The following is a 115343-nucleotide window of genomic DNA, read 5'->3' on the forward strand; positions in this document are numbered from 1 at the left end:
CAGAACCGCAGCGTCTTCGCCAGGTCTTCGGCCACTTCAGGATTCGTCCAGTTCAGGTCCGGTTGCTCGGGCGCGAAGATGTGGAGATACCACTGCTCCGGACGCCCGTCCGAATCGGTGACGCGAGTCCACGCCGAACCGCCGAAGATGCTGGGCCAGTTGTTCGGCGGCTCGGAGCCGTCCCCTTTACCGTCGCGAAAGATGTAGCGAGCACGCTCAGGGCTTCCCGGCGTGGACTCGAGGGCTGCAATGAACCAGGGATGCTGATCGCTGGTGTGATTCGGCACCAAATCCATCGTGACCTTGATATCGCGAACGTGTGCTTCTTCGATGAGCGCGTCCATGACGGCCAAGTCGCCGAACAGGGGATCGATATCTCGTGGATCGGAGACGTCGTAACCGTGGTCGGCCATCGGGGAACGCATGACCGGGCTGAGCCACAACGCGTCGACACCCAACAGTTCCAGGTACCCGAGTTTTTCCCTGATGCCACCGAGATCACCCACTCCATCACCGTTGGAGTCGGCGAACGATCGTGGGTAGATCTGGTAGAAGATCGCGTCCTTCCACCAAGTTTCTTCGGGCGCGTGGAGCGTCGGATCGTTCACAACTGGCAAGTGTGCCAAACGAAACCCATTCGTCTCGACCCAGGGAGTGCGATTGGCACGATATCGCAGACCGGAAGCCCGGTTTTCGTGCTCAAACAGTCCTGTTGTCCGAAATGTGCGGTATCTTTCCACCCAGCCGCAATAAAGGAGAGCTCCCCGTAATGACCGAACTGGCTATCGAGGCCGTGCGTTTGAGTGAAGTTCAGTTGAACGCCAGCCCGATCAACCCGGACTGGATCCTTCACGGCGAGCCCGTCGCGCGGTCCGCGGAGTGGACCCGCACACTCGATGGGACTACCACCTTCAATGTCTGGGATTGCACTGCCGGCCGATTCAATTGGTACTTTCACGTCGATGAGATCGTGCACATCATGGACGGATCGGTCACGGTCTCTGCGGAAGGTTCTCCACCACGGACGCTCGTTGCCGGGGACGCGGCACTGTTCCGCGCGGGTACGTGGTCGGAGTGGCACGTATCGGACTACGTCCGAAAGCACGCGATTCTGCGCAGTAGTCTGCCTGCTTCGGTCGCCCGCGCACTCGGGTTGGCACGCAACCTGCGCGGGGCATTGCGCAAGGTCTCGGGGCTCGGACGCGGAGAAAGCGCTCCGATCCCACGAGGCCTGTAACCGGCTCAGAGTGCCGAGTTGACCATGGAGTTCGCTGCCATCTCCATGTAGTCCACCAACTGTGTTCGGTGCGGGTCATCGAGAACGCTGGAGTCGATCGAAGCAATGGCAATGTGCATGCACCGCAACCAAGCATCGCGCTCGATCGGACCGATCTCGAACCCCGCGTGCCGCATGCGTAGCCGCGGATGGCCACGCTCGTCCGAATAGGTGCGAGGGCCGCCCCAGTACTGCTCGAGGAACATACGCATTCGGCGCTCCGCCGGGCCGAGATCCTCTTCCGGGTACAGCGGCCGGACGATCTCGTCGCGCGACACCTCGTCATAGAACACGGCGACGAGTGTTTCGAATGTCGCCGCGCCGCCGACAGCGTCGTAGAACGTCTGCTGCGGTTCGGTCATGGTTGCTCTTTCTCTACTCATACGGTGTGCGGGTCTAGGTCACCAGTATCTCTATACGGTCATGTCGGACTGCATGCCGCCCTGCCGCCCTTGCGGGTACGGGGCTTTCACGCCCGCGTCGTCGAATGCCTGCAGGATTTCTCGATGCACCCGCCGCTGAACCGCCCACTGACGACCGGGACGAGTTTTGACGGTGATTCGAATGGTCACCGTGTCCGCGCTTACCGCGTTCACCCCGAGCATTTCGGGTGCACCGAGTAAGTCGTCCTCGAAATCACCGGATGCAACGACGGCCAGCGTCGCCCTTTCGGCGACTGCGCACGCCTCGTCCAGGTTCGCAGTGTGCGCGACGGGGAGGTCGAGGACGGCGACCGCGAAACCTTGACTCATGTTTCCCACCCGCAGAACCTCACCGTTTCGGCAGTACCAGACGGTGCCGTTGATATCGCGGACGGTGGTCACACGCAGTCCGACACTCTCGACGGTTCCGGTCGCTTCACCGAGATCGACGATGTCACCGACACCGTACTGATCTTCGAGGAGCATGAATATTCCCGACAGAAAGTCTCGGACCAGGTTTTGCGCGCCGAAGCCGAGGGCGACCCCGACGATTCCTGCCGAGGCTATGAACGGTGTGACGTTGATACCGATAACGTCGAGCGCCGACAGAACGAACCACGCCAGAATGACGACGGACACACCGGACTTGAGAACCGAACCGATCGTCTTGGCTCGTTGCCTACGGCGCTCGGCCAGAATCGAACTCTTGAGCGTGGTCGGAGCCCTCTCTCGCAGCGGGCGTAGCACCAACGGGCCCCTGCCCGATTCGCTGGCGGTGCGGTGAGTGAACCGATCGATCAGCTTGTGCAGCACGATCCGAAGCACGATGGCAAGCACCAGATATCCGAGGACCTGCAGGGGCCTGTGCATCAGCCAATCACGGCTTGTCTCGGTCAATTCGACTGCTCGCAAGTCGATCGCGGACGCTGCGATGTCGGGGCGTGGAAGAGAATTGATTACAGACACCCGAAGAGTCTACGGACGTTGTGAGATCTCGCCACCGTGCAGCGAACAGGCAACGAATCCCCTCGAAATTCACCTCGAGGCCACGTTGTTCGTGGACAAAAGGGGTGTGCATGCCGCTCTATTCGTGTTCCACTGTCTTTCGTGTTCCACGCAAGCCATGCGCGGGCGCTGACTCTCCCTGGAGAACACACATGAAGAAGAAGCAACATCGTCACCGACAACTCCAGCCCAGCGATGACCACCACCCTGCAGACCAGCGGGAACGGGCATCCGGGGCGCCCGAATTGCAGTTGGTTTCATCCGAAGAAAGAGATGTAGGCGAGGACAGCCTTCCCGCCTGGGTCAAGCGCCGAGTTCTCCTTCTCAATGCCACATTCGAGCCGCTTACCGCGCTGCCGATGCGTCGAGCCGTGGTTCTTCTCGTCTGTGACAAAGCAGACGTCATCCATGACGATCCAACTGGACCGTTCATCAGATCTGCCGATTTTTCGGTGCAGGTGCCCTCCGTCATCCGCCTACGGACATACGTCCGAGTTGCGTATCGAGCCCGCGTGCCGATGACGCGTGCCGCATTGATGCATCGTGATCGCTTCCGATGCGCGTATTGCGGATCCAAGGCCGAAACCGTCGACCACGTGATTCCTCGCAGCCGCGGGGGAGAACACTCCTGGGAGAATTGCGTCGCGTGCTGCGCGCCGTGCAACCACCGCAAGGCCGACAAAATGCTCGGTGAGCTGGGGTGGACACTCCGAGCGCAACTCGTTCCGCCCAAGGGGCCGCATTGGCGGTTGTTGGCAGGTAACAAGGAACTCGACCCAGCGTGGCTTGCCTACTTGGGCGAGGGCGCGGCCTGACACTCGACACCGAAGGAACCCGGCGTCGACCTGCAGGGAAAAGTCGACTACCGTCTTGTCCTGTGAGCATTCTGGAGACTCTGCTGATATTCGGGGTGATTCCGATCGCGATTGTCGGAATCGTCGGCGCGTTGTCTTTCCTGGCGAAAAGGCAGCCCGGCTTGGACATCACGCCCTACCGCCTGTCCGACACGTGGGTAAATGGCTCAGTGCTGTGGAGCGCAACGGACGAGGTGACGCCACACGGCGGTCACGGCTCGCACGCCGCCGCTACAGCTGACTCGATCGGAGGTTCGGCAAGTGGCAAGTGGTGAATTGACTCGTACGGATGTCGCTGTCACGGATGGCAGTGTCGACAACCTGCCCTACGGTTCGGCACGGACGTCCAGCGGCCGCATTTCTGCGGTCCACCATTTCGGTGACCCGAACCCGAACCAGCTTCCCTTCGCAACTCAGGACCTCGTCGCAATCGACGACGCGCTGACCGAGGCCACTCGCGCAACCCAGATCCGATTCAACATCTATATCGGAGACTTGGGCGAGGATGCGGCCGCAGGCGCGGACGCAGTCTTCCCACGTACCCCCGATGCAGTTCGGTCACTGCTCATCGCAGTCGATCCCATCCGCAAGGCTATCGAGATACGTACCGGTCGTCGCGTATCGGATCGGGCCACCGATCGAGTCGCACAGCTCGGAATCACTGCAGCGGTCGGCCCCTTCCGTGAAGGCAATCTTATCGACGGTCTCGTCAGCTCGGTGCGCGTCATGAGTGCAGCCATCGTCAGCCCGTAATACTGAGCAGGCCAGCCTGGTTTTCCGCCTCGAAACACATGTGCCGTTCGATCGAATCAGTCGATCGAACGGCACATGTGTTCGTTGTCAGGTCTTCGTTACCGGGCGTCGAACTCCCGCGCGGCGAGTGAACGCACGATTCCTGCGCGTCCCTCGATCACCAACCGGTGGAGGGCAGGTGGCAGGTCCCCGCCCAAGAATCGATCCGCTGCCGCGACAGATTCGGCACTGATGGACCACGACGGGTACAGCCCGATGACCACAGTCTGGGCAACCTCGCTCGACCGACGTGCCCACACATCACTGATCGCTCCGAAGTAGCGGTCCACGTACGGTGCGAGCAATTCCGACTGATCGGGTCCGGCGAAACCGCCGATGATCGAGCGCGCGGTGATGTTCGGGACCGTGTCGTCGTCGACAACTGTTGCCCAGGCCTGTTCTTTGACTGCACTGTCGGGCCGAACAGCGCGCGCTGCAGCGGCCGAGCGGGCGCCCGCTGCGGTGTTGTCACGTGCCGCCTCGGCATCGATGACCGGGGATTCGAGACCGGCGTTGTCGATAGCGCCAGCGCCGGCCAGAGCAGAAATCAAGCGCCAGCGGAGGTCGGTGTCGATCTCGAGCCCGTCGAGGCCTTGCCCGCTCACATCGCCGTCGAGAAGTGCCTGCACGAGAACGACGTGGCGCTCGGACAGCGAAGAACCCGTCAGTGAGTTGACGAACGCCAGCTGGTGATCGGAACCGGCGTCAGCGGCGCGGGCGAGCTCGAGTACCAAGTCGGCGAATTCCGGCTGACCATGTTCTTTCGCCCACACTGGGTCCGCGTAGCTGTTGATCGCGGTCTGAGCTTGCAACAACAACCGCTGCACGACGCCGACCTCGGTCTCGGCGGAAATGCCGCGCTGGACGAGTGCGAAGAAGTCGCGAGCCTTCAGTTCGGCTGAGCGTGTCATCTCCCACGCCGCCGACCAGGCCAAGGTCCGGGGGAGTGGTTCGGAGATATCGCCGATGCGCGCGATCAGTGTCGCCAAGGACTCGGAATCGAGACGGACCGAGCAGTACGTGAGGTCGTCGTCGTTGACGAGCACGATCTTGCCCCGTGACACGCCGATCAGGCTCGGGACATCGGTGCGTTCGGCCGCATCCAAGTCGAGCTCGACGCGGTCGGTTCGGACCAGCTTTCCGTCGACATCGTCGTAGATCCCTACCGCGATGCGGTGGATTCGGCGCTCACCGGCACCGGGAGCGGCACCGCTCTGCACGACTGCGAATCGAGTGAACTTGCCGTCGGCATCGACGTCGAAGTCGGGGCTCAGCGTGTTCAACCCGGTGGTACGCAGCCACTGGTTGCCCCAGTCCGACAAGTCGCGGCCCGAGGACTTCTCGAGCGCAGCCAGAAGGTCGGCGAAGGTGGCGTTTGCGAATGCGTGGTCGACGAAATAGCTGCGGAGACCGGCGAGAAATTCCTCCTTGCCCACGTAGGCAACCAGCTGCTTGAGGACGCTTGCGCCCTTGGCGTAGGTGATGCCGTCGAAATTGACCTCGACCGCGGCGAGGTCGGGGATATCCGCCGCGATCGGGTGTGTGGACGGCAACTGGTCCTGGCGGTACGCCCATGCCTTCTCGACGTTGGCGAACGTCGTCCATGCATTCGTGTACTCGGTCGCCTCGGTCTGGCACAACACCGATGCGAAGGTCGCGAATGATTCGTTGAGCCAGAGGTCATCCCACCACGTCATGGTCACGAGGTCGCCGAACCACATGTGGGCCATCTCGTGCAGGATCGTCTCCGAGCGACGCTCGTAGGAGTAGCGGGTGACCTTGGAACGAAAGACGTAGTCCTCGAGGAACGTCACGGCCCCTGCGTTCTCCATCGCGCCGGCATTGAATTCCGGAACGAACAGCTGGTCGTACTTGCCGAACGCATACGGAGTGCCGAAGTTCGCGTGATAGAAGCCGAAACCCTGCTTGGTTTCGGTGAACAGTCGCTCGACGTCCAGGTGCTCGGCAAGCGAGGCACGGCAGTAGAGACCCAGTGGAATGGTGCCGTGCTCATCGCTGTAGGTGTCGGTCCACTCGGCGTACGGCCCGGCGATCAGGGCGACGAGATACGTGCTCAGTAGCGGCGTCGTCTCGAACGAGTGCTTGCCCGCAGAAGGTTCCGACGCATGGGGAGCGTTGGAGATGATCTTCCAACTCTCGGGAGCAGTGACTTCGAGATCGAAGGTGGCTTTCAGGTCCGGCTGATCGAAGCACGCGAACATCCGTTTGGCGTCCGCTGTCTCGAATTGCGAATACAGGTAGATCGACCCGTCGGAAGGGTCGACGAACCGGTGCAATCCTTCGCCGGTGTGCGAATAGACACAATCGGCCTCGACGACCAGTACATTCTTTTCGGCGAGATTCGTCAGCGCAATTCCGGTCTCCTCGTCGTAGCCGGAGACATCGAGGGCCGATCCATTGAGCGTCGCCGACTTTATTCGGCCTGCCACGATGTCGACGAAGGTCGAGGCGCCCGCGGTGGCGGTGAAGGTAATGGTCGTGGTCGACAGAAACGTCTTCTCGCTGGGATTGCCCGACCCGTCGGTCAGGTCCAGCACAATCGAATACGCCGAACTGCCGACCACAGTGGAGCGTTCGGCCGCTTGGTCGCGAGTCAGGTTGGGAGCAACCACAGAATTGACACCTTCTCGAGTAGGAATGAGTAGTCCCACCATCCCATCACGCCGCGGGTCCGGCATGCTGGTTCAGGCGTCGGCGGAATTCGTGGCAAGCCGCCGCGGTTTGACCCTAGGCAACTCGTGAATCGAACATTCGAAGGAGCGTCACGTGACCGATAGTGCTCAGAAGGACACCGCAGATTTCTGGTTCGACCCACTGTGCCCGTGGTGCTGGATCACCTCGCGGTGGATTCTCGAGGTCGAGAAGGTCCGCGATATCGACGCCAATTTCCACGTGATGAGCCTGGCAGTTCTCAACGAGGGCAGGGACCTGCCCGACGATTACGCCGAGATGATGAAGACGGCATGGGCCCCTGTTCGCGTTGCGATTGCAGCAGCTCGCGCCGAGGGCGATCAGATTCTCTTGCCCCTTTACACCGCGATGGGTACACGGATTCACAACGAGGGCAACAAGAACTTTCCCGAGGTCATCGAGCAGTCTCTCGCGGAGCTCGGACTGCCTGCGGAGTTGGCTACTGCGGCGGACAGTACCGACTACGACGACGACCTACGCACCAGCCATCACGCTGGAATGGACAAGGTGGGGCCCGACGTCGGCACGCCCACCATCCACGTCAACGGTGTCGCATTCTTCGGGCCGGTCCTCTCACGAATTCCGCGCGGAGAAGAGGCAGGCAAGCTGTGGGACGCTTCGGTGATCTTCGCTTCGTACCCGCACTTCTTCGAGCTCAAGAGATCCCGTAACGAGGATCCTCAGTTCGATTAGTCGGACGTGGCCACTGGCGGCTCGGCCGCCAGTGGCAACCGGGACGCGGCCGGGTCAGTAGACGATGCGATCAAGGCCGGTCGCAGCCCCGAAAACCTGATGTTCTCCCCGGCTGTATCGCCACGCCGACCACGTGGCTGCAGCCGCGTCCAACGCGTCGTCGAGCGCGGGGCCTGGCGGTAGCTCGGCGAGACCCACGACAAGATTGTGTGGGTCGATCCAGGTCGACAAGGCCGCCATTCGTTGCCCTGCACCGCGGCCGGTCTTCTTCGACGCGAAAGCAGTCGTCGAGGCCATCGCACGGAACGAAGATTCGGGATGAACCTCCACGACGCGATCGGGATCGAACTCTGCTGCCCGCCACGCCCGCACCGAAGGCAGCAGGTGCCAAGTCTGTTTACTTATCGCCTTGCCCGTGATCCGACGCGAGATTTCGCACGCCTCGCGGTAGTCCTCGGCGTCGAGTACCTCCGACACCGGCGTATGGAAGATCGACGAGCGCGCCGGGCCCAGAAATGCTTTCGCCGCGAGCTCACTGATCCGATACGACTCTTCCGGCATCGACAGCGGCATATCCACCGCGACCACCGAGCATCGGGCAGTCGAGTCGAGAACAGCATCGACACTGCCCGCGACACTCCAGGTGACGACAGCTCCGTCGAAAATCGCGACGACCCATTCGCCCTTGGCTCCGTCGACTCCGGCAACCGTTTTTCCAGCGCGCACTCCCACCTGTCAGACTCTAGGCATGCGCGTATACCTGGGGGCAGACCATGCCGGTCTCGAGTTCAAGAATCAGATCATCGAACATCTCACCGCGAGCGGGCACGATCCCGTCGATTGCGGCGCGTTCGAATACGACGCCGTGGACGACTACCCGGCGTTCTGTATCGACGCCGCTCGCCGCGTAGTCGCCGATCCCGGGAGCCGTGGCCTTGTCCTCGGCGGTTCGGGTAATGGAGAGCAGATCGCAGCGAACAAGGTGCCGGGCGCACGATGCGCATTGGCGTGGAGTGTCGAAACTGCGAAACTGGCGCGCGAACACAACGATGCGCAGCTCATCGGTATCGGTGGGCGCATGCACACACTTCCCGAGGCCCTGGCGATCGTCGACGCTTTCCTCGCCACACCGTTCTCCGGTGAAGAACGTCACCAGCGCCGCGTCGACATCTTGTCCGAGTACGAGCGCAGTGGAGTAGCTCCGGCGGTACCCGGGGGCGAAGCCCTCGGCGGCGATGTGAAGCCTGCGTAACTGTGCCCGAAGGGCATACGCTGCACCGACTGGCTCGGTTGCATCAACGACGGTTCGGCGGGGCGCCGGTCGAGGTGTGCAGTCCTCAGGGACGGTTCACCTCGGGCGCCGCCTTGATCAACGGCCTTGTTCTTCTCGGGGCCGAGGCATGGGGCAAGCACCTTCTTCACCGATACGAATCCGACTTGATCGTGCACATTCATCTCGGCCTGTACGGGAAGTTCACCGAACAGGCCGTGCCGCTGGATGATCCGGTCGGGGCCGTGCGCTTGCGCATGGTGGGGGAGCAGTACGGGACCGACCTGCGCGGCCCGACCGCATGCGAGATATACACCGAGCAGCAAGTCGACGCCCTCAAGGCGCGGCTCGGACCGGACCCCATCCGAAAAGATGCCGACCCCGGACGTGCGTGGGCGCGAATTACGAAGTCGCGCACACCTATCGGAACCCTGCTCATGGATCAGAAGGTCCTCGCGGGAGTGGGCAATGTCTATCGTGCCGAGATTCTTTTTCGCCACGAGATCAATCCGATGCGTCCCGGCAAGGACCTCGGCCATTCCGAATGGGACGCGTTGTGGCTCGACCTGGTCGACCTGATGAACATCGGTGTCCGACGCGGAAAGATCATTACCATTCGGCCGGAAGACGACCACGGTGACGTCGGATACGACGCGAGAAGGCCGCGCTCGTACGTCTATCGCCAGGCGGGGCGTCCATGCCGTGTATGTGGGACCGAGATCCTGCATTCGGTCATGCAGGCGAGAAACCTGTTCTGGTGCCCGGTCTGTCAGGCGAGCTAGAAACCACCTCGATCTCCACCGTCGTCGTGCGGGCAAATCGGACGAGTGCCGGCTATCTGGCGGATAGCCGCGCGGAGGTGTCCTGTGCGAGGGACAATCGCCGCTATGACTTCAGTCCCGCAGTTCGAACTTCTGACCCGTGAGTGCGAGCGCATGGCGTCGCTGACCCATGACGACCTTGCGTTGCCGATTCTGTCGATGCCCGATTGGACCGTGGAAAAGCTGATCCGCCATGTCAGCTTCGTGCACCGCATGGCGGTTGCTGCACTCGAAACACCCGCATCCGAAGGAATGGCGAAAGTTGTTGGAGCCGTTGCCAAGCCGGAGCGTGGACCTCAAGTTCTCGATGACTATCGAGAGTCCGCCGCGCGCATGCTCGCGGCGTATCGAGCGGTAGATCCAACGCAGGAAGTTGCGACGTGGGCCGGGATCGTTTCGGCCGACTATTGGATCAGGAGGCAGCTACACGAGGTGACCGTGCACAGATTCGACGCCCAGGATGCGATTCACGAGTGCGGGGGCCCAGAACCCGAATCGGCGGATCCGGTCGGTGCTGCGGACGCGATCGTCGAGTGGGCGGAGCAGTTTCTCACGAGGTTTCCCGTCGAGAAGGTTCCTGCCGTGGCAGGACGAACGGTTCATTTACACACCGACGACGGTACCGATGCCGAATTGTTCCTCGATTTCACCGGAGACGAGGTCGCAGTGTCTCGCCTACACCGGAAAGGTGATGTGGCGCTGCGTGGTTCAGCGCAGAATCTGATGCTCACTCTCTGGCGTCGACGACCGTTGGATGGCCTTGACATCGTCGGCGATCGTGCTGTGGCGCAGGCGCTCTACGACGGAATACGGATCTGAAAGGAGATTGTGCAGGTTGTAGACACAAAAAAGCCCGGTCCGTGAAGATCAGGACCGGGCTTCTTGCTGGAGCCGATGACGAGAATCGAACTCGCGTAGCCTGTTTGGAAGACAGGGGCTCTACCATTGAGCTACATCGGCATGCGAGCGGCTCGATGGGATCGCCATCTGCGCCGCTTGCGTTATGAGACTCTACCGAACCTCGGTTCGAGATTACAAATTGGCTGGATCGGCTACCTGTGGACGCAGTAACGGTGGCCCGTCGACGACCCCGAATAGTGCATACTGTTCAATGGATCCTGCACCTGCTGTTCCAAGGTCCATGTAATTGCTGTTCAATGGTGCCTGTAGGTTTGTGCAGTAGACGGGGTGTGGCGCAGCTTGGTAGCGCATCCGCTTTGGGAGCGGAGGGTCGCAGGTTCAATTCCTGTCACCCCGACAAGAGAAGCCGGATCCAATGCGGATCCGGCTTCGATCAAGGAATCACCGCCGGGTCGCCCGCTAGTCGGTGGACCAGACATACGGTGATCCAGGCAGACGATGATCCAGACAGCAAGGTAAGACCACCAAAAGGAGCATGTCCCGTGAAGAGCACCGTCGAGCAGCTCAGCCCGACGCGAGTCCGTATCAACGTTGAGGTGCCCTTCGAGGAGCTCAAGCCTGATTTCGACCGCGCCTACAAGGCTCTCGCTCAGCAGATCCGCCTGCCGGGGTTCCGCCCGGGCAAGGCTCCCGCGAAGCTGCTCGAAGCTCGAGTCGGACGAGGGGCAGTGTTGGAGCAGGTCGTCAACGACGCCCTTCCCACTCGCTACTCCGAAGCCGTCTCCGCGGAGAACATCAAGGTCATCGGACAGCCCGATATCGAGATCACCAAGATCGAGGACGGCGAGGAGCTCACTTTCACCGCCGAGGTCGACATCCGTCCCGAGATCGCCCTGCCGGATTACTCGACCATCGACATCACGGTCGATCCTCTCGAAATCTCTGACGAAGCGGTAGACGAGCAGCTGTTGTCGCTGCGTCAGCGCTTCGGCACGTTGACCGGTGTGACTCGTCCCGTGCAGTCCGGAGACTTCGTCTCCATCGACCTGTCGGCGACAGTCGACGGCGAAACCGTCGAAGAGGCTTCGGCCAGCGGCTTGTCCCACGAGGTCGGTTCCGGCCAACTCATCGAAGGCTTGGACGATGCCATCATCGGAGTCTCGGTAGATGAGTCCAAGGATTTCACTTCCACGCTCGTTGCCGGCGAGTTCGCAGGCAAGGAAGCAGTCGTCACGGTCAAGGTCGTCTCCGTCAAGGAGCGCGAACTTCCCGAGGCCGACGACGAGTTCGCACAGCTCGCCAGCGAGTTCGACACCCTCGAAGAGCTGATCGCCGATCTGAAGACTCGCGTCGAACGAGTGAAGAAGGTCGAGCAGGCCGGCCAGATTCGCGACAAGGTACTGGAGACGCTTCTCGAGACCCTCGAGATCCCGGCTCCGGAAGCCGTCGTCAAGGCTGAGGTCGACTCCCAGCTCCACGAGGCCATCCACGGACTCGACCACGACGAAGCCAAGCTTGCCGAGATGTTGGAAGCACAGGGCTCGAGCCGTGAAGAGTTCGACAAGGACGTCAAGGAAGCTGCCGAGAAGTCGGTGCGCACGCAGTTGCTCCTCGATGCCATTGCCGAAGCAGAACAGACTCAGGTCGGTCAGGACGAGCTCACCGAGCGGATCATCTTTCAGGCGCAGCGCTACGGCATCTCGCCCGAGGAGTTCATCCAGCAGGTGCAGCAGGCAAATCAGCTCGGCGCCATCTTCGCCGACGTACGTCGCGGCAAGGCTTTGGCCTCGGTTGTCGACCGTGTGAACGTGACCGACACGGCCGGCGCGACCGTGGACACCGCAGAGCTTTTCGGTAGTCCCGCGGACGAGGAAGAGCCTGCAGCAGGCGATTCTGCCGAGGGTGAACAAGACAAGTAACGCTTACAGCGAACGACGGCGGTTCCGGGACTCCGGAGCCGCCTTCTTTCGTTAGTGTCTGTATCAGGAACCAACGATCGTATGGAAAAGGCAGGTACCGTGACTGTTCAGAATTCGGCGGCTTCGCGTCAGCAGAGTCCCGTCATGACTTCGGCCTCCTCCGGCCTTAATCTCAGCGACTCCGTGTACGAGCGTCTGCTTCGCGAGCGCATCATCTTCCTCGGTACTCAGGTCGACGATGACATCGCCAACAAGCTGTGTGCTCAGATTCTCCTTCTGTCCGCTGAGGACGCCACCCGCGACATATCTCTTTACATCAACTCTCCCGGTGGCTCCGTCACCGCGGGCATGGCGATCTTCGACACCATGGAATTCGCTGAGTGCGACGTAGCTACCTACGGAATGGGTTTGGCTGCGTCCATGGGCCAGTTCCTGTTGTCGGCAGGCGCCAAGGGAAAGCGCTACGCACTCCCGCACGCCCGGATCATGATGCACCAGCCCTCAGCCGGTATCGGCGGTAGCGCCAGTGACATTGCCATCATGGCCGAGCAGTTCGCGCACACCAAGCGTGAAATGGCCGAACTGATCGCCCTGCACACCGGCCAGACCGTCGAGCAGATCACCGAAGACTCCGATCGTGACCGCTGGTTCACCGCGCAGGCGGCAAAGGAGTACGGGTTCGTCGATCATGTCGTCAGCCGTGCTCGGCAGGCCGGCGGAATCGGCGACTAGATCCGCCCGGACCGGCGATCCCTCGATCACTTACATCTTGGAGAAACGATGACAAACCTGTTCGATCCCAATCAGATGCCGTCCTCGCGGTACATCTTGCCTTCTTTCGTCGAGCACTCCAGCTACGGCATGAAGGAATCCAACCCGTACAACAAGCTGTTCGAGGAGCGCATCATCTTCCTCGGCGTCCAGGTCGACGACGCGTCGGCCAACGACGTCATGGCCCAGCTGCTCGTGTTGGAAGGTCTCGATCCCGATCGTGACATCACGATGTACATCAACTCGCCCGGTGGTTCGTTCACCTCGCTGATGGCCATCTACGACACCATGCAGTACGTCCGCGCGGACGTGGCGACGGTCTGCCTCGGACAGGCAGCATCGGCGGCGGCCGTGTTGCTCGCCGCAGGTACACCGGGAAAGCGCGCCGCTCTGCCGAATGCACGTGTGCTGATCCACCAGCCATCGAGTGGTGGAATCCAGGGCCAGGTCTCGGACCTCGAGATTCAGGCTGCGGAAATCGAGCGCATGCGTCGTCTCATGGAGACCACACTCGGCCGACACACCGGCAAGGATCCCGACGTCATCCGCAAGGACACCGATCGTGACAAGATCCTGACCGCAGCGCAGGCCAAGGATTACGGGATCATCGACACGGTCTTCGAGTACCGGAAGTTGTCGGCACAGAAGTAGTACAAGCAGTTATCTTCGCGAGACCTCTGGTTGTCGGGCGTAGGCCACGCTCTTCTACGTCCGACAACCCGAGGTAGCGCGGACGTTCACACGCTTCGACGGGTGCCGACCAGCAAGAAGTTCGGGTCGGAAGAAGTTGGGCGGCGAATCACCGGAAACCTCTCACCTATGGTCGTCGAACACGGGTACGGTCGCTTCAGGGCACGAACGAGTTGTGGATCGAGAAGTTGCCGACGACTGGACCGACATCGTCATGGTGTCTACCGGGCCGGGCGCGAACAAGGAAGTAGGAACCTCGAATATGGCACGCATCGGTGACGGCGGCGATCTGTTGAAGTGCTCCTTCTGCGGTAAGAGCCAGAAGCAGGTGAAGAAGCTCATCGCAGGGCCTGGGGTGTACATCTGCGACGAGTGCATCGACCTGTGTAACGAGATCATCGAGGAGGAGCTCGCCGAGTCGAGCGAGGTCAAACTCGACGACCTGCCGAAGCCGGCCGAGATTCGGGACTTCCTCGAGAACTACGTGATCGGTCAGGACACTGCCAAGCGCACGCTGGCAGTGGCCGTCTACAACCATTACAAGCGCATTCAGGCCGGGGACAAGACTCGCGATTCGCGGGGTGAGACCGTCGAGTTGGCCAAGTCCAATATTTTGATGCTCGGACCCACCGGATGTGGCAAGACCTATTTGGCTCAGACACTTGCGAAGATGCTCAACGTGCCTTTCGCAATAGCGGATGCCACAGCGCTGACCGAGGCTGGCTACGTGGGTGAGGATGTCGAGAACATCCTCCTCAAGCTGATTCAGGCTGCGGATTACGACGTGAAGCGAGCCGAGACGGGCATCATCTATATCGACGAGGTCGACAAGATCGCGCGTAAGAGTGAAAATCCGTCGATCACTCGGGATGTGTCCGGTGAAGGCGTGCAGCAGGCGCTCCTGAAGATCCTCGAAGGAACTCAGGCGAGTGTGCCTCCGCAGGGTGGTCGCAAGCACCCACACCAGGAATTCATTCAGATCGACACAACCAACGTGTTGTTCATCGTTGCCGGTGCTTTCGCAGGACTCGAGAAGATCGTCTCGGACCGTATCGGTAAGCGCGGACTCGGGTTCGGTGCCGAGGTTCGGTCGAAGGCCGAACTCGACACCCAAGACAACTTTGCCGAGGTCATGCCGGAGGACCTGATCAAGTTCGGCTTGATCCCCGAGTTCATCGGGCGTCTCCCTGTGGTCGCCTCGGTGACCAATCTGGACAAGGAATCCCTCGTCACCATCCTGTCTGAGCCGAAGAATGCGCTGGTCAAGCAGTACAGCCGGCTATTCGAGATGGATAATGTCGAGTTGGAGTTCACTCAGGACGCTCTCGAAGCTATTGCTGATCAGGCAATTCTGAGAGGGACAGGAGCTCGTGGACTTCGCGCCATTCTCGAAGAGGTGCTCAACCCGGTGATGTTCGACATTCCGAGCCGCGACGACGTCGCAAAGGTCGTCGTGACTTCTGAGACCGTCAACGACAATGTGTTGCCTACGATCGTTCCACGCAAGCCGGAGCGTCCTGAGCGCCGCGAAAAGTCCGCATAGTTAGCACTTTCACAAGTCGAGCCCCGATCACATAGATCGGGGCTCGACTCGTCTTCAGCTCGGCCAGTGGAAATTCAACGCAGGATGCGCTCGGTATGGGAGTACAGATTCATGTTCTCGCCGCGAAGGAATCCAACGACGGTCAGCCCGGATTCTTCCGCGAGATCGACAGCTAGCGATGAGGGCGCCGACACTGCAGCAAGAATCGGGACGCCGGCCATGACTGCCTTTTGTGCCAATTCGAACGATGCCTGAGCGCTCACCATCAAGATGTGGCCTCGCAAGGGAATCAGTCCTTCACCGGTCGCCCATCCGAGCACTTTGTCGACGGCATTGTGCCGACCCACGTCCTCGCGAACAACGAGGACACGGCCGTCGCTGTCGCACAACGCTGCGCCGTGCAAGCCACCAGTGGTGTCGAAGATCTTCTGAGCCTGACGCAAACTGTCGGGTAGGCGCGCCAACACCTCGGACTTGACTCGGACGGCATCGTCGGCAGGGGAGTACTTGGTCTTCGAACGGACGGCGTCGAGTGAGCCTTTTCCGCACACACCGCACGAAGAAGTCGTGTAGAAATTCCGTTCTACACCAGGGGCAGGCGGTGCGACGCCCTCTGCCAGTTCGATGTCGAGCACGTTGTACGTGTTCTGTCCGGTGTCGTCCACGCCGTCGCAGTAACGCGCGAGCCGGATGTCGTCACGGCTGGTGATGACACCTTCCGTCAGCAGGAAACCATGAACGAGGTCCACGTCGTGCCCGGGCGTTCGCATGGTGACGGCCAGTGCGGCGCCGTTCACACGGATCTCCAACGGCTCCTCTACAACGAGGGTGTCCGGGCGAGACGTCTCGACCCGCCCGCGCAGTAGAATCACCGGCCTGCGGGTGGTGATGCGTCCCATCGGTCAAGCACTTTTCGCGAGATGGTTCATTCCTCGATTGTGCCCTCCCGGCGGCGGACTTCGGTCTATCCCCGTCTCAGCGCGGCTACCAGCGCCAGCATTCGTGGATGATCGACGAGGTCGTCGACCCAGACGGCCTTGCCGTTGTGGTCGGCCAGTGGAACGCGCCAATTCTCGTACTGAGTCTCGTCGGTGCCGGGCTGGTTCTGAATTCTGTTCTCGCCCACTGCATCGACGAGGGCGACTCCCAGCAGGAGCGAAGGAGTCCGAACGATGAGCCGATACAACGCTTCGATCGACTCTTGCTCGGAGGCACCTGCGGCGAGCAGACCTCGCTCACGGGCGAGATCGAGCACTGCCTCCCGGCTTGCGGTGTCCTGCGAGATCTCGGCGTCGAGATCTCGTTCGAGCAGTCCGAGCCGATCACGAAGCGCGATATGTTCGCCCCTCAGATACCCGAGGGTGGGCGGGAGGTCATGCGTGGTGACCGACGTCAGGCACAACGCGCGGTAGTTCTCCGGAGCAATCGGTGCGCCACGGTCGTTCTCGAACCACAGAATCGAGGTACCGAAGAGTCCACGTTGTCCCAGATACTCCTGCACACGTGGTTCGAACACCCCTAAGTCCTCGCCGACGACCACAGCCCCGGCACGCTCGGCCTCGAGCACGAGGATTCCGATCAAGGCCTCGTAGTCGTAGTGGACGTATGCCCCTTCGCCTGGGGTCGCGGAGCCCTCGGGAATCCACCAGAGTCGGAAGAGCCCGAGAATGTGGTCGACGCGTACGCCGCCGGCATGACGAAGCACCGTTCTCAGCATGTCGCGATACGGCGCATATCCCAGTTCGCGGAGTCTGTCGGGGTTCCACGGGGGCTGGTTCCAGTTCTGGCCTTGCTGATTGAAGTTGTCCGGTGGTGCCCCGACGGTGACGCCTGCGGTCAGCGCATCTCCCAAAGTCCAGGCGTCGGCTCCCTGTCGATGTACCCCGACGGCCAGATCGTGCATGATCCCGATGTCCATTCCGGATGCAACGGCTACGCGCTGTGCACGGTCGAGCTGTTCGTCGCAGATCCATTGCAACCATTTGTGGAAGTCGATACGTTCGGCGAGGTCCCTGCGCTGGCCGGTGGCGAAGTCGGTGTGCGGATGCGCTGCTGTGCTCGTCCAGACAGGGGAATCAGGTCGATATTTCTCAGCCAGTGCGCACCACAGGGCGAAATCGTCGAGACCTTTTCCTTCCCTCGCGACGAACGCGTCGAAGTCGTTCTTCCGTGCCGCAGAACGCTCGACGCGGTGGATACGCTTCAATGCTCGGAGTTTCGCGCGGAAGGATGGGTCGCGGTCGATGCTGCGGGTGCGCTTGTTCGCTTTGACGAAACTGCGAGCAGACTCGCGAACCTTGGCGTATTGATCACGGCTCAGGTACGCAGTTTCTGCAATGTCCTCGACCCGGATGTACATCGGGTCGAAAAAGCGCCTCGTCGTCGGCAGGTAAGGGGATGCCTCCACCGGTGGAGCGGGCCGTTGGGCATGCATCGGATTGACGAGGAGATAGTCGAACCCATGGGTTCGACCTGCCACGGCAGCCAGGTCGGCGAGGTCGGCATAGTCACCGACGCCCCAGGAGCGGTTCGAGCGAATGGAGTACAACTGCGTCAGCAGACCCGTTCGCTGCGTACGGGTCAATGCATCGTTGGTCGACAATCTCTTCGGTGTCACCGCGATCGGGCATTGCGCCGTCGTTGCATGATCGGAATCAGGCGTACTCACCGCAGTCAGGGTGTGCCAGCCGAGAGCTAAATCGCCGGGAATGTCGAAAGTGGCGCGGCCGACTGGTGCGCCGTCGATGTCGCGTGGTTCGACCCAGATCTGAACCTGTTGCAGCGGAACCAGCTCACCGGTTTCTGTCGTGATCGTTGCGGTGACGGGATCCCCATGGGGCACATGGATTTCCACGTGTTGCGGCTCACCGAAGATCGTCACGACGACCGGTGGGACCATGCGGCGCCATGGTGCCTCGTCGAGATCTACGAGGGACTGGGCAACGTCCGCTTCGGTCTCGGCGGCGATGCCTCGTGCTCGGAGTATCTGCTGAAGCGTCTGCTCGGATACTTCGTGCTCTGCCTGATCCCAGCCCCGATAGGACGTCGAGATACCGGATCTTTCGGCGAGTTCGGCCAATTTCGCTGTGTAGTCCACAGCTTGATCGTGCCAGTACCGACAGCTCACGTCACCTGCTGACACACCGCAGCCGCCGATCGACGCGAGACGGAATGCCGCCCCCGTGCGCTCTACGTCGGGAGAGTCGCCGTTCAGCGTCCAGGTCCGTGTCGGCATCGTGCCGAATTCGACCGGCGTGGGAAATGAAGCAACTCGCAAGGATTGAACTCGGAGGACCCGGGTACTCTGACTCCGGCCGATGCAGTTGCGTTCCTAAGGGGCCACATGACTTCGACCGACAGAGACTTTTGGACGACTGATAGGGAGAGCGGATGACTGGCGTCGGCAAGATCGAAGAGCTGGAGCGAAACTCTGGCGCGCCGGTCGAGCTGCGCGTCGTCGCGGACGCCGAGCAATTGCCGGTAGTACGTGCGGTTGCCGAAACGCTTGCGGTCCTTGGTGATTTCACCCTCGACGACATCGCCGACATCAAGTTGGTTGTCGACGAGGTGTGCTCGGAGCTGATCGCTGGGGCGCTACCCGGTGCCGAGCTCACCTGTGCATTCACCGTGAGCGACGTCGGCATTCGGATTTCTTCGAGTTCGGTGCTGGTTGCCGATCAGGTGCCGAAGTCCGACAGTTTCGGCTGGCACGTTCTACAGACATTGACCGATTCGATCGCGATGAGCGAGCAGTCCACACAAGATGGAACGTCCGTGTCGGTGGACGTGGTCAAGCGGAGGAGCAACACCTAGTGCCTGCGCCGTACGAAAAGACCGCGCGGCGTCAGTCCGACGACTACAGCGAAGTAGTCCCGCTCATCCAAGAGATGCAGTTGTTGGACAAGGACTCACCGCAGCGGCAGGTTCTTCGTGACCGCATCATCACTCGGTGCCTCCCTCTCGCGGAGCACATTGCGCGACGCTTCGGTGGCCGCGGAGAAGCTCACGAAGATCTACTCCAGGTCGCCAGGCTCGGTCTCGTCAATGCCGTCGACCGGTTCGACATCGAACGCGGATCCGACTTCGTTTCCTTCGCAGTCCCGACCATCATGGGTGAGGCGCGTCGGTACTTCCGAGACGCTGGTTGGTCGGTCCGTGTCCCGCGGCGGATGAAAGAGCTCAACTCCATGATCTCCGGGGCGGTGGGTTCGCTGTCGCAGAAGCTGGGCCGCGCGCCGACAGCGAGTGAGATAGCTGCGGAGTTGGGTATCGATGTCAAAGAAGCCTCGCAGGCTCTGCTGGCTCGCAGCGCTTATCAAACGGTGTCCGTCGACTCGGTAGTGAGCGAAGACCGCTTGCCGCTGATGGACACCCTCGGTGACTACGACCCGGAACTCGAGAAGATGGAAAGCTACCTCACCGTGCGGCCGGCGCTCGAGAAGTTGCCGGAGCGCGAGCGGCAGATCGTCGTTCTGCGATTCTTCGGTTCGATGACGCAGACCCAGATTGCCGACCGCATGGGCATTTCACAGATGCACGTGTCGAGAATTCTGTCGAGGACTCTCACTCAACTGCGCGAGGAACTCGGGCCGAGCTGACCTCGAGCCGGTTCCTCGCCGTAGCATCGGGCGACGATGTCTTCAGCCCCGAGGAGTGCCCAGGTGCCACCCGCAGTAGCCACAGTGTTCGACGACCTGGATCGATACGTAGCGGCGCCGCGGGTGTCGGATATGGCGATGTCCGTGGACGGATCGAGAGTGGTCGTCGTCCTTTCTCGGCTCGACGCCGACAAGGCGACCTATGTCGGTGCCCTCTGGGAAGTCGACGTCGAAGGTTCGGCACCCGCCCGCCGCTTGACGTGGAGTGAACACGGCGAGAGCGGTCCCGCTTTCACCGCTGACGGGGACCTCTACTTTCTGCGTCGAACCTCACAGGACGACGAGTCGACAGCGTTGTGGTGCTTGCCTGCTGGTGTCGGTGAGGCCCACATTGTCTCGAAGCGCGGCGCCGGTTACTCCGACTTGAAAACTGCGACCCATTCCCCACGCTTCGTGGCGATGTCCGATGTCATGCCCTCGGCCGGGACCGAAGAGGTGGACGAGCGGCTTCGTCAGCTGCGTAAGGACAAGAAGGTCGGCGCAATTCTGCATACCGGCTACCCCATTCGTCACTGGGATCACGACCTCGGACCGGCGACCCCGCATCTCTATGCCGGAGACGGTGACGGCGACGCCCGTCGGGTCACCGCGAACGCCGAAGGAGCTCTTCACGAAGCGTCCTACAGCATCAGCGCCGACGGTTCGTTCGTCGTCTCGACCTGGACGATTCGAAAAGCCCTGGCGACCTCGCGCACTGTGCTGGTCCGAGTCGACCTCGACACCGGTACGCGCACCACGATCGTCGACGACGACGGTGCCGATCTCGGCTCGCCGTCGGTCTCACCGGATGGTTCACGAGTGGCCTTCATCCGTGAATCGCTGTCGACGCCCGAACAGGCGCCTCGAATGACATTGCAACAGTACGTATTCGAAGACCGAACGGTGTCCGATTTGGCTCCTGAATGGGATCGGTGGCCGTCGAATCCGGTGTGGTTGTCCGACGGCACCGGATTGTTGGTGGTCGCCGACGACCGCGGTCGTGCCCCGGTATTCCTGGTGCGCGACGGCGTGGCCAACCCGGTGACCACTACCGATTCCGCGTACAGCCACCTCCACGTGGCGTCGAGCGGGGTCGTCTTCGCATTGGAGGCGTCGTACCGGCAACCCCTGCATCCGGTTCGAATCGACATCGAGTCGGGCGTCGTGCATCCGTTGGCACTCGCAGAGCCGTTACCGGCGCTGCCTGGGACGCTGACCGAGGTCGAGACCGTGGCCGAGGACGGCCGGCATGTTCGAGCGTGGCTCGCCCTACCGGCCGATGCGTCGGAGACGGCACAGGCACCTCTTCTGCTCTGGGTGCACGGTGGGCCACTGTCTTCGTGGAACACATGGTCGTGGCGTTGGAATCCCTGGGTGATGGTCGCGCGGGGGTATGCGGTGCTGTTGCCTGACCCAGCGCTGTCCACCGGCTACGGCCAGAGTTTCGTAGATCGAGGCTGGGGGCGGTGGGGCAAGGAACCGTTCTCCGATCTGATGGCCGTCACCGATGCTGCTGCCGCGCTCGAAGAGGTCGACGGCACACGCACCGCAGCGATGGGCGGATCGTTCGGCGGATACATGGCGAACTGGATCGCCGGCCACACCGACCGCTTCGATGCGATCGTCACCCACGCCGGCCTGTGGGCGCTCGATCAGTTCGGCCCTACCACCGACGCCGCGTACTACTGGCAGCGCGAGATGTCACCCGAGATGGCTTTCGAGAACTCACCGCACCTGTATGTGGCAGACATCGACACGCCGATGCTGGTCATTCACGGAGACAAGGACTATCGCGTACCTATCGGTGAAGGTCTTCGACTGTGGTTCGAGCTGCTCAGCGAATCCGGACTTCCTACCGATGACGAAGGAAAGACCGACCATCGGTTGCTGTACTTTCCGTCCGAGAATCACTGGGTCCTCGCTCCACAGCACGCCAAGATCTGGTACGAGGTCGTGCTGTCGTTCCTTTCCGAACACGTACTCGGAATAGAGACGAAGATCCCCGAGATATTGGGCTGACCGGGCACCGGCAGTGGGCCTGTCGGTATCGAATCGGCTGACAACTAGAATCGACCGGTGACCAGTTCAGTGCCAGAGAACCCAGCCAACCCCGCCGATGCCCAGGACCGCAGCGTGGGTAGCGACCCAACCGGATTGCCGAAGAGCTGGGACCCGAGCGCGGTAGAGGCCGAGCTGTATCAGGGCTGGGTCGACGCCGGCTACTTCGAAGCCGACGCCACGAGCGACAAGCCTCCGTACTCGATTGTGCTTCCCCCACCGAACGTGACGGGAAGTCTGCACATGGGTCACGCACTCGACCACACGTTGATGGACGCGTTGAGCCGTCGTAAGCGCATGCTCGGATTCGAAGTCCTCTGGCTACCGGGGATGGATCATGCGGGTATCGCGACGCAGACCGTGGTGGAGAAGCAACTCGCGGCCGAGGGAAAGACCAAAGAAGATTTCGGCCGGGAACTCTTCATCGACAAGGTGTGGGACTGGAAGCGTGAGTCCGGCGGCACCATCGGCGGCCAGATGCGCCGCATCGGTGACGGCGTCGACTGGTCTCGCGAGCGTTTCACGATGGACGACGGCCTCTCGAAGGCGGTCCAGACCATCTTCAAGCGAATGTTCGACGACGGCCTGATCTACCGGGCTGAGCGACTGGTCAACTGGTCGCCCGTGCTGCAGACAGCCATTTCCGATATCGAAGTCAAGTTCGAGGACGTCGAAGGCGAGCTCGTTTCTCTGCGTTACGGCTCGTTGAACGACGACGAGCCCCACGTCATCGTCGCGACCACCCGCGTCGAGACGATGCTCGGTGACACTGCGGTGGCCGTCCATCCGGACGACGCCCGCTACCAGCATCTGCTCGGAACGACCCTCGAACACCCGTTCACCGGCAGACAGATCCCGATCATCGCCGACGACTACGTCGATCCCGAATTCGGTACGGGCGCGGTCAAGATCACCCCGGCCCATGATCCCAACGACTTCGAGATGGGTCTGCGACACAACCTGCCCATGCCCACGATCATGGACAAGGCAGGTCGGATCGCCGACACTGGAACCGAGTTCGACGGCATGGACAGGTTCGAGGCCCGCATCAAGGTTCGTGAGGCGCTGGCCGAGCAGGGACGCGTCGTGGCGGAAAAGCGTCCGTACTTGCACAGCGTCGGACACTCCGAACGCAGCGGTGAGTCGATCGAGCCGCGACTGTCGTTGCAGTGGTGGGTCAAGGTCGATGGGCTCGCCGCCGCCGCGGGCGACGCAATTCGCAACGGCGATACGACTATTCATCCGGCGAGTCAGGAGCCACGCTGGTTCGCGTGGGTCGACAACATGCACGACTGGTGCATTTCGCGTCAGCTGTGGTGGGGTCACCGCATACCTATCTGGTACGGCCCGAACGGTGAGACGGTGTGCCTGGGCGCCGACGAAACGCCGCCCGAGGGTTGGGTGCAGGATCCCGACGTCCTCGACACGTGGTTCTCGTCCGGATTGTGGCCGTTCTCCACTATGGGTTGGCCCGACGCGACCGATGAGCTCGCCAAGTTCTACCCCACCAGCGTGCTGGTCACCGGCTACGACATTCTGTTCTTCTGGGTCGCCCGCATGATGATGTTCGGCACCTACGTCGCATCCGATCCGGCACTGGGTTCGGGGGAGGGCGGCAGTAAGGTGCCGTTCAAGGACATCTTCCTGCACGGGCTCGTCCGTGATCAGTTCGGCAAGAAGATGTCGAAGTCCCGAGGAAACGGCATCGATCCACTCGACTGGGTCGACCGCTTCGGGGCAGATGCGTTGCGTTTCACCCTCGCTCGCGGTGCAAACCCGGGTGCGGACCTGTCGGTCGGTGAGGATCACGCGCAGTCCTCACGTAACTTCGCCAACAAGCTGTTCAACGCGACCAAGTTCGCGTTGATGAACGGTGCTGCGCCCGCACCACTTCCGGCGCGAGCGGAACTGACGGACGCCGATCGGTGGATTCTCGATCGCCTCGACGAAGTGCGCGCCGAGGTCGACGTCGCATTCGAGCGCTACGAGTTCAGCAAGGCCTGCGAGGGGTTGTACCACTTCGCATGGGACGAAGTATGCGACTGGTATCTGGAGATCGCCAAAGTGCAGTTCGGCGATGCCGCACAGGCAGATTCGACTCGTACCGTGCTCGGCAATGTGCTCGATGCGTTGCTGCGGCTCTTGCATCCCGTTATCCCGTTCGTCACCGAAACGCTGTGGAAGGTGTTGACCGGCGGCGAATCGATCGTCATCGCATCGTGGCCCGTCGCATCCGGACACATCGCGGATGTGGTTGCCGCACAGCGTGTTGCAGATATGCAGAAGCTCGTGACCGAGGTTCGTCGCTTCCGCAGCGATCAGGGTCTCAAGCCGTCGCAGAAGGTCGGCGCGAGGCTCGTCGGGATCACCGACGCCGATCTTTCCACCCAGGTCCATGCCACTCGCGCTCTTGCACGACTGATCGAACCTGCCGAAAACTTCACCGTTACGGCCTCCGTGGAGGTTCGACTGACGAAGGCGACGGTGACGGTCGAGCTCGACACGTCGGGAACCGTCGACCTCGTCGCCGAGCGCGCGCGGTTGGTCAAAGACCTCGCCGCGTCCGAGAAGGAACTGACCCAGACGACGAGCAAACTGAGCAACGAGGCGTTTCTCGCCAAAGCCCCGGACGCCGTGGTCGACAAGATCAAGAGCCGACAGCAGATCGCGGTCGAAGAGATTGCGCGAATCAATGCTCGGCTAGAAACTATGGGGCAGTAGTGTCCGAATCCTATTCAGCTCCTTCCCGACCCAGTCCGGTGGACATGGCCGAATTGGCGCTTGTCGAGGCGGAACTGGACAAACGGTGGCCGGAGACCAAGATCGAGCCGTCGACTGCACGGATCGCGGCACTGATGGACCTTTTGGGGTCACCGCAGAAGGCGTACCCGTCGATCCACGTTGCCGGTACCAACGGTAAAACGTCGGTGACCCGGATGGTCGATGCCTTGCTGACGCACTTTCATCGCCGAACCGGCCGGACCACCAGTCCGCATCTGCAATTGGCGACCGAACGGATAAGTGTCGACGGCATCCCGATCTCGCCCCGGCTGTACGTGGACACCTACAACGAAATCGCCCCGTTCGTAGAGATGGTCGACGCGCAGTCCGAGGCCGCAGGCGGACCACGCATGAGCAAGTTCGAGGTCACCACCGCCATGGCATTCGCGGCGTTCGCGGAGGCGCCGATCGAGGTTGCCGTCGTGGAGGTCGGGCTCGGTGGTAGATGGGACGCCACCAACGTCGTCGATGGTGAAGTGGCCGTGATCACCCCGATCGATATCGACCACGTCGAGTTCCTCGGGGGCGATCTCGGTGGTATCGCCAAAGAAAAAGCCGGAATCATCAAGAAAGCACCGGAGCGGCTCGTTCCGCGAGACACCGTCGCCATCCTGGCCGAGCAGAAGCCCGAAGTTGCCGAGGTGCTGTTGCGCGCCGCGGTGGAAGCCGATGCCGTCGTCGCCAGGCAAGGTTCGGAATTCAGGGTGCTCGCGCGTCGGATCGCGGTGGGCGGTCAACAACTCGAGTTGCAAGGTCTCGGCGGCGTGTACACCGATATCTTCCTACCACTGCACGGAGAGCATCAGGCGACGAACGCATCCTTGGCGCTCGCCGCGGTCGAGGCGTTCTTCGGCGCGGGCTCCGATCATCAACTCGACGTGGACATCGTTCGAGCGGCCTTCGCATCCATCGTCAATCCCGGCCGGCTCGAACGCGTTCGCAACGCTCCAACAGTGTTTCTCGACGCCGCACACAACCCACACGGGGCCAGAGCGCTTGCTGCGGCTCTCACCGACGAATTCGACTTCCGAAAACTGGTCGGAGTCGTCAGTGTCATGGGGGACAAGGACGTCGAGGCCATGTTGACGGTGCTCGAGCCGGTGTTCGACGAAATCGTCGTCACGCACAACGGATCGCCGCGGGCGATGGACGTCGAGGAACTTGCAGGCCTGGCCGTCGCGAAGTTCGGCGACGAGCGCGTGGTCGTCGCGCCGACGCTCGCCGACGCGCTCGAAACCGCCATCGGGCTCGCCGAGGAAGTCGCAGATCCCGGTGAGGCGGTCTCGGGTGCCGGGGTGATCGTCACCGGATCGGTCGTCACCGCCGGAGCAGCTCGAACTTTGTTCGGAAAGGAGCCCGTATGAGTGAAACAGGGGAGGGCGGTAGCGAGTTCAAGCCGCCGGCAACCGATCCGTGGAAAGGCTTCCGCGGAGTCATGGCAGGCACCCTCGTTCTCGAGGCCATTGTCGTTCTACTCGCGTTACCCGTCGTGTCGACAGTCGGCGGCGGCCTCGGTTGGTTCTCCACGTTGTACCTGGTGGGGATGGCCGTGGCATTCGTCCTTGCCGCAGGTATGCAAGGACGACCGCAGGCGATGCAGATCAATCTGGCGCTTCAGGTGTTCGTTCTGCTCGGTGGGTTCATTCACCTGTCGATCGCGATCGTGGGAGTGGTGTTCCTCGCGGTGTGGATATATCTGCTGTACCTGCGGCGAGACATCACTCGACGGATCGAACGCGGCATGCTCAGAGGTCAGCGGGACTGAAACCTCGAGCCCGGCGGATATCGGCACACCATGGTGGGTCTGAGCGTAGGTCCTCGGAGTCCGTCCACTACTGTCTACGTTCGTGACCGAGCGCACCCTTGTACTGATCAAGCCAGATGGAGTTGCCCGCCGCTACGTAGGCGAGATTCTCGGCCGAATCGAGAAGAAGGGATTGAGTATCGCAGCACTGGAACTCAAATCCGTTTCTCTCGAGCTGGCCGGCGCGCACTACGCCGAACACAAAGACAGGCCGTTCTTCCCAGCGCTACTCGAGTTCATCACCTCCGGACCCGTCGTCGCAGCAGTTTTGGAGGGACCGAGAGCTATCGCTGCCTTCCGTCAGATCGGCGGAGGCACCGACCCGGTCGAGAAGGCGGTTCCAGGGACCATTCGCGGCGATCTTGCCCTCGATGGTCAGCAGAACCTCGTGCACGGATCGGACTCCGTCGAGTCCGCCGAGCGTGAGATCGCGTTGTGGTTTCCAAGCCTTTCCTGATTCTCCACACTCTGATTCGGGTTCGCCCGCCATGCCGCCGACCACAAGATCGGAGCGGCGTGGCGGGTTCGCTTCACCCGGTGTGGGATACTCGTGAAGGTTGCTTTCACAACACACGCTTCACCTCGAAAAGTTTTCCTGTAAAAAAATTTTGCCGTTACCAGTTTTGTGCAACACCGAACAGGAGCGTCACGCCAGTGCCGTTCTCGTGAAAGTGACCGGATGACACCCGCAGTTCGATGCCCGTCATCGCTGCCGAACACGTAGGAAGACCTCCCACGTGCCGGCATGCTTGATGATCAGGCGCTCGGACTCGGGACACCATAGCCATCCAGCCAGGCACCGTGCATCCGTACGCCGACCACTCGCTGTGGACGGTGCACTCCGTCCGGAGCGCGACTTACGATCTGGCGTCAAACCGACGTCAGCACACTAGGATTGCTCTCGCGTGGCCGCGTCGCACCAGCTTCGACTCAGGTGGACGCGCCCGGGGGCCCGAGGAGACTTACGTGGCCGACCAAGCCCCGCCCGAAGATGTACAGAATTCGAACTCAGGAAGTTCGGTCGATGACGAATCGTCATCCAGCCGAAGTCCGGCGTTCCCCGAGCGCCTCCGAGTGCATGCACTCGCGAAGATTCTCGGCGTCACCAGTAAACAGGTACTCGCCAAACTGGGTGAGCTCGGAATAGAGGCGCGCAGCGCACAGTCCAGTCTGGGACGCGACGTCGCCGAGACGGTGTATTCCTCGTTCGCACCTGCGACCGAGGCGCCGGCTGCACCAGTCGAGACGGCCGCCCCGATCGTGGTCGAGCCTGTGCCTGCTGTCGAAGCTCCGACAGTGGACAGTCCTCCCGCGCGCCCTGCGTTCGCGATTCCGGTGTTCCTCCAGCCGGAAGCGATAGTCGAGGCTCCCAAGCGTCGACGAAGCCGGAAAGCAGCAGGTCCTGCCGCTGAGCCCACGTCGACGCCTGCCGTCGAAGAGCCATCGGTCCTCGTCGCCGATCCGGTCATCGAGCCGGACAAGGCTCCCGTTCGCGGCAAGCCCGCTGTCGAGGCCACCCCGGATGCAGCTACTGACACAACCGACATATCGGACACAGTCGACAGCTCGGACACTTCCGAGGATGCCGACAACTCGGACGACAACGATGACCAGTCGCAGCCGAGGCGGCGTCGGCGCGGTCGTCGTGGTCGTGGCCGCGGACGTGGGGAACAGTCTGCCGACGGCAGTTCGGACGACTATTCGGACGATGCCGCAGAAGGTGACGACGATTCGAGTGAGGACGCAGAGTCGGCGTCCTCGGACACGCGTTCGTCCGAATCCGATACTCCCGTATCCGGCTCGGTTGAATCCGAATCCACTGATTTCGATGTAGCAGACTCCGAGGGTGCCGATTCCGACACTTCGGAAAGCGATTCCGAGAACGAGGACAAGCCTGCAGGCGAGCGTCGTTCACGTCGCCGTAGTCGAAGTCGTTCGAACGCCAAATCCAGCGATACCGACGATGCCCAGAAACAGGCCTCGGATACGGAATCGGAAGAGTCGGTCGATTCGCCGGTCGACTCCGCCGACAACGACAACGACACCGACGACGAGGATTCGTCCGACGGCTCGAGTCGTCGACGCCGCAGACGTCGCCGCCGCCGCAGCAGCACCGGTGACGCTTCGTCCGAGTCCACCGAGACCGAGGACGACCCACCGAACACCGTCGTGCACGAGCGCGAACCGCGGAACAAGTCCCGTAGCAAGGATGAGGTCCAGGGAATCACCGGCTCGACCCGGCTCGAAGCGAAGCGTCAGCGCCGTCGCGACGGACGTGACGCCGGACGCCGACGGCCACCGATTCTTACCGAGTCGGAGTTCCTGGCACGTCGTGAGTCGGTCGATCGCGTCATGGTCGTCCGCGAAAAGTCGTTCCCCGACAACGGCGTGACCACACAGGTCGCCGTTCTCGAAGACGGCGTATTGGTCGAGCACTTCGTCACCAGTAGCGCGTCCGCGTCGATGGTCGGCAACGTCTACCTCGGCCGCGTGCAGAACGTGCTGCCGAGCATGGAAGCTGCATTCATCGATATCGGCCGTGGCCGTAACGGTGTCCTGTATGCCGGAGAGGTCAACTGGGACGCAGCAGGTCTCGGTGGTAACTCTCGCAAGATCGAACAGGCACTCAAGCCGGGTGACCAGGTTTTGGTGCAGGTGAGCAAGGATCCGGTCGGGCACAAGGGTGCGCGTCTGACGACTCAGCTCTCGCTGGCAGGCCGCTACCTGGTCTATGTACCCGGTGGCAGCTCGACGGGTATCAGCCGCAAGTTGCCCGACACCGAGCGGAAGCGCCTGAAGGAAATTCTTCGCGATATCGTTCCTCCCGAGGCCGGGGTGATCATCCGTACCGCAGCCGAAGGCGTCAGTGAAGACGAGCTCGCGCGTGACGTGATCCGTCTGCAGACACAATGGGCGACCATCGAAGAAGCGTCGGCCAAGGCTGAAACAGGTAAGGGTTCGCAACCGCAGGCACTGTACGAAGAGCCGGATCTGCTGGTCAAGGTTATCCGTGACCTGTTCAACGAGGACTTCGTCAAACTTGTCATCGAAGGTGACAAGGCCTGGGACACGACATCGTCGTACATCGAGACGGTAGCGGCGGACATGCTGCACAAGCTCGAGCGCCACATCGCCGAGCCCGGTCGACCAGACGTGTTCGAAGCGCACCGGGTCGACGAGCAGCTGGCCAAGGCACTCGACCGTAAGGTCTGGCTACCGTCCGGAGGCACGCTCGTCATCGATCGCACCGAGGCGATGACCGTGGTCGACGTCAACACCGGCAAGTTCACCGGTGCAGGCGGCAACCTCGAGGAGACGGTGACGCGGAACAATCTCGAGGCCGCCGAAGAGATCGTTCGGCAAATGCGCCTACGCGACATCGGCGGAATGATTGTCGTCGACTTCATCGATATGGTGCTCGAATCCAACCGTGACCTGGTGTTGCGCCGTCTCACCGAGTCTCTCGGTCGTGACCGGACGCGCCATCAGGTGTCCGAGGTGACTTCACTCGGGCTTGTGCAGATGACGCGTAAGAAGATGGGCACCGGTCTCATCGAAGCGTTCTCGACGACGTGCGAACACTGCCAGGGCCGCGGGATCATGATTCACCCGTACCCCGTCGAGGCGAAGACCGATGACGGCTCGCGATCCTCCTCACCGCGCTCCGATTCGAGTACGCCGCGCAAACGCCGCGGTCGCGACAAGTCCGACAACGACAAGACAGACAACGACAAAACCGACAATGTGGCTGACGCTGCGAACAGTCCTGCAGCGAAGAGTCAGCCCGAGGCTCACGAGCACACACCGGACCCATCGGTGAAGCGTGCACACCCCGTGGCCCTCGCCATGGCTGCGCATCACGACGACGTTGTCGACGATGTCACTCCGGCCGAGGTACTCGACGAGCACTCGGAGCCGAGTACGTCCTCGGAGCCGAAGATCATCGATGCCGCCGAGGTGGCTCGTGTTCAGGGCAGGGACACCGAAGCAGTATCGACCGAGGTGCAGCCGGACACCAGGGTCCCGGAGAATGCTGTCGACATGACAGCGGACACAGCTGTGGCCGAGGAGTCGCCGGAACCGATCGTCAAAGCGCGTCGTGGTCGCCGTGTTGCCCGGAAGGCAGCAGCACCTACGGCCGAGACTCCCGACGCAGCTGCTGTCTTCGTGATTCCGGCTACACACGAGGAGCCGGTAGCGCCGACGGAGCCTTCGGTGACGTCGGCTGTCGAACCGGTGTCCAGTGCTCCCACCACGGACGAGATGCCCGTGAAGAAGCCTCGCCGACGTCGTGCAGCGGCACGCCCGGCAGGGCCACCGGTGGACGCGGAATAGCGAGTCGACGGGCAGTTTGACCACGACTGCCCGTCTGCCGTAACCTGACAAGGTCGCTGCCGGTGACAATTTTCTGCTGTGCCTCGACGAAATTTCGGTCGAGTGCGGCGGCGGACGCACCCGGTGGCAAGTAACACCGCACGAAATACCGCAAGAATCACATGCACGATCCAGCCCAGTCGTGTTGCCATGGGCAATGCGAGCAAGTTCGAAGAAGCAAGGGGTAGCCCTCCGATGGCAACGTACGCGATCGTCAAGACCGGCGGAAAGCAGTACAAGGTCGCTGTTGGTGACCTCGTCAAGGTCGAGAAGATCGAGGGAGCGCTCGGCACTGCTGTCTCGCTTGCTCCGGTCCTCGTCGTAGACGGATCCGATCTGACCACCGATGCCGACAAGCTGGCGAAGATCTCGGTAACCGGTGAGGTCGTCGAGCACACCAAGGGTCCGAAGATCCGCATCCACAAGTTCAAGAACAAGACCGGCTACCACAAGCGCCAGGGACACAGGCAGAAGCTCACTGTCCTGAAGGTCACCGGCATCAAGTAACCAGGTCTGTTCAGTACTGACTTTTCAGCGCTGACATTCACCCCGAGGAGGGTATGCAACATGGCACATAAGAAGGGTGCATCAAGCTCCCGTAACGGTCGCGATTCGAATGCGCAGCGCCTCGGCGTCAAGCGTTTCGGCGGCCAGACCGTCAGCGCAGGCGAGATCCTGGTTCGTCAGCGCGGCACGCACTTCCACCCCGGCGTCAACGTCGGCCGTGGCGGCGACGACACACTGTTCGCTCTGTCCGCAGGCGCAGTCGAATTCGGCGCCAAGCGTGGACGCAAGACCGTGAACATCGTTCCGGTCGCAGTAGAGGCCTAGTCTCCGCTGCACAATCTGCGTCGGATGGTTTTCGCAAGGCTCACGCCGCGAAAATCTCGACGCGCTCGAGCTCGACGATGAGGGTGGACCAGGGTGAAAATGCCCGGTCCGCCCTTATCGTATTTGTGGGCATAAAAATATTTCGGTCGCACACTCGACCGAGGAAGGATCGAAGGCAGTCATGTCACGATTCATCGACCGCGTGGTGCTGCACGTCAGCGCCGGTAAAGGCGGCAACGGCTGCTCTTCGGTTCACCGCGAGAAGTTCAAGCCGCTCGGCGGTCCAGACGGCGGGAACGGTGGCCAGGGAGGCGGCGTGATCTTCGTCGTCGACAGCAATGTCCACACGCTGTTGGACTTTCACTTCAACTCGCATGCCAAAGCGAGCAATGGAACTCAAGGCATGGGCGGCAACCGCGAAGGTTCGAACGGTGAGGATCTGATCCTCAAGGTTCCCGACGGAACTGTGGTGCTCGACAAGGACGGTCGCATCCTGGCCGACCTGATCGGCGAGGGCACTCGATACGCTGCTGCGCCCGGTGGCCGCGGTGGGTTGGGCAACGCTGCGCTCGCCTCGAAGGCGCGTCGTGCGCCTGGATTCGCGCTGCTCGGCGAAGAAGGTATCGAGCGCGATGTGGTGCTCGAGCTCAAGTCGGTCGCCGACATCGGTCTCGTCGGCTTCCCGTCGGCGGGCAAGTCCTCGCTGGTGTCGGTGCTCTCTGCCGCGAAGCCGAAGATCGCCGACTACCCGTTCACCACGTTGGTTCCGAATCTCGGTGTCGTCTCGAGCGGTGACACCACATACACGGTGGCCGACGTTCCCGGATTGATCCCCGGTGCGAGCGAAGGCAAGGGCCTAGGTCTCGAATTCCTTCGACATCTCGAGCGAACCGCCGTTCTGGCGCACGTAGTCGACTGCGCAACCCTGGATCCGGGTCGAGATCCCGTCTCTGACGTCGATGCTCTCGAAGCGGAGTTGGCGGCTTACAAGCCGGCGATGCTGGGCGATGCGAGCCTGGGTGACCTGGCGGATCGACCGCGCATCGTCGTGCTCAACAAAGCTGATATCCCTGAGGCCGCCGAGCTCGCCGAGATGGTGACGCCGGAGTTCGAGGCGCGTGGATGGCCGGTGTACACCATCTCCACGGTCACCCGTGAAGGCCTCAAGCCCTTGATCTTCGCGCTGGGCAAGATGGTCGAGGACTACCGAGTGGCGCATCCTCCGGCCGAGAAGCGCCGACCGGTGCTACGTCCCGTCGCACGCAACGATGAGGGTTTCCAGGTCATCAAGGATCCCGATGTCGAGGGTGGGTTCATCGTTCTGGGCACGCGCCCGGAGCGTTGGGTACGCCAGACACAGTTCAACAACGACGAAGCCGTCGGCTATCTTGCCGACCGTCTCGCACGCCTCGGCGTCGAGGATGCGCTGATCAAGAAGGGCGCCCAGCCGGGTGCGTCCGTGACCATCGGTGATGTCTCCTTCGATTGGGAGCCGCAGACACCGGCGGGTGTGGAGATCACCATGACCGGGCGCGGTACCGATGCGAGGCTCGATCAGGTGGAGCGAATCGGTGCGGACGAGCGCAAACACGCACGTCGAGCCCGCCGTGGACTCGACGTCGAAGAGTGAAGTGTAGGTTCCGGTGAATTCTGAATCCTCTTCGGTTGCAATGGATTCGACTGGGGCCAGGACTGCTGTGGCCAGTGCCAAACGGGTAGTCGTGAAAATCGGCTCCTCGGCACTGACCTCACTGGTCGGCGGACTCGACGTCGACAGGCTCGATCGATTGGCCGATGCTGTCGAAGCACGAATGCGTGCCGGATCCGATGTCGTGGTGGTGTCTTCCGGTGCCATCGGCGCCGGGCTCGCACCACTGGGTCTGACGACCCGTCCGCGCGATCTCGCGACCAAGCAGGCCGCAGCGAGCGTCGGCCAGCTTGCTCTTGCGCACGCTTGGGGTACCTCGTTCGCCAGATACGGACGAACCGTCGGCCAGGTGTTGCTCACCGCCGAGGACATTGCGCGTCGAACGAATCATCGCAACGCCCAGCGCACGCTCGATCGGTTGCGCGTGCTCGGCGCAGTGGCCGTGATCAACGAGAACGACACGGTCGCGACCACGGAAATTCGCTTCGGTGACAACGACCGTCTCGCCGCGCTCGTTGCTCACCTCGTCGGTGCCGACGCGCTGGTGCTGTTGTCCGACGTAGACGGTCTGTACGACGGCGACCCGCGTAAAGGTGACGCCACCCTGATCCGGGAGGTCGCGAGCCCGGAAGATCTCGATGGAGTCGTCGCCGGTTCCGGCGGTGCGCTCGGGACTGGTGGAATGGCGTCCAAGCTGTCCGCTGCTCGATTGGCGGCCGATGCAGGCGTTCCTGTCCTACTGGCGGCCGCCGCCGACGCAGCGGAAGCCTTGACGACGGCTGCCGTGGGCACAGCCTTCACTGCGCGTCCCACGCGCCTGTCCTCGCGCAAGTTCTGGGTACGTCATGCTGCAGACGCACGAGGCGATCTATACCTCGACGCAGGTGCCGTGCACGCGGTCGCGACGAAGCGGCGGTCCTTGCTGTCCGCAGGAATCACCGCCGTCGAGGGTCGGTTCTACGGCGGCGACGTCGTGTCGCTGATCGGTCCGGACGGCGAACTCGTGGCCAGGGGAGTGGTGGCGTACGACGCGTCGGAGTTGACCGGAATGCTCGGTACGTCCAGTTGTGATCTCACTCCCGAGCTACAGCGTCCAGTGGTGCATGCGGACGATTTGGTTCCGGTCTGATCCATGTTCGGCGGCTGCGAAGCGTCCGATCATTTGTGTGACGGCAGTGCGTCCACGAGTGCGGTGAGCGTCTCCGAGCATCCTGCATTGCTTGTCAGAGTGGCGAATTCGTCGCCCCGGGTGATTCCGCGATTGACAATCACGATGGGAATCTCGGCCTTCGCCGCGCGTCGGACGAAGCGCAGTCCCGACATGACCGTCAAGGAAGAGCCGACAACCACAAGTGCATCGGCCTGGTCGACGAGATCGAAAGCTTCGGCAACTCTCGGCTTGGGCACGCTCTCCCCGAAGTACACGATGTCCGGTTTGAGAATACCTGCGCAGTACTCGCAGTCGACCATTCGGAAGTGTGCGGTGCTGGTGATGATCGCATCGGCATCGGGGGCAATCTCGACGCCCTCGGCCGGCGCGACGCTGTCGAGGAACCCCGGGTTCTCGCGCTCGAGGCGTTGTCCCAGAGCGAAGCGGGAAACCAGTCGCTCGCAGTCCAGACACCGTACTCGCGCGTAAACGCCGTGGAGGTCGATGACTCGTCGGCTACCTGCTTTGGTGTGCAACATGTCGACGTTTTGGGTGATGATCCCGGAAACAATCCCTCGGCGCTCGAGCTGGGCCAGCGCACGGTGGCCGTCGTTCGGCATTGCCGCATCCATATGCCGCCAACCGACATGGTTCCGTGCCCAGTAGTGGCGCCTGAACTCGTGATCGCCGGTGAACTGCTGATAGGTCATCGGATTACGAGGGGGTGAGTTCGGCCCCCGGTAGTCCGGGATACCTGAATCGGTGGACATGCCGGCTCCGGAGACGACCGCGATGGATCTTCCCGACAACAGTTCGACAATCTGGTCGATTCGGGTTGCCGCTGCGGCAGCTGAACGAGCGGGGGCAGGCACGTCCCCAGGGTAGCGCGGCATGTGGACGCGGGGGATCGATGCAGGCAGTGGGAGGCTCTCGCATCCAGGAAACGCGATGCCAAGCCCTGCTGGGTCCCCGGTGGATCGTACTGCAGAACCAGCTCCGCCCCGCTCGACCGAAGTCGAGCGGGGCGAAGATACTCGGAGTCCGTCTTATCTGGACACCTCGTTTACGTGGGGACCTCTACGAGGGGGTACACACCGTTCTCGTCGTGGGTTTCGTTCCCGACCACGGGAGGGTTGAACACGCACAACATGCGCATCTGCGTACGCGGCTCGACGGTGTGCCGCTCGTTGCCGTTCAGCAGGTACATCGATCCTGCAACGAGTTCGTAGGTTTCACCGGTTTCACGATCGGTGAGGGTGCCTTCGCCTTCGATGAGCCACACAGCTTCGACGTGATTGGCGTAGTGGAAGTTGTTCACCGTCCCGGCCTTGATGGTCGTTTCGTGGAACGAGAATCCGACCCTGTCTCCGGCGAGGATGATGCGCTTACTGCGCCACTGTCCATCCTCGCTCTCGATGTCTCGGTCAGTTCCGGTGATTTCCTGGGTGGTACGTACGATCATGCGGTGTAGCTCCCTTCAGCAAACATTCGACACGTGAGAAGTGTTCTACGAGCAGACTTTTGCTGTCGCAGCTTCGAGGATGTCGAGTCCGCGATCGAGCTCTTCGATCGTGGTGGTCAGCGGCGGAAGAAGTTTGACAACCTCGTCCTTCGGGCCGGCAGTTTCCACCAGTAGGTGCTCGTCGTAGGCAAGCTTGGCAACCTTGCCTGCCTGTTCTGCATCTTCGAACACGAGAGCCTGAACCATGCCGCGACCGCGAGTGGAAACGCCGTCGTACTTGGCGCACAGTGCGATGAAGCGATCACGAATGTGCTCGCCCTTCGCGAGGATCTCCTTCTCGAACTTGTCGTCTGACCAGTAGTGGTCGATGGCGACCTTCGAGGTCACGAAGCCGGGATTGAATCCGCGGAAGGTGCCGTTGTGCTCGCCTGGGCCCCAGACGTCGAGTTCTGGCTTGAACAGTGTCAGTGCCATCGGCATGCCGTAGCCGCCGATCGACTTCGACAGAGTGACGATGTCCGGCGTGATGCCCGAGTCCTCGAAGGAGAAGAACTGGCCTGTGCGGCCGCAACCCATCTGTACGTCGTCGACGATCAGCAAGATGTCGCGTCGCGAGCACAGGTCGGACAGCGCGCGCAACCACTCCGGTCGCGCGACGTTGATCCCGCCTTCACCCTGAATGGTTTCGACGATGACCGCTGCCGGGCGGTTGAATCCACTGCCCGAATCGTCGAGAACGCGCTCGAACCACTGAAAGTCCTCGGTTACTCCACCGAAGTAGTTGTCGTACGGCATCGGCGTGCTGTGCACGAGTGGGATTCCGGCTCCGGCGCGCTTCATCGAGTTTCCGGTGACAGCGAGCGCACCGAGGGTCATGCCGTGAAAAGCGTTGGTGAAGTTGATGATCGACTCACGACCAGTGACCTTGCGTGCCAACTTCAGTGCAGCTTCGACGGCGTTCGTTCCGGTCGGGCCGGGAAACTGAACCTTGTAGTCGAGGCCACGCGGTTCGAGGATGTTCTTCTTGAACGACTCGAGGAACTCCCGCTTGGCCACCGTGGACATATCGAGGCCGTGCGTGATGCCGTCGCTGGTGATGTAGTCGACCAACGCATCCTGCATGATCTGATTGTTGTGACCGTAGTTCAGAGCGCCTGCGCCGCCGAAGAAGTCGAGGTAGTCGCGCCCGTTCTCGTCGGTCAGCGTCGAATTCTTGGCAGTTTTGAATACTGCGGGCCACTGGCGGCTGTAGCTACGAACGCCGGACTCGATGGTTTCGAATACGTCCGGCTTTTCGGTGGTCTCGGTCTTGTCTGTCATGTACTGCGTGTTCCTTTCGCTGGCGCGCACGGCGGCCGGCCCTACTGTGTAGAGCTCCTCTGCTTCGTGGCTATCAGGAAAATCATCGGGCGCGAACAGGTCTGTTTTTCTAATGTCGGTCCCTCGTGTTCGAGCGAGGGCCGTGAACAGTGCGATCGACGCTTCGTTGTCCGGGCTGATCGTTGTTTCCAGGTGTGTGATGCCCTGTGGGGTAAGGCGATCGAGAAGTTCGTTCAGCATCCGGCCGGCAAGGCCCTTGCCCCGTTGATCAGCATCGACTGCGACCTGCCACACGAAGAATGTTGTGGGAGAATCCTGTCGGGTGTAGCCGGTGACGAATCCCACTGCGCGAGAGTCGACGTCGGATACGACCGAGGTTGCTGCAAAGTCTCGGCACCACAACACGTACGAATAGCTCGAGTTGAGATCGAGCACCTTTGAGTCTCTTGCGATTTCCCAGAGCCGGACTCCGTCGGAGATCTTTGGCTTACGAAACTTCACTGCGTCCGGCGCAGTGACTGTGGTTGCTCTCAGCTGTGCGGGTTTCATAGCAAACATAAACGTAACAAGGTGCCCTTGGCATTTCACGTGCCTGGCGAAATTGGTGTCGAAAACACCCATCCCTTCGCAGGTGGCAGCGCGATTGTGATTCTGGTCACAAACTGGGCTTGTTGCCGTAACAACTGGTCGAGGAGGGTGCGATAACTCGGCTCACTCCGTCCGATGCCAAGTGTGGTCTTATCGATATCTGGGCGGCTACTTCGGAGTTGCCAGTGCAAACGGAAGGACAGCATCTGCGCCTGCGCCGCGGAGGGCCGAGCCGGCGCAGGTAAGAGTCCAGCCCGTATCGGTGACCAGGTCCACCAGGAGGATCGGTCCGGAGACCCCGTTCAGGTCTGGAACAAGCCAGGAATCGACGAGTCCGGCTACACGGAATGCCGAATTCGCGGCTGTCACGCGCGGATGGTCCGGTCGGAGGGCGAGCGTTCCGAGATCGTCGAGCCGTCCGATGCGGGCCAACTCGCCGGCGATCGAGCGGACCAGCATCGGATGCGTCGACGATTCCAGCGCGATCACGGAGGTAGGTCTCTTCGCCCAGTCCCACGAGGCCAATACTGCGATGCAGGCCTGAACGAGGGCGTCGGGGGCTGGACCGTCGGGTGCGTTGAGGGCTGCTCGCAGGCGCCCACCCCAACCCAGGTCGGTGAGGCGGCCCAGGACCCGGCCGGGCTCAGGGCCGTCGGTGATTTTGCCGGAGCGGGAGACTCCGAGTTTCTTCATCCCGCTGGGCCACTGCTTTCGCGGAGGCAGGTCGAGTCCCGGGCGGTCGAGACGTTCACGCGCAGACTCGACGGCGGCTGCGTCCACCTGAGGTGAGTAAGCCTTTCCTGTGCAGTTGTCGCATCGGCCACAAGGGTTCGGTTCCGCGCCGAGGCCTGGATCGTCCAACTGTCTGCGCAGGAATTCCATCCGGCACCCATCGGTGCGCTGGTAGTCGATCATTGCTTGTTGCTCCGCGTCCCTGGCTTGCTCGAGGCGCTCGTAACGCGGTGCATCGTAGGCCCACGACTGACCGGTCGAGATCCATCCGCCTCGCACGCGCTGAACGGCACCATCGACGTCGAGGACCTTCAGGACCATTTCGAGTCGGCTCCGGTTGAGATCCACCAACGGCTCCAACGAGGGAGTCGACTGCGGCTTGACCGGGTCGAGTGCGTCGATGACCTGCCGAACGACGTGTTCTCGTGGGAAGGCTACCGATGCGAAATAGCTCCAGATCTGCTTGTCCTCGTGGCCTGGCAGAAGGATGACTTCGGCGCGGTCGGTGGCGCGACCCGCACGGCCGACCTGCTGGTAGTACGAGATGGGGGACGAGGGTGCGCCCATGTGGACGACGAACCCCAGATCCGGTTTGTCGAAGCCCATGCCCAGCGCGGACGTGGCTACGAGGGCCTTGACCTCGTTGTTCAGTAGATCCGATTCCAACGATTCGCGTTCGGTGGTGTCGGTCTGGCCGGTGTACGCGGACACGGCGAAACCCTGGTCCGACAACAGGCTCGCGAGGTCGCGTGCTGCCGACACCGTCAGGGCGTAGATGATTCCCGACCCGGGGAGTTCGGCCAGGTGAGCTGCGAGCCACGCGGCGCGCTCGGTGGAGTTCTCGATCTGGACCACCGACAGGTGGAGCGACTCGCGTTCGAGTCCGCCGCGGAGAACGAGGGTGTCGCCACCACCGACACCGAGTTGCGCGGCGACATCGGCGACCACACGGTCATTTGCGGTGGCCGTGGTGGCCAACACCGGAATCCCTTCGCGTAGTTCGGATATGAGCGTTCGAATCCGTCGGTAATCGGGACGGAAGTCATGTCCCCAGTCGGAAACACAGTGCGCTTCGTCTACGACGACGAGGCCCGCGTCCGCTGCCAGCGAGGGCAGCACCTGGTCTCGGAAGTCCGGGTTGTTGAGCCGCTCCGGGCTGACGAGCAGCACGTCGAGCCTGCCCGCAGCGACATCGGCATGGACGTCTTCCCACTCGGTCATGTTCCCGGAGTTGATGGTTGCGGCCCGCACACCGGCGCGCTCGGCGGAAGCTACCTGGTTTCGCATCAGTGCCAACAACGGTGACACGATGACGGTGGGTCCGAGTCCCTGAGCGCGAAGCAGTTTGGCGGCGATGAAATAGACCGCCGACTTTCCCCAACCGGTGCGTTGCACCACCAACGCGCGGCGGCGGTGAACAACGAGAGCCTCGATTGCCGTCCACTGATCTTCGCGAAGACTGGCAGTGAGCCCGGCCAGCTCTCGAAGGAGCCGCTCGGCATCTGCGCGCAGGTCTACCGTCGACGGTTCGGTGGTGGTCATCGGTTCATCGTGCCGCACGTGTCCGACAGTTACACCGCCCGCAGGGCGATTACGCTTCACCGAACACACGAGGAGGTGCCCTTGTTCGAGGAAGACCTGCCGTTCGATCCAGATGTGGACGACGACGCGGCGCAGATGATCGCGCCTGCGAGGCCTCTACATCTTCGGCCGAGGGCCCTCGCTCTCGTCTTCGCCGGTGGTGTGATCGGCACCGCGATGCGCTATGGAATCGAGATCGCGATCCCGCAGGTGATCCAAGGTTGGCCCGTTGCCACGTTTTCGATCAACCTTCTCGGTGCGTTCGTGCTCGGTGTTCTACTCGAGAACATGGCGCGACGCGGTGCTGATGCCGGTGTCAGGCAACAGATTCGCTTGCTGGCAGGGACCGGGTTCTGTGGTGCTTTCACCACGTACAGCACGTTTGCGCTGGAAGCGGTACTACTCACCAGAGACGGCCACCTGCCGATAGCGCTTGCGTATGGAGTGTCGACGGTATTCCTCGGTGCGCTCGCCGCGTGGGCGGGGATCGTCGTCGGCGCTTCGATGCATGTCGATCGGTCGGCGAGATGATCGTTCTCCTGATGGCGCTGGCAGGCGCGCTCGGAGCAGTCTGCCGATTCGTTGCCGATTCTCTCGTCAAATCCAAGGTGCGGGGAACACTGTTCCCGTGGGCGACAGTCGGCATCAACATTTCCGGATCCCTGCTCGTCGGATTTCTTGCCGGACTCGTCATGTTCGCGGAAGGGTCGACCGATCTGCAAACGGTCATCGGCACCGGGTTCTGCGGCGGATACACCACCTTCAGTACGGCGAGCTTCGAAACGGTCCGACTCGTGCAGGTCGGTAGGCGTTCGCTCGCGCTGGCCACAGCGGTCGGAACCCTGGCCGGTTCGGTCGGAGCCTGTGCCGCAGGGTTCGTGCTGGCAGGCATCGTCTGAAAAGGACCGAGCGATCCTCGGCCAGGAGCCGACCGGAGATTACTGACCACTGGTCGGCCGTCAAGTCCTTGGCGAGGTGGCAATGTCCAAGAAGTCTCGGCGTGGGCCACGAAGAGGTTCACGCAGATCCCACACCGCGCACAGTTCCCGCGGCATCGTCAGGGCGTCGATGTCGATGCGTGTCAATCGGCCGTCACGAAGGTCGGCAGCGACTGCCAACGAAGACAGGACCGTCGGTGCGTTCGCGGTCGCCACGGCCGATTTGATCGCGGTGACCGAGTTGAGTTCCAGCAGCGGCGGAACCGTCGGGTGCACGGTGCTCTCGTAAGTGGTGCGGGAACCGGATCCGAGCTCGCGCTGGACGAGTGCTGTCGCGGCCAATTCGTCGACGGTGACCGAGCCTCGCGACACCCACGGGTGCTGCGGTGGAACGACGACGACGAGTTCGTCGGTTGCCACGACGCGAATTCCGAGGCCGTCCGGGATCTGCGGTCCTTCGACGAATCCGATGTCGGCGCGACCTGCAAGGACCTGGTGGGCAACCTCGGCCGAGTTCATCAACCGCATCTGCGTTCGTACGTCCGGAAACCGAGCCCGCATCAGGACGATCCAGCCCGGCAACAGATGCTCTGCGACCGTCATGCTCGCAGCCACGGTAAGGCTCGCATTTTCCTCCCGCAGGAGGGATTGGACACCCGTCGCGAACTTTTCGGCGGCGCCGAGAACGTTGCCCGCCCACTCGAGAACAGCGACACCTTCGGGAGTGAGCACCACGCCGCTGTTGGTGCGGTCGAACACGCGGAGACCGATGTCGCGCTCGGCTGCCCGAATCCGTGCGCTGACCGCTTGCTGACTCAATCCGTGTTCCCGTCCGGCTGCGCTCATACTGCCCAGCCGCGCGACCGAGACCATCACGTCGAGCGCGGCGAGATCGGGGACCCGTGGGGACAGCGTCATCGTCGGGCTGCATCCGCGATGAGCGCGTCGATATCCGCTCGCGATCCCGACGACGCTCCGGTGCCACGACGCGTAGCAGCCAATGCCCCTGCTGCACAGGCCCATCGGACTGATTCTTCGGGACCCTGTAGCCAGCGAGCAGCCAATGCCCCGGTGAAGGCATCTCCGGCACCGGTGGTGTCGATGGCGTCGATCCGTGGAGCTCGAGCGTCGAACGTCGACGCCGGTCCGCGGTACCGAGCGCCGTTGGCGCCGAGCGTGGTGACGACGTGGGCAATGCGATCGAGGACACTCGCGCCGACTGCGTCGGCTTCGGATTCGTTGACGATCAGGACGTCGACGACGTCGACGAGGACCCCCGGGAGTGGTCGAACGGGGGAGGGGTTCAGCATGACCACTGTGTCGTGGGCCCTGGCGTGAATCGCACCGGCGACGACTGTGTCGATGGGAATCTCCAACTGGCACAGCAAGATATCCGCGGTAGCGATGGTATCGAGTTCACGATCGGTCAAGGTGGACATCGTCGCGTTGGCGCCCGGGACGACGACGATCGAGTTCTCCCCGTGACGGTCGACGGTCACAGCTGCGATTCCGCTCGGACCTTCGGTGCGTCGGAGTCCGGATGCGTCGACACCGGCCTCGATGACACTTCGTTCGAGGTCGGTAGCGAATGCGTCGCCACCTACCGCCCCGAGGAATGCTGCGTCGGCGCCTGCCCGTGCCGCCGCGATGGCCTGGTTCGCTCCCTTTCCTCCCTGTGCGGTGTCGAAGGAGTCACCCATGACGGTTTCGCCGGGCTCGGGTAGGCGTCGAGTCGTTGTCGTCAGGTCCATGTTGATACTGCCCAGGACAACGATGCGCGGAGTCGTCATCATCCGACGATATGCGGCGTCCACGGTGGCCTCTATACGAGCATGGAGTTTGCGCGTTGCAGATTGTTGACAATCTGCAACTGCTCCATCACGATGGACCGCATGACCGCGCCGACACGTACGCACCTCAGCCCCGCACTCAAGCAAGCGACTCCGATTGTCGTGGACCATGCATTGGGCAGCTGGATCTACAGCACCGACGGAAAACGGTATCTGGACTTCACCACGGGCATCGGTGTCACCAGCACCGGGCATTGTCATCCGCGCGTCGTCGAAGCGGCACGTGATCAAGTAGGCAAGATCATCCACGCGCAATACACCACCGTCATGCACAAGCCGTTGCTCGAACTCACCGACAAACTCGGAGAGTTTCTGCCTGCGGGACTCGACAGCGTTTTCTATGCCAACTCCGGCTCCGAGGCCGTCGAGGCTGCGATTCGATTGGCGCGCATGGCAACCGGTCGACCGAACATCATCGCATTCCATGGCGGATTTCATGGACGCACCGTCGCTGCGGCATCGCTCACCACCGCCGGTACCAAGTTTCGGTCCGGATTCTCTCCGATCATGGGCGGGGTGCACATCGCACCGTTTCCACATGCCTTCCGCTACGGCTGGGACATGGACACCGCTATCGCTTTCGCTCTGCAGGAACTCGACTACCTCCTCGCAACCATTTCGAGCCCGGCAGACACCGCTGGGTTCATCATCGAACCGGTGCTCGGTGACGGTGGCTACCTACCCACTCCGCCCGCGTTCCTCGAAGGGCTGCGTCGCCGCGCCGACGAGTATGGGATCGTCTTCATCGTCGACGAGGTCCAGGCCGGTGTCGGACGGACCGGAAAGTTCTGGGGCCACGAGCATTCGACTGCCACCCCCGACATCGTGATCACAGCCAAGGGCCTGGCTTCGGGATTCCCGATCTCGGCGATCGCGGCGTCGACCGAACTCATGTCCAAGGCGTGGCCGGGATCGCAAGGAGGTACCTACGGCGGAAACGCTGTCGCCGCCGCTGCCGCGGTCGCCACGCTCGACGTCGTCCGCGACGAAGGACTCGTCGAGAACGCGCGCTTCCAGGGCGACGTGCTGCTCGACGGCCTGGTGGCACTGCAAGCGCAGTACTCGGCCATCGGCGACGCGCGCGGACTCGGTCTGATGCAGGCCCTCGAATTCGTCGACGAGAACGGCAAACCCGACGCCGCTGCTGCCGGCCGCGTCCAACAGACTGCAATATCGGAAGGCCTGCTGTTGCTCACGTGCGGCGCGTTCGGCAACGTCGTACGAGTCATTCCTGCACTCATCGTCACCGACGACGAGGTGGCCGAGGGACTCGATGCCATCGCTCGAACGTTGAAGCGCGCACTGTGACGGTGATCGGCAACGTCGGGCAGGTCCTAGACGAACTGCGCAGGGCGGGCGTCGATGTCGATGTGAACTCGCGGCGCCTGGCCGAGTATTCGTACGACGCGTCGAATTACCGTGTGCCGCCTGTCGCCGTGGTGTTTCCTCGCAGTACCGCGGACGTGTGCGCGGTGGTGAAGTCGTGCGTGAAGGGCAGTGTACCGATCGTGAGCCGCGGCGGGGGAACGTCCATGGCAGGCAACGCGATCGGCGCAGGTGTGGTCCTGGACTTCTCGCGGCACATGAATACCGTGCTCTCGGTCGACGCCGAATCGAAGTCGGCCGTGGTCGAACCGGGGATCGTGCTTTCGGAACTCGCCGAGGCCGTGTCGGGCGCGACCGGCGGCTTATTGACTTATGCCCCCGACCCATCGAGCAGATCACGAGCAACCGTCGGCGGTGCGATCGGCAACGATGCCTGCGGCAATCATTCGGTGCGGTACGGCCGGACAGCAGACCACACGATCGCTCTCGACATCGTCACTGTCGACGGGGTGGTGCTGCGGGCGACACGCTCCGGTGTCACCGCGGTCGATCCGTACGACGCTGCTGCCGTCGCTGCAGCGGCCAGGATCACCGCCGAGCTCCATGCGCTTGTATCGGACAATCTGGCCGACTTTCGACTCGAACTCGGCCGGATTCCGCGGCAGGTTTCGGGGTTTCACTTGTCGACGTTGTTGCCGGAGAACGGCTTCGACGTGGCCCGTGCCCTCGTCGGCAGCGAAGGTACGTGCGCGATCGTCGTCGCTGCAACCGTCGCGCTCGTTCCCCTCCCGCCTGCTGCGTTGCTGTTGAGTTTGGGATACGCCGATGTCGTCGAAGCTGCCGAGGACGTCATGACCATCCTAGAATTCTCGCCGGCGGCGGTCGAAGGGATCGACGCGAAGATCGTCGAGACGATGCAGTACCGAAGGGGAGCGGACTCGGTCCAAGGCTTGCCTTCGGGAAACGCCTGGCTCTACGTCGATCTCGATGGTGAGAACGTCGCCGAAGTCGAGGACAAGGCTGGGCGATTACTCGAACGCTTACGTGAGCTCGGCAGGTTGAAGGATGGGCGCATCGTCGCAGACCTTGCTGAACGGAAATCGCTGTGGCGGGTGCGGGAGGATGGTGCGGGTTTGTCGGCGCGTCTTGCCGGCGGTGGTGAATCCTGGCCCGGATGGGAGGATTCCGCGGTTGCACCCGAGAATTTGGCCGCGTACCTCGCAGAGTTCCGTGACCTTCTTGCCGCGCATTCGCTCACCGGGGTGATGTACGGACATTTCGGCGCCGGGTGCATGCACGTCCGCATCACTTTCGACCAACGCAGTGACGCCGGAAGAGCAGTGATGGCGACCTTCCTACGTGAGGCTGCCGAACTCGTAGTCCGGCACGGCGGTTCGTTGTCGGGTGAACACGGAGACGGTCGGGCACGGTCGGAACTGCTGCCGATCATGTACTCGACCTCGATGCTCGACGCATTCGCACGGTTCAAACGTATCTGGGATCCTACGGGCGTCCTGAATCCGGGCAGCATCGTCGATCCGATGCCGATGATGAACGACCTTGCATTGCAGGGTATTCCGAATCGTGAATGGAAGACGACCTTCGAGCTGCATCAGATCGGAGCGAAGCCGGACTTGGATCCGTTCGTGCACGCCACCCAGGCATGCGTCGGCGTCGGGCGCTGCCGATCCACCTCCGGTGGCGTCATGTGCCCGAGCTATCGAGCGAGCGGGGACGAGAAGGACTCGACCCGTGGGCGTGCCCGCGTCCTTCAGGACATGGTTCGTAGTAGCGCGACGGTCGCGGCAGGGTGGGCTTCGAAAGATGTCGAGGAATCGCTCGACCTGTGTCTGTCCTGCAAAGCCTGTTCTACCGACTGCCCCGTCGGGGTGGACATGGCGACCTACAAGTCGGAGTTTCTGGATCATCACTACGCGGGGAAGCTGCGGCCGATTGCGCACTACTCGCTGGGCTGGTTGCCACGCTGGTTGAAAGTGACGTCGATCCTGGCACCGGTACTGAACCGCGCAATGACTCCGCGAACCGGCATCATCGCTGCCAGAATCGGCGGTCTCACGACCAAGCGATCGCTTCCACGGTTCGCCTCGCGACGGGAACTACGCACGCAGACAGCGGGATCCGTGCCGGGAGGTGATGTCGTGCTGCTCGTCGACTCCTTCACCAAGGGGTTTCGGCCGGCCATCGTCGGTGCTGCGGTTCGCGTTCTCGCCGAGGGCAACCGGACAGCAGAGTGCAGGACCGACCTTTGCTGCGGGTTGACGTGGATTTCGACGGGGCAGCTGGCAACCGCCAAGAAGCAGTTGAGCAGAACCGTTGCCGCACTGGATGATGGCACCGACAGACCGATCGTCGTCACCGAACCGAGCTGTGCGGCAACGCTCCGCAAGGATATGCCCGAACTGGTGGGCACCGAGGCGGCTCGACGGGTCGCCGCACGGGTGCAGAGTTTCGCCGGTGCGGTGATCGAGCTGGCTGCCGCGGGGTGGAGTCCGTCGGCCGACGTCCCCGAAGAGGTCACCGTGCAGACCCACTGCCACGAGTACGCAGTGTTCGGCGAAGCCACGCAGCGAAAGGCGCTCGCTGCCGCGGGAATCGGCGGAGTCGACGAAGCGACCGGCTGTTGCGGGGTGGCAGGCAACTTCGGCTTCGAACCGGATCACTACGACATGAGCATGAAAGTCGCCGAACAGGCCCTGGCACCAGCGGTACGACGCGCTGATCCGACCAGGCCGATCCTGACCGACGGCTTCAGCTGCCACATGCAGGTGCGCCAACTGACCGGCAATCAGAGCCCGTCGGCCTCGATGCACCTGGCGCAACTCCTCGATCCCGCGTCTTCGACACGTTCGACCCAGACCCCCAGGAAGGGGCATCAGCTATGACGTCCATGACGCGCCCGGCCATCACCTCGCCGACCCAGCTGTTCATCGGCGGGACCTGGCGAACAGCGAACAGCGGGAGGAAGTTCGACGTCGTCGATCCCGCAACCGGCGAGGTGCTCGCCGCCGTCGACGATGCCGACATCAGCGATGCGGAGGCTGCGATGGCGGCCGCTGTTGCAGCGCAGGAGTCCTGGGCGCAGACGGCACCACGCGCGCGAAGCGAGATCCTTTCTCGTGCATTCCACTTGATCATCGCCAGGACCGAGGAATTGGCTGCCATCATCACCGCCGAGATGGGCAAGCCGCTCGCCGACGCCCGAGGCGAAGTCGCGTACGGCGCAGAGTTCTTTCGATGGTTCTCCGAAGAGGCGGTCCGCATCTCGGGCGATCACACGCTGACCGGCGATGGAAAGAACCGCATCATCGTCACCAGAGCTCCGGTCGGTCCCAGCATTCTGGTGACGCCGTGGAACTTTCCGCTCGCCATGGGCACCCGAAAGATCGGTCCGGCGCTTGCCGCCGGATGCACGGTGGTGTTCAAGCCGGCCGAACAGACTCCGCTGACAGCACTCGCATTGGCTGCGATCCTCGTCGAAGCAGGGGTTCCCGACGGCGTGGTCAACGTGGTCCCGACGACCGACGCCGCAGGAGTCGTCGGATCGTGGATGGCCAGCGGCTCGGCCCGGAAGATCAGCTTCACCGGCTCCACGGCCGTCGGGAAGATTTTGTTGGCGCAGGCAGCTCCGACCGTGATGCGGACGTCGATGGAACTCGGCGGCAACGCCCCGTTCATCGTCGCCGAGGACGCTGACCTCGACCGGGCCGTCGACGGGGCGATGGTGGCCAAGATGCGCAACATGGGCGAGGCCTGCACGGCAGCCAACAGGTTCTTCGTCCACCGCTCGCTCGCCAAGGACTTCGCTGCCGAGCTCGCTGCTCGCATGGGTGCCTTGACAGTAGGTGTCGGCAGTCGGGCCGGTGTCGAAGTGGGGCCGCTCATCGATCGCAGCGGCCGAGCCAAGGTGCAACGTCTGGTCGACGATGCGCTCGCGCGCGGTGCCCGGGCGGTGGTGGGTGGGCAGGAAGATTCTGGGCCAGGCTATTTCTATCCTCCGACGGTGCTCGACGATGTCGACGCCCAGTCCGATCTCATGTCGACCGAGATCTTCGGACCCGTTGCCGCGATCGTGCCGTACGACACCGAGGACGAAGTGATCGCGCTCGCCAACGACACCGAATGGGGGCTTGTGGGTTACGTTTTCACTCAGGACATCGATCGCGCATTGCGTATGGGGGAGCGGCTCGAAGTGGGAATGGTCGGCATCAACACCGGTCTCGTATCGAACCCTGCTGCCCCGTTCGGTGGCGTCAAGCAGTCCGGACTCGGCCGCGAAGGCGGCAAAGTCGGAATCGACGAGTTCTTGGAATACAAATACTTCGCAATCCCGAGGTCCTAGCAGGAGGTTTTGCATATGTCAGGTTCCCGAAGACTTACCCCGATCGACGCCCGCAATACGTCGATGGTGATCGCCGATCAGATCCGCGATCGCATCATCGACGGATCCTACACACCGGGCGAGCAGATCAACGAAGCCAATGTTGCTGCCGAGCTGGGGATTTCGCGTGGTCCGGTTCGCGAAGCGCTCCAGCGGCTGAATCAGGAAGGCCTGTTGATCAGCTACCGAAATCGCGGTGTGTTCGTTGTCGAGCTCAGCGTCGACGACGTCGCCGAAATATACGAGGCCCGCGCGGCGATCGAGGTCGGTGCCGCATGGACGCTCGTCCACGGCGAGATCACCGTCCTGAAGGCGACGGCGGCGGAGTTGTCGGCAATCGTCGACCAGATGCAACCGTTCATCGACGCAGCGGATTGGTTCGGTCTGGCCGAGCGGGACCTGGCGTTCCACACGGCGATGGTGGCGGCGACGTCGAACAGTCGGATGTCGAGGATGTACGCCACATTGGCAGCTGAGGCACGCATCTGTATGACCAACCTGGAGACGGCATACTTCCGGCCCGAGGCGTTGGTCGAGGAGCATCGATTGCTGGTGGACCTACTCCTCGGTTCGGATTGGGCTGCACTCGAAGCAGGTCTGCACGAGCACATGGACACTGCGATCGCAGACCTGAGTCGGTCCATGCAGGCCGAGGCGGCTGCCGGTGGGCTCGATGCCCGCGTCGGCGCTGTGGCCGACTGAGCGTGCACGTGGTGGACAGCGTGCGACTGATCGAAACGAAGAAGTAACACGAGTTCCCTTGCAGCACCAGGACTCGGACGCATAGCCTGATTGTCAACAATCTGCAAAATGCACGGGAGGTCTCTGGGCCTCCCGCGACGCCCCGAAAGGGGGTACGAGTGAACGAGTCCGGGCTCCCAGTCGAACCAAACAATCCAGTCGAACCAAACAATCCAGTCGAACCAGCGGTCACATTCACGAGCGCTGTCGGTCCACGCCATACCCCTGGGCTGGCGGAGTATGCCGATCTGCCCAACAGCACGCCGATCACGTTCACCGAAGACGAGTACTCCCAGCGCCTGGCCACGGTACGAGAGCGCATGGCCAGCCAGCACCTCACGGCGTTGATCGTCACCGACCCGTCGAATCTCTACTATCTGTTGGGTTACAACGCGTTGTCGTTCTACACACCGCAAGTCCTGTACGTGCCGCTCGAGGGAAACCTGTACTTCTTCGCCAGGGAGATGGATGCCAACGGAGCATTTCGTACCTCCTGGCTGCCGCAGGAGCAGACGTTCGGGTACCCGGAAACCTTCGTGCAGCGCAAGGAAACACACCCGTTCGTGTGGGTGGCACAGAAGTTGCGCGAACTGGGAATGGTCGACAACTTCTCCCACGGGCTGGTGGGCTTGGAGATGGATTCCTACTACTTCAGCCCCAAAGCCTTCGAAGCCTTGGTGAAGTCTCTGCCCGAGTATCAGTTCACTGATTCGTTCGAGTTGATCAATTGGGTTCGCGTCGTCAAGAGCCCGGCCGAGATCGACCTCATGCGGGGTGCCGCGCAGGTGTGCGAGTCGGCGATGGGTGCCGCCTTCGAATCGATCGGCGTCGGGCTGCGGCAATGCGACGCGGCAGCGGCGATCATGAACGCCCAGATCAAGGGCACAGTCGACTTCGGCGGCGACCATCCCGCGATCGTGCCGATGCTGCCGACCGGGGCAGGGGCGGACACCCCTCACCTCACCTGGTCGGATCAGGTGTTCGTCGAAGGTGAGACCACGGTGGTCGAACTTGCCGGTGTGTTCCGGCGATACCACATCCCGATGGCCCGAACGATTGTTCTGGGCAAGCCCAGCAAGCGGCTGGACTACCTGGCTCATGCCACCGGTGAGGCACTGAACGAGGTCCTCGACACCGTTCGCCCCGGGGCCGGCACTACCGAACTCGCGCAGGTATGGAACGTCAGTCTTGCCAAGCATGGACTGCACAAGCCGTCGCGCATCGGGTACTCGATCGGCATCGCCTACGCGCCCGACTGGGGCGAGCGGACAGTGAGCATCAGAACCGATGACGACACGGTCCTGACCGAGAACATGACGTTCCACATCATCGGTGGAATGTGGATGGACGACTACGGATACGAAGTATCCGAGGCCGTTCGCGTGACCGAACGCGGCGTTGAGACATTCACCGATTACCCGCGGCAACTACTGACGAAGGAGTGAGACATGATCGCCACCACTATTCCGTGGGCTCTGCGCACCGACAAGCTGGTGGGATCGGTGATCGACTCGTCGACATCGCTCCTCGCTGCTCAAAAGCACGACATCGTTCGATTCGCGATGGGCTCTCCTGCTGCGGAAACCGTTCCAGCCGAACTATTTTCAGAGATCGCCGCCACCGTCATCACGGCCGACGCGATGGATTACGCCGCCACCGAGGGCGACCCGGGTCTGCTCGACGCGCTCCTGGGATATCTCGATTCGGTCGGTGAACCGTCCTCTGCAGAGCGGATCGTCATCACTTCCGGTGGTATGCAGGGCCTCGATCTGGCGTGCAAACTGTTCGTCGATCCCGGCGACCTGGTGATCGTCGAAAGCCCCACGTACACCAACGGGACCGCCACCGTCCTGAGCTACGGGGGCGACGTGCTCGAAGCGCCGATGGATGCCGACGGTCTCGTGGTGGAGGCGCTGCCCGATCTGGTCGAGGCCGCAGGCCGGCTGCCCAAGATGATCTACGTCATTCCGAACTTTCAAAACCCTTCGGGCACAACGATGTCGCTGGCGCGACGAAAGCTGCTGCTGGAGTTGGCACACAGGTGGGGTTCGATCCTTCTCGACGACGATCCCTATGGGCTGCTCCGATTCGAGGGCGAACACATCCCGAGCTTCCAATCTTTGGGCCCGAACGATCCACTCCTTTTCTCGGTGCGAACCTTCTCCAAGATGATCGCCCCCGGGCTTCGCGTCGGTTGGGTCGACGCGGCGCCCGAGGCGCGGCAGTTGTTGATCAATGCCAAGCAGGCGATGGACACGTGCACCAACCTTCCGGGGCAACGAATGATCGCCGAATTCATCCGACGTGGACACCTCGCGACGCATCTGCGTTCGCTGAGCGCGGTATATCGCCCACGCAAAATCGCGATGCAACGCAGTCTCGGCAAGTATTTCGGTGATCGGATCTCGTGTACCGACCCGGAAGGCGGCTTCTTTCTCTGGGCGACGCTGAGAGGCGACGCCGCCGCGCTGTCCACAGAGGCACTGTTCGAAGTCGCTCTTGCCGAAGGCGTTGCCTACATCCCCGGCCCGGCGTTGTCGGTCGGCGGCAAATTCGAAGATTCCTTGCGGCTGTGTTTTGCATCTTCCTCGCCCGAACGTATCGACGAGGGCGTCAAGCGACTGGCAGCGGCAGTGGACAAGTCCCTCTCGATTCGATCTCTCGATTCCGCGCCGCTGAGTGCACAGGCCATTCGACGAAATGCCGATTCCACTCGATGAAAGGGCGATCGAACAGTCAAGCCGAACTGGAGGCTCGGGTACTGGCTGCGATCGACGAAGGTGAGCTGGTGGCGCTTGCGTCGGCGTTGATCGATGCGGGGGGAGAAAACCCCGGTGGTACCGAGGAATCCGTAGCCAGGGTGCTGGCCGATACCTGTCGCGAGCTCGGATTCGACATCGAGATCGACGACGTTGCCCCGGGACGGCCGAACGTCGTGGTGTCGGTCGGGGGAAGCGAGGAACCTGGTGTGTTGTTTCTCGGGCACTCCGATGTCGTACCGGCGGGAGGCGGATGGTCGAGAGATCCCTTCGCGGCGACAGTGCGCGACGGGCGTCTGTACGGACGGGGCGCATGCGATATGAAGGGAGGATTGGCGGCCGTCGTAGTCGCTATGTCCGCCCTGAAGCGTTGCGGTGCAGTGGGTTCAGCACCCGTATCGCTGGCGTGTCTGGTCGACGAGGAAGATACCGGACTGGGGATTCGATCCTTCGTGCGAACAACCATGCGCCGTAGCTATTCTCGGTGTATCGTCGCCGAACCCACGGATCTGATGACCATCGTCGGGTGTCGGGGTGCAGCGAATCTCGAGATCACCGTGCGGGGTCGTTCGGCTCACGCGGGGCGCCCGTCCAACGGCCGTAACGCAATCTCGGCGGCTGCGCGGATCGTCGTTTTCATCGATTCGATGGGCGAGGAGTTACGTGCCGAGGCCCATCCGGTGCTGGGAGCAGCAACATTCAACGTAGGAACTGTCTCCGGCGGAACCGGGACATCGATGGTTGCCGACTGCGCCGTGATCACCGTTGACAGGCGGTTGCTACCAGGAGAAGACGCTCACATCGTGGCGGCGCAGTTGCATCGACGCATTCTCGCCACCGGGATCATCGGCGACGGGATCGAAGTGGCAGTGGACGTCTCGATGGAAATGCCAGGCTTTCTGACCAGCAAGGACTCCGACATCGTCCAATCGGCTGTCACTGCGGTGGCCGACTCTGCCGGCCACCACGGCACCGATATCTGGACTGCGTCGTGCGACGGCGGTTTCATTGTGCGAGACATGGGTATTCCCGCCATCGTGCTGGGTCCGGGTGAGATCGAATTGCAGGCCCACCAGCCCGACGAGTCCGTGTCGGTGCGCCAATTGTGTGACAGCGCAGCGGCGTATGCACTGATTGCGTGCAGAAGTGTGGCGTCACCAGGTGTTATGGCCGCGACCTAGGGGTTGTATGAAACCGAGACGTACGCGCAAGTAACGTGAACCGCTGCACAGGACCAACCCGACGCTCCATTTTCTTCACACAGCGAGAGGTATTGGACAGTGACACAGTCACCCAAAAGCCCGACAGCAGATGCAGTTGGTCACCCCATCACGGGGTATCCGCCGAACACCAAGGAACTGACCCCGAAAGAAACCAAGACTCTCCACCTCGCTATCGGCGGTTCTGCCCTGGGCAACGCCGTCGAGTGGTTCGACTACGCCGTGTACGGCTATCTGGCGGTGTACATCGCTGCGAATTTCTTCCCGTCCGAGGATGGGGGAGCGAGCCTGCTCTCGACTTTCGCAGTCCTGGCGGCATCGTTCATCATTCGGCCGATCGGCGGGATCGTACTCGGACCTCTCGGTGACCGAATCGGTCGCCAAAAGGTGCTCGTGCTGACCGTGACGATGATGTCTCTGGCGACCGCGGCTATCGGCATCCTGCCGACCTTCGACACCATTGGGATCTTCGCTCCGATACTTCTGTTGGTATGCCGCCTGGTACAGGGATTCTCCACCGGCGGTGAATACGGTGGTGCGGCTGTCTTCATGGCGGAGTATGCGCCCGACAAGCGTCGAGGTTTCTTCGGCTCGTTCCTCGAATTCGGTACGCTCGCAGGCACTGTCGCAGGCGCGACACTGTGCACCCTGCTGAACCTCGGGCTCGGAGACGACACCATGGAGGCATGGGGTTGGCGTATACCGTTCTTGTTGACTCTTCCTCTCGGCATGGTGGCACTGTGGTTGCGTACCCGACTCGAAGATTCGCCGGTATTCGCCGAGGCCAAGGCCGAAGGCGAGACCATCACGGAGGGCTCGGAGGGCGGAGCGATCGCCTCGCTGAAGTCCACGATGACCTACTGGCAGCGGATCCTCATTCTGATGGGTTTCGTGCTGCTACTCAATATTGCGTACTACACGGTGCTCACCTTCCTGCCGTCCTACCTCAGTGACACGTTGGGGCACAGCACCACACAGTCGAACTTCACGCTGGTCGTCATCATGCTGATCTTGATGGCCATCATCAATCCGATCGGCGCACTGTCCGATAGGGTCGGTCGAAAGCCGCTGTTGCTCACGGCCTGCGCCGGCTATTTCGTGTTCAGCGTTCCGCTGTTCCTGCTGATCATCAATACCGGGATCGTCGGACAGACAGTCGGCCTGCTCGGGCTCGGAATTCTTCTCGTCATCATGTTGTCGTGCGTATCCTCGACGCTGCCGGCGCTGTTTCCGACACAGGTTCGTTACGGAGCCTTTGCAATCGGCTACAACGTGTCCACTTCACTCTTCGGTGGTACGGCTCCACTCATTCTGACGTTCCTCATCGACCGAACCGGATCGAACCTGATCCCCGGCTGGTACATGATGCTGGCCGCCGCTATCGCCTTCGTCCCGATTCTTCTGATGCCGGAGACGGCCGGACGGTCACTTCGCGGTACTCAGCGCCCCGGTGACAACGACGACGAGCTGGCGGCTCAGGGCATCGAACTGGTCGGATACAAGTCGAGATGACAACCCGGCCGGTCGTCGTGGTATTTCACGCCGACAATGTCCCCGAAGGCCTCGAGTCGGTGGCCGAAGTGGCCGAGGTGCGCTATGCCACAGTCGATACTCTCGACGATGCGGTATCAGGAGCGGACGTTCTGCTGCTGTGGGACTTCTTCTCGCCTGCCGTACGGCAAGTGTGGGATCGGTTCGACAAGCTCGCGTGGATCCACATTGCCGCCGCAGGCGTCGATTCCCTGATGTTCGACGATCTCGTGGCTTCGGATGTGGTGGTGACGAATTCGCGAGGAGTGTTCGATCGACCGATAGCGGAGTTCGTGCTGGCTCACATTCTCGGCTTCGCCAAGAAATCTTCGGAGTCAGCGGAGCTGCAGCGGCAGCGAATCTGGAAGCATCGCGAGACCGAGCGCATCGATACAGCACACGCGATGATCGTCGGCACCGGTGCAATCGGGCGCGAGATTGCCCGGTTGTTGTCGGCGGTAGGTATGACGGTATCGGGCGTGGGAAGAACTGCACGCGCAGGAGATGTCGATTTCGGCGTCGTTCATGCCAGTTCCGACCTCAGCGGCGTCGTGCACGACGCCGATTATCTTGTTCTGGTCGCCCCGCTGACCGAGGCAACGAGAGGAGTCGTCGACGCGAGCGTTCTGGCTGCGGCGAAGCCAGGTGTGCGTGTTGTCAACGTCGGCAGGGGAGAACTGCTCGACACCGATGCGCTCGTGAAAAACCTGCGCAGCGGACACGTAGCCGGTGCAGCGCTCGACGTCTTCGACAGCGAACCACTCTCGGCGGACGATCCCCTGTGGTCCACCGCGAACCTTGTTGTGACCCCGCACATGAGCGGGGATGCCACTGGGTGGCGGAGGCAATTGGCGGAAGTCTTCGTATCCAACTTTCACCGATATGCGCACGCGGAGGAACTTCGGAATGTCGTCGACAAGAATTTGGGGTTCGTTCCGTAGCTTCGGGCCGAGGAACTTCGGTTCTCCGGGCACCGCATCTTGCTGGAAGAAGTCGCTGGCTACTGTGTAGGGCATGACGGTCACACCTGTTTCGGCGAACGCGACCATCGATGAACTCGACACGCGTGAGCAGGTCCACGCCGCCGCCCGACGCGCACGCGTGGCATCGAGGACATTGGCGCTGATGACGACCGCAGCCAAGGACGCTGCGCTGCATGCAGCAGCGGATGCCCTGCTGGCGGCAGTCCCCGAGGTGCTGGCCGCGAATACTGCCGATGTCGACGCCGCGCGCGCCGCCGGGACCGACGAAGGGCTGCTCGACCGACTTCGACTCACCGGTTCACGTATCGACGGCATCGCGGCAGGCCTGCGGAAGGTCGCAGGGCTGCCGGATCCTATCGGCGGCGTCGTACGCGGGTCGACTTTGCCCAACGGGCTCGAGATTCGCCAGGTACGGGTGCCCCTCGGAGTCGTCGGCATGGTTTACGAGGCCCGACCCAACGTCACGGTCGATGCGTTCGGACTTGCCTTCAAATCAGGAAATTCGGCGCTGCTGCGGGGATCTTCGTCCGCCGCCCGTTCCAATGCCGCACTGGTCCAGGTGTTACAGAGTTCGCTGGTAGCAAGCGGACTTCCTATCGACGCAGTGCAACTGCTTCCCAGCGCGGATCGGTCCTCCGTCACGCATCTGATCCAGGCACGAGGGCTGGTCGACGTCGTGATCCCACGCGGCGGCGCTGGTCTGATCTCGGCTGTCGTGCGAGATGCGACGGTGCCGACGATCGAGACCGGAGTGGGTAACTGCCACATCTACATCCACTCCGCCGCCGACCTTCTCATGGCCGAGAAGATCGTTCTCAATTCGAAAACTCGACGCGTCAGCGTCTGCAATACAGCAGAGACCATCCTGGTCGATGCGGCAATTGCCGAGACCGCCGTCCCTCAGCTCCTACAGGCTTTCCAGAGCCATAGCGTCGTCGTGCACGGCGACCTACCCGGACTCGTGCCCGCCACCGAACAGGACTGGGCCGAGGAGTATCTGTCCCTCGACGTCGCCCTCAAGGTCGTCGACGGTATCGACGAGGCCATCGCGCACATCGACGAGTACGGCACCGGACACACCGAAGCAATCGTGACCGCAGACCTCAGCGCAGCCCGAGAGTTCACCACCCGGGTCGACGCCGCGGCCGTGATGGTCAACGCATCGACAGCATTCACCGACGGAGAGCAGTTCGGGTTCGGCGCAGAAATCGGTATCTCGACGCAGAAACTGCACGCTCGCGGGCCCATGGGCCTGCCGGAACTTACCTCCACCAAATGGACCGTCTGGGGCGAAGGACACACCCGCGCGGTCTGAGAAAAAGTAGAAGGAGCAGACGTGGATCGAGCACTACCGACGTCGCCGCCGCTGTTCGCAAGCGTCGACGACGTCGTCGCCCGGCTCGGCGAGACCGGCTACCTGGCGAACAAAGCCACAGCAACATCGGTGTTCCTTGCCGATAGGCTGGACAAGCCGCTTCTGATCGAAGGCCCGGCAGGGGTCGGTAAGACCGAACTTGCCCGTGCCGTCGCTCAGTCGACGGGCGCGGAACTGATTCGACTGCAGTGCTACGAAGGCGTCGACGAGGCACGAGCACTGTACGAGTGGAATCACGCCAAGCAGATATTGCGCATCCAGTCGAGCTCGGCCGGCCATCAGGATTGGGACGAGACGAAGCTGGACGTATTTTCCGAAGAGTTCCTGCTGGCTCGGCCATTGCTGCAGGCCATTCGACGCGAGGATCCGACTGTTCTGCTCATCGACGAGACGGACAAGGCGGACGTCGAGATCGAGGGTTTGCTGCTCGAGGTACTCAGTGATTTCGCTGTGACCATTCCCGAACTGGGGACCATCACCGCAACGAGGAAGCCGTTCGTCATCCTGACATCGAACGCAACGCGTGAGTTGTCGGAGGCGCTCAAACGGCGCTGCCTGTACCTGCATCTCGACTTCCCCGACGCCGATCTGGAACTGCGGATCCTCGCCAGTCGGGTGCCGGAACTTCCGGAAGCGATTGCCGAACAGATGGTGCGCACAATCGGAGTGTTGCGTGCGATGCAACTCAAAAAGCTCCCATCGGTGGCCGAAACCATCGATTGGGGTCGCACTGTCCTCGCCCTCGGCATGGACACCCTGGACGACGACGCGGTCCGAGCGACCCTCGGCGTCGTCCTCAAACACCAATCCGACCAGATCAAAGCTGCGGCCGAGCTTCGGCTGAACTGACATGCAGTCACCTCCTCACGGTCTGCCCGGTCACCTCGTGGATTTCGTCACCGCGTTGCGTAAACGCGGGATCGCGGTCGGGCCGTCCGAAACCATCGACGCAGGTCGAGTGCTCTCGGTGCTCGATATGCTGGATCGCGAAGCGCTTCGCGAGGGTCTTGCATGCTCGCTCCTTCGTCGGCCGACGCATCGTGACACGTTCGACGCTCTCTTCGATCTGTGGTTTCCAGCGGCGTCCGGGCAGCGGGACTCAGGGAAGATCGACACTGCCCTTCCGCGCACGGCCGACGGCGAAGTCGACATCACTGCGCTTCGCGAACTCATCACCGAGCTGCTCGTCGACGGCAGCCCGGAGGCGGTGAGCCTCACCGAAATGCTCGCCGCACAGATGGTCGAGGAGCTCGGGCAGTACACCTCGACCAACGGTCCGTCGTTCTCTGCGTATCAGGCGCTACGCGACGTCGCACCCGATACGTTGCTGAGCAAAATTCTCGAGGGTCTTCTCGGTAACGCGGAGACCGGTTCGGACCGGTCCTCGTCGCCGTACGAGGACGAGGTCGCCAAGCGCACCGCTGCAGCGCGTATCGCCGACCTTCGCAAGATGATCGACATCGAGACCCGGCGTCGCGCAGCGGAGCAACTCGGACGTGAGCGAGTGGCAAGTTACGGCGTTCCCAAGTTGGCTGAGGAAGTCGACTTTCTTCGTGCGTCCGACACCGAAATGGTGGCACTGAAACGCAGCGTCACACCGCTTGCCAGGCTTTTGGCCAGCAGGCTAGCTGCGCGACGGAGCCGAAGCCGCGCCGGCTCGATCGACCTGCGTCGGACCCTGCGCAAATCCATGTCCACCGGCGGCGTACCGATCGATCTCGTGCAGCGCAAGCCCCGTCGGGCAAGGCCCGAACTGGTGGTGATGTGCGACGTGTCGGGCTCGGTTGCCGGCTTCAGCCATTTCACGTTGCTGTTGGTGCATGCTCTCCGTGAGCAGTTTTCGAAGGTCCGCATCTTCGCTTTCATCGATTCGACCGACGAGGTGACGCAGTTCTTCGATTCCAATGCCGATCTGGGCGCTGCGATGTCGAGGATCATTCGCGAGTCCGATCTGATCACCTTCGACGGGCACTCGGACTACGGAAATGCGTTCCAGACCTTCGACGACAGATTCGCCCAATCCGTCACCTCCAGAACCTCGGTGCTGATACTCGGTGATGCCCGTACGAACTACCGTGATCCGAAGGTCGCCGCCCTGGCACACACGGTGTCGGTCGCCAAGCATGCCTATTGGCTCAACCCGGAGCCGATCGGACAATGGGGGTCCGGCGATTCTGCCGCCGATGTCTATCGCGAGGTCATCAACATGTACGAGTGCCGCTCGGCACAGCAGCTGGCCGACATCGTGTCGAGACTGCTGCCGGTGTGATTTTCGACCCCACCGGGGCCTCCGGACGGTGTCTGGCCTACTACACATTGCCGGGGCGAAGTAAGCTCGACAATCGTGCAGCAACCATCTCCGGCCGTAGCCACCGAATCGGCAACGCGCCGAAAGCTGGGCGTGATGGGTGGAACCTTCGATCCGATCCACCATGGGCACCTCGTGGCGGCGAGCGAAGTTGCCAATACGTTCGATCTCGACGAGGTCATCTTCGTTCCGACCGGTGTGCCGTGGCAGAAAGAAGGCAAGCCTGTCAGCCCGGCCGAGGACCGGTACCTGATGACAGTGATCGCTACCGCCTCCAACCCGCGGTTCTCGGTCAGCCGAGTCGATGTCGATCGCGAGAAGCTGACCTACACCGTCGACACCCTGCGTGACCTTCGCGCGCAGCATCCCACTGCGGAGCTTTACTTCATCACCGGAGCCGACGCGCTGGAGAGTATCCTCACCTGGCAGAACTGGGAGGAACTCTTCGAACTGGCGAAATTCGTCGGCGTATCGCGACCAGGGTTCGAATTGGGTGTCGAGCACCTGGCGGATCACCTGCAAGACTTGTCTCCGGACGCGCTTACGCTCATCGAGATCCCTGCACTGGCAATCTCCTCTACCGAATGCAGGCTCCGGGCGAGCGAGAATCGCCCGGTCTGGTACCTCGTACCCGACGGCGTGGTGCAGTACATCTCGAAGAGAAATCTATACCGACCCAGGGGCGCACAGCGTCTCGACGGCTCCGTCACCATGTCGGAGCCTGCGCCACAAAAACAGCAACCGGCCGAGTCCGTCACCAGCGCAGTGACCGAGGACTCGAGCCTGAACAGTGGGAGAGAAGTCAAGTGACTGCAACAAACGAGGCCGTCGCAATGGCGCGAATTGCGGCACTCGCAGCCGACGACAAGCTCGCAACGAACGTGGTTGTGTTGGACGTATCGGATCAATTGTTCATCACCGATTGCTTCGTGATCGCCTCGGCATCGAACGAGCGACAGGTCAACGCGATCGTGGAGAGCATCGAAGACACCCTGCGTGAATCCGGTTTCAAGCCGGTGCGCAAGGAAGGCACCCGTGAGGGTCGATGGGCGCTGCTCGACTACGTGGACGTCGTCGTCCATGTCCAGCACGAGGACGAGCGCAACTTCTACGCCCTCGAGCGTTTGTGGAAGGACTGCCCGACCGTCGAGGTTCCAGGGCTCGGCGAGCGCGCGGAACCGGAAACGGAGCAGTGAGCGCTGCCGTCAAGCGGCATTTGATCCTGCTGCGACACGGTCAGACGGAATACAACGCGACGAGCCGGATGCAGGGCCAGCTCGATACCGATCTGTCCGAGCTGGGGCGTACACAGGCCAAAACTGCGGCAGCGGAACTGACACTGCGTTCGCCGCTGCGCGTGGTCTCCTCGGACCTTGCTCGCGCGTTCGACACCGCCGTCGCACTCGGGGAAGCGTCGGGCCTGCCGGTCTCGACCGACGCGAGACTGCGTGAGACGCACCTGGGTCAGTGGCAGGGGCTCACGCATCTCGATGTCGACGCGCAAGCACCGGGAGCGCGTCTGAAGTGGCGCGCCGACGCCTCGATCACACCGCCTGGGGGTGAAAGCCGTATCGATGTGGCTCGCCGAAGTGTGCCCGTCGTCGAAGAGCTTCTGGCGCAGCTACCGGAATGGGGGGCCGACAGCTCCGATCGTCCGATCGTGCTCGTCGCGCACGGTGGATTGATCGCCGCTCTCACCGCGTCGCTGCTCGACCTTCCAGTCGATCGATGGCCGGTTCTCGGCGGTCTGTCCAATACGAGTTGGGTACAGCTGAGCAGTCACGGAGAGGGCGAAGCCCTCGGTTGGCGCCTGGATGTCTGGAACGCATCGGCGAGAGTGGCCAGTGACATCCTCTGACGATTACGCCCCGCCTGCGGCCGAGAACAATGCTCCGCCGGTATTGCTGGTGCTCGCCGATTCGCTCAGCTACTACGGCCCCAAAGGCGGCCTGCCGGTAGATGATCCGAGGATTTGGCCGAACCTCGTCGCGGCCGAGCTCGGATGGCGGGTCGAGTTGGTTGCCCGCATCGGCTGGACCAGTCGTGACGTGTGGTGGGCTCTGACACAGGATCCGCGGGTCTGGGCTGCCATCCCGAAAGCGGGTGCAGTCGTTTTCGGTGTCGGCGGAATGGACTCTTTGCCGTCACCGTTGCCGACGGCTCTACGCGAACAGATTCGGTACGTCCGCCCGCCTGCGTTGCGGAGAGTCGTTCGAGCGGGATATCAGTGGGTACAACCGAGATTCGCGCATCTGCGTTGGCCGGTAGCGTTGCCACCGAAACTGAGTGTCGATTATCTCGAACAGGCGCGCGCGGCTTTGGCATACGTTCGGCCTGAGCTTCCCGTCATCGGCACACTGCCCTCCGTGCATCGCAGTGACGCGTACGGCAAGGTCCATGCCGGTCGACCGGCAGCCGAGCGCGCACTACGCACCTGGAGTGAGAGCACGGGCGTCCCCTTGGTCGACCTTGCAGAAGCAGTCCGCGAGAACATCTACTCCGACAACGCCAACCCGGACGGGATCCACTGGGGCTGGGACGCACACGTCGCCGTCGCCGAAGCGATGCTGGTCGAACTCCGCAAAACACAGGGAACCGCGCCATGACCATCGCGGTGGTTACCGATTCTTCGGCGTGCCTAGAACCTGGTGTTGCGCGCAGTGCCGGAATCGCGATCGCACCACTGCACGTCTTCGTCGGCGGCGTCGATCTCCGCGAAGGTATCGACGACATCCCCGAGGACTTTGTCGCCGACGGACCGGTGACCACGGCGGGCAGCTCGCCGGGCGAGCTGGTCGATATTTACGGCGCGGCACTCGAGCGAAGTGACGGTGCAGGAGTGGTGGCCGTCCATATCTCCCGTGGACTGTCGAGCACCTGGGATGGGGCGCGGCAAGCGGCCGCCCAGCTGGGTGATCGCGTCCGCGTTGTGGATTCGGCTGCTGCGGCCATGGGAGTCGGCTACGCCGCACTTTCGGCGGCGCGTGTTGCTGCCGGCGGCGGGACTCTCGATTCGGTCTTTGCCGAAGCCGTGGCGGTGTCGGCCCGGACGCGATGCTTCATCGTGGTCGATCGACTCGATCATCTACGCCGCGGCGGGCGGATCGGTGCGGCGGCAGCATTGTTGGGGACGGCGCTTGCCATGAAGCCTGTGCTCCACCTCGCCGACGGAAAGCTCGTGCTGAAAGAGAAAACTCGGACCTCGACGAAGGCACTCGGCAAGCTCGTCGAGGCGGTTGCCGCGGTATCGGGTGAATCGGGGGTTGCGCTCACCGTTCATCACATGCAGTGCGAAGCCCGCGCAGCGACTGTCGCTTCGATGCTCGCCGACCGAATCCCGCAGATCGTCACGCTCGAAACGCTGCCGTTCGGTGCTGTTGTCGGGGCTCATGTGGGTCCAGGCGCAGTGGGCGTCGCCGTGTGTCCCCAGGCGTGACCACCGTCCTCTCGCACGAGAGTTTCGGTTGTGCGAGGGGTGTTGTCCACAGGCGAGGCCTTGTTCCACAGGGCAATCGGTGACCACGCAATTCTGTGCCGACCTGATGCCGCCATCGTTAGTGTCCGTGACATGGCGAGACCCGAAGAGCGACTGCGATCACTGACCGGTTCGGGTGAAAGTATCGATGATGCTCCGGCACAAGACAATTGGCTCGACGTAGAAGAAGGCCGCACGACGGCACTCTCGCCGTACCTTCCGGAGCGTTGGCGAGGTGCCCGGTTCGATCCGGGACGAAAAGGCATGTTCGCATTGTGCGGCGTCGGCCTCCTCGTCGTCCTCGTGGCCGGCTACGGATTTTTTCGTAATTCTTCGGAAGTCGTTCCGGTACCGCCGCTTCCGGTGGTAACACCCGAGTCGGGGGCTGCTGCGACACCGCCGAAGTCCGGTCGCCCCACCGAAGGACCGGAACCGGTTCCTGCAGCAGACGTCGTAGTCAGTGTCGTCGGCCTCGTGTCGTCTTCGGGTCTGATTCATCTGCCGCCCGGCTCGCGGGTGGCGGACGCGTTGGCCGCGGCACGTCCGCTCGACGGTGCGGACGTTTTGGCACTGAACCTGGCGGCGAAGGTCAGCGACGGCGATCAAATCGTAGTCGGGGCCATCCCGCACGATCCGCGGCCTCTGGTGAGCGGAACGGTATCGGGGGTTTCGGGAACATCAGGCGCCCAAGCGAGTTCGAGTACAGCGGACAAATCCGGGTCGACCGGAGCGTCGGTGTCCGGCAGCTCCAGTGGCGGCACGGTGAATCTGAACACCGCGACGGTCGCCGAGCTGGATGCCCTCTCGGGAGTAGGCCCGGTGACCGCTGCGAACATCGTCTCGTGGCGTGAGGTGAACGGTCCGTTCACCGATGTCGCTCAACTAGGTGAAGTCGACGGCATCGGCCCCGTTCGTCTCGAGAAGCTCCGGAGCCAGGTGTTCGTGTGACCGAACCGGAGATCCGTCCCTATGATTTTCGGCTGGTCCCGTCGACTCTGCTGTGTTGGGCTGCGATGGTGTTCGGCGTGTTGGCCGGATCCGCAGCGGTGACGATTCTTGCCGTTGCGCTCGGTGTTGCCGCTGCTGTGATCGGTGTGGCCGGTGCTGCAGTTGTTTCGGAACAGTCCGGCTCGGTTCGGCGCGTGGTGCCAGGCGTGGTGGCGATGCTCGTTCTGGGAGCGTGCTTCGCCGCAGCGGCCGCGATACACGTCGGAGTATTCGAGACAAGCCCGGTCGGCCGAGCCGCAGAACTGCAGGCCTGGGTCAGCGCAGCCGTGACCGTGCGTGAAGATCCGCGGTCGTCGAGGTCCGCTGGGCCCGAGACCGTGACGGTCCGAGCCGAGCTGACGCAAATGGATATTGCCGGAACACCGCACCGCGTCGGTGGACGTGTACTGGTCATCGCACCTGCCGACGGTTGGGAAGACCTGGTACCAGGCCAGGAGGTGACGCTCCGCGGGCAGCTGTCCGTACCGGACCGTGCGGACCTCACCGTGGCCGTGGTGCGAGTCGCCGGCCCGCCGACCTCGGTCTCCGAACCTGGACTCCTCGCGGCAGCCGCTCGGCACGTCCGATCGAATCTCGCCCTCGTCGCTTCGACGTCGTTGCCGCCGGACCGGGGCGGTCTCTTGCCGGGACTGGTGGTCGGCGACGTGTCCGCGTTACCGGAGGAGATAGCAAACAATTTCCGGGCCGCTGGTCTGACTCATCTGACAGCGGTCTCCGGTGCGAACTTCTCGATCCTGCTCGGTGCTGTCCTTCTGCTCGCCCGAGGAATCGGAACGGGCCCGCGCACAACGGCTTCGGTGTGCGGTCTCGTTCTGCTGATCTTCGTGGTGATCGCGCGTCCGTCTCCGAGCGTGCTGCGGGCGGCAGTGATGGGAAGCATCGGACTGCTCGCGCTCGTCACCGGGCGCAGGCGTCAAGCGGTTCCAGCTCTGTGTTCGGCGGTACTCGGCCTGATCGCCTGGTGGCCGGAACTTGCCGTGGACTTCGGGTTCGCGCTGTCGGTATCGGCGACGGCTGGTTTGGTCGTCTTGGCGCCGGTGTGGGTGGACTGGCTACGCAGACATGGGTGGGGGAGAGCGAGCGCCGAGATCCTGGCGGTGGCAGCAGCCGCCCACGCGGTGACTGCGCCAGTGGTGGCAGGGATGTCGGGCACGTTCTCAGCGGTCGGTGTGGTGGCGAACGTAGCCGTGGCTCCACTCGTGGCACCCATCACGGTGATCGGCGCGATCGTGGCGGTCGTAGCGACCTTCGCCACCGGTGCCGCATCGCTGGTCGTGCTGGTGGCATCCGCGCCACTGTGGTGGTTGATCTCCGTGGCGCAGTGGGCCGCGTCGGTACCCGGGGCCGGGTTCGAGATCACCAGTGGCGTTCCCGGTGCCGCTGCAGTGGTGGGTGCGCTCGCCGTCCTGATACTCGCACTGCGCTTTCGGCCGGCCCGCTGGATACTCGGTGGTCTCTGCGTAGTCCTCGTGTTGTTCTGGCTCACGGGACTTCGGTTGTGAGAGCTGCATGGAGTTCGGAAAAGGTCGGACCGGCATGGCACGATCGCACATGTGAATGCGAATACCCCACCTGCAGCCCTCCATCTCGTCCTCGGCGACGAGGAGTTGCTGATGGACCGCGCAGTGGCGTCGATCGTCGGGCAGATCAGATCGACTCAACAACCCGGTGAAGATCTTCCCGTGACGAAGCTTCGTGCCGGTGACGCCAGCGCCCCGGAATTGGCCGAGCTGCTGAGCCCGTCGCTCTTCGCCGAGGATCGGGTCGTGGTTCTCGAGGCCGCCGCCGAAGCAGGCAAGGACGCAATGGCCATCGTGGTCGATGCGGCGGCAGATCCGCCGGCCGGCGCGGTGCTGATCGTCATGCACTCCGGCGGTGGCCGCGCAAAGGCTCTGGTCGGATCGCTGCAGAAGAGTGGCGCCGTCACCCACGAGTGCGTGAAGCTGACCAAGACATCCGAGCGGGTGGACTTCGTCAAACGCGAGTTCACCGCCGCACAGGTCCGGGTCAGTGGTGACGTGGTCGACGCAATCGTCGAGTCGGTCGGTTCCGAGCTCCGCGAACTAGCCGCGGCATGTTCGCAGTTGATTGCAGACACCGGTGGCAAGGTCGATGTCGCCGCTGTACGTCGGTATTACTCCGGCAAGGCAGAAGTGTCCGGCTTCGACGTTGCGGACAAGGCAGTAGCGGGGGACCGTCCCGGCGCATTGGAAGCCTTGCGATGGGCCCAACACCGGGGGGTGCCGCACGTGCTTCTCGCCGATGCATTGGCAGATGCAGTGCGCACCATTGCGCTGGTGGGGTCGGCGGGACGCGGAGACCCGTTCAGGATGGCGGGAGAGCTGGGCATGCCGCCCTGGAAGATCAAGAAGGCGCAAGGTCAGGCCCGCACGTGGAACGGTCGATCGATCGCAGAAGCGTTGCAGATCGTCGCGCAGTTGAATGCAGACGTGAAGGGGCAAGCTGCCGACTTCGATTACGCCGTCGAGCATGCAGTGTCAGTGGTGGCGGAATTGGGCAGCCGGTAGGTCACGCAAAAGAACCCGCTCGGCGATCCGAGCGGGTTCTTTCGTTACGTGAAGATCAGAGCTTGTTGACCGCGAGAGCCAGTGCCGACTTCTTGTTGGCTGCCTGGTTCTTGTGGATGACGCCCTTGCTTGCTGCCTTGTCGAGCTGGCGAGCTGCCGTCAGGAGCAATGCCGAGGCCTTGTCCTTGTCGCCGGTCGAAGTGGCATCACGGAAGGAACGGATGACCGTCCGCAGCGAAGACTTCACCGACTGGTTGCGCAGTCGCTGACGCTCGTTGGTGAGAATCCGCTTCTTCTGGGACTTGATGTTTGCCACGCGTAAATCCTTCTGTCTTCGTCGGTATTCCGGTCAGGGCGATCCATGCTGAAATGCCCGAAGTATGCTGCCGAGCTGTTGAGCCCAGCGCCGAAGGTCAAGAATACCAGCACTGGCAGTCATAACCGAAATCGGCGACGCTCGCGGTGTGAATGCCGAGGGTGGAGGCTGGAAAACTCGCCCTCTGGAGTGCCGATCGGAAGTGCGGTTCCGCACCTCCCGATCGTGTGGTGGAGATCACATGAGTGGCGTAACCTACTGCTCGACAGGATTTGGCCGGGAATACCTTCTCAGCAAGGTGGGGACATGTCGACAGCACAGGAGTATGCGGAACCGGAAGTAATCTCCGACACGAAAAAGTATGTCGCGGAGGCGATCGGCACCTTCGTGCTCGTGTTCACCGCCGTCGGTACTGCAGTGTTCGCGGGGGACAAGGTCGGAAACCTCGGCGTTGCACTGGCTTTCGGGCTCACCTTGCTGTTTCTCGTCTATGCGATCGGCCCGATCTCCGGTTGCCACGTCAATCCCGCTGTCACCATGGGGCAGTTGTTACTGGGGCGGTTGTCCATCGCCAAAGCGGGCCTCTACGTTCTCGCTCAAGTGATAGGCGGACTCATCGCAGGCGCAACTCTGTTCGCGGTCGCGAACAGTCTCCCGTCGTACGACCGCACAGTGGATGGACTCGGCGCAAATGGTTGGGGCGCGCACAGCCCCTCCGCCATCAAGGGCCCGCTCGGGGGTGTGCTGGAGAACGGTTACGGCATCGGCGCCGCGATCGTCATCGAGGTCTTGCTGACCGCGCTGCTCGTCTTCGTGGTGTTGGCATCGACCGATCAGATCTCCGACGTGCCACTGGCAGGGGTATCGATCGGATTCACACTCACCGTCATTCACCTCGTTGCCATTCCCATCGACAACACGTCGGTGAATCCCGCTCGGAGCCTCGCCGTCGCGGCGTGGCAACCCGGTGCGCTTTCTCAGGTCTGGCTCTTCATCGTATTTCCGCTGGTAGGCGGAGCGTTGGGTGCCCTCATCTATCGCGGCGTGTTCGGTCGGTACAACCGTCTCGAATCCTGAATCAGGACCAGCTGAAGTCACTGCGCAAACGCGACGCCACGATGTCGAACTTCGACTTGTTCAGTACTGCACCTTCGCGTCGGATCCCCGACTCGGGGACGTCGAGCACCCGATCGAGTCGAATCCAACTAGGACGTCCCTCGCTGTCCCAGGAACCCGAACCGATGGCAACCCAGTCTCGTTCACCGTCGCGCTTGCTCTGACTCGAGAGCATCAAGCCGAGCAGGACGTCGCCGTCGCGCCCGACTACGAGGACGGGTCGGTCCTTGCCCTGATTCGCATCTTCTTCGTAGGTGACCCAGGTCCACACGATTTCACCGGGATCGGCTTTCCCATCGAGATCGGGGGAGTATTCGACCCGTCGTGCGCGATGTGCGGTCGGGACGGTGTGCGAGGCGACCGGACGCCCCGAATCGACGGTCGGGCCGGAGGAGCTTGTACTCGACAAGGCATCGATGCCCTTCTGGAGGGCGCCCGAACTCTGAAGTTGACGGAACAGTCTCGGACCCTCGCGCCGCGCGATCCTGCTCAATTCCTTACCGAACTTGCTCCAGTTCCCTGCCATGCGAGAACAGTCTAGTCATTCCGCACGAACGGCCAGCCGGGGAAGTCTTCGGGCGCGAGACATGGGAAGATGGACTCTGTCCGTTCGCTCTTCTCCCCGGCCAAAGGATCGTAAGTGCCCAGCTTCGCCGACACGACGTTCACCGATCCGTCCAGGATCAGGAACTTCTGCATCATCGCCCACATCGACCATGGCAAGTCGACGCTGGCAGATCGGATGTTGCAGCTCACGGGCGTCGTCGATGACCGATCCATGCGGGCTCAGTACCTCGATCGTATGGACATCGAGCGTGAACGCGGCATCACGATCAAGGCTCAGAACGTTCGCCTTCCGTGGCTGGTCGACGGCGAGGAGTTCGTACTCCACCTCATCGACACTCCCGGTCACGTCGACTTCACCTACGAGGTCTCTCGTGCCCTCGAGGCCTGTGAGGGTGCAGTGTTGCTGGTCGACGCCGCGCAGGGGATCGAAGCTCAGACGCTCGCGAACCTGTACCTCGCGCTCGAAAAAGAGCTGACGATCATTCCGGTTCTGAACAAGATCGACCTCCCCGCAGCGGACCCCGACCGCTACGCCGCCGAGATCGCGCACATCATCGGGTGCGAAGCGGAAGACGTACTTCGCGTCTCGGGCAAGACGGGTGTCGGCGTCGAGGAATTGCTCAACGAGGTCGTCAAGCTGGTCCCCGCGCCAGTCGGGAACCCGGACGGGCCCGCGCGGGCAATGATTTTCGATTCCGTGTACGACACCTACCGCGGCGTCGTCACCTATGTCCGAGTGGTCGACGGGGCTCTCAACCCGCGCGAGAAGGTCACGATGATGTCGACCGGCTCGACTCACGAACTACTCGAAGTCGGGATCGTTTCACCCGATCCGAAAGCGACCAAGGGGCTCGGCGTCGGCGAGGTCGGATACCTGATCACCGGCGTCAAGGACGTTCGACAGTCGAAGGTCGGCGATACCGTGACCACGGCGCGCAAGGGTGCGACGGAACCCCTCACCGGGTATCGCGAACCCCGCCCGATGGTGTACTCCGGCCTGTACCCACTCGACGGGTCCGACTACCCGGATCTGCGTGACGCACTCGAGAAGCTGCAACTCAACGACGCTGCGCTCACCTACGAGCCCGAGACCTCGGTCGCGCTCGGATTCGGCTTCCGCTGCGGGTTCCTCGGGTTGCTGCACATGGAGATCACCCGTGAGCGCCTGGAACGAGAATTCAACCTCGATTTGATTTCCACCTCCCCGAACGTGGTGTATCGCGTCGAGATGGAAGACAACGCCGAGCATGTGGTGACCAACCCGTCGTACTGGCCCGAGGGCAAGGTGCGCGACGTCTTCGAGCCGATGGTGAAGTGCACCATCATCACCCCGAGCGAGTTCATCGGTTCGATCATGGAGCTCTGTCAGGGCAGGCGCGGCGAGCTGGGCGGAATGGACTATCTGTCGGAGACGCGGGTCGAACTGCGCTACACGATTCCCATGGCGGAGATCATCTTCGACTTCTTCGACATCTTGAAGTCGCGTACTCGTGGCTACGCGAGCCTCGACTACGAAGAGATCGGCGAGCAGAGCGCAGCTCTGGTCAAGGTGGACATCCTCCTTCAGGGTGAGGCAGTCGACGCCTTCTCCGCGATCGTGCACAAGGATGCCGCGGCCGCATACGGAAACAAGATGACCACCAAGCTCAAAGAGTTGATTCCGCGCCAGCAGTTCGAGGTGCCCATTCAGGCTGCTATCGGGTCCCGGATCATCGCTCGCGAGAACATCCGCGCGATCCGCAAAGACGTGCTCGCCAAATGTTATGGCGGTGACATCAGCCGTAAGCGCAAACTCCTCGAGAAGCAGAAGGAGGGCAAGAAGCGGATGAAAACCATCGGTCGGGTCGAGGTTCCGCAAGAAGCCTTCGTTGCCGCGTTGTCTTCGGAGTCGTCGACGGACAAGCCGAAGAAGTGATTCGCTCCACGGTCATCCTCGACGGGCTTCGCGTCCCAGTGATCAGTGCGCCGATGGCCGGTGGGCCCTCGACCGTGGAACTCGCGTCAGCGGTGTCGAACGCGGGCGGACTGGGCATGCTCGGCGGTGCCCTGCTCGACGTCGATAAGCTTGCCACACAGGTTGTTTCGATGCGAGGCATCGTTTTCGGTGTCAACTTGTTCATCCCGGACGACCCGACAGGCGCCGATGTCGCTGCGTATGCGCGGCATCTCGAGCCATGGTTCGCGCGGTACGACGTCGAACCGGGGGAGTTGCCGCGGCGCGACGACTACTATTCCGACAAATTCAGCTGGCTCGTCGAGCACCCGGTTCCCGTCGTGACAAGCACGTTCGGCACGTTCAGTGCCGCAGAGGTCGCGGCGCTGCACGAGGTCGGGTCCGAGGTCTGGTGCACCGTGACGAGCGGGTCGGAAGCACACGAGGCGCAAGCCAACGGGGTGGACGCACTCGTGGTGCAAGGCCCCGAAAGTGGCGGCCATCGAGGAAGTTTCGATGGTTCGGCCCCAGAAGTTCCGTTGACGGGTGTACTCGAGGCCGTGCGGGCGGCGTCGAGCCTTCCACGTATTGCAGCGGGTGGATTGATGGACGGACACGACATCGCACCGCTGCTGTCTTCAGGATTGGCGCACGCGGCGCAGCTGGGCACGGCCTTTCTCGATACCCCGGAAGCCGGTACCAGGGCGGTCCACCGAGAGCAGCTGAGGAAGGCGTCCCGCACCGCGGTGACCCGCGCGTTTTCCGGCCGTCCAGCACGTGGACTCGTCAACGAGTTCATCTCGGAGAACTCTGCCGTGGCACCGCTGGCCTACCCAGACGTGCACTACCTCACCGGACCCATGCGGGCCAAGGCTGCTGCTGCGGGAGATCCGTCGGGGCTGTCGATGTGGGCAGGCACGGGCCACCTCAGAGCCAGGGCGGTCCCCGCAGCCGAGCTGTTGGCCGAATGGGCGCAGCAGCTGCAGCGCTGAGAGATGGCGCTGAGGGAACGGCACGGATGGAATTTTAGTTGACGTGCGCAGGCTTGAAGTGTCCGGTGGCCTGAGCTTCCTCCGCTCGAATGACGTGAACAACGGCATTGATGAGCGCGAGGTGCGTGAAGGCTTGCGGGAAGTTGCCGAGGTGCCGGCCGGTCTTCGCATCGAGTTCTTCGGCGTAGAGCTTCAAGGGGCTCGCGTATCCCAGCAAACGTTGGCACAGGTGCTTGGCACGTTGTAGGTGGCCGATCTCCACGAGCGCCGACACCAGCCAGAAAGAACAAATGGTGAAGGTGCCCTCCTCGCCCGCCAGACCGTCGTCGGTCGTGTCGACGCGGTACCGAAGCACCAACCCGTCCTCGGTGAGCTCGTCGGCAATGGCCAGCACTGTCGCCTTGATGCGTTCGTCGTCGGGTGGGAGGAATCTGAGCAACGGTGCCAGCAGCAAGGACGCGTCCAGAGAAGGGTGTCCGTATCGCTGGGTCAGTACCCCGCGAGAGTCGACGCCGTGCTCGAGGATATCGGCTTTGATTTCGTCGGCGATCTCGTTCCATTGCGCGGCATAGCCGCTCTCGCCGTGGATTTCGGCAAGCTTCGAACCGCGGTCGAGCGCTACCCAGCACATCATTTTGGACGAGGTGAAATGCTGCGGTTCGCCACGCACCTCCCAGATTCCGCGGTCGGGTTTACGCCAATTCGCGATCGCTTCCTCGACCTGTCGCTTGAGCAGGGGCCACAAGAACTCCGGCACATGTTCGCGTGACTTCACGTGCAGGTACACCGAGTCGAGCATCGTTCCCCAGATATCGTGCTGCTCCTGGTTGTAGGCGCCGTTTCCGATGCGGACGGGTTGGGCGCCGTCGTAACCGGACAGGTGGAGCAGCTCGCTTTCTTCGAGAGTCTTCTCACCGCCGACGCCGTACATCACTTGGAGCGGATTGGCATCGCCGTTCTCGGCCCTGGACACATCGGCCATGAACGAGAAGAAGTCATTGGCTTCGCGGTCGAGCCCGAGTGTGTAGAGGCCCCACAGTGCGAAGGTCGAGTCGCGTACCCAGGTGTATCGGTAGTCCCAATTGCGCTCTCCGCCAGGGGTTTCCGGTAGTGAGGTAGTCGATGCTGCCAATAGAGCTCCGGTGGGTGCATAGGTGAGACCTTTGAGGGTGAGCGCACTGCGCTGCAGGTATCCGCGCCACGGATGGTCGGGGAATCGTCCGATGGTGATCCACTGACGCCAACACTCGGCGGTTCGCCACATCTTCTCCGCTGCCTCGTCGAATGTCGTAGGGGCGGCCAGATGGGACCACGAGAGCGCCACGAAGATGTTGTCACCCTCGGCCATACGGGTACGAGCACGAGCTTCTCGGCCCTCGATGCCGATACGAAGATTGGTTGTCAGAGTCAGCGTCGGCTGGTCTCCGTCGGTACTGGCTTGGCATGTTGCTGTTGCCTGCTCGTAGACCTTGCCGGTGTACTCCCACTGCGCAGGCGCACGGTGGTAGTCGAATGCCGGCTCGCAGCTCATCTCCAATTCGACAGTGCCGCTGACACATTTGACCGTGCGGAGAAGGATGTGCTCGGCATCCCAATCGGACGGCGCCCGCTTGTGTGAGCGGGAACGCTGATCGGTGTTGTGCCACGGACCCATTACCAATGCATCGCGTACGACGAGCCAACCGGTTTCGGTCTGCCACGTTGTCTCGACGATCAAGCCGCCTGGTAGGTAGCGTCGGGCAGCTGGGACGGACTGGCCGTACGGCCCGACCCGAAAATGGCCGGCGCTACGGTCCAGTACCGCACCGAACACGCTCGGTGAGTCGGGGCGTGGGATACACATCCACTCCACCGAACCGTTCCTGGCCATGAGACATGTCGTCTCGCAATCGGAGAGAAATGCATAATCGTCGATCGGAGGGAAGGCGCTTCGGTACGAGGTGAGGCTGGAAACCGGGGCCTCGGTACTGGCCAGAGCGCCCTGTGAAGGGTGCTCGTCGCCGTCAGGTACCCCAGCTGCCAGGACGGAATCGTCGGTTACGGGGACCACTGTCGACTCGTTCTCGAATGCCGTCATGGTCCCATCATCATCCGTGTGTGCGGCCATCGTCTACCGCCGGGGTTTATCGGCGTGGCGGACCGATAGAGTGAACGGCGTGGATGCAATAGCGACCTGGTGGGACGGGATCGAACTGTGGATCACCGCTCTCCCGTTCATTCCACAGTCGCTCGTAGTGATGCTGGTGGTCGTACCCGTTGCATCAGGGCTCGCGGTCCTGTTGGACCGAGTTCTTGCAGTACTGCTGCGAGTGCTGGGTCGAGATGCTCACGCCCAGTCCGAGCTGGAAGCCCCATTTCAAGAAACGTCGAAAACGGAAGGCCACTGATGCCACGGTCGAGGGTCTCGCTAGCACTGTTCGCTCTGCTCGTTCTCGTCGTGATCGCCTGGTTTCTGACCAGATAGTCGACGCATATCCGCGGGGACCGATCGAGGAATTAGAGTCCACCAGGATCCTCTGCTAGATTTCTGTCCGTGTCTGCCGCTGCCGAGTACCGAGTCCGCCATGAATTGGCGTTGATTGCGGTCGGCATGCTCGCAGTGGCCGATATCGACTGTTGTCGATAGACCTCGTGGCGCTCCGGCCGCATGACGGTCAGGCGTTGTAGCCTGCTTGCTCGCTGCGATCTGTCGTTACCTGCACCGCTTGTTCTACGTGGGTGCCCGATGTCGATCGACTCGACCGGCCATCCCTCTTGCTTTCGCTGCGCTGGTCTCTCGTTCCGCGCATGCGTGCCCGCACACCGTCCACTCGTACAGCTGCGAATCGGCTTCGAACGGACTGAACAGATGAAAGGCTCCTTCTCGATGAGACACAGCTCTCGTTACCTGCTCACCACCTTCGCTGCGGTGGGAACACTCGTTCTTTCCGCCTGCGGAGGTGGCTCCAGTGATGCCGTCGGTGACTCGGGCGGATCCTCGGGTGGCACCGCGCTGACCCTCGTCGGTTACGCAGTGCCGAAGAACGGCTGGGATGCGATCGGGCTTGCATTCGCGGGAAGCGAAGCGGGCGAAGACAGTTCGATCAACGCCGACTACGGTGCCTCGGGTAACCAGTCACGCAAAGTGGCCGACGGTGCCCCGGCTGACATCGTGAACTTCTCCGTCGAGCCGGATGTGACGCGGTTGGTCAAGGCGGGCAAGGTCGATGAGGATTGGAACCAGAACGCTTACGGCGGCGTGCCTTTCGGATCGGTCGTCACCTTGGTCGTCCGCGAGGGCAACCCGAAGAATATTCGAACGTGGGACGATCTGCTCGCCCCTGATGTGCAGGTCATCAGTCCGAGCCCACTGAGCTCGGGTTCGGCCAAGTGGAATCTGCTGGCGCCGTACGCGGCAAAGAGCAACGGCGGTCAGGATCGGCAGGCAGGTCTCGATTACGTTCAGAAGCTCGTGTCGGGACACTTTCCGGTACAACCGGAGTCGGGTCGTGCGGCAACCGAGGCGTTCCTGCAGGGGCAGGGCGACGTGCTGATCAGCTACGAGAACGAGGCACTCCTCATCGAAGAGCAGGGCGAGAAGGTCGAGCACATCGATGTGGCAGATACCTTCCGTATCGAAAATCCTGTTGCTGTGGTGAACACCAGCGGCCAGCTGGAATTGGCCAATGCTCTCAACGATTACATCTATACCGACGAAGGACAGAAGATCTGGGCGGAGGCAGGATTCCGACCCGTCGACCCGGACGTTGCAGCCGAGTACTCGGACAAGTTCTTCACCCCGGAGAAGCTGCGGACTATCGACGATCTCGGTGGTTGGAGTCAGGTCGACGCCGATCTGTTCGGTGACAGCGGTGCGATCACGACCATCTACAGCGAAAACACCAAGTAGGAACCATGTCGACCACTATCGAGGCCGAGTCACGGTCATGGCGCGCGTCTCCGCGTAAGGGGCGTAAGTTCCGCGGTCCCGGATCCGTCGGTCCGCTCGGCCTCGGAGTGGCGGTGTTGTGGTTGAGCATCATCGTGCTGTTGCCGCTCGCGGCGTTGTTGGTCAAGTCGTTCGACAATGGGGCAGCCGGTTTCTGGGATGCGGTGACACAGCCGCGTGCGATCGCGACATTCAAGGTGACGCTGGAAGTGTCGGCTGCCACTGCGCTCGTCAATCTCTTCCTCGGCACGCTGATTGCGTGGGTGCTCGTTCGGGACGAGTTCCCGGGCAAACGATTCGTCAATGCGGTGATCGACCTGCCGTTCGCATTGCCGACGATCGTGGCGAGCCTGGTGTTGCTCTCGCTCTACGGCCCGACCAGCCCTATCGGCCTGGTCTTCAATGCCACCAAGCCCGCTGTCGTCGTTGCGTTGTTGTTCGTCACATTGCCGTTCGTTGTGCGCGCAGTACAACCGGTACTCATCGAGGTCGACAAAGAGGTGGAAGAAGCGGCGGCGTCACTGGGCGCAGGCAACTGGACCATCTTCCGGCGCATCGTGCTTCCGGTGCTGATGCCCGCAGTTCTGAGCGGCGCAGGGCTGGCCTTCGCAAGGGCTATCGGCGAATTCGGATCGGTTGTCCTCATCGGCGGCAACATACCAGGGCAAACGCAGATCGCATCCCAGTACATCCGCGAACTGATCGAGTACGACCATCAGGTCGACGCAGCAGCGATCTCGGTCGTCTTGCTCGCGTTGGCGTTCGTCGTCCTGTTCGTTCTTCGCATCGTGGGAAGTCGACTCGCTCGAAGAGAGGAACAGATCCGATGAAGCTCGGACTCCCGGTCAAACTCTCGCTGCGGGCCGTTGCGTTGTTCTATCTCGCTGCACTGGTGTTGTTTCCGCTCGGCGCCATCCTCTATCGAACTTTCGAAAATGGGATCGCCGAGTTCTGGGGACTGATAACGACGCCGGCCGCGCAGTCGGCACTGCAACTGTCGTTGCTGATCGTCGCGATCGTCGTTCCGATCAACGTCGTGTTCGGAGTCATCACAGCCCTTGCACTCGTGCGTGGACGATTCCGTGGAAGGGGTGTCCTCGAGGCCATCGTGGACCTTCCGTTTGCGGTGTCGCCCATCGTCACCGGCGTCGCGCTCATCCTGCTGTGGGGTGCCAACGGTTGGTTCGGTGGCATCGAGAGTCTCGGCTTCAAAATCATCTTCGCTTTGCCAGGGATGGTGATAGCGACGATCTTCGTGACGCTGCCCTTCGTGGTGCGCGAAGTGGAGCCAGTGCTCTACGAAATCGGAGAAGAGCAGGAAGAAGCTGCATCGACGTTGGGGGCTTCCTCGATGCAGACCTTTTGGAGGATCACACTTCCTGCCATTCGCTGGGGCCTGACGTACGGAATCGTCCTGACCGTTGCGCGTTCGCTCGGTGAGTTCGGCGCCGTGATCATGGTGTCGACCAACTTGCCAGGCATCTCGCAGACACTGACGCTGTTGGTGAATTCACGATACGAGGACTTCAACCAAGCGGGTGCATATGCCGCATCCACGCTGCTCATGGCAATTGCCGTCATCGTATTGCTGCTGATGACTGCCCTCGACAAAAAGAGGACGAAGTAATGACCACATCGAAAAACAACGAGATCGAGATCTCCGTTGTCGGCGCCAACAAGAAATACGGCGACTTCGCCGCACTCGACAACGTCAGCATCGACATCCCCAAGGGCTCACTGACGGCGTTGCTCGGGCCCAGTGGCTCTGGTAAGTCGACCTTGCTGAGGTCGATTGCGGGCCTCGAGCAACTCGACTCCGGTCAGGTGGTCCTGGCCGGCCAGGACGTGACGTGGGTGAGCCCACAGCGTCGTGAGATCGGATTCGTGTTCCAGCACTATGCAGCCTTCAAACACCTCAGCGTTCGCGACAACGTCGCCTTCGGACTGAAAATCAGGAAGCGACCGAAACCGGAAATCAAGCGGAAGGTGGACGAACTCCTCGAGATCGTCGGCCTCGCCGGCTTCCAGACGAGGTTCCCGGCGCAGCTCTCGGGCGGCCAACGGCAGCGGATGGCACTCGCACGCGCGCTCGCGGTCGACCCACAAGTGCTGCTGCTCGACGAGCCGTTCGGCGCCCTCGACGCGAAGGTCCGTGAGGATCTTCGGACCTGGCTACGTCGATTGCACGACGAGGTTCACGTCACGACGGTATTGGTGACACATGATCAGGAAGAGGCACTCGACGTCGCTGACCGGATCGCGGTGCTCAACAAGGGGCGCATCGAGCAGGTCGGTACGCCCGAGGACCTTTACGATCGTCCCGAGAACGACTTCGTGATGTCCTTCCTCGGGCAGGTCGCAAAGCTCAACGGACTACTGGTCCGACCGCACGACATTCGCGTCGGTCGGGATCCGAGCATGTCGCTGGCGCAGGAGAACGGCACAGCCGAATCAGCGGGCGTGACTCGCGCCATCGTCGAACGCGTCGTACGTCTCGGATTCGAGGTGAAGGTCGAACTGAAGAATGCGGCAACCGGAGAACCCTTCACAGCGCAGATCACGCGCGGCGACAGTGAAGCACTCCAGCTCAACGCCGGAGAGACGGTGTACGTACGCGCCACACGGATCCCGAAGATCCTCAATTCCAAGGGCACCATGGCGCCGGCCGCCGGATCTACCTATTGAGGTGATCGTTGTCTGCAGTGACGATGTGCGTCAGAGCGCAATCGTAACGATGGGACACCACCTCGGCCACCGACGAATGCGCACCGATGACGTCCGCTCGGACGACGTCGAAACCTGATTCGTCCACAACTGCGGATACCCGGTCGGTCAGCAACCCCGGTGCAAGGAACCACTGCGCGAGCACAATCTTCCTCGCACCCGCGTTGTGCAGGAGCTGGAGAGCCTCGGCAGGGCCCGGATTCGGCACGGTCGCAAAGCATGTCACGGCCTCGCACCAACGCGTGCTCGTGAGAACGTGTCGAGCAATGGCACGAGTGCGTTCGTTGGCGGCACTGTCCGAGGATCCGACAGCGGCGAGAAGGACCCCGACATCGGGGTCGTCGACGTCGACACCGGCGTCGAATATGCGTGAGCGAACGGCATCGAACAACCGCTGATCCTCGCCCAGTACGTCGGCCTGCACCAGCGACAATCCTGGGTTACGCAGCCGTGCCGCTTCGAGCATCGTCGGCAAGTCCACTCTCGCATGAAACGCGCTGCCGAGCAGCAGCGGAACGACGACTGCCGAGTCTGCACCCTCAAGAGCGACATCGTCGATCACTCGATCGACGTGCGGCTCCGTCAGGTCCAGAAACGCCACTCGCACATCCACATCCGGGCGCCGAATTCGGATCCGATCGACAACCGCGTGCACCGTGCGAGCCGAGCGTGGGTCGCGGCTGCCGTGAGCGGTAGCAATCAGCACGCTCACGCCGGTATCGGCGTCCCGAGCTCGACAGCGGACAACGCGTCGCCGACCAGACCGGCAGCAAGGGTGTTTCCACCGTTCGGGTCGATCAGCAGAAAGCTGCCGGTGTGTCGGTTGACCCGGTAGTCGTCCGCCACGATCGGCTCGGCCACCCGAACCGAGATTCGACCGATGTCGTTGAGCTCCAGCGATTCCGGTGACGGCTCGGACATCAATTTCTGCTCGTCGAACCGCTCGACCAGCGAGCCGACGATGGCCTGCGTGGTACGCGTTCCGTGCTTGAGTAGCAGGCGCGCACCTGGACGCAGGGGCTTCTCGGCGAGCCAGCACACAGTGGCGTCGAATTCACCGAGGGCCTCCGGCGCATCCTGCGGGGAAGCGATGGTGTCACCTCGAGAAACATCGACGTCGTCGGCGAGAATCAACGTGACGCTACGGCCGGCATGGGCCGATCCGAGTTCGCCATCGGCTGTGTCGATGCGCTCGACGGTCGTGCGTACTCCCGAGGGCAACACGACGACTTCGTCGCCGGGGGACACCGTTCCCGCTGCAACTTGGCCGGCGTAGCCGCGGTAGTCCGGGAATTCGGCTGTGCGCGGGCGGATTACGTACTGCACGGGGAACCTCAGTCCCACTCGATGAGGTTCTGCGTCCACCGGGACGGACTCGAGATGCTCTATCAGCGTCGGGCCGTCGTAGTACGGGGTCTTGGTCGAGCGCACCGCCACATTGTCACCATGCAGGGCGGACACCGGAATCTCGGTGACATCCTCGGTAGCCCAGCCAAGTGAACTCGTCAGAGAGTTGAATTCTTCGGAGATGTCCGCGAAGACTTGCTCCGGATTCTCGACGAGGTCGATCTTGTTGACTGCCAAGACCAGCTTTGGTACCCCGAGTAGTGCGAGAACTGCTGCATGCCTACGTGTTTGCGTGATGACACCCTTGCGTGCGTCGACGAGAAGTATGACGAGCTGAGCCGTGGACGCACCGGAGACGGTGTTACGGGTGTACTGAACGTGGCCGGGTGTGTCGGCGAGAACGAACGAACGCGCGGGTGTCGCGAAGTACCGGTAGGCAACGTCGATCGTGATGCCCTGCTCGCGCTCGGCACGCAGGCCGTCGACCAGCAGTGACAGGTCCGGCGTACTCAGTCCACGGTCGACCGATGCGCGTGTGACGGCATCGATCTGGTCGGCGAGAACAGATTTCGTGTCGTAGAGCAGGCGCCCGACCAGGGTGGACTTACCGTCGTCGACGCTCCCGGCGGTGGCAAGCCGTAGAAGCTGTGTACCGGAAGTGGGGGCTGCGGAATCGGAACGAGAGTTGCTCATCAGAAGTATCCTTCGCGCTTGCGGTCTTCCATGGCAGCCTCGGAAACACGATCGTCTCCGCGAGTGGCACCACGTTCGGTGAGCCGAGATGCCGCGACCTCGGCAAGAATCGCGTCGTTGTCCGCGGCATCGGAGAGAACTGCGCCAGTGGTGGATCCATCGCCCACGGTCCGGTACCGAACCGACAGAGTCTGCAGCTCCTCGGATTCGCTCGGGCCGCCCCACACACCGGGAGTCATCCACATTCCGTCGCGCTGGTACACCGGGCGCTGGTGGGCGTAGTAGATGGACGCCAATTCGACGTCTTCCCGGGCGATGTAACGCCAGATGTCGAGTTCGGTGAAGTTGCTCAACGGGAACACTCGAACTTGCTCACCCGGCGAATGCTTACCGTTGTAGAGGTTCCACAATTCCGGACGCTGCTTCTTCGGATCCCACTGCCCGAATGCGTTGCGAAGGGAGAAGATGCGCTCCTTGGCGCGAGCACGCTCCTCGTCGCGGCGTGCACCACCGAAGATGGCATCGAAACGGTTCTCCGAGATCGAGTCCAGCAACGGAACGGTCTGAAGTGGGTTGCGAATGCCGTCGGGACGCTCGATGAGACGGCCGTCGGCGATGTAGTCCTCGACGCTGGCGATGTGCAGGCGGAGGTTGTACTTGGCGACTACGTAGTCGCGAAAGTCCAATACTTCCTGCAAGTTGTGGCCGGTGTCGACGTGCAGCAGCGAGAACGGAAGCGGCGCAGGCCAGAAGGCCTTGATCGCCAAATGCAGCAGAACGGTGGAGTCCTTGCCGCCGGAGAAGAGAATGACCGGGCGCTCGAACTCGCCTGCTACCTCACGGAAAATATGGATCGCCTCGGACTCGAGCGCGTCGAGTGTGTCGAATCGATCGCTGTCGAGCAGTGTGCGCGTGGCTTCTACAGCCGTCGTGTCCAGTGTCATGATGCGTGCAACCCACATTCGGTTTTGGCCTTACCGGCCCACCGTCCGCTACGCGGATCGGCGCCGGGGGCGGGCTTGATGGTGCAGGGAGCGCACCCGATCGATGGATAGCCTTCGTCGACAAGCGGATTGACGAGTATGGAGTGCTCGTCGATGTAGTTCTGCATGTCCTCGTCCGACCAGGCTGCGATCGGATTGATCTTCACCAGGCCGAAGCCTTCGTCGAAGGAGATGAGAGGCGCATTGGCACGGGTAGGGGATTCGACTCGACGGATGCCGGTAACCCAGGCGCTGTAGTTTGCAAGCTCCTTTTTCAGCGGAGCAACCTTGCGCATGGCACAGCATCGATTCGGCTCGCGAGCGAAAAGATCTTTGCCTTCCAGCGCATCTTGTTGTGGCACAGTCAGTTCGGCTCGGGCATTGACGATCTTGACGCCGTAGACGGCTTCCACCGCGTCGCGGGTGCCGATGGTTTCGGCGAAGTGATAACCGGTTTCGAGGAACAGGACGTCGATGCCCGGATGTACCTGGGCGGCAAGGTGTACTAGGACTGCATCCTGCATGTTCGACGCCACGATATAGTCGGTGCCGAATTCGCGTTCGGTCCATGCAAGCAATTCGTGAGCGTCGGCTCCGTCGAGTTCGCGAGCGCCGCGCTCGGCGATCGCCTTCAACTCCTCGACCGAGAGGTTCATCCGAGTGGTCATCGCATATCCGCCTCATCTGCTCGCACTGCCCATTCGGCGAAGCGTTCGCCCTCGTTGCGGTTCTTCACGAACTGCCGTACGACGCGATCGATGTAATCACCCATCTCGACGCTCGTGACCTTGTGCTGGCGTAACTTTCGGCCGAAGGCAGTGTCGAAGCCGAGGCTGCCGCCCAGGTGCACCTGGAAGCCTTCGACCTGATTTCCTTCACCGTCGTCGACCAGTTGGCCCTTGAATCCGATGTCCGCGACCTGCGAGCGGGCGCAGGAGTTGGGGCAACCGTTGATGTTGATCGTGATCGGTACGTCGAGCTGGGCGTTGATGTCTGCCAGACGCTCTTCGAGTTCGGGCACGAGAACCTGTGAGCGCTTGCGTGTTTCGGCGAACGACAGCTTGCAGAACTCGATGCCGGAGCAGGCCATCAGGTTCTTGCGCCAGTGCGACGGCCGAGCAGGGAGGCCCAGAGCGTCGAGGTCGGCGATCAGCGGCTCGAGAGTTTCTTCGGCCACGTCGAGGATGATCAGCTTCTGGAAGGGCGTGAAGCGGATTCGGTCACTGCCGGCCTTCTCGGCGGCGTCGGCAACCCGAGCGAGAATGGTCCCCGAAACGCGGCCCGCGATCGGAGCGAAACCGACTGCGTTGAATCCGTTCTGGGTCTTCTGGATACCGACGTGGTCGATGGGCCGCGTCGGCTTCTCGGGTGCCGGGCCGTCGATCAGGGGACGCTTCAAGTATTCGGTCTCGAGGACTTCGCGGAACTTTTCGATTCCCCAGTCCTTGATGAGAAACTTGAACCTGGCCTTGGCGCGCAGACGGCGGTAGCCGTAATCACGGAAGATCGAGACAACACCTTCCCAGACGTCGGGAACCTCGTCGAGCGGAATCCAGGCGCCGACGCGCTGAGCGAGCATCGGGTTGGTGGACAAGCCGCCGCCGACCCAGAGATCAAGTCCGGGACCGTGTTCCGGGTGGTTCACGCCGATGAACGCGACGTCGTTGATCTCGTGGACTACGTCCTGCTGGCCGGAGATCGCAGTCTTGAACTTGCGGGGCAGGTTCGAGTAACGAGGGTCGCCGATGTAGCGGCGCACGATCTCGTCGATAGCGGGGGTGGGATCGAGTACCTCGTCGAGGGATTCGCCGGCCAGGGGAGAGCCGAGAACCACGCGGGGGCAGTCGCCACAGGCTTCGGTGGTCTTCAGGCCGACAGCCTCGAGGCGCTTCCAGATCTCCGGTACGTTCTCGACCTCGATCCAGTGGAACTGGACGTTCTCGCGGTCGGACAGGTCGGCGGTGTTGCGGCCGAACTCCTGCGAGATGCCGGCGATGGTCCGTAACTGCTCGAGGTTGAGAGAGCCTCCGTCGCAACGCACTCGCATCATGAAGTACTTGGCTTCGAGGAGGTCGAGGTTCTCGTCACCGGTGAAAGTGGCGTTGTATCCCTCCTCACGCTGGGTGTAGAGGCCCCACCAACGGAAGCGTCCACGCAGGTCGCTCTTGTCGATGCTGTCGAACCCCTGCTTGGAGTAGATGTTCTCGATGCGCGCCCGCACGTTCAGCGGGTTGTCGTCCTTCTTCGCCTGCTCGTTGGCGTTGAGGGGTTCGCGGTATCCGAGGGCCCACTGACCTTCGGCGCGGCGCTTGGTGGGCCGTGCGGTGCGCTCTCTGGGTGCAACATCAGGCGATTTCGCGCCTGTCGCATCGGTTGTCGCGTCGGTTGTCGACGACATCAAAGGCTCCTGCATCTTTTCTCTGCCGGACGGTGAAAGGGTGGGGGCTGAAACTCACCGCTTGCACACGCGTTCGGTTGGATCGGGGGGCTTTGTGAGAAGAAACGTGCTCAGTTCGAATTCCGAGCGGGGATGAGCGTGCGTGTCGTAGGAGACGCAGAACTCAGCTACACACTCTTACGGCATCGACACGAAGAACTGCAGACACGCTTGAGATCGACGTGGCGTCGTGCCACCAATCGGATCCCAGAGTCGTTCACGGACCCTATTGTGCCACGTCATACGGCAAGTGCCGACCGCGGCGACCTATTTACCCGAATTTCTCGGTAAATAGGCTGGCAGAGAGCCTGGATCTCGGGACGCTGTCCGTGTGGTGAGGCGACTCTTCAGGTTCTGGGACACTGGAGAGCGTGAACCTTTCCGCCTCGCCCGCAGTCTCACTCGAACTGCCAGATGCGGCGTTCGACGGCGTCGGTTCGCGGCCGTTCGGGATCTACGTGCACGTGCCCTTCTGTGCGACACGATGCGGCTACTGTGATTTCAACACCTACACCGCTGGGGAGCTCGGAACGTCCGCGTCGCCGGAATCGTGGCTGACCGGATTGTGCCGTGAACTCGATGCCGCCGCCGCGCTCATGAACGATCGCGCAGGATCGGTGCCAACCGCCGACTCGGTGTTCGTCGGCGGGGGCACACCCTCGCTGCTGGGTGGGGACGGCCTCACCGATGTGCTGAACGCCGTTCGTGGCAGCTTCGGGCTGACGACGGGCGCCGAGGTGACGACGGAGTCCAATCCCGAGTCGACGTCGCCGACATTCTTCGAAAAACTGCGTGCAGCGGGCTTCACCCGGATCTCGCTCGGCATGCAGTCGGCCGCCCCTCACGTTCTCGCGGTGCTCGATCGAACGCATACACCCGGACGCGCTGTTGCGGCGGCGAAAGAGGCCCGGGCAGCGGGCTTCGACCATGTCAACCTCGACCTCATCTACGGGACCCCCGGTGAACGCGCGGAGGATCTCGACGCCTCCCTTGCTGCAGTTCTCGAGGCGGGCGTCGATCATGTGTCGGCCTATGCGTTGATCGTCGAGGACGGCACGGCCATGGCGCGCAAGGTTCGACGCGGCGAGCTACCGGCTCCCGACGACGACGTGCTGGCCAGCCGGTACGAGCGGATCGACTCGGTGTTGTCCGGTGCTGGACTGCACTGGTACGAAGTGTCCAACTGGGCGACCGATGACGCTGCCGAATGCAAGCACAATGTCGGCTACTGGGATGGCGGAGACTGGTGGGGAGCCGGTCCTGGGGCACACAGTCACATCGGTGGAACCAGGTTCTGGAACATCAAGCACCCCGCTCGATACGCGGACCGGTTGGCAGCAGGCGAATTCCCCGTCGCAGGCAGTGAACTGCTCACGAGTGCGGACACTCACCTGGAAGAGCTGATGTTGAAGATCCGTCTACGTACGGGACTGCCTGCCGATGTGCTTGCTGATTCCGAGCGCGCGGCGGCCGATCAGTTGGTGGTCGACGGCCTGATGGTTGTCGAGCACGATCGTTACGTCCTCACCGACCACGGCCGGCTGCTGGCCGACGCGGTCGTCCGCGCTATCGCTGCGTGATCGGGCGTTCGATCACCCACGAGACGAACACTGGAAATTCGAATTCTGGAAACTCACGCACTCAGTGCGTCGTAGTCGAACACGCGGGCATGTAGGACCGTCCTGTTGCGCAGGGCCGCTCGCACAGCTCTGTGCAGGCCATCTTCGAGGTAGACGACCCCGCGATAGTGGACGGCGTGCGGAAACAGATCGCCGTAGAAGGTCGAGTCCTCGGACAGAAGGCGGTCGAGTTCGAGAACCTTCGTGGTGGTGACTATGTCGTCGAGGCGGAGTTGGCGGGGAGGAATCTTGGACCAGTCCCGCAGCGACAGGCCGTGCTCGGGGTACGGCTTTCCGTCGCGAACACCTTTGAAGATCACGCTGTGACCCTCGATTCGGTGTAGTTCGTCACAGCTATGTCCGTTGTCGCAGTCGAGTAACCCACTTGTCCACACTAAGGCCTAGCGGTGGGTACTGCTCCATGGCCACTAGACTCGACAGGCGGGTCGGCCGGGGGAGGGCAGTCAGCAGGCTGTTCGCGCCCCGACCCGGTGTATGTCATGAACAGAGCAGATGTGGAGGTGGATACCGATGTCGGGCACTGATGACCGTCGGTTCGAAATTCTTCGGGCGATAGTTGCTGATTACGTCTCCACCCAGGAACCTGTCGGGTCGCGCGCCTTGGTGGAACGTCACAACCTCGGTGTGTCCAGCGCGACAGTGCGTAACGACATGGCGGCGCTGGAGGCAGAGGGCTACATCGCACAGCCTCACACCAGCTCCGGTCGGGTACCGACCGACAAGGGGTACCGACAGTTCGTCGACCGCATCGCCGACGTCAAACCACTCTCGCCTGCCGAGCGGCGTGCGATTCTCGAGTTCCTGGAAAACGGCGTCGACCTCGACGATGTTCTTCGTCGCGGGGTTCGACTGCTTGCACAGCTCACCCGCCAGGTGGCCGTCGTTCAGTATCCGACGTTGTCGGTGTCCTCGGTTCGCCACCTCGAAGTAGTTGCGCTCACACCCGCCCGGCTGCTTCTGGTGCTCATCACGGACTCCGGACGCGTCGATCAGCGCATCGTCGAACTGGGCGATGTCATCGACGACGAAAACTTGGCAAAACTGCGCAGATTGCTCGGTGGAGCGCTCGAAGGGAAACGTCTCGCCGCGGCTTCGGCGGCCGTTGCCGAACTCGCCGAGAATGCACCCGAACCCCTGCGCGATGCAATGATCAGATCTGCGACTGTGTTGGTCGAGTCCCTGGTAGAGCACTCGGAGGAACGTCTCGTGCTCGGCGGAACCGCCAACCTGACCCGAAATGCCGCCGATTTTGCAGGTGACGCCGGATTCCCAGGTTCGTTGCGTGCTGTTCTCGAAGCATTGGAAGAGCAGGTCATCGTGCTCAAGCTACTTGCTGTGACACAGGACACGCGGACTGTGACGGTGCGGATCGGTGAAGAGACGCAGGTCGAGGAGATGCGCGGAACTTCGGTGATTTCCACTGGGTACGGTTCGGCTGGCATGGTTCTGGGAGGTATGGGAGTGCTGGGCCCCACACGCATGGACTATCCGGGAACAATTGCATCGGTCGCCGCCGTTGCGAGGTATATCGGCGAGGTTCTCGCCGAGCGCTGATCACCGGACAACAGACATTGCTTGTCGCACCGCGATAGCGGAGGCAAGCGCAGACCGGATCGACAAAAACGAAAGAGACTTACGTGGCACGGGATTATTACGGGACGCTCGGTGTGAGCCAGAAGGCTTCGGACCAAGAGATCAAGCGCGCCTACCGCAAACTTGCGCGTGAACTCCACCCCGATGTGAATCCGGACGAGAGCGCGCAAGCCCGATTCAAGGACATCTCCACTGCCTACGAGGTCCTCTCCGATCCCGAGAAGCGACGCGTCGTCGACCTCGGAGGAGACCCACTTCAGCAAGGCGGCGGCGGCGGGGCAGGCTTCGGTGGTGGCGGCTTCGGCGGCGGACTCGGAGATGTATTCGAAGCGTTCTTCGGCGGACAGGGCGGTGGCAGTGGCCGCGGACCCCGTGGTCGCGTCCAGCCGGGTGCCGACTCGCTGCTGCGAACGAAACTTACGCTCGACGAGTGCGCGACAGGTGTCACCAAGCACATAACCGTCGACACGGCGATCCTGTGCGACTTGTGTACCGGTGCGGGTACCAACGGTGACTCCAAGCCCGTGACCTGCGAAACCTGTGGTGGCGCAGGCGAAGTACAGTCCGTTCAGCGCTCCTTCCTCGGTCAGGTCATGACCTCACGGCCGTGCCCGACCTGCCGCGGAGCCGGGGAGACCATTCCCGACCCGTGCCGCAAATGTGGTGGCGACGGTCGCGTTCGATCGCGTCGAGACATTTCGGTCAAGGTCCCGCTCGGTGTTAGTAACGGCATGAGGATTCGACTCGCTTCTCAGGGTGAAGTCGGCCCGGGCGGCGGACCCGCAGGTGACCTCTACGTGGAAATCGTCGAGCAGCAGCACGACGTGTTCGTCCGCGACGGCGAAGATCTGCATTGCACGATTCGTGTCCCGATGGTCGACGCAGCGCTCGGCACCTCGGTGTCGGTCGACGCGATCATCGACGGACCGACGGACATCGTCGTCGATCAAGGCACTCAGCCCGGAGCTGTCGCGGTACTGCGTGGTCACGGCATGCCGAAGCTCCGGTCCGGAATTCGAGGTGACCTGCACGCGCACCTCGAGGTCGTGGTGCCGTCACGTCTGGACAACAAACAGACTCAGCTCCTCGAAGACCTGAAAGCCCTGCGAGACCGCGATGCAGCCGAGGTCGTCACCATCGGTTCCCAGCACAGCGGTGGGCTGTTCTCGAGGCTCCGGGAAGCGTTCAGCGGTCGCTGACGATGGCGGCCACCGTTTTCTACCTCGATCCCTTGCCCCAGGTCGGTAGCACCGCTGTCCTGGACGGGAAAGAAGGCCACCATGCCGCTACGGTGCGGCGGATCCGAGTAGGAGAGCGAATCTTGCTCTCCGACGGGCACGGCGGCGTCGCGGACACCGTCGTGATCTCCGCCGAGCGTGATCGCCTCGAAATGACCGTCAATGCTCGATCGGACATGCCGCGGCCGACACCATCGGTGGGGCTCGTCCAAGCGCTGCCCAAAGCAGACCGTTCGGAGTTGGCCGTAGAACTGGCGACCGAAGCGGGCGTCGACTCCATCGTGCCGTGGCAATCCTCCCGATGCGTCGCGCGTTGGGAAGGTGCGAAAACAGCCAAGGGCGTCGCTCGGTGGCGCAGTACGGTTGCCGCCGCGGCCAAGCAGTCCCGAAGGCCGTTCGTTCCGGACGTCGCCGAACTCCATGACACGGCGGCGGTACTCGAACTCGTTCGTGGGGTCGTCTCCCGCGGGGGAATCGTTGCAGTGCTTCATGAATCGGCAACCGACAGGTTCTCGGAGTTGCCGCTGCGTTCGGTGAGCGAGGTGCTGTTGGTGGTAGGTCCTGAAGGTGGTTTGGACGACAGCGAAGTAGGCAAATTGACTGCGGCCGGAGCCAGAACCGTCGTGTTGGGTCCGACGGTTCTGCGGACCTCGACCGCTGCGGCCGTTGCACTGGGTGCGATCGGTGTCTCGACGGACCGCTGGGCGCAGCAGCCTCTCGACTTTCGTGAGCCTTAGTGGAGCGAACCAAAATCAGCTATGGCGAGCACGAGGAGCAGTACGGCCACCTCTATCTCCCGGAGCGCTCCGCCGCTGAAACCGGCACTTGTGTACCTGTCGTCATGATCGTTCACGGCGGATCCTGGAGTGGCCAGTACAGCTCCAGCCTCGGCACCCGGTACGCCGTCGAATGTGCGCGCGCGGGTATCGCAGCCTGGAACATCGAATATCGCCGCGTCGGCGCAGGCGGGCTGTGGCCCGAAGTGAGCAACGATGTCGGCGCGGCGCTCGACGCACTGATCGGCATAGCTGCCGAACTCGATTCGATCTCACTCGATCTCACAGACATCCGAGTGCTCGGTCATTCGTCCGGGGGACACCTGGCCGCCTGGCTGGCAGGTCGGCGCGGCGGCGCGCTGACACCGTCGCTGATCGTGACGCAGGCAGGTGTTCTGGACTTGGTGACGGGACCGAGGTCGGGAATCGTCAATCCTGCCGTTCGCGCGTTGCTCGACGCCGACTACGAGGACGCGCCCGCGCTGTATCGGTCGGCGTCGCCGATACACCGCATTCCCACCGCGGTCCCGATGCATTGCATTCATGGATCGCTCGACACGCTGGTGCCGGTGTCGCAGAGCGAACTTTATGTGGCAGCGGCCCGCGCTGCCGGTGATAACGCCGAACTGACGATCGTTCCTGGTGAGGACCACATCGCGTTTCTCGAGACCGGGTCGCAGAGTTGGCAGCGCTCGGTGACTGCGGTGCTCGCCGGTACCGGCAGGTAAATGGGAATGCTGTTATTCGCATGCGCGTTAAACTCGAATCAGGCCCCGTCCATTTCATGCTCGTCGACATCGGAAAGCAGGCCATAGCCACCACGTGAGTGAACACAGCGAACTTCCCACCGAACGCATGGTTCGGTCCAGCATGGAGCTTGCGCCTGAGGCAGTTCTTCCGCTGCTCGGACCTTCCGATGAGAACCTGCGGACACTCGAGCAGCTTCTGAGCGCCGACATCCATGTCCGAGGAAACGTAGTCACTTTGAGTGGCAAGATCACCGACGTGGCCCTCGCCGAGCGTGTCATCTCCGAATTGGCCGCCGTCGCCAAGCGCGCGCAGCCGCTGACCGTCGATGCGGTACGCAGGGCAGTGGGCATGATGACCGATGGTGTCGCGGAGTCACCGGCCGAAGTGCTGAGCCTGGACATCCTTTCTCGTCGAGGCAAGACCATCCGACCGAAGACGCTCAATCAGAAGCGCTACGTCGACGCAATCGACACCAACACCATCGTTTTCGGTGTCGGCCCCGCCGGTACCGGCAAGACCTATTTGGCGATGGCCAAGGCGGTCCAGTCGCTGCAGGCCAAACAGGTCAGCCGCATCATTCTGACGCGGCCGGCGGTGGAGGCCGGTGAGCGTCTGGGCTTTCTGCCCGGCACGTTGCACGACAAGATCGACCCGTACCTGCGCCCGCTGCACGATGCACTGCACGACATGATGGATGTCGAGGCTATCCCGAAGCTCATGCAGGCAGGTGTCATCGAGGTCGCTCCGCTGGCGTACATGCGTGGTCGGACCCTCAACGACGCGTTCATCATCCTCGACGAGGCGCAGAACACCACCGCCGAGCAGATGAAGATGTTCCTCACCAGGCTGGGCTTCGGCTCGAAGATCGTGGTGACCGGCGACATCACTCAGGTCGACCTCCCCGGTGGCGCACGTTCGGGGCTACGGGCCGCGTCGGAGATACTCACCGACGTCGATGACATTCACTTTGCACAGTTGACCAGTAGCGACGTGGTTCGACATCGCCTGGTGTCGGAGATCGTCGACGCTTACGAGCGGTTCGAGTCCACGAACAACCAAGATCTCTCGCTGAGCAATCGAGCACAGCGACGCTCTGGAGGGCCGCGCTCTGCTCGCCGATAGAATCTGCTCGAAAGTCCCTTGTCGAAAGAGTGAGCAGCAATGAGTATCGAGGTGTCCAACGAATCGGGGATGGAAGTCTCCGAAACGGATCTCGTAAGTGTGGCCCGGTTCGCTATCGCCAGTATGGACGTGCATTCGGCGGCCGAGTTGTCGATGGTTCTCGTCGATTCGTCCACCATGGCGGACCTGCATATGCGGTGGATGAACCTACCGGGCCCTACGGATGTCATGTCGTTCCCGATGGACGAGCTCGAGCCCGGCGGTCGTCCGGATTCTCCCGAGCCGGGCCCGTCGATGCTCGGCGATATCGTGCTGTGCCCGTCCTTTGCTGCAGACCAGGCAGCAGCGGCCGGCCATCCTCTCGAACACGAGTTGGCACTGCTGACTGTCCACGGTGTTCTGCATCTGCTCGGCTACGACCACGCCGAACCGGATGAAGAAAAAGAGATGTTCGCTCTTCAGAATCGCATTCTGGCGGAGTGGTACGAGGATCTCCGTCGCGCAGAAGAAGCCGAAGTGCAGGCGGCCAGGGACAGTCGGCTGCTCGGCAAAACCGGCTTCGTCGGCGGCGACAACCTGTGAGCGATGCGCCTGCGCTGATAGTGGCAGCAGTCGTCCTCGTACCGATCGCAGGTTTGTTCGCAGCCGTGGATTCGGCACTGAACACCGTCTCACGGGCCCGCGTCGAGGACATGGTCAAAGATGGTCGCCCGGGCGCTATCGGTCTTCTCACCATCGTTGCGGACCGCCCTCGATACGTGAATCTGACGGTCCTTCTTCGCATCCTGTGCGAAATCGTTGCCACAGTTCTACTCGCGGGTGGGCTGATCGGTGTTCTCGACGAAACGATCGCACTTATCGTCACTGCCGTTGTGATGGTGTTGGTCAGTTACATTGTCATCGGTGTCGGCCCCAGAACGCTCGGGCGCCAACACGCGTACTCGATCGCACTGTTCGCGGCACTTCCGCTGAGAGGCCTCGGCTGGATTCTGGGTCCGGTGAGCCGCGTGCTGATCATGATCGGCAACGCGATCACGCCGGGGCGCGGATTCCACAACGGCCCGTTCGCATCCGAGATCGAACTGCGTGAACTGGTCGACATGGCCCGTGAACGCGGTGTGGTTGCAGACGACGAGCGCCGAATGATCCAGTCCGTCTTCGAACTCGGTGACACCTCGGCTCGCGAGGTGATGGTTCCGCGGCCGGAAATGGTGTGGATCGAGTCCGACAAGTCAGCGGGACAGGCGACTTCGCTCGCCGTGCGCAGTGGTCACTCTCGGATTCCGGTGATCGGTGAGAACGTCGACGACATCATCGGCGTCGTGTACCTGAAAGATCTTGTGCAGCAGACGTACTACTCCACCGATGGCGGACGCGGCGTGAAGGTGACCGACGTCATGAGGCCGGCAGTATTCGTACCGGACTCCAAGCCGTTGGACAGTTTGCTCGCCGAAATGCAGCGTGATCGTAAGCACATGGCCGTGCTCATCGACGAATACGGCGGAACTGCAGGGTTGGTCACCATCGAGGATGTGTTGGAGGAAATCGTCGGAGAGATCGCCGATGAGTACGACGCCGGTGAAGTTGCGCCCATCGAAGACTTGGGTGACGGACGCTATCGGGTATCTGCACGTGTGCCACTCGATGACGTCGGCGAGTTGTTCGACATCGAGATCGAATCCGAGGACGTCGACACCGTCGGTGGTCTCCTGGGTTACGAGCTCGGACGTGTACCGCTCCCAGGTTCGCGTGTGCAGGCGCACGGCTTGGCATTCACCGGCGAAGGCGGCGCCGATCAGAAGGGTCGAGTGCGAGTCACGACCGTTCTGGTGGAGAGGTTCGAGAACGATCACGATGAGGAATCGTCGACAGAAGTGTCCGATGCCTGAGCTGTGCGGAAGAACGAATACAACCATCCCGGCCGCATCGCGCGGCGGGAAGAGCTGGGAGGTGCTCGATGTCTGATTCGAGCGAAGAAGATTTTCGGTCCGGATTCATTTGTTTCGTCGGTCGGCCGAACACCGGAAAGTCGACGCTGACCAACGCGCTCGTCGGTTCCAAGATCGCCATCACTTCATCGCGTCCGCAGACCACGCGCCACACGATTCGTGGCATCGTTCACCGCGAGAATGCTCAGTTGATTCTCGTCGACACCCCTGGATTGCACCGTCCGAGAACACTTCTCGGGCAGCGGCTCAACGACTTGGTGCAGGATACGTATTCCGAGGTCGACGTCATCGGACTGTGCATCCCAGCGGACGAAAAGATCGGGCCGGGTGATCGCTGGATTCTCGAGCAGGTCCGCCACATCTCGCCGAAGACGACGCTGATCGGCATCGTGACCAAGATCGACAAGGTCAAGAAGGAACGCGTCGTACAGCAGCTCATGGCTCTGTCGAAGTTGCTGGGGGAAAGCAGCCACGTGATTCCGGTGTCCGCCGAATCGGGTGAGCAGGTGGAGAAGCTGGTCGGCCTCCTCGCCTCCGAATTGCCACCCGGCCCCGCCTTCTACCCGGACGGGGAACTGACGGACGAGCCCGAAGAAATCCTGATGGCGGAGTTGATCAGAGAGGCCGCGCTCGAAGGTATTCGCGACGAGCTTCCCCACTCGCTAGCGGTCGTCATCGATGAGATCACTCCCCGCGAGGGCCACGACAACATGCTCGACGTCCACGCGATTCTCTACATCGAACGCTCGAGCCAGAAGGCGATCATCATCGGCAAGGGTGGTGCTCGGTTGAAAGAGGTCGGCACCGCATCGCGCCTGCAGATCGAGAAGCTGCTCGGTACGCGCATCTACCTCGACCTGCACGTCAAGATAGCCAAGGACTGGCAGACAGATCCTAAGCAGATGGGCAAGCTCGGGTTTTGATCGCGATCTAGCCGAGCCCGTCGGCTAGATCGCGCCGTCGGCTAGATCGAATGGTGTTCGAGGAGCGTGTGCACGTGGTTGCGCCGACGAGATCGGCAACTATGGTGATGCCTGTGCCGGGGTCCGCGCATCCGCTGCACGACGTGATGTAGCTCCAGGACAAGAGAACTCATGTGCATTCCTTTCTTTCGTGAACCCCGGTCGCAGCAGTCGGTCAGCTCAGCGCCTTGGCCTTCAGCGTTTCGAATTCGGCTTGGCTGATGGTGCCGGCGTCGAGAAGTGCTTTGGCGTCGGCGATGTGCTCGGCAGAGGACTTGCCGGCGACTTCTCGGATGTACTGATCGGTGGCCTCCTTGGACGACTGCTGTGCCTCGATGTGTCGAGTCGTCATGCCGCGACCGCGCACGATCACGTAGACGAAGGCCGTGAGATACGGAATTACTACTAGCAGGATGATCCAGATGACCTTGACGAAACCGGACATGTTGCGATCACGGAACAGGTCGGCGACAACTTGGAAGAGGATCATCAAATACGCGACGAACGCGAACACGATCAGCGTGTACCACATCAGTTCCCAGAATGAATCGATCATGTTTCGAACTCCTTCGAACTTGGACATCGGTCAGCGAGAATCCGGCCGATGGTCGCGACTCGGGGTGACGACAGCTGGTTCGAGCTCTCTCGACGATCCAACTCTAGGATTCGGCGGGTGCCGTGGCGTCATCCGAGGCGGGTGAGGTCTGCGTCCGTTTCTGGTCCTACTTCGGGGTCGACTTGCGTGCCCGAGCCCGACGCGGTGGCTCGCGCTTGTCTGCCGGTGCGCTGTCGACAGGGTCGGAAGGGGCGTCCCGCCAGCTGATCTCGATTTCGATCTCGGTTTCGTTTCCGTCCACTTCGATCTCGAGTTCCCACCGAACGCGATCGGCGACGACGATCGATATCGAGTCGCCACCCGAGCCCATCTCCACTTCCGAACCGCTGGCGAGAGCGTGGCCGAGCGCGATGATTCGTTCTGCCACCTCCTTGCGCGAGATCTCGGATACGCGTTTGAATTCCAGCTTTGCCATCGTGACTCCTGACTTCGATGTGCAGCGGATACTCGAAACTTCTCTCACACAGACGGTGGCCATCAGGGGCATCGGCCGCACCCTGATCCGTTGGTTTCGACCCTAGATCTTCACCGCGCTATGTGTGGGCGTGTTGATCGAAGACCTGTGATGGATGCAGATATGCGAACAATGTCACCCGGTACGAATGATGCAGTTGCGCGCTGAGCCGCGAAAGGTCATCGAATGAGGGAGCAGTTGCTCGGCCCTGATTGTGCCCACCGGAGAAGAGGCCCGAACATGGATTCACCAGGCTCCGAACAGCCACTCAGCGCGACCGAGCGGGGGGAGCTCGACAGTCTGCGGCGAGAGCTGGCCGCACTGCGCGAGGAGCGCACACCGGCCGCGGTACCTCGAACCCGCGCCGGACACTCGACATCGCGCTGGATCGCCGCGATCCTGCTTCTGGTCCTGGTCGCAGTTCTGGGCTTCTCCGCCGTACTTGCCCGATTCGCCAGCAGTGAGATCCTCGACGCCGACCGCTATGTCGAGACGGTGACGCCGCTGGGTTCGAATCCGGCGCTGCAGGGTGAGCTCGAAGATCAAATCACCAACGAGATCATGACCCGTCTCGATGTCCAGTCGATCACCGCCGAAGCCCTGACCTCGATCACCGAGAATGCTCCTCGCGTGCCACCCGCGGTTGTCGGTCTCGCCCCGGTCATCGCGGACCAGGCCGAGTCGTTCGTGCACAAGACAGTGGAGTCTCTGGTGGCCTCCGACGAATTCGAAACACTGTGGATTCAGGCCAATCGGGAGGCGCATCAAGCCCTGACGGCCGTGCTGACCGGCAACACCCGAGCGGCCGTCGTGGTCAGCGACGATGGCACGGTGAGCATTTCGCTGGCCCCGATCATCGACGAGGTGCGCGCCAAGCTGACCGAGCGTGGATTCGCATTCGCGGACAAAATACCGTCGATCGACAAGTCTTTCGTACTGTTTCAGGCGCCCGACCTGGTCAAGGCGCAGCGCGCAACCTCGTTGTTGGACAGAGCATCCGGTGTGCTTCCGTGGTTGACCTTGCTCGCAGCGGTTGGTGCGGTATGGGCTAGCCCGAAGGGCATGCGCCGACGGGCAGGTGCGCTTGTCGGAGTCAGCCTGGCTGTGGCCATGGCGCTGCTCGCCGTCGCGATCAGCATCGGTCGGTCGCTGTATCTCGATGCAATCCCCGCTGATGTGTTGTCCCCGCAAGCGGCGACGGTACTGATCGACACACTCCTGGTGCCTCTCAAGACGACCTTGCGCGCGGTATTCGTGCTCGCGGTGGTGATCGCAATCGTCGGCTATCTCACCGGTTCATCAGGATCGGCAGTGGCGGTTCGCTCCGCATACGGCAAAGGTGCCGACGCGATCAGGGGCCGTGCAGGCGGACGAGCGCCGAATCGGTTCGAGTCCGTGGTCGCGCAGTTGCGACTCCCTCTTCGTGCGGGAATCGTCGCGATCGCGGTGATGACACTGGTGTTCTGGAGGTACCCCTCCGGTGCTGTCGTGGCAGTGACAGTGGTCGTCGCCGTCGCAGCTCTGCTGGTAGTGGAACTGATTGCGCGGCCTGCACTCGGTGAGGTTTCGCCGGACGACACCCGGCCGACATGATTCGGAACCTGTTCGAGGACAACGTGTTCCGGACGATACTTCCGCACGCTACCGAATGTTCGAGACAGTTCGGAGGGGTACGGCCATGACGTGGGCGGTGCCCGCCATCGCCGGTCTCCTGATTGCGTTCGCCGCGATCTCGGGACGCATCGACGGAACTCCGATCACTGCGCCGATCGTCTTCACTCTCGGAGGCCTGGCGCTGGGTGTCGCTGGGTCCGATTTGATCGAATTGGATTACGCCGGTGAAGCGGTCAAACTTCTCGCCGAACTGACGCTCGGGCTGGTGTTGTTCGTAGACGCCTCGCGCATCGACTTCGCCGCACTACGCCGCCAGCTTGCGCTGCCTGTGCGACTGCTCGCGATCGGGCTTCCAGGGACGATCGCGCTCGGAATCGTTGCAGCACTTGTAATTTTCGACGAGTTCTCGCTTCCGGAAGCGATTTTGCTCGCCGTCGTTCTTGCTCCCACCGATGCCGCGCTAGGGAAGGCGGTCGTGACCCTTCCGTCGCTACCGACAGTGGTTCGTCAAGGCCTCAATGTGGAGAGCGGGTTGAACGACGGCATCTGCGTGCCGATCTTCTTGGTTGTCCTTGCGATTGCACACACGGAGTCCGGCACGGTCGGAGGTGGTGCCGCCGCCGTCCTGGTATTCGAGCAGATCGGCTACGGTATCGCGGCCGGCATCGTCGCAGGAGCCGCTGCCGGCACCGTGCTCGTTATCGCTGGACGCCGAAAGTCGATAGACCCATTGTGGGTTCAGATCGTCCCGGTAGCGGCTGCAGCGCTCGCCTATACCGCGGCAGTCGGGGTCGGTGGCTCCGGATTCATCGCAGCCTTCGTCGGTGGGCTGGCGTTCGGTGTCATCCGCAGGCGCGCGGGCGGTGACGTGTCACACCTGATCGAGGAGTTCGGGGATCTCTCCAGCGCAGTGACATTCATCGTCTACGGTGCTGTCTTGCTCGGGCCTGCACTCGGCAATCTGTCGTGGGCCGTATTCGGGTATGCCGTGGTGAGCCTTACCGTTGTCCGAATGCTTCCCGCCGCACTGGCAATGATCGGTCTGCACGCCCGGGCACCGACCGTCGGGTTCGTCGGGTGGTTCGGGCCGCGCGGTCTCGCCACCATCGTGTTCGTCGTACTCATCGTCGAAGAACCTCATGAATTGCCCCACGAGAGTCTTCTACTGACCACCGCAGTGATCACGATCGGGCTTTCCGTTGTGGCCCATGGGCTTACCGCGGCCCCGCTCGCCGGACGATACTCGAGTTGGTATCGATCGTCCTCTCAGCGCACGTGACCGACTCGCTGTGACCGAGCGAGCTGGAAGAGCCGGACCCAGTCCATCGCCGGTGCAGATGGGCGAACTCCGGGACGAACCCGCGGGACGCGGACTCGGAGAGCGAGAGGGATGATGGTGCAACGCACCGGGGTACCGAGCATGAGGGCCTCACCGTCGACTCCGACCGGAATCATCGTCTCGTCTGCGTCGACGGTGATATCGCCCGAGAGATGTTGAGTCAGTCCGTGGCGACGTGTACGGCGGAGGAGCCCGACGGCCTGACGCGCACTGCTCACCGAGATCGTCACCACGCCGAGAAGGCCGTGGTCCAACCGCGCCCGATGTCCGAGGCCGACCAGATCGTGAGTTCGGTACGGTCCATTGCTCACCAGCACGGCTTGCGGTCCGTCGATCTCGAGATCGCCGAGGTGGGCGATCAATCGAGCACCGTCGTGGCCCGCGATCACATCCGGCAGCATCTGAAGGAGCGTTCCGGTTTTCGCGTCGCGATAGGCGGGGCTCTGCACTACCTGCGCATAGGCACCGAAGGAGGCGTTGTTGACGAAAGTGCGCCCGTCGATGGTGCCGAGGTCGACACGTAGCTCGACGCCATCGGACAGCGCGTCCAGACATCGGCCCGGATCGGCGAGGTCCAACCCGAGATCCGACGCGAAGTGATTGCGGGTGCCGGCACTGATCACCAAGAACGGAAGGTCGTACTCGGCGGCGACACCGGCCACGAGAGCTTGAGTTCCGTCACCGCCGGCCACCCCGAGCAGGTCTGCGCCCCGCTCCACTGCTTTCCTGGCGACGGTTTCGACGTCGATCGTTTCCGGTCCCTCGAGCAATACCACCTCCGCGCCCAGCGCCTCGGCTCGCTTCTTCAGATCGAATCTTTCTACCTTTCCGCCACCCGATCGCGGGTTCATGATCAGGAACGGGCGCTCCGGAATCGACGCAGTGTGCTCGGGCGTCGGCGCGTCTGCGGCGCCGCCGGCGAGGGCGGCCCGGGCGCACAGTGCAGCGAGTGCGGCCAGTCCGAGAGCGAGTATCACCACCCACAACAGCTGCGCACGGACAAGGTAGACAACTACCACGATCGGCGCGAATAGCGCCACTGCCAGCGAGATCCATCGGATCACACCACGACTGGTGAGGAACCAGAAGAACGCCGCGACCCCGACGACGAGGGCACCGACCGTCACCGCGAACAACGTCAGCGTCCGGGCGCCCGCGAATACGAGGAGTACAGCCACCGCACCGATCGACGCGCCGAATGCGGCCCGAGCCGACCAGCGCTGCCCGGGGGACGAGTGTTGTTCGTGGTGAAGACTCATAACCACACCTCAGTGATCATCGTGCTTCTACATCGACAGTGTCCTCGACGCGACTGCCGCGCGCCCGTTGTGCGCGTCGCCCACTACGGACGAATTGGCCCGCACCATCTCACGAATCGCCCGTCGTAGACGGATCGGTGTGCTTGGGTTCCAGCGCGGGTTCCGGACCGCGAAGGACGCGGCCGATCATTCCTTCATCCAGGGCAAGAGCCTTGGTGACAGCAGCGGCGCCGACGATGATGACGGAGTACCCGAACAGCCAACTGATCGAAGTGAATACCAGACCCCACTGGCCGAACTGCGCTTCCGCCGTCTCGGTGATCCGGGGGAGGACGACGCGTCCTCCGGCGCGAAAAGTAGTGAGCCCCGCCGCAGTGAGGGCGCCGGTCGCCCACAGCACCCGGCCGGACACCCAGCCTGCCGTGAGCAGATGCGGGACGAGGATCCACACGAACATCCACACGGCGAACTCCACCAACAGTGCCAGGGGTCTGCCGACGACCCTGAGTTCGGCAACCGTGCGTGCGACGCCGAGGAGCGGCACCGACATGGCGACTGCAAACAGGACCGCCATCCACCGCCAAGCATGATTCAGGCCGCTCGGCGGCATGTTCCAGATTTTCCCGTAGATCCGGGTGAGGGTGCGAGCGAAGGAGGTGCCGCTGATGACGACCATCAACAGTCCCGCCACGCCGAACGCCGCAAACGAAGGATCTGTCGCCTGTAGTCCGCCACCCCCGTCAGGGCCGGTTGCCGGATCGAATCCGAATTGATCGTCGATTCCGTGCGCGACGATGTCCCCGCCGGTGAAGATCGTGCCCGCGATGATGACGGGGAGAACCGAGGTGAAGATCTTGGCAGCGAGCGTCATTGCTCGATCGAAGAGTTCGATTGCCACGATTTCTTCGATTACCCGCCGAAACGTCCTGCCGGGTGAGGTTCTCTCGAACCAGCCATCTGCTTCGGTTCGCGCGTGGCGAGCCTCTCGGGCCAGCGCCACGGACAGTTTTGTCGGCCTCACCCCGTCGACTCAACTCCGGTTGGGCCTGTGTGTCTTCGTCCGTGGCAGATGAAGTGGGAGTAGGTCGGTGGTGCCGCTCACCACCACTGTTCGGGTCGCTCGAGGTGCCAGTGCAGCACGCTCTCCAGTTGTGCGGCAACAGAGACCAGCAGTGGTTCCGAGGATTGGTGACCCATCAATTGCAGACCGATCGGCAGGCCGTTGGCGGTGAAGCCGGCCGGGATGTTCACACTCGGCCATCCGAGAACGTTCCACGGCCAGGTGTAGGGACAGTGTTCGGTGATGATGCGGTCGGTCTCGCTGTTGGTTTTGTCGTCGATCGCTTCGATCAGCGGCGGTGGAGTCGCCGTTGTCGGAGCCAACACGATGTCGTATTCGTCGAATATTCGGCCGATACGACGCCGGATCCGCGGTTCCGCGGCACGGGCTGCGCGCAGCGGGGCACCGGAAAGGGCACGCCCGTGTTTCGCGTTGGCACGGGTCCGCGGATCGGCCAGCGACGGATCCGGGAGCTGATCGAGCCAGGCTGCCACACCGGCCAGTGAACGGGGAAGGAAATTGAGCCCCAACGTGATTCCATATTTCGGATCGTCCACGACCACGTGATGGCCCAGTGACCGCAGCACCGCAGCCATCTCGTAGGCCGCAGCCGAGATCTCGGGGTCCAGTTTCGAGGGTGTCGGAATGAACGGCTTGCGCAGGCTCAGTGCGATCCTGAGCGGGCCTGGCTTGCGACCGACCGCGTCCGAGACCCGCACCGGTGCCGGCTTGTGCAGATCGCCGTTGTGACTACCCGAGACGATATCGAGCAGAAGTGCCGCATCAGCGACCGTCCGCGCCAGCGGGCCGATGACGGTGATGCCGTTGAAGGCCTCGGGCTGCGGCCACGTCGAGATGCGTCCGCGCTGTGGTTTGATTCCGACGAGATTGGTCCACGACGCCGGAATGCGCACCGAGCCCGCACCATCGGAACCCAGCGCAGCCGAAACCAATTCGGCGGCAACCGCTGCCGAGCTTCCGCCGGACGAACCGCCGGGAGTGTGCATGCGACTCCAGGGATTTCGAGTGTGCCCGAATGCGCTTCCACCGGTGAGCGGCCACTGTCCGAGCTCTGGGCTGTTCGTTTTACCGACGATGACGGCACCGGCGTCGCGAAGTCTGCGCACCACCTCCGAATCGGCGGTTGCCCGCGGGAACTCCCCGGCACATCCGAAAGCCGTCGGTTCACCAGTGACATCGACGTCGTCCTTGACCGCGATCGGTACGCCCAACAGGGGAGCAGTGTGCCCCGTTGCACGTAGTCGATCAGCCTCCCAGGCCTCCTTCAAGGCAGCGTCGGCTCGCACGATGCGGAACGCATTCAGAGTTGGCTGACTCTTCTCGATTCGGTCCAGCGACTCGGTGACGGCTTGAACCGAGGTGATGCGGCCTGCTGCGAGTGCTGCGGCCTGTTCGATGAGGGTCGCGCGGGAAAAATCCACGCTTGCACAGTATCGAACCGTCGCGAGGGAGGTGGGAACCGTCGGACCAGCGTGGGAGTATTGAACACGTGAGGCTCTATCGGGACACCGCAGTCGTGCTGCGCCAGCACAAGCTGGGCGAAGCCGATCGGATCGTCACGCTCTTGACCCGAGACAACGGAATCGTCCGGGCCGTCGCGAAGGGCGTCCGCCGAACGAAGTCCAAGTTCGGCGCGAGGCTGGAGCCGTTCGCCCACGTCGACGTTCTTCTCTATCCCGGACGCAACCTCGACATCGTCACGCAGGTCCACACCATCGACGCTTTCGGCGGCGATATCGTGACCGACTACGGCTGCTACACCACCGGATGCGCGATTCTCGAAACGGCGGAACGGCTCGCGGGCGAAGAACATGCACCTGCGAGGCGTCTGCATCAACTGACTGTCGGGGCGCTGCGCGCGCTCGGCGACCGCGCTCGTCCACCAGAACTGATCCTCGACGCCTTCCTGCTTCGCGCAATGGGGTACGCCGGGTGGGCGCCGTCGTTGACCGAGTGCGCCCGGTGCGCCGCTCCCGGCCCGCATCGGGCGTTCCATGTCGCGGCAGGCGGCTCCGTCTGCGTTCACTGCAGGCCGCCCGGATCAGCGACCCCGATGTCCGGTGTACTCGATCTGATGGTCGCCCTCGAGCGTGGTGAGTGGGTTTACACCGAGACGACGTCGACTGCGGTGCGTAGTCAGACGAGTGGGCTTGTCGCCGCGCATCTGCAATGGCATCTCGAGCGCCAGTTGCGGACGTTGCCCCTGATCGAACGATCGAAGCCGCATCAGGCCGAGGCTGAGTCGGTCCGAGTATCGACCGTCGGGCAGGATGAAGACCGTGATTCGACGACGCGAACCGCGTACACGGCCTGACGAGGAGATCGCTGTACGCCCACCGGACCCGCACCCGTCGGGCGCCCGGCCGCCGATCCTGCAACCCGAGCTGATCCCACAACATGTCGCGTTAGTCATGGACGGCAACGGTCGGTGGGCGCAGGATCGAGGCCTGCCGCGTACCGCCGGACACGAGCGCGGTGAGGCCGTGCTCATGGATACGGTCAGTGGCTGCATCGACATCGGCGTGAAGTGGCTCTCGGCGTATGCATTCTCCACGGAGAACTGGAAGCGAAGTCCCGACGAGGTGAAATTCCTGATGGGATTCAACCGCGATGTCATTCGCCGTCGGCGCGACGAAATGAACGAGATGGGCGTTCGCGTTCGGTGGGCCGGCCGTCGACCTCGCCTGTGGCGCAGTGTGATCAAGGAGCTCGAGGTCGCCGAGGAGTTGACGAAGCGCAACACCGTCATGACGCTGACGATGTGTGTCAACTATGGCGGACGGGCCGAAATCGCCGACGCAACAAAGGAAATAGCGCGGCTGGTGGCGCAGGGAAAACTCGATCCGGAGAAGATCACCGAAGCGACTGTCGCGAAGTATCTCGACGAGCCCGACATGCCCGACGTCGACCTTTTTCTGCGTCCGTCCGGTGAGCAACGCACATCCAACTTCCTGCTGTGGCAATCGGCCTACGCGGAGTTCGTATTTCAAAAGAAGCTGTTCCCGGACTTCGACCGCCGGGATCTGTGGGCGGCATGCGTCGAATTCGCTTCCAGAGACCGCAGATTCGGTGGAGTCAAGTATGAGTGAACAGTTGACCCTGCAATCCCGCGCCCAGATTGCGCTGGCCCAGTTCGCGACCGTCACAGTGGCGGAGGAGGGGTCGCTGGGGTTCGATTATGCCGGGGCCTTGTGCTCGTTGCGTTCGCTCGTGCTGTCGCCGGGTCTCGAAGTGCTTTCTCTGACAGCGGTTCTGGCGTGGGATCGCCCGGTGAAGGCCTCGCTGCACAAGAAGGTCGCAGACCGCAATGCCGAGTCGCAGTTCGGCTCGATCTCGGTCAATGTCAACGGAAAGATGGCCGACGTACTGCTGCGGTACACGTTCCCGGCCAGTGGACTCGACGACGAACCGCTGATGACGATGCTGGTTCTCGTGCTCGCAGGCGTCGAGAAGGCACGTGTAGGACTCTTGCCCTGACGCCTGCTCGCGGAGGGCCGAGCTAGGAGCCTGCTCGGCACTCGCTGCAGATACCGAAAATTTCGACCGTGTGGCTGACGTCGCTGAAGCCGTTGTCCTCGGCGACGTCCTGCGACCATTTCTCCACGTCTGCGCCCTCGACCTCGACGGTGTAGCCACAGAGGCGGCACACCAGATGGTGGTGATGCCCGGACGAGCATCGCCGGTACACCGATTCGCCGGTGTCGATGCGAAGAACGTCCACGGTGCCTGCGTCGGCGAGGGTCTGCAATGTGCGGTAGACGGTGGTGAGGCCGATGCCTTCTCCACGCTTGCGGAGTTCGTCGTGCAGATCCTGCGCGGATCGGAACTCCTCGATGCTGTCCAGAAGGTCGGAGATCGCGCTCCGTTGTTTGGTGGCCCGCACCCCGGCTACGACGGGCTTTCGGGGGCGGGCAGTATCGGTCGACGAACTGTCGGTCATGGGTGTTTTCAGCCTTCCTCGGCATGTGCGACGGCGTCGACGACGATGTGAGACAGATGGTCGTCGACGAGACGATAGAGAACTTCGCGGCCGTTGCGCTCACCGCGGACGACCCCGGCAGCCTTGAGAACGCGCAGGTGTTGGCTGATCAACGGCTGTGTGACGCCGAGGGCGCCGACCAGCTCGTGTACGCAGCGCTCCGATTCGCGTAGTTGAAGCACGATCGCTATACGTACCGGTGCCGCGAGAGCGCGCAGGATGTCGCCTGCGGCTGCGAGTGTTTCCTTGGGTGGGATGGGTGCCGGGGGAGCAGATGCGAACGGGTCGCGGGAATGGTCGTCGAGAGCCTGAGATGGGGGATCTTCGGCAGCACCACCGCTCCGGTGGGAGGGGTTCGTCTCCATCGTTGCCAAGAGGATCTCCCTACTTTTCGAACGTCGTTCTTCGGTGTCAGGCTCACGCACTTGGTGTTAATGCAAACCACTTCCATTTTGATATGCAGGAGTATGCATGTCAAACCAAATGGGGACCGTTCGGAGATACGCCGCCCGACCGATAGGCTGGCGCGAGGCCAAGCGCCTGCAACTACCCCCTCGAACACCGAAGATGGAGAGCTCCGCCAGTGGCACCCAAGTCCAAAGTCGACACCGTCGCCAACCTCGCCAAGCGTCGAGGTCTCGTATACCCCTGCGGCGAGATCTACGGCGGCACCAAGTCTGCCTGGGACTACGGCCCGCTGGGCGTCGAGCTCAAAGAGAACATCAAGAAGCAGTGGTGGCGGAACATGGTCACCAGCCGCGAAGACACCGTCGGCCTCGACTCATCGGTCATTCTGCCGCGTCAGGTCTGGGAAGCGTCGGGTCACGTCGAAACCTTCAGTGATCCGCTCGTCGAATCTCTGATCACCCACAAGCGTTACCGCGCCGATCATCTTCTCGAAGCGTACGAGGAGAAGCACGGGCATCCGCCGGAGAACGGCCTCGCCGATATCCGCGATCCCGAGACCGGAGACCCGGGCCAGTGGACCGAACCGCGCGCGTTCTCAGGCCTGCTCAAGACGTTCCTCGGACCGGTCGACAACGAGGAAGGGCTGCACTATCTGCGGCCCGAGACCGCTCAAGGCATCTTCGTGAACTTCGCCAACGTGCTGACGACGTCGCGCAAGAAGCCGCCGTTCGGAATCGGCCAGATCGGTAAGAGCTTCCGCAACGAAATCACCCCCGGAAACTTCATCTTCCGCACTCGCGAGTTCGAGCAGATGGAGATGGAATTCTTCGTCAAGCCCGGCGAGGACGAAGAGTGGCACGAGTACTGGATCGACTACCGCATGAAGTGGTACACCGACCTCGGTATCGACCCGGAGAACCTGCGCCTGTACGAGCATGCCAAGGAGAAGCTCTCGCACTACTCCAAGCGCACCGTCGACATCGAGTACCGCTTCGGCTTCCAGGGAAGCGCCTGGGGTGAGCTCGAGGGCGTTGCCAACCGCACCGACTACGACCTCTCGGTGCACTCGAAGGCATCCGGCCATGACCTGAGCTACTACGAGCAGGCCACCGATACCCGCTACACGCCGTACGTCATCGAGCCTGCGGCCGGTCTGACTCGTTCGCTGATGGCATTCCTCGTCGACGCGTACTCCGAGGACGAGGCACCCAACGCCAAGGGCGGCGTCGACAAGCGCGTCGTACTCAAGCTCGACCGCCGCCTCGCGCCGGTCAAGGTTGCCGTCCTGCCGCTCTCGCGTAACGCCGATCTGACGCCGAAGGCGAAGGACCTGGCACAGCAATTGCGTCAGTACTGGAACGTGGAATTCGACGACGCCGGAGCCATCGGCCGTCGATACCGTCGTCAGGACGAGATCGGTACGCCGTTCTGCATCACCGTCGACTTCGACACCCTCGACGACCATGCCGTCACCATCCGCGAGCGCGACACGATGGCGCAGGAGCGGGTCGCTCTCGATCAGGTCGAGGGCTACCTCGCGCAGCGGTTGCTCGGAGCCTAGAACCCCGAAGTCGAGGTGACCGAACGTCGTGTTCGGTCACCTCGACACAGGTTCGAATTTCCTCACCGACCGGAGGCGCACACCCGCTCAGAACCGGCCACCGCCGCCACCGAAACCGCCGCCACCGCCTCCGCCGCCTCCGAAGCCGCCGCCCCCGCCGAAGCCACCTCCACCGAAGCCACCTCCACCGAAGCCGCCGCCACCGCCGCGTAGGACGCTGTTGATGAGGATTCCGCCGAGGACCGCGCCGGCCATGTTCCCCCCGCCACCGCCGCCACGTGGGCGATTGCGATCCTCCCAGTCTCGGACGTCGGCCTGCGCGCTTCGAGATGCCTGCGTGGCCAACTGTGCTGCGGCCTGAGCATGCTGGAGCGCCTTCGCCGGGTCCGAGGACTCCAGCTGGCGAGCAGCCTCGAAATGCCGTTCCGCCTCGGCGAGGCGGGTTCGCGCTTCGGCTCCGACGCCGCCGCGCCTGGTCGATATGTAATCCTTCGCGGCGGTGATCTGCGACTGAGCCCCGCCGATGTCACGCGCGAGCCGGGCGCGCAGAAGCTCCTCCTGCTCCTTCACCTCGGTTGCGTCTTCGATCGTTGCGTCCAGTTGTTGATCGGCAGCAACGAGTTGGTTGTAGCTTCCGAGCGGATCCGACGCCTGCGACGCCTCGGCGTTGCGCAGTGCCTGTTCGGCCGCTGCGCGCGCCTTGTCCAAATCGGGCCCACCGTGCCGACTGAGCGTTGCGGCGTCGGCGATGTCTTTGCGCACCTCTTCGATGGCGGCCGGAAGTGTCGCTATCGCATTACGGATATCGCTCTGCGCGTGGTCGACTGCGTCGAGCAATGCCCGTGCGTGTTCGGCGGCTTTTTCTGCGGTTCGGACGGCAGAGACCAGTTCGCCTTGTTTGCCTGCGGGTCGTGCAGCTGCCTCTCGGCCGACGGCGATGTTCGCTTCGGCGAGTTCGATTGCCTCGCGAGCCATATCGACGTTGGCTTCGATAGATGCGAGCGCTGCCGGCGCAAATTCGGTGCGGAGTTGTTCGAGAATCTGCTGTGATTCGGGGATTCGGACAGTCAAGCCGACGACGGTCTGCGTGAGCGAATCCAACTTCGAACCGGCGTTGATGAGCAGGTCTCGCATCGATTCGAATTCCGCTACGCGAGAGTCGAGTTCGTGATCGGCTCGGCCGCACGAGGAGATGATGTGAATGAGCATGGAGCGTCGTTGATCCGGCGTTTCCGGAATGGCGTCGTCGAGACGCTGCCGCACTTCGAAGGCGGAAGCGAGTGCTTTCTTTGCTTCCTCGTATGCGCTGATGAACGGCGCTGCAGTTCGATCACCGAACTCCGATCGTGCGATGGTCAACTCTTCCTCGCTTGCGCGCACGGCGTTGTCCGTCTCGACGAGCATCGAGTGGGCTCGGGCATCGAGGACATCGAGTGGAAGCGCACTGAGTGCGGCAGTGTCGGTCGGATCGATGGTGTGCGCTGCTTCGATACTCGCCGTGTGTAGCTTCTTCTTTCGGCGAGAGGAGTAGGCGACGGCTCCGCCACCGGCGACAAGTACTGCACCCGCACCGATCAGCCACGGAGTCCCGGACCCGTCCGAGCCGGAGGCGGAGTAAGCCTCGTCGAGGCTTCCCGCGGTGGAGATGGCCGCGCCGGACCAATCTCGCTGTGCCAACGCCGGCTCGATCTGATCGACGCGGATCGACTCTTGCTCCGCCGCGGTGATCTCCGTCAAGGACTTGTCGACGCCGAGGTAGTACGCCCGGCCGTCCGTCGCCACTGCAAGAAGTACGTCGCGCTGCCCGAAATCGCTCGCGGTGTACGTCTGTTCTGCCCAGCTCTCGGAAGACAAGTTGTCGAAATCGGAAACGAAAGTAACCCAGAGCCGGATACGGCTGTTGTTGTAGAGATCGTCGATCGCGGCCTGAATATCTCCGGTGCTCTGCTCGTCGAGCACCTGTACTTCGTCGGTGATCTGCGTGTCGAGGCGCGACGGAGGCTCGGCCGAGGCGGTCCCCGCGGCGCCGAGCAAAGCGGTGAATCCCAAGACGGTGGTGAGTGCGCTGTATGCGAGAACTCTCCGGACCGCAACGAACGCGGGCCGGTGCTCTGCCTGATCGACTGCCATAGGTACCGAACTTACCGGGAGGCCAATCCATGACACATGTCATGCCGAGAACATGACGCACGGAAGAGGCTCGACGCCCTCGACGCGAGCAGTGTTGTTCTCATGACAACGACACCTTCGGTGCATCTGGACCACCTGAGCAAATCTTTCGGAAATGTCCGAGCCGTAGCGGATGTGAGTCTGCGCATCGAGCCGGGGGAAGTGGTGGCCTTCCTCGGCCCCAACGGCGCGGGAAAGACGACCACCATCGACATGATGCTCGGTCTGGTGCGACCGGACGCCGGGACGGTGAGCATCTTCGGTGAGACACCCGCAGACGCGATCAGCGCGGGGCGAGTCTCGGCCGTGATGCAGTCCGGCGGTCTGCTCAGAGACCTCACGGTGCGCGAAACGGTCCGGCTCACCGCGGCATTGTTTCCGCGGACACAACCGGTCGACGAGGTCATCGAACGCGCCGGAATCACCGCCATCGCCGACCGACGTGTCGCGAAGTGCTCGGGCGGTGAGCAGCAACGCCTGCGGTTCGCATTGGCACTTCTGCCCGAACCCGATCTGCTCGTCCTCGACGAGCCGACGACCGGGATGGATGTGGAGGGGCGGCGTGATTTCTGGAACGCCATTCGCACCGACGCGCGAAGCGGGCGCACCGTACTCTTCGCTACCCACTATCTCGACGAGGCCGATGCCTACGCAGATCGCATCGTGCTGCTTCGCCACGGGCGGATCGTCGCCGACGGCAGCGCCGCGGAGGTCAAGAACCTGGCATCGGGCCGCACCGTGTCTGCCACGGCCATCGACGTCGATCAGCGAGCACTCCTGGCACTTCCGGGGGTCGACCGGGTGGAAACGCGGGGAGATCGAGTGATCGTCCACGGACAGGACTCCGACGCCGTCGCGCGCTACCTGCTCGGCATCGACGCCGTCGACCTCGAAATTGTTTCTCGGGGACTCGAAGACGCATTTCTCGCACTGACCACCGACCATCCGTCAGATCTCGCAGGGAGTTCGATATGACTGCAACACACACGACTTCACGTCCGACCCTGAGGCTCGGCGGATTCAGCCCCACCTTCCTCGGCCTGGAGATCAAGAGATTGATTCGCAACCGTCGGACGGTGCTGTTCACCCTCGTCATGCCGCCGGTATTCTTCGTCATCTTCGGGACTGCGTCGGACTACTCGTCGAACTACGCGTTCGCACACGGCAACGTCACCGCGTTCATCGCCATCAGCATGGCGGTCTACGGGGCAATGCTCGCCGCTACCAGCGGGGGCGCAATGGTTTCCGTCGAACGCGCACAGGGATGGAGTCGGCAACTTCGGTTGACCCCGTTGAAGCCGGTCGCCTATATCGTCACCAAGATGGCAGTGGCGATGACCATGGGACTGGCCTCGATTGTCGTGGTGTTCGCGGTGGCTTCCGTCTTCGGCGCCGATATGCCGATCTGGGTGTGGATCTCGACGGGCGTCATCGCATGGCTCGGTAGTTCGGTCTTCGCAGCCTTCGGATTGTTCATGGGATATCTTCTGCCGTCCGAGAACGTCATGCAGGTACTCGGCCCAGTTCTCGCCGTTCTCGCGTTCGCAGGCGGGCTGTTCGTGCCTTTGGCCGACAGCGGCTGGTTCCCTTTCGTCTCCAAGTTCACCCCGCTCTACGGGCTCGCCACAGTGGCACGCGCTCCCTTCACCGATCCCAGCGCCGCCACCCTCGCGGTCGCCGTCCTCAATCTCGTGGTGTGGGCAGGCGTATTCATCGTCGGTGCGGCTGTGCTGTTCCGACGCGATACCCAACGTGTCTGATTCTTCGCTCACTCGTGCTGCCGACACCGATAACGTAGGCAGCATGAGTGAGCAGATCGATCCACCGGCGCAGGAGGGTGGCGACCGCTTCTGGCGGTTCGGGCCGATCTTCGCTGCAGCGTGGTTGATCTACCTGGCCTATCCGATCGGTGAGGTACTCGCCAAGCCCTCGTGGTTCGCTCGGGTCGCCGGTCTGACACTCGTGATCGGATTCGCGCTGCTCTTTCTCGGTACGTTCTGGGCATTTCGCCGAGGACACCGCCACGATCGGCCGATGTCCTCGGCGCTGGCATGGGGTTCGCTCACCGCGATGCTCGCGATCACGGCCCTGCTCTCGCTGATGCTGGGGACGACCGCATTCGGTCTGACCATCTACATCGCAGTTATCGCCGTGATGATCCTGCCTTCGGTGCAGTCCGTCACGCTCGTTGCTGCGATGCTCGCATCCGTCGAACTCCTTCCGCGATTCGTGCCGGACTGGGAACCGGACAGCTTCTTCGGATTCCAACTCATCGTCAGTGCCCTTGCCGCCTGGGGTATTACGCAGATCTTCCGGCGAAATCACGAACTCGCCGAAGCCCGACAACAATTGGCGGACCTCGCCGTCGTTGCCGAACGCGAACGCATGGGACGCGATGTCCACGACATCCTCGGACACTCACTCACCGTGATCACGGTCAAAGCCGAACTGGCCGGACGTCTGATCGACCTCGACCCTGCGCGAGCCGCCGTCGAGATCGCACAGGTCGAAGCACTTGCCCGGGAAGCGCTCGGCGACGTACGCAGCACGGTCAGCGGTGCTCGCCGCGTGGACATCGCGGTGGAGCTCGGTAATGCACGATCGGCGCTCGACGCCGCGGGGATCGGAGCGGACCTGCCTGCCGACGCCGACGACGTCCCTCTGCGCAACCGTGAACTGTTCGGCTGGGCATTGCGTGAGGGCGTCACCAACGTCATCAGGCACAGCGGGGCGCAACGATGCTTCGTCGCACTCGATCCGACGTCGATCGTCGTGTCCGACGACGGCCGCGGGATGGCTACCGATGCGTACTCCGGGGGCAATGGCCTTCGTGGGCTCGGTGAACGAGTGAAGGCTGCCAACGGCACCCTCGTGCTCGGCTGCGGAGAATCCGGTGGTTTTCGCGTGGAAGTGATGTCGCAATGACAATTCGACTGTTGCTCGCCGACGATCAAGCGTTGGTGCGCGGAGCTCTGGCGGCCCTGCTCGAGCTCGAATCCGATCTCGAGGTGGTGGCCGAAGTCGGCCGCGGCGATCAGGTCGTTGCCGCGGCGCTGGAACACACACCCGACGTCGCGCTTCTCGATGTGGAAATGCCGGGTATCGACGGGATCGCTGCCACCGCGGAACTACGCGCCCAGGTGCCCTCGTGTCGAGTGTTGATCGTCACAACCTTCGGCCGCCCCGGCTATCTGCGACGCGCCCTCGACGCAGGCGCCGACGGATTCGTGGTCAAGGACACCCCGGCCCGGCAGCTCGCCGACGCGGTCCGACGCGTGAACATGGGCCTCCGAGTCGTCGACCCGACGTTGGCCACGGAGACACTGACCGCTGGAGTATCGCCGTTGACTTCACGTGAGCAGCAGGTTCTCCGGGCAGCGGTCGCAGGTGGCACGGCTGGGCGGATGGCGGCGACGCTTCATCTGTCCGAGGGGACCGTACGCAATCATCTGTCCGCGGCCATCGGTAAGACCGGCACCACCACACGTGCCGAAGCGATTCGGATCGCCCTGGATCGCGGTTGGCTCTGAGCACCGACGCCGAGTTCCCGCGCGCCCATACGACCCCGATCGCGCGCGACTGGCAAACTCGAGGAGTGAACTCGACTCTCGACCGCAATCCGTACGGCGAACCCGATGGGGATTCGTACGGTCGACCGTTGGATCAGCGCCCATCCGGCCCCGATCGTCTCGGTTTCGTCGGCACGCTCGGCCGGTGGACGACGCGGCTCATCCTGGGCGTCGTGCTGATGGGTCTCCTCGTCGTCGGCGGCACGGCTGTTCGAGTCTGGCAAGTGGCGCGGATCGACGACAACTCCCCGGCAGAGGCGATCGTGGTTCTCGGTGCGGCCCAGTATTCGGGTACGCCGTCGACTGTGTTCGAGGCACGCCTCGATCAGGCCGCCACCCTGTACGAACAGGGCGTGGCACCGGAGATCGTCACCGTCGGCGGCAAGCAGGAAGGCGACCTGTTCACCGAGGCAGCGTCCGGGCGTAACTATCTGATCGAGCAAGGCGTACCCGCGGACAAGATCACCGCCGTCGAGGAGGGTTCGGACACTCTCGAAAGCATCGAGGCGGTCAGCGACATCTTGCGCGAGCAGGGAAGATCGTCCGTGGTGCTCGTCAGCGACCCGTGGCATTCGTTACGCACTCGCACGATGGCCAGGGACGCCGGCCTCGACGCATGGACCTCGCCGACGAGGACGGGCCCCGCGGTGTACACCAGGGAATCGCAGGCCCATGGAATTGCTCGCGAGACCGGTGCGCTGCTGTGGTATCAGCTCACCCACTTCACCGCCGACTTCTCCTACACGGCAGGGCAATAGCGGTGAGTGGCTACACCGATCACGACCTCGAACGGTTCGTCGCGGAACCGCGTAAGACGGCAGGGCTCGACGGCGCGCAGGAGAATGCATCCCACCGCAGCGCGTTCGCGCGCGACCGAGCACGCGTACTGCACAGTGCGGCACTGCGGAGGTTGGCCGACAAGACTCAGGTCACCGGACCGCGTGACGGAGATACCCCGCGCACACGATTGACACATTCGCTCGAGGTGGCGCAGATCGGGCGCAGCATCGCCGAAGGACTCGGTGCCGATCCAGACCTGGTGGACCTGGCAGGCCTCGCACACGACATCGGTCACCCGCCGTACGGGCACAACGGGGAGAGGGCACTCGACGAGGTCGCCGAGAACTGCGGCGGATTCGAGGGTAACGCGCAGAACCTACGAATCCTTACCGGTCTGGAACCGAAGACCCTCGACGCCGACGGCACCAGCGTCGGCCTCAATCTCACTCGCGCATCTCTCGATGCGGCGATCAAATATCCGTGGATGCGGCCCTCGCCGGGAGCAAAGTTCGGCGCGTACGAGGACGACGGCCGGATCCTCGATTGGGTTCGCGATGGGGCACCGAACCGACGCAAGTGCCTGGAGGCACAGTCCATGGACTGGGCCGACGACGTCGCGTACTCGGTCCACGATGTCGAAGACGGCGTGATCGGCGCCAGAATCGACCTCAGAGCCCTCGGCGATCGTTCCGAACAGCGCGCATTGGCCGAACTCGGCATCAGGGAATTCCGTGGTCTCGACGTAGACGAGCTGATCGAGGCTGCGGATCGACTCTCGCGCATGCCGGTTGTCGTGACGGCCGGTCGGTTCGACGGGACACTCGAAGCGTCGGTGAAGCTCAAGCACCTCACGAGCGAACTGGTCGGGCGATTCGCGACCGCTGCGATCAACGGCACCCGCGACAAGTGGGGCACCGGTTCACTGTCGCGGTACGACGCCGATCTGGTCATCCCGGCGGTCGTCGCCTCCGAGGTGGCACTCCTGAAGACGATGGCGTTGCGGTACGTGATGTCCGATGCCGGACACAAGCTCCGTCAGGAACGGCAGCGGGAACGAATCCACCGCGTCGCGCAATGGTTGTTGCGCTCGGCGCCGGGGGAGTTGGACCCGATTTTCGTGCCGGCATGGAACCGCGCCCAACACGACGCGCAGCGCACTCGGGTGGTCGTCGATCAAATTGCGTCGTACACCGAAAGTCGGCTCGAGCTGATCGACAAGCGCAGCCTGGGCGCTCAGGCCAGTTGGGGCTGATCTGATTCTTCGCGGCCGATCCGCGGTACTAGACTGCCCGTTGTGGCCGGCCGAATTCCTGAACGAGACATAGCCGCCATCCGCGAACGCACTCGAATCGAGGACGTGGTCGGTGACTACGTCTCGCTCAAGCGCGCGGGCGGCGATTCCATGAAGGGGTTGTGCCCGTTCCACGACGAGAAGTCACCGTCGTTCCACGTGCGCCCCAACCACGGGCACTATCACTGCTTCGGCTGCGGCGAGGGCGGTGACGCCTACTCGTTCCTGCAGAAGATCGAGCACATTTCGTTCGTGGAAGCCGTCGAGCAGCTCGCAGACCGGCTGAACTACTCCATCACCTACGAAGGTGGCGGGCCGTCGGTTCAGCGGGATCGCGGCACACGCGCACGGCTGATCGCGGCCAACGCTGCCGCGCAGGAGTTCTACGCTTCACGGCTCCGCGAGCCCGACGCGCAGGCGGCGCAGGACTACCTCACCGAACGCGACTTCGACGGGCAAGCCGCACTCACCTATGGGTGTGGATACGCTCCCGACGGGTGGGACACCCTCACCAAGCATCTGCTGAGCAAAGGTTTCGAGGCCAAAGAAATCATCGACGCCGGCTTGGCCACGCCGGGCAAGCGCGGCACCCCGATCGACCGATTCCGTCGCCGCCTGGTGTGGCCGATTCGCAGTCAAAGCGGCGACGTCATCGGCTTCGGCGCACGAAAGCTCTTCGACGACGACACCATGCCCGGCAAGTACATCAACACCCCGGAAACCATGCTGTACAAGAAGTCTCAGGTGCTGTTCGGTCTGGACATGGCACGCAAGGACATCGCCAAGTCGCACCAGGCCGTCATCGTCGAGGGTTACACCGACGTCATGGCCATGCACCTTGCCGGCGTCAAGACCGCCGTCGCGTCGTGCGGCACTGCATTCGGTGAAGACCACCTGGCGATGCTGCGTCGACTCATGATGGACGACAGCTACTTTCGCGGTGAGGTCATCTACACCTTCGACGGCGACGCGGCAGGAAAAGCAGCCGCGATGAAAGCATTCGAAGGCGATCAGAAGATCGCCGGGCAGACGTTCGTCGCCATCGCCCCCGACGGTATGGATCCATGCGAGTTACGCCAGAAGTCCGGCGATCCTGCAGTGCGAGATCTGGTGGCGCGTCGG

At 62.5% G+C, this 115343-nt stretch carries 107 protein-coding genes, 2 tRNA genes and 1 pseudogene (2 of these 110 cut by a window edge); 78 read left to right on the forward strand and 32 right to left on the reverse strand.

The window, feature by feature from the left end:
- Positions 1 to 608, reverse strand: the 5' portion of a protein-coding gene (locus tag BJD99_RS00255) for an alpha-amylase family glycosyl hydrolase (protein ID WP_084344632.1). The gene continues 976 nt to the left of window position 1, outside the view; 608 of the gene's 1584 nt are visible here — the first part of the coding sequence; the start codon lies at positions 606 to 608; the stop codon falls past the left edge of the window.
- Positions 609 to 769: 161 nt separating this feature from the next.
- Between BJD99_RS00255 and BJD99_RS00260 the strand changes: the two genes are divergently transcribed.
- Complete coding sequence (locus tag BJD99_RS00260; protein WP_084344634.1) at positions 770 to 1237, forward strand: cupin domain-containing protein; 468 nt, start codon at positions 770 to 772, stop codon at positions 1235 to 1237.
- A 5-nt stretch (positions 1238 to 1242) separates the two neighbouring features.
- Here BJD99_RS00260 and BJD99_RS00265 read toward each other — a convergent pair whose 3' ends face one another.
- A complete protein-coding gene (locus tag BJD99_RS00265; protein ID WP_084344636.1) occupies positions 1243 to 1638 on the reverse strand; it encodes a globin in 396 nt (131 codons plus the stop codon).
- Between the two features lie 51 nt (positions 1639 to 1689).
- On the reverse strand, positions 1690 to 2568 hold the full coding sequence (locus BJD99_RS00270) for a mechanosensitive ion channel family protein (protein WP_084344828.1): 879 nt from the start codon (positions 2566 to 2568) through the stop codon (positions 1690 to 1692).
- Between the two features lie 287 nt (positions 2569 to 2855).
- On the opposite strand from BJD99_RS00270, the gene BJD99_RS00275 reads away from it, so the two are divergent.
- From BJD99_RS00275 to BJD99_RS00285, 3 genes are all read left to right on the forward strand, one after another.
- A complete protein-coding gene (locus BJD99_RS00275; RefSeq protein ID WP_179142122.1) occupies positions 2856 to 3518 on the forward strand; it encodes an HNH endonuclease in 663 nt (220 codons plus the stop codon).
- A 62-nt stretch (positions 3519 to 3580) separates the two neighbouring features.
- Positions 3581 to 3832, forward strand: a complete 252-nt coding sequence (locus BJD99_RS00280; protein WP_084344638.1) for a hypothetical protein — start codon at positions 3581 to 3583, stop codon at positions 3830 to 3832.
- Positions 3819 to 4310: a DUF5130 family protein gene (locus BJD99_RS00285; RefSeq protein WP_084344640.1), complete on the forward strand. Its 492-nt coding sequence runs from the start codon at positions 3819 to 3821 to the stop codon at positions 4308 to 4310. Before BJD99_RS00280 ends, BJD99_RS00285 begins: the two co-directional genes overlap by 14 nt.
- Positions 4311 to 4408: 98 nt before the next feature.
- Here BJD99_RS00285 and pepN read toward each other — a convergent pair whose 3' ends face one another.
- The gene (gene pepN, locus BJD99_RS00290; RefSeq protein ID WP_143541974.1) at positions 4409 to 6982 is read right to left on the reverse strand and encodes an aminopeptidase N; all 2574 of its coding nucleotides are present in this window, start codon (positions 6980 to 6982) and stop codon (positions 4409 to 4411) included.
- A 154-nt stretch (positions 6983 to 7136) separates the two neighbouring features.
- Here pepN and BJD99_RS00295 point away from each other — a divergent pair, with 154 nt between their 5' ends.
- A complete protein-coding gene (locus BJD99_RS00295; RefSeq protein ID WP_143541975.1) occupies positions 7137 to 7754 on the forward strand; it encodes a DsbA family protein in 618 nt (205 codons plus the stop codon).
- 54 nt (positions 7755 to 7808) lie between these two features.
- On the opposite strand, the gene BJD99_RS00300 is transcribed toward BJD99_RS00295, so the two are convergent.
- On the reverse strand, positions 7809 to 8486 hold the full coding sequence (locus BJD99_RS00300; protein ID WP_256895197.1) for a DUF429 domain-containing protein: 678 nt from the start codon (positions 8484 to 8486) through the stop codon (positions 7809 to 7811).
- Between the two features lie 16 nt (positions 8487 to 8502).
- Between BJD99_RS00300 and BJD99_RS00305 the strand changes: the two genes are divergently transcribed.
- The 3 genes from BJD99_RS00305 (at position 8503) to BJD99_RS00315 (ending at position 10664) form a co-directional block, all read left to right on the forward strand.
- The gene (locus BJD99_RS00305; protein WP_084344646.1) at positions 8503 to 9006 is read left to right on the forward strand and encodes a ribose-5-phosphate isomerase; all 504 of its coding nucleotides are present in this window, start codon (positions 8503 to 8505) and stop codon (positions 9004 to 9006) included.
- A gap of 2 nt (positions 9007 to 9008) precedes the next feature.
- Complete coding sequence (locus BJD99_RS00310; RefSeq protein ID WP_084344648.1) at positions 9009 to 9806, forward strand: Fpg/Nei family DNA glycosylase; 798 nt, start codon at positions 9009 to 9011, stop codon at positions 9804 to 9806.
- Between the two features lie 105 nt (positions 9807 to 9911).
- Complete coding sequence (locus BJD99_RS00315; protein ID WP_084344650.1) at positions 9912 to 10664, forward strand: maleylpyruvate isomerase N-terminal domain-containing protein; 753 nt, start codon at positions 9912 to 9914, stop codon at positions 10662 to 10664.
- A gap of 67 nt (positions 10665 to 10731) precedes the next feature.
- On the opposite strand, the gene BJD99_RS00320 is transcribed toward BJD99_RS00315, so the two are convergent.
- Positions 10732 to 10805: transfer RNA gene (locus BJD99_RS00320), tRNA-Gly, on the reverse strand.
- A 224-nt stretch (positions 10806 to 11029) separates the two neighbouring features.
- Here BJD99_RS00320 and BJD99_RS00325 point away from each other — a divergent pair.
- The 5 genes from BJD99_RS00325 to clpX all read left to right on the forward strand — a co-directional run bounded on the left by BJD99_RS00325 (position 11030) and on the right by clpX (position 15629).
- Positions 11030 to 11103: transfer RNA gene (locus tag BJD99_RS00325), tRNA-Pro, on the forward strand.
- A 145-nt stretch (positions 11104 to 11248) separates the two neighbouring features.
- Positions 11249 to 12625: a trigger factor gene (gene tig / locus BJD99_RS00330; RefSeq protein ID WP_179142123.1), complete on the forward strand. Its 1377-nt coding sequence runs from the start codon at positions 11249 to 11251 to the stop codon at positions 12623 to 12625.
- Positions 12626 to 12706: 81 nt separating this feature from the next.
- A complete protein-coding gene (locus BJD99_RS00335) occupies positions 12707 to 13357 on the forward strand; it encodes an ATP-dependent Clp protease proteolytic subunit (RefSeq protein ID WP_084344654.1) in 651 nt (216 codons plus the stop codon).
- A 48-nt stretch (positions 13358 to 13405) separates the two neighbouring features.
- Entirely contained in the window at positions 13406 to 14047 is a 642-nt protein-coding gene (locus BJD99_RS00340) for an ATP-dependent Clp protease proteolytic subunit (protein ID WP_084344656.1), read from the forward strand.
- Between the two features lie 301 nt (positions 14048 to 14348).
- The gene (clpX, locus tag BJD99_RS00345) at positions 14349 to 15629 is read left to right on the forward strand and encodes an ATP-dependent Clp protease ATP-binding subunit ClpX (protein WP_084344834.1); all 1281 of its coding nucleotides are present in this window, start codon (positions 14349 to 14351) and stop codon (positions 15627 to 15629) included.
- A 74-nt stretch (positions 15630 to 15703) separates the two neighbouring features.
- Here the strand turns inward: clpX and fdhD are convergent, their stop codons facing one another.
- Both fdhD and malQ read right to left on the reverse strand, forming a co-directional pair.
- Positions 15704 to 16528: a formate dehydrogenase accessory sulfurtransferase FdhD gene (gene fdhD, locus BJD99_RS00350; protein WP_084344658.1), complete on the reverse strand. Its 825-nt coding sequence runs from the start codon at positions 16526 to 16528 to the stop codon at positions 15704 to 15706.
- Between the two features lie 65 nt (positions 16529 to 16593).
- The gene (gene malQ / locus BJD99_RS00355; RefSeq protein ID WP_084344836.1) at positions 16594 to 18726 is read right to left on the reverse strand and encodes a 4-alpha-glucanotransferase; all 2133 of its coding nucleotides are present in this window, start codon (positions 18724 to 18726) and stop codon (positions 16594 to 16596) included.
- A 293-nt stretch (positions 18727 to 19019) separates the two neighbouring features.
- Here malQ and BJD99_RS00360 point away from each other — a divergent pair, with 293 nt between their 5' ends.
- The 12 genes from BJD99_RS00360 (at position 19020) to proB (ending at position 34891) form a co-directional block, all read left to right on the forward strand.
- A complete protein-coding gene (locus BJD99_RS00360; RefSeq protein ID WP_084344660.1) occupies positions 19020 to 19442 on the forward strand; it encodes an anti-sigma factor in 423 nt (140 codons plus the stop codon).
- Positions 19442 to 20227 (forward strand): SigB/SigF/SigG family RNA polymerase sigma factor, encoded by a 786-nt coding sequence (locus BJD99_RS00365; RefSeq protein WP_084344662.1) that lies wholly within the window; start codon positions 19442 to 19444, stop codon positions 20225 to 20227. The genes BJD99_RS00360 and BJD99_RS00365 overlap by 1 nt, the downstream gene beginning before the upstream one ends.
- Before the next feature lie 36 nt (positions 20228 to 20263).
- Positions 20264 to 22285 carry an alpha/beta fold hydrolase gene (locus BJD99_RS00370; RefSeq protein ID WP_084344665.1) on the forward strand — a complete coding sequence of 674 codons (2022 nt, stop codon included), beginning with the start codon at positions 20264 to 20266 and terminating at the stop codon, positions 22283 to 22285.
- A gap of 57 nt (positions 22286 to 22342) precedes the next feature.
- Positions 22343 to 25045, forward strand: a complete 2703-nt coding sequence (locus tag BJD99_RS00375; protein ID WP_179142124.1) for a valine--tRNA ligase — start codon at positions 22343 to 22345, stop codon at positions 25043 to 25045.
- Positions 25046 to 25089: 44 nt separating this feature from the next.
- The gene (locus BJD99_RS00380) at positions 25090 to 26469 is read left to right on the forward strand and encodes a folylpolyglutamate synthase/dihydrofolate synthase family protein (protein ID WP_084344840.1); all 1380 of its coding nucleotides are present in this window, start codon (positions 25090 to 25092) and stop codon (positions 26467 to 26469) included.
- The gene (locus BJD99_RS00385) at positions 26466 to 26870 is read left to right on the forward strand and encodes a DUF4233 domain-containing protein (protein ID WP_084344667.1); all 405 of its coding nucleotides are present in this window, start codon (positions 26466 to 26468) and stop codon (positions 26868 to 26870) included. The genes BJD99_RS00380 and BJD99_RS00385 overlap by 4 nt, the downstream gene beginning before the upstream one ends.
- Before the next feature lie 82 nt (positions 26871 to 26952).
- The gene (ndk, locus tag BJD99_RS00390; protein WP_084344669.1) at positions 26953 to 27366 is read left to right on the forward strand and encodes a nucleoside-diphosphate kinase; all 414 of its coding nucleotides are present in this window, start codon (positions 26953 to 26955) and stop codon (positions 27364 to 27366) included.
- Between the two features lie 509 nt (positions 27367 to 27875).
- Entirely contained in the window at positions 27876 to 31244 is a 3369-nt protein-coding gene (locus tag BJD99_RS00395) for a translation initiation factor IF-2 N-terminal domain-containing protein (RefSeq protein WP_084344671.1), read from the forward strand.
- 234 nt (positions 31245 to 31478) lie between these two features.
- The gene (rplU, locus tag BJD99_RS00400; protein WP_084344673.1) at positions 31479 to 31790 is read left to right on the forward strand and encodes a 50S ribosomal protein L21; all 312 of its coding nucleotides are present in this window, start codon (positions 31479 to 31481) and stop codon (positions 31788 to 31790) included.
- Positions 31791 to 31850: 60 nt separating this feature from the next.
- Positions 31851 to 32114 carry a 50S ribosomal protein L27 gene (gene rpmA, locus BJD99_RS00405; RefSeq protein ID WP_072802495.1) on the forward strand — a complete coding sequence of 88 codons (264 nt, stop codon included), beginning with the start codon at positions 31851 to 31853 and terminating at the stop codon, positions 32112 to 32114.
- 181 nt (positions 32115 to 32295) lie between these two features.
- A complete protein-coding gene (gene obgE, locus BJD99_RS00410) occupies positions 32296 to 33744 on the forward strand; it encodes a GTPase ObgE (protein WP_084344675.1) in 1449 nt (482 codons plus the stop codon).
- A gap of 40 nt (positions 33745 to 33784) precedes the next feature.
- Entirely contained in the window at positions 33785 to 34891 is a 1107-nt protein-coding gene (gene proB, locus BJD99_RS00415) for a glutamate 5-kinase (RefSeq protein ID WP_084344677.1), read from the forward strand.
- A gap of 29 nt (positions 34892 to 34920) precedes the next feature.
- On the opposite strand, the gene BJD99_RS00420 is transcribed toward proB, so the two are convergent.
- The 5 genes and pseudogenes from BJD99_RS00420 to BJD99_RS00435 all read right to left on the reverse strand — a co-directional run bounded on the left by BJD99_RS00420 (position 34921) and on the right by BJD99_RS00435 (position 40556).
- Positions 34921 to 35805, reverse strand: a complete 885-nt coding sequence (locus BJD99_RS00420; RefSeq protein WP_084344679.1) for a Sir2 family NAD-dependent protein deacetylase — start codon at positions 35803 to 35805, stop codon at positions 34921 to 34923.
- Between the two features lie 170 nt (positions 35806 to 35975).
- Positions 35976 to 36374, reverse strand: a complete 399-nt coding sequence (locus tag BJD99_RS00425) for an ectoine synthase (protein ID WP_084344681.1) — start codon at positions 36372 to 36374, stop codon at positions 35976 to 35978.
- Between the two features lie 45 nt (positions 36375 to 36419).
- A complete protein-coding gene (gene ectB / locus BJD99_RS00430; protein WP_256895242.1) occupies positions 36420 to 37694 on the reverse strand; it encodes a diaminobutyrate--2-oxoglutarate transaminase in 1275 nt (424 codons plus the stop codon).
- 48 nt (positions 37695 to 37742) lie between these two features.
- Positions 37743 to 38315 (reverse strand): annotated as a pseudogene (gene ectA, locus BJD99_RS21125) (diaminobutyrate acetyltransferase); the annotation flags it as partial.
- 135 nt (positions 38316 to 38450) lie between these two features.
- Positions 38451 to 40556, reverse strand: a complete 2106-nt coding sequence (locus BJD99_RS00435) for an ATP-dependent DNA helicase RecQ (RefSeq protein ID WP_084344844.1) — start codon at positions 40554 to 40556, stop codon at positions 38451 to 38453.
- Between the two features lie 135 nt (positions 40557 to 40691).
- On the opposite strand from BJD99_RS00435, the gene crcB (BJD99_RS00440) reads away from it, so the two are divergent.
- Complete coding sequence (gene crcB / locus BJD99_RS00440; protein ID WP_084344846.1) at positions 40692 to 41126, forward strand: fluoride efflux transporter CrcB; 435 nt, start codon at positions 40692 to 40694, stop codon at positions 41124 to 41126.
- The gene (gene crcB, locus BJD99_RS00445) at positions 41123 to 41494 is read left to right on the forward strand and encodes a fluoride efflux transporter CrcB (protein WP_084344683.1); all 372 of its coding nucleotides are present in this window, start codon (positions 41123 to 41125) and stop codon (positions 41492 to 41494) included. Before crcB (BJD99_RS00440) ends, crcB (BJD99_RS00445) begins: the two co-directional genes overlap by 4 nt.
- A 60-nt stretch (positions 41495 to 41554) precedes the next feature.
- On the opposite strand, the gene BJD99_RS00450 is transcribed toward crcB (BJD99_RS00445), so the two are convergent.
- Together BJD99_RS00450 and BJD99_RS00455 are read right to left on the reverse strand one after the other, a co-directional pair.
- Positions 41555 to 42451, reverse strand: a complete 897-nt coding sequence (locus tag BJD99_RS00450) for a LysR family transcriptional regulator (RefSeq protein ID WP_084344685.1) — start codon at positions 42449 to 42451, stop codon at positions 41555 to 41557.
- Positions 42448 to 43323 (reverse strand): ribokinase, encoded by an 876-nt coding sequence (locus BJD99_RS00455; RefSeq protein WP_084344848.1) that lies wholly within the window; start codon positions 43321 to 43323, stop codon positions 42448 to 42450. Before BJD99_RS00455 ends, BJD99_RS00450 begins: the two co-directional genes overlap by 4 nt.
- Positions 43324 to 43425: 102 nt before the next feature.
- Between BJD99_RS00455 and BJD99_RS00460 the strand changes: the two genes are divergently transcribed.
- The 20 genes from BJD99_RS00460 to holA all read left to right on the forward strand — a co-directional run bounded on the left by BJD99_RS00460 (position 43426) and on the right by holA (position 67035).
- Positions 43426 to 44691, forward strand: a complete 1266-nt coding sequence (locus tag BJD99_RS00460; RefSeq protein ID WP_084344850.1) for an aspartate aminotransferase family protein — start codon at positions 43426 to 43428, stop codon at positions 44689 to 44691.
- A complete protein-coding gene (locus BJD99_RS00465) occupies positions 44688 to 47612 on the forward strand; it encodes an FAD-binding and (Fe-S)-binding domain-containing protein (protein WP_084344687.1) in 2925 nt (974 codons plus the stop codon). The genes BJD99_RS00460 and BJD99_RS00465 overlap by 4 nt, the downstream gene beginning before the upstream one ends.
- Positions 47609 to 49069 carry an NAD-dependent succinate-semialdehyde dehydrogenase gene (locus BJD99_RS00470; protein ID WP_084344689.1) on the forward strand — a complete coding sequence of 487 codons (1461 nt, stop codon included), beginning with the start codon at positions 47609 to 47611 and terminating at the stop codon, positions 49067 to 49069. Before BJD99_RS00465 ends, BJD99_RS00470 begins: the two co-directional genes overlap by 4 nt.
- Positions 49070 to 49084: 15 nt before the next feature.
- A complete protein-coding gene (locus BJD99_RS00475) occupies positions 49085 to 49810 on the forward strand; it encodes a GntR family transcriptional regulator (protein WP_256895211.1) in 726 nt (241 codons plus the stop codon).
- A gap of 269 nt (positions 49811 to 50079) precedes the next feature.
- Complete coding sequence (locus BJD99_RS00480) at positions 50080 to 51294, forward strand: M24 family metallopeptidase (RefSeq protein ID WP_373270494.1); 1215 nt, start codon at positions 50080 to 50082, stop codon at positions 51292 to 51294.
- A 3-nt stretch (positions 51295 to 51297) separates the two neighbouring features.
- Positions 51298 to 52569, forward strand: coding sequence for a PLP-dependent aminotransferase family protein (locus BJD99_RS00485; RefSeq protein ID WP_084344695.1), 1272 nt, complete (start codon positions 51298 to 51300; stop codon positions 52567 to 52569).
- On the forward strand, positions 52566 to 53789 hold the full coding sequence (locus BJD99_RS00490) for a M20 family metallopeptidase (RefSeq protein ID WP_084344698.1): 1224 nt from the start codon (positions 52566 to 52568) through the stop codon (positions 53787 to 53789). Before BJD99_RS00485 ends, BJD99_RS00490 begins: the two co-directional genes overlap by 4 nt.
- Positions 53790 to 53966: 177 nt before the next feature.
- Positions 53967 to 55340: an MFS transporter gene (locus BJD99_RS00495; protein WP_084344852.1), complete on the forward strand. Its 1374-nt coding sequence runs from the start codon at positions 53967 to 53969 to the stop codon at positions 55338 to 55340.
- The gene (locus BJD99_RS00500; RefSeq protein ID WP_084344700.1) at positions 55337 to 56299 is read left to right on the forward strand and encodes a D-2-hydroxyacid dehydrogenase; all 963 of its coding nucleotides are present in this window, start codon (positions 55337 to 55339) and stop codon (positions 56297 to 56299) included. The genes BJD99_RS00495 and BJD99_RS00500 overlap by 4 nt, the downstream gene beginning before the upstream one ends.
- 73 nt (positions 56300 to 56372) lie before the next feature.
- Entirely contained in the window at positions 56373 to 57656 is a 1284-nt protein-coding gene (locus tag BJD99_RS00505) for a glutamate-5-semialdehyde dehydrogenase (protein ID WP_084344702.1), read from the forward strand.
- Between the two features lie 21 nt (positions 57657 to 57677).
- Complete coding sequence (locus BJD99_RS00510) at positions 57678 to 58565, forward strand: MoxR family ATPase (protein ID WP_084344704.1); 888 nt, start codon at positions 57678 to 57680, stop codon at positions 58563 to 58565.
- A 1-nt stretch (position 58566) separates the two neighbouring features.
- Positions 58567 to 59985 carry a VWA domain-containing protein gene (locus BJD99_RS00515; protein ID WP_084344706.1) on the forward strand — a complete coding sequence of 473 codons (1419 nt, stop codon included), beginning with the start codon at positions 58567 to 58569 and terminating at the stop codon, positions 59983 to 59985.
- A gap of 75 nt (positions 59986 to 60060) precedes the next feature.
- The gene (gene nadD / locus BJD99_RS00520; RefSeq protein ID WP_256895218.1) at positions 60061 to 60834 is read left to right on the forward strand and encodes a nicotinate-nucleotide adenylyltransferase; all 774 of its coding nucleotides are present in this window, start codon (positions 60061 to 60063) and stop codon (positions 60832 to 60834) included.
- Entirely contained in the window at positions 60831 to 61220 is a 390-nt protein-coding gene (gene rsfS, locus BJD99_RS00525) for a ribosome silencing factor (protein ID WP_084344710.1), read from the forward strand. The genes nadD and rsfS overlap by 4 nt, the downstream gene beginning before the upstream one ends.
- Entirely contained in the window at positions 61217 to 61882 is a 666-nt protein-coding gene (locus BJD99_RS00530) for a histidine phosphatase family protein (RefSeq protein ID WP_084344712.1), read from the forward strand. Before rsfS ends, BJD99_RS00530 begins: the two co-directional genes overlap by 4 nt.
- Positions 61869 to 62630 carry a diglucosylglycerate octanoyltransferase gene (gene octT / locus BJD99_RS00535; RefSeq protein ID WP_084344714.1) on the forward strand — a complete coding sequence of 254 codons (762 nt, stop codon included), beginning with the start codon at positions 61869 to 61871 and terminating at the stop codon, positions 62628 to 62630. Before BJD99_RS00530 ends, octT begins: the two co-directional genes overlap by 14 nt.
- The gene (locus BJD99_RS00540) at positions 62627 to 63460 is read left to right on the forward strand and encodes a DegV family protein (RefSeq protein ID WP_084344716.1); all 834 of its coding nucleotides are present in this window, start codon (positions 62627 to 62629) and stop codon (positions 63458 to 63460) included. Before octT ends, BJD99_RS00540 begins: the two co-directional genes overlap by 4 nt.
- Before the next feature lie 132 nt (positions 63461 to 63592).
- Positions 63593 to 64447, forward strand: coding sequence for a ComEA family DNA-binding protein (locus BJD99_RS00545; RefSeq protein WP_084344718.1), 855 nt, complete (start codon positions 63593 to 63595; stop codon positions 64445 to 64447).
- A complete protein-coding gene (locus BJD99_RS00550) occupies positions 64444 to 66009 on the forward strand; it encodes a ComEC/Rec2 family competence protein (RefSeq protein ID WP_256895220.1) in 1566 nt (521 codons plus the stop codon). Before BJD99_RS00545 ends, BJD99_RS00550 begins: the two co-directional genes overlap by 4 nt.
- 51 nt (positions 66010 to 66060) lie before the next feature.
- Positions 66061 to 67035 carry a DNA polymerase III subunit delta gene (holA, locus tag BJD99_RS00555; RefSeq protein WP_084344720.1) on the forward strand — a complete coding sequence of 325 codons (975 nt, stop codon included), beginning with the start codon at positions 66061 to 66063 and terminating at the stop codon, positions 67033 to 67035.
- 55 nt (positions 67036 to 67090) lie between these two features.
- Here the strand turns inward: holA and rpsT are convergent, their stop codons facing one another.
- Positions 67091 to 67351 carry a 30S ribosomal protein S20 gene (gene rpsT, locus BJD99_RS00560; RefSeq protein ID WP_084344722.1) on the reverse strand — a complete coding sequence of 87 codons (261 nt, stop codon included), beginning with the start codon at positions 67349 to 67351 and terminating at the stop codon, positions 67091 to 67093.
- A 306-nt stretch (positions 67352 to 67657) separates the two neighbouring features.
- Between rpsT and BJD99_RS00565 the strand changes: the two genes are divergently transcribed.
- Positions 67658 to 68428 (forward strand): aquaporin, encoded by a 771-nt coding sequence (locus BJD99_RS00565; RefSeq protein ID WP_084344856.1) that lies wholly within the window; start codon positions 67658 to 67660, stop codon positions 68426 to 68428.
- 1 nt (position 68429) lies between these two features.
- On the opposite strand, the gene BJD99_RS00570 is transcribed toward BJD99_RS00565, so the two are convergent.
- Positions 68430 to 68993, reverse strand: coding sequence for a type II toxin-antitoxin system PemK/MazF family toxin (locus BJD99_RS00570; protein WP_084344724.1), 564 nt, complete (start codon positions 68991 to 68993; stop codon positions 68430 to 68432).
- A gap of 114 nt (positions 68994 to 69107) precedes the next feature.
- Between BJD99_RS00570 and lepA the strand changes: the two genes are divergently transcribed.
- Positions 69108 to 70949: a translation elongation factor 4 gene (lepA, locus tag BJD99_RS00575; RefSeq protein WP_084344726.1), complete on the forward strand. Its 1842-nt coding sequence runs from the start codon at positions 69108 to 69110 to the stop codon at positions 70947 to 70949.
- A complete protein-coding gene (locus BJD99_RS00580) occupies positions 70946 to 71959 on the forward strand; it encodes a nitronate monooxygenase (RefSeq protein ID WP_256895224.1) in 1014 nt (337 codons plus the stop codon). The genes lepA and BJD99_RS00580 overlap by 4 nt, the downstream gene beginning before the upstream one ends.
- A gap of 34 nt (positions 71960 to 71993) precedes the next feature.
- Here the strand turns inward: BJD99_RS00580 and BJD99_RS00585 are convergent, their stop codons facing one another.
- Positions 71994 to 74036: a glycoside hydrolase family 15 protein gene (locus BJD99_RS00585; RefSeq protein WP_084344860.1), complete on the reverse strand. Its 2043-nt coding sequence runs from the start codon at positions 74034 to 74036 to the stop codon at positions 71994 to 71996.
- A 79-nt stretch (positions 74037 to 74115) separates the two neighbouring features.
- Here BJD99_RS00585 and BJD99_RS00590 point away from each other — a divergent pair, with 79 nt between their 5' ends.
- From BJD99_RS00590 to BJD99_RS00610, 6 genes are all read left to right on the forward strand, one after another.
- A complete protein-coding gene (locus BJD99_RS00590) occupies positions 74116 to 74346 on the forward strand; it encodes a hypothetical protein (protein ID WP_084344728.1) in 231 nt (76 codons plus the stop codon).
- 146 nt (positions 74347 to 74492) lie between these two features.
- On the forward strand, positions 74493 to 74585 hold the full coding sequence (locus tag BJD99_RS21460) for an Ms4533A family Cys-rich leader peptide (protein WP_354561833.1): 93 nt from the start codon (positions 74493 to 74495) through the stop codon (positions 74583 to 74585).
- Between the two features lie 240 nt (positions 74586 to 74825).
- Complete coding sequence (locus BJD99_RS00595; RefSeq protein ID WP_084344862.1) at positions 74826 to 75848, forward strand: sulfate ABC transporter substrate-binding protein; 1023 nt, start codon at positions 74826 to 74828, stop codon at positions 75846 to 75848.
- 5 nt (positions 75849 to 75853) lie between these two features.
- On the forward strand, positions 75854 to 76717 hold the full coding sequence (cysT, locus tag BJD99_RS00600) for a sulfate ABC transporter permease subunit CysT (protein WP_084344730.1): 864 nt from the start codon (positions 75854 to 75856) through the stop codon (positions 76715 to 76717).
- Positions 76714 to 77514 carry a sulfate ABC transporter permease subunit CysW gene (gene cysW, locus BJD99_RS00605; RefSeq protein WP_084344732.1) on the forward strand — a complete coding sequence of 267 codons (801 nt, stop codon included), beginning with the start codon at positions 76714 to 76716 and terminating at the stop codon, positions 77512 to 77514. Before cysT ends, cysW begins: the two co-directional genes overlap by 4 nt.
- On the forward strand, positions 77514 to 78572 hold the full coding sequence (locus BJD99_RS00610; RefSeq protein ID WP_084344734.1) for a sulfate/molybdate ABC transporter ATP-binding protein: 1059 nt from the start codon (positions 77514 to 77516) through the stop codon (positions 78570 to 78572). The genes cysW and BJD99_RS00610 overlap by 1 nt, the downstream gene beginning before the upstream one ends.
- On the opposite strand, the gene BJD99_RS00615 is transcribed toward BJD99_RS00610, so the two are convergent.
- From BJD99_RS00615 to BJD99_RS00635, 5 genes are read right to left on the reverse strand one after another with little or no spacing between them, the layout of a single operon-like run.
- Positions 78562 to 79323, reverse strand: coding sequence for a sirohydrochlorin chelatase (locus BJD99_RS00615; protein ID WP_084344736.1), 762 nt, complete (start codon positions 79321 to 79323; stop codon positions 78562 to 78564). The two genes, BJD99_RS00610 and BJD99_RS00615, sit on opposite strands and share 11 nt — an antisense overlap.
- A complete protein-coding gene (locus BJD99_RS00620) occupies positions 79320 to 80651 on the reverse strand; it encodes a sulfate adenylyltransferase subunit 1 (protein WP_084344738.1) in 1332 nt (443 codons plus the stop codon). Before BJD99_RS00620 ends, BJD99_RS00615 begins: the two co-directional genes overlap by 4 nt.
- Positions 80651 to 81595, reverse strand: a complete 945-nt coding sequence (gene cysD, locus BJD99_RS00625; protein WP_084344740.1) for a sulfate adenylyltransferase subunit CysD — start codon at positions 81593 to 81595, stop codon at positions 80651 to 80653. Before cysD ends, BJD99_RS00620 begins: the two co-directional genes overlap by 1 nt.
- On the reverse strand, positions 81592 to 82302 hold the full coding sequence (locus BJD99_RS00630) for a phosphoadenylyl-sulfate reductase (protein ID WP_084344742.1): 711 nt from the start codon (positions 82300 to 82302) through the stop codon (positions 81592 to 81594). The genes cysD and BJD99_RS00630 overlap by 4 nt, the downstream gene beginning before the upstream one ends.
- Entirely contained in the window at positions 82299 to 84032 is a 1734-nt protein-coding gene (locus BJD99_RS00635; protein WP_084344864.1) for a nitrite/sulfite reductase, read from the reverse strand. The genes BJD99_RS00630 and BJD99_RS00635 overlap by 4 nt, the downstream gene beginning before the upstream one ends.
- 410 nt (positions 84033 to 84442) lie before the next feature.
- Here BJD99_RS00635 and hemW point away from each other — a divergent pair, with 410 nt between their 5' ends.
- A complete protein-coding gene (gene hemW, locus BJD99_RS00640; RefSeq protein ID WP_084344744.1) occupies positions 84443 to 85651 on the forward strand; it encodes a radical SAM family heme chaperone HemW in 1209 nt (402 codons plus the stop codon).
- A 53-nt stretch (positions 85652 to 85704) separates the two neighbouring features.
- Here hemW and BJD99_RS00645 read toward each other — a convergent pair whose 3' ends face one another.
- Positions 85705 to 86010: a type II toxin-antitoxin system VapB family antitoxin gene (locus BJD99_RS00645; RefSeq protein WP_084344746.1), complete on the reverse strand. Its 306-nt coding sequence runs from the start codon at positions 86008 to 86010 to the stop codon at positions 85705 to 85707.
- Positions 86011 to 86221: 211 nt separating this feature from the next.
- Between BJD99_RS00645 and hrcA the strand changes: the two genes are divergently transcribed.
- The 8 genes from hrcA to era all read left to right on the forward strand — a co-directional run bounded on the left by hrcA (position 86222) and on the right by era (position 94062).
- A complete protein-coding gene (gene hrcA, locus BJD99_RS00650; protein ID WP_084344866.1) occupies positions 86222 to 87265 on the forward strand; it encodes a heat-inducible transcriptional repressor HrcA in 1044 nt (347 codons plus the stop codon).
- 83 nt (positions 87266 to 87348) lie between these two features.
- Positions 87349 to 88503, forward strand: a complete 1155-nt coding sequence (gene dnaJ, locus BJD99_RS00655) for a molecular chaperone DnaJ (RefSeq protein WP_084344748.1) — start codon at positions 87349 to 87351, stop codon at positions 88501 to 88503.
- A 2-nt stretch (positions 88504 to 88505) separates the two neighbouring features.
- Positions 88506 to 89279: a 16S rRNA (uracil(1498)-N(3))-methyltransferase gene (locus BJD99_RS00660; RefSeq protein WP_084344750.1), complete on the forward strand. Its 774-nt coding sequence runs from the start codon at positions 88506 to 88508 to the stop codon at positions 89277 to 89279.
- Entirely contained in the window at positions 89279 to 90046 is a 768-nt protein-coding gene (locus tag BJD99_RS00665; protein WP_084344752.1) for an alpha/beta hydrolase, read from the forward strand. Before BJD99_RS00660 ends, BJD99_RS00665 begins: the two co-directional genes overlap by 1 nt.
- 127 nt (positions 90047 to 90173) lie before the next feature.
- A complete protein-coding gene (locus BJD99_RS00670; protein WP_179142129.1) occupies positions 90174 to 91190 on the forward strand; it encodes a PhoH family protein in 1017 nt (338 codons plus the stop codon).
- A gap of 39 nt (positions 91191 to 91229) precedes the next feature.
- On the forward strand, positions 91230 to 91772 hold the full coding sequence (ybeY, locus tag BJD99_RS00675; RefSeq protein ID WP_084344756.1) for an rRNA maturation RNase YbeY: 543 nt from the start codon (positions 91230 to 91232) through the stop codon (positions 91770 to 91772).
- On the forward strand, positions 91769 to 93079 hold the full coding sequence (locus BJD99_RS00680) for a hemolysin family protein (RefSeq protein WP_084344758.1): 1311 nt from the start codon (positions 91769 to 91771) through the stop codon (positions 93077 to 93079). The genes ybeY and BJD99_RS00680 overlap by 4 nt, the downstream gene beginning before the upstream one ends.
- 68 nt (positions 93080 to 93147) lie before the next feature.
- Positions 93148 to 94062, forward strand: coding sequence for a GTPase Era (era, locus tag BJD99_RS00685; RefSeq protein WP_084344760.1), 915 nt, complete (start codon positions 93148 to 93150; stop codon positions 94060 to 94062).
- 214 nt (positions 94063 to 94276) lie between these two features.
- On the opposite strand, the gene BJD99_RS00690 is transcribed toward era, so the two are convergent.
- Entirely contained in the window at positions 94277 to 94657 is a 381-nt protein-coding gene (locus tag BJD99_RS00690; protein WP_084344868.1) for an SHOCT domain-containing protein, read from the reverse strand.
- Positions 94658 to 94823: 166 nt separating this feature from the next.
- Complete coding sequence (locus tag BJD99_RS00695; RefSeq protein ID WP_084344762.1) at positions 94824 to 95132, reverse strand: amphi-Trp domain-containing protein; 309 nt, start codon at positions 95130 to 95132, stop codon at positions 94824 to 94826.
- Positions 95133 to 95411: 279 nt separating this feature from the next.
- Between BJD99_RS00695 and BJD99_RS00700 the strand changes: the two genes are divergently transcribed.
- Both BJD99_RS00700 and BJD99_RS00705 read left to right on the forward strand, forming a co-directional pair.
- On the forward strand, positions 95412 to 96764 hold the full coding sequence (locus BJD99_RS00700; RefSeq protein WP_084344764.1) for a hypothetical protein: 1353 nt from the start codon (positions 95412 to 95414) through the stop codon (positions 96762 to 96764).
- Positions 96765 to 96849: 85 nt separating this feature from the next.
- Entirely contained in the window at positions 96850 to 98064 is a 1215-nt protein-coding gene (locus tag BJD99_RS00705) for a cation:proton antiporter (protein ID WP_084344766.1), read from the forward strand.
- Here BJD99_RS00705 and BJD99_RS00710 read toward each other — a convergent pair.
- The 3 genes from BJD99_RS00710 to BJD99_RS00720 form a co-directional block, all read right to left on the reverse strand.
- Positions 98052 to 99383: a diacylglycerol kinase family protein gene (locus tag BJD99_RS00710; protein WP_084344768.1), complete on the reverse strand. Its 1332-nt coding sequence runs from the start codon at positions 99381 to 99383 to the stop codon at positions 98052 to 98054. The two genes, BJD99_RS00705 and BJD99_RS00710, sit on opposite strands and share 13 nt — an antisense overlap.
- Before the next feature lie 109 nt (positions 99384 to 99492).
- The gene (locus BJD99_RS00715) at positions 99493 to 100383 is read right to left on the reverse strand and encodes a hypothetical protein (RefSeq protein WP_256895247.1); all 891 of its coding nucleotides are present in this window, start codon (positions 100381 to 100383) and stop codon (positions 99493 to 99495) included.
- A 98-nt stretch (positions 100384 to 100481) separates the two neighbouring features.
- On the reverse strand, positions 100482 to 101885 hold the full coding sequence (locus BJD99_RS00720) for an amidase (RefSeq protein ID WP_084344772.1): 1404 nt from the start codon (positions 101883 to 101885) through the stop codon (positions 100482 to 100484).
- 68 nt (positions 101886 to 101953) lie between these two features.
- On the opposite strand from BJD99_RS00720, the gene recO reads away from it, so the two are divergent.
- Genes recO through BJD99_RS00735 form a run of 3 tightly spaced genes read left to right on the forward strand, consistent with a single transcriptional unit; the run spans position 101954 to position 103941 of the window.
- Complete coding sequence (gene recO, locus BJD99_RS00725) at positions 101954 to 102778, forward strand: DNA repair protein RecO (RefSeq protein WP_084344774.1); 825 nt, start codon at positions 101954 to 101956, stop codon at positions 102776 to 102778.
- Positions 102735 to 103553, forward strand: coding sequence for an isoprenyl transferase (locus tag BJD99_RS00730; RefSeq protein ID WP_084344776.1), 819 nt, complete (start codon positions 102735 to 102737; stop codon positions 103551 to 103553). The genes recO and BJD99_RS00730 overlap by 44 nt, the downstream gene beginning before the upstream one ends.
- Positions 103546 to 103941, forward strand: a complete 396-nt coding sequence (locus BJD99_RS00735) for a hypothetical protein (RefSeq protein ID WP_084344778.1) — start codon at positions 103546 to 103548, stop codon at positions 103939 to 103941. The genes BJD99_RS00730 and BJD99_RS00735 overlap by 8 nt, the downstream gene beginning before the upstream one ends.
- Before the next feature lie 22 nt (positions 103942 to 103963).
- On the opposite strand, the gene BJD99_RS00740 is transcribed toward BJD99_RS00735, so the two are convergent.
- Both BJD99_RS00740 and BJD99_RS00745 read right to left on the reverse strand, forming a co-directional pair.
- Positions 103964 to 104404: a Fur family transcriptional regulator gene (locus tag BJD99_RS00740; protein WP_084344780.1), complete on the reverse strand. Its 441-nt coding sequence runs from the start codon at positions 104402 to 104404 to the stop codon at positions 103964 to 103966.
- Between the two features lie 8 nt (positions 104405 to 104412).
- On the reverse strand, positions 104413 to 104808 hold the full coding sequence (locus BJD99_RS00745) for a helix-turn-helix transcriptional regulator (RefSeq protein ID WP_084344782.1): 396 nt from the start codon (positions 104806 to 104808) through the stop codon (positions 104413 to 104415).
- Positions 104809 to 105026: 218 nt separating this feature from the next.
- Here BJD99_RS00745 and BJD99_RS00750 point away from each other — a divergent pair, with 218 nt between their 5' ends.
- Positions 105027 to 106412, forward strand: coding sequence for a glycine--tRNA ligase (locus BJD99_RS00750; RefSeq protein ID WP_084344784.1), 1386 nt, complete (start codon positions 105027 to 105029; stop codon positions 106410 to 106412).
- Positions 106413 to 106499: 87 nt separating this feature from the next.
- On the opposite strand, the gene BJD99_RS21370 is transcribed toward BJD99_RS00750, so the two are convergent.
- Positions 106500 to 108542, reverse strand: a complete 2043-nt coding sequence (locus BJD99_RS21370) for a TPM domain-containing protein (RefSeq protein ID WP_084344786.1) — start codon at positions 108540 to 108542, stop codon at positions 106500 to 106502.
- A 102-nt stretch (positions 108543 to 108644) separates the two neighbouring features.
- Here BJD99_RS21370 and BJD99_RS00760 point away from each other — a divergent pair, with 102 nt between their 5' ends.
- The 7 genes from BJD99_RS00760 to dnaG form a co-directional block, all read left to right on the forward strand.
- Positions 108645 to 109556 carry an ABC transporter ATP-binding protein gene (locus tag BJD99_RS00760; RefSeq protein WP_084344870.1) on the forward strand — a complete coding sequence of 304 codons (912 nt, stop codon included), beginning with the start codon at positions 108645 to 108647 and terminating at the stop codon, positions 109554 to 109556.
- On the forward strand, positions 109553 to 110341 hold the full coding sequence (locus BJD99_RS00765; protein WP_084344788.1) for an ABC transporter permease: 789 nt from the start codon (positions 109553 to 109555) through the stop codon (positions 110339 to 110341). Before BJD99_RS00760 ends, BJD99_RS00765 begins: the two co-directional genes overlap by 4 nt.
- 43 nt (positions 110342 to 110384) lie before the next feature.
- On the forward strand, positions 110385 to 111506 hold the full coding sequence (locus BJD99_RS00770) for a sensor histidine kinase (protein WP_084344872.1): 1122 nt from the start codon (positions 110385 to 110387) through the stop codon (positions 111504 to 111506).
- On the forward strand, positions 111503 to 112111 hold the full coding sequence (locus BJD99_RS00775; RefSeq protein WP_084344791.1) for a response regulator transcription factor: 609 nt from the start codon (positions 111503 to 111505) through the stop codon (positions 112109 to 112111). Before BJD99_RS00770 ends, BJD99_RS00775 begins: the two co-directional genes overlap by 4 nt.
- A 65-nt stretch (positions 112112 to 112176) precedes the next feature.
- The gene (locus tag BJD99_RS00780; protein ID WP_084344874.1) at positions 112177 to 112908 is read left to right on the forward strand and encodes a YdcF family protein; all 732 of its coding nucleotides are present in this window, start codon (positions 112177 to 112179) and stop codon (positions 112906 to 112908) included.
- Positions 112905 to 114182 carry a deoxyguanosinetriphosphate triphosphohydrolase gene (locus BJD99_RS00785; protein ID WP_084344876.1) on the forward strand — a complete coding sequence of 426 codons (1278 nt, stop codon included), beginning with the start codon at positions 112905 to 112907 and terminating at the stop codon, positions 114180 to 114182. Before BJD99_RS00780 ends, BJD99_RS00785 begins: the two co-directional genes overlap by 4 nt.
- A 42-nt stretch (positions 114183 to 114224) precedes the next feature.
- On the forward strand, positions 114225 to 115343 hold the 5' portion of the coding sequence (gene dnaG, locus BJD99_RS00790) for a DNA primase (RefSeq protein ID WP_084344793.1). 813 nt of this gene lie beyond the right edge of the window; only the first 1119 of its 1932 coding nucleotides appear in the window; it begins with the start codon at positions 114225 to 114227; its stop codon lies beyond the right edge, outside the window.

It is taken from the genome of Rhodococcus sp. 1163 (assembly GCF_002091985.1).
Taxonomy (GTDB): domain Bacteria; phylum Actinomycetota; class Actinomycetes; order Mycobacteriales; family Mycobacteriaceae; genus Rhodococcoides.

Coding starts and splice junctions, on each gene's coding strand:
- BJD99_RS00260 (WP_084344634.1), top strand. CDS start 770: ATGACCGAACTGGCTATCGAGGCCGTGCGTTTGAGTGAAGTTCAGTTG.
- BJD99_RS00265 (WP_084344636.1), bottom strand. CDS start 1,638: ATGACCGAACCGCAGCAGACGTTCTACGACGCTGTCGGCGGCGCGGCG.
- BJD99_RS00270 (WP_084344828.1), bottom strand. CDS start 2,568: ATGCACAGGCCCCTGCAGGTCCTCGGATATCTGGTGCTTGCCATCGTG.
- BJD99_RS00275 (WP_179142122.1), top strand. CDS start 2,856: ATGAAGAAGAAGCAACATCGTCACCGACAACTCCAGCCCAGCGATGAC.
- BJD99_RS00305 (WP_084344646.1), top strand. CDS start 8,503: ATGCGCGTATACCTGGGGGCAGACCATGCCGGTCTCGAGTTCAAGAAT.
- BJD99_RS00315 (WP_084344650.1), top strand. CDS start 9,912: ATGACTTCAGTCCCGCAGTTCGAACTTCTGACCCGTGAGTGCGAGCGC.
- BJD99_RS00335 (WP_084344654.1), top strand. CDS start 12,707: ATGGAAAAGGCAGGTACCGTGACTGTTCAGAATTCGGCGGCTTCGCGT.
- BJD99_RS00340 (WP_084344656.1), top strand. CDS start 13,406: ATGACAAACCTGTTCGATCCCAATCAGATGCCGTCCTCGCGGTACATC.
- clpX (WP_084344834.1), top strand. CDS start 14,349: ATGGCACGCATCGGTGACGGCGGCGATCTGTTGAAGTGCTCCTTCTGC.
- fdhD (WP_084344658.1), bottom strand. CDS start 16,528: ATGGGACGCATCACCACCCGCAGGCCGGTGATTCTACTGCGCGGGCGG.
- BJD99_RS00360 (WP_084344660.1), top strand. CDS start 19,020: ATGACTGGCGTCGGCAAGATCGAAGAGCTGGAGCGAAACTCTGGCGCG.
- BJD99_RS00370 (WP_084344665.1), top strand. CDS start 20,264: ATGTCTTCAGCCCCGAGGAGTGCCCAGGTGCCACCCGCAGTAGCCACA.
- BJD99_RS00380 (WP_084344840.1), top strand. CDS start 25,090: ATGGCCGAATTGGCGCTTGTCGAGGCGGAACTGGACAAACGGTGGCCG.
- BJD99_RS00385 (WP_084344667.1), top strand. CDS start 26,466: ATGAGTGAAACAGGGGAGGGCGGTAGCGAGTTCAAGCCGCCGGCAACC.
- rplU (WP_084344673.1), top strand. CDS start 31,479: ATGGCAACGTACGCGATCGTCAAGACCGGCGGAAAGCAGTACAAGGTC.
- rpmA (WP_072802495.1), top strand. CDS start 31,851: ATGGCACATAAGAAGGGTGCATCAAGCTCCCGTAACGGTCGCGATTCG.
- obgE (WP_084344675.1), top strand. CDS start 32,296: ATGTCACGATTCATCGACCGCGTGGTGCTGCACGTCAGCGCCGGTAAA.
- proB (WP_084344677.1), top strand. CDS start 33,785: ATGGATTCGACTGGGGCCAGGACTGCTGTGGCCAGTGCCAAACGGGTA.
- BJD99_RS00420 (WP_084344679.1), bottom strand. CDS start 35,805: ATGCCGCGCTACCCTGGGGACGTGCCTGCCCCCGCTCGTTCAGCTGCC.
- BJD99_RS00425 (WP_084344681.1), bottom strand. CDS start 36,374: ATGATCGTACGTACCACCCAGGAAATCACCGGAACTGACCGAGACATC.
- ectB (WP_256895242.1), bottom strand. CDS start 37,694: ATGACAGACAAGACCGAGACCACCGAAAAGCCGGACGTATTCGAAACC.
- BJD99_RS00435 (WP_084344844.1), bottom strand. CDS start 40,556: ATGACCACCACCGAACCGTCGACGGTAGACCTGCGCGCAGATGCCGAG.
- crcB (WP_084344846.1), top strand. CDS start 40,692: ATGATCGCGCCTGCGAGGCCTCTACATCTTCGGCCGAGGGCCCTCGCT.
- crcB (WP_084344683.1), top strand. CDS start 41,123: ATGATCGTTCTCCTGATGGCGCTGGCAGGCGCGCTCGGAGCAGTCTGC.
- BJD99_RS00450 (WP_084344685.1), bottom strand. CDS start 42,451: ATGACGCTGTCCCCACGGGTCCCCGATCTCGCCGCGCTCGACGTGATG.
- BJD99_RS00455 (WP_084344848.1), bottom strand. CDS start 43,323: ATGACGACTCCGCGCATCGTTGTCCTGGGCAGTATCAACATGGACCTG.
- BJD99_RS00460 (WP_084344850.1), top strand. CDS start 43,426: ATGACCGCGCCGACACGTACGCACCTCAGCCCCGCACTCAAGCAAGCG.
- BJD99_RS00470 (WP_084344689.1), top strand. CDS start 47,609: ATGACGTCCATGACGCGCCCGGCCATCACCTCGCCGACCCAGCTGTTC.
- BJD99_RS00475 (WP_256895211.1), top strand. CDS start 49,085: ATGTCAGGTTCCCGAAGACTTACCCCGATCGACGCCCGCAATACGTCG.
- BJD99_RS00485 (WP_084344695.1), top strand. CDS start 51,298: ATGATCGCCACCACTATTCCGTGGGCTCTGCGCACCGACAAGCTGGTG.
- BJD99_RS00490 (WP_084344698.1), top strand. CDS start 52,566: ATGAAAGGGCGATCGAACAGTCAAGCCGAACTGGAGGCTCGGGTACTG.
- BJD99_RS00500 (WP_084344700.1), top strand. CDS start 55,337: ATGACAACCCGGCCGGTCGTCGTGGTATTTCACGCCGACAATGTCCCC.
- BJD99_RS00505 (WP_084344702.1), top strand. CDS start 56,373: ATGACGGTCACACCTGTTTCGGCGAACGCGACCATCGATGAACTCGAC.
- BJD99_RS00515 (WP_084344706.1), top strand. CDS start 58,567: ATGCAGTCACCTCCTCACGGTCTGCCCGGTCACCTCGTGGATTTCGTC.
- BJD99_RS00540 (WP_084344716.1), top strand. CDS start 62,627: ATGACCATCGCGGTGGTTACCGATTCTTCGGCGTGCCTAGAACCTGGT.
- BJD99_RS00545 (WP_084344718.1), top strand. CDS start 63,593: ATGGCGAGACCCGAAGAGCGACTGCGATCACTGACCGGTTCGGGTGAA.
- BJD99_RS00565 (WP_084344856.1), top strand. CDS start 67,658: ATGTCGACAGCACAGGAGTATGCGGAACCGGAAGTAATCTCCGACACG.
- BJD99_RS00570 (WP_084344724.1), bottom strand. CDS start 68,993: ATGGCAGGGAACTGGAGCAAGTTCGGTAAGGAATTGAGCAGGATCGCG.
- BJD99_RS00585 (WP_084344860.1), bottom strand. CDS start 74,036: ATGACGGCATTCGAGAACGAGTCGACAGTGGTCCCCGTAACCGACGAT.
- BJD99_RS00595 (WP_084344862.1), top strand. CDS start 74,826: ATGAGACACAGCTCTCGTTACCTGCTCACCACCTTCGCTGCGGTGGGA.
- cysT (WP_084344730.1), top strand. CDS start 75,854: ATGTCGACCACTATCGAGGCCGAGTCACGGTCATGGCGCGCGTCTCCG.
- cysW (WP_084344732.1), top strand. CDS start 76,714: ATGAAGCTCGGACTCCCGGTCAAACTCTCGCTGCGGGCCGTTGCGTTG.
- BJD99_RS00610 (WP_084344734.1), top strand. CDS start 77,514: ATGACCACATCGAAAAACAACGAGATCGAGATCTCCGTTGTCGGCGCC.
- BJD99_RS00620 (WP_084344738.1), bottom strand. CDS start 80,651: ATGAGCAACTCTCGTTCCGATTCCGCAGCCCCCACTTCCGGTACACAG.
- cysD (WP_084344740.1), bottom strand. CDS start 81,595: ATGACACTGGACACGACGGCTGTAGAAGCCACGCGCACACTGCTCGAC.
- BJD99_RS00630 (WP_084344742.1), bottom strand. CDS start 82,302: ATGACCACTCGGATGAACCTCTCGGTCGAGGAGTTGAAGGCGATCGCC.
- BJD99_RS00635 (WP_084344864.1), bottom strand. CDS start 84,032: ATGTCGTCGACAACCGACGCGACAACCGATGCGACAGGCGCGAAATCG.
- hrcA (WP_084344866.1), top strand. CDS start 86,222: ATGTCGGGCACTGATGACCGTCGGTTCGAAATTCTTCGGGCGATAGTT.
- BJD99_RS00660 (WP_084344750.1), top strand. CDS start 88,506: ATGGCGGCCACCGTTTTCTACCTCGATCCCTTGCCCCAGGTCGGTAGC.
- BJD99_RS00670 (WP_179142129.1), top strand. CDS start 90,174: ATGGTTCGGTCCAGCATGGAGCTTGCGCCTGAGGCAGTTCTTCCGCTG.
- ybeY (WP_084344756.1), top strand. CDS start 91,230: ATGAGTATCGAGGTGTCCAACGAATCGGGGATGGAAGTCTCCGAAACG.
- era (WP_084344760.1), top strand. CDS start 93,148: ATGTCTGATTCGAGCGAAGAAGATTTTCGGTCCGGATTCATTTGTTTC.
- BJD99_RS00690 (WP_084344868.1), bottom strand. CDS start 94,657: ATGATCGATTCATTCTGGGAACTGATGTGGTACACGCTGATCGTGTTC.
- BJD99_RS00695 (WP_084344762.1), bottom strand. CDS start 95,132: ATGGCAAAGCTGGAATTCAAACGCGTATCCGAGATCTCGCGCAAGGAG.
- BJD99_RS00700 (WP_084344764.1), top strand. CDS start 95,412: ATGGATTCACCAGGCTCCGAACAGCCACTCAGCGCGACCGAGCGGGGG.
- BJD99_RS00705 (WP_084344766.1), top strand. CDS start 96,850: ATGACGTGGGCGGTGCCCGCCATCGCCGGTCTCCTGATTGCGTTCGCC.
- BJD99_RS00710 (WP_084344768.1), bottom strand. CDS start 99,383: ATGAGTCTTCACCACGAACAACACTCGTCCCCCGGGCAGCGCTGGTCG.
- BJD99_RS00730 (WP_084344776.1), top strand. CDS start 102,735: ATGAAGACCGTGATTCGACGACGCGAACCGCGTACACGGCCTGACGAG.
- BJD99_RS00735 (WP_084344778.1), top strand. CDS start 103,546: ATGAGTGAACAGTTGACCCTGCAATCCCGCGCCCAGATTGCGCTGGCC.
- BJD99_RS00740 (WP_084344780.1), bottom strand. CDS start 104,404: ATGACCGACAGTTCGTCGACCGATACTGCCCGCCCCCGAAAGCCCGTC.
- BJD99_RS00745 (WP_084344782.1), bottom strand. CDS start 104,808: ATGGAGACGAACCCCTCCCACCGGAGCGGTGGTGCTGCCGAAGATCCC.
- BJD99_RS21370 (WP_084344786.1), bottom strand. CDS start 108,542: ATGGCAGTCGATCAGGCAGAGCACCGGCCCGCGTTCGTTGCGGTCCGG.
- BJD99_RS00760 (WP_084344870.1), top strand. CDS start 108,645: ATGACAACGACACCTTCGGTGCATCTGGACCACCTGAGCAAATCTTTC.
- BJD99_RS00765 (WP_084344788.1), top strand. CDS start 109,553: ATGACTGCAACACACACGACTTCACGTCCGACCCTGAGGCTCGGCGGA.
- BJD99_RS00770 (WP_084344872.1), top strand. CDS start 110,385: ATGAGTGAGCAGATCGATCCACCGGCGCAGGAGGGTGGCGACCGCTTC.
- BJD99_RS00775 (WP_084344791.1), top strand. CDS start 111,503: ATGACAATTCGACTGTTGCTCGCCGACGATCAAGCGTTGGTGCGCGGA.